This is a genomic window from Nostoc sp. (assembly GCF_036919895.1).
In the GTDB taxonomy this organism is placed as follows: domain Bacteria; phylum Cyanobacteriota; class Cyanobacteriia; order Cyanobacteriales; family Nostocaceae; genus Nostoc.
Window position 1 is genome coordinate 1 of sequence record NZ_JBALBW010000099.1, and the last position, 87996, is coordinate 87996.

Annotated in this window: 73 protein-coding genes, 2 tRNA genes, 3 pseudogenes and 1 riboswitch; of the genes and pseudogenes, 45 read left to right on the forward strand and 33 right to left on the reverse strand. The window is 41.4% G+C overall.

The window, feature by feature from the left end:
* From V7K55_RS19975 to V7K55_RS19985, 3 genes and pseudogenes are all read right to left on the reverse strand, one after another.
* Positions 1–216: pseudogene (locus V7K55_RS19975) on the reverse strand (hypothetical protein); the annotation flags it as partial.
* A 79-nt stretch (positions 217–295) separates the two neighbouring features.
* Positions 296–1627 (reverse strand): efflux RND transporter periplasmic adaptor subunit, encoded by a 1332-nt coding sequence (locus V7K55_RS19980; RefSeq protein ID WP_334834348.1) that lies wholly within the window; start codon positions 1625–1627, stop codon positions 296–298.
* Positions 1628–1843: 216 nt separating this feature from the next.
* Positions 1844–5185, reverse strand: a complete 3342-nt coding sequence (locus tag V7K55_RS19985; protein ID WP_334834349.1) for an efflux RND transporter permease subunit — start codon at positions 5183–5185, stop codon at positions 1844–1846.
* Positions 5186–5562: 377 nt separating this feature from the next.
* Between V7K55_RS19985 and V7K55_RS19990 the strand changes: the two genes are divergently transcribed.
* Complete coding sequence (locus V7K55_RS19990) at positions 5563–6759, forward strand: murein hydrolase activator EnvC family protein (RefSeq protein ID WP_334834350.1); 1197 nt, start codon at positions 5563–5565, stop codon at positions 6757–6759.
* Between the two features lie 44 nt (positions 6760–6803).
* Positions 6804–6876 (forward strand) — tRNA-Arg (locus V7K55_RS19995).
* 691 nt (positions 6877–7567) lie between these two features.
* On the opposite strand, the gene V7K55_RS20000 is transcribed toward V7K55_RS19995, so the two are convergent.
* Both V7K55_RS20000 and V7K55_RS20005 read right to left on the reverse strand, forming a co-directional pair.
* Positions 7568–7978: a peptidoglycan-binding domain-containing protein gene (locus V7K55_RS20000; protein ID WP_334834351.1), complete on the reverse strand. Its 411-nt coding sequence runs from the start codon at positions 7976–7978 to the stop codon at positions 7568–7570.
* A gap of 259 nt (positions 7979–8237) precedes the next feature.
* Positions 8238–9755, reverse strand: a complete 1518-nt coding sequence (locus V7K55_RS20005) for a DUF3131 domain-containing protein (RefSeq protein WP_334834352.1) — start codon at positions 9753–9755, stop codon at positions 8238–8240.
* Positions 9756–9905: 150 nt separating this feature from the next.
* Here V7K55_RS20005 and V7K55_RS20010 point away from each other — a divergent pair, with 150 nt between their 5' ends.
* A complete protein-coding gene (locus tag V7K55_RS20010; protein ID WP_334834353.1) occupies positions 9906–10481 on the forward strand; it encodes a TIGR04376 family protein in 576 nt (191 codons plus the stop codon).
* Between the two features lie 307 nt (positions 10482–10788).
* Here the strand turns inward: V7K55_RS20010 and purQ are convergent, their stop codons facing one another.
* Both purQ and purS read right to left on the reverse strand, forming a co-directional pair.
* On the reverse strand, positions 10789–11463 hold the full coding sequence (purQ, locus tag V7K55_RS20015; protein WP_334834354.1) for a phosphoribosylformylglycinamidine synthase subunit PurQ: 675 nt from the start codon (positions 11461–11463) through the stop codon (positions 10789–10791).
* Positions 11464–11633: 170 nt separating this feature from the next.
* A complete protein-coding gene (gene purS / locus V7K55_RS20020) occupies positions 11634–11912 on the reverse strand; it encodes a phosphoribosylformylglycinamidine synthase subunit PurS (protein ID WP_094332891.1) in 279 nt (92 codons plus the stop codon).
* A 143-nt stretch (positions 11913–12055) separates the two neighbouring features.
* Here purS and V7K55_RS20025 point away from each other — a divergent pair, with 143 nt between their 5' ends.
* The gene (locus tag V7K55_RS20025) at positions 12056–12460 is read left to right on the forward strand and encodes a Fur family transcriptional regulator (RefSeq protein WP_334834355.1); all 405 of its coding nucleotides are present in this window, start codon (positions 12056–12058) and stop codon (positions 12458–12460) included.
* Between the two features lie 142 nt (positions 12461–12602).
* On the opposite strand, the gene cobU is transcribed toward V7K55_RS20025, so the two are convergent.
* Complete coding sequence (gene cobU, locus V7K55_RS20030) at positions 12603–13178, reverse strand: bifunctional adenosylcobinamide kinase/adenosylcobinamide-phosphate guanylyltransferase (protein ID WP_334834356.1); 576 nt, start codon at positions 13176–13178, stop codon at positions 12603–12605.
* Between the two features lie 609 nt (positions 13179–13787).
* Here cobU and V7K55_RS20035 point away from each other — a divergent pair.
* The 4 genes from V7K55_RS20035 (at position 13788) to hpsU (ending at position 17224) form a co-directional block, all read left to right on the forward strand.
* Complete coding sequence (locus V7K55_RS20035; protein WP_334834357.1) at positions 13788–14597, forward strand: hypothetical protein; 810 nt, start codon at positions 13788–13790, stop codon at positions 14595–14597.
* A 134-nt stretch (positions 14598–14731) separates the two neighbouring features.
* Positions 14732–15664, forward strand: a complete 933-nt coding sequence (locus V7K55_RS20040; protein WP_334834359.1) for a glycosyltransferase family 2 protein — start codon at positions 14732–14734, stop codon at positions 15662–15664.
* Positions 15665–15684: 20 nt separating this feature from the next.
* Positions 15685–16632 (forward strand): glycosyltransferase family 2 protein, encoded by a 948-nt coding sequence (locus V7K55_RS20045; protein WP_334834361.1) that lies wholly within the window; start codon positions 15685–15687, stop codon positions 16630–16632.
* A gap of 10 nt (positions 16633–16642) precedes the next feature.
* A complete protein-coding gene (gene hpsU / locus V7K55_RS20050) occupies positions 16643–17224 on the forward strand; it encodes a hormogonium polysaccharide biosynthesis acetyltransferase HpsU (protein ID WP_334834363.1) in 582 nt (193 codons plus the stop codon).
* Positions 17225–17382: 158 nt separating this feature from the next.
* Here the strand turns inward: hpsU and V7K55_RS20055 are convergent, their stop codons facing one another.
* The 4 genes from V7K55_RS20055 to V7K55_RS20070 form a co-directional block, all read right to left on the reverse strand.
* Positions 17383–18075 carry a manganese catalase family protein gene (locus V7K55_RS20055; protein ID WP_334834364.1) on the reverse strand — a complete coding sequence of 231 codons (693 nt, stop codon included), beginning with the start codon at positions 18073–18075 and terminating at the stop codon, positions 17383–17385.
* Between the two features lie 709 nt (positions 18076–18784).
* Entirely contained in the window at positions 18785–20167 is a 1383-nt protein-coding gene (gene hemN, locus V7K55_RS20060; RefSeq protein ID WP_334834365.1) for an oxygen-independent coproporphyrinogen III oxidase, read from the reverse strand.
* A 103-nt stretch (positions 20168–20270) separates the two neighbouring features.
* On the reverse strand, positions 20271–20987 hold the full coding sequence (locus tag V7K55_RS20065) for a biliverdin-producing heme oxygenase (protein WP_334834366.1): 717 nt from the start codon (positions 20985–20987) through the stop codon (positions 20271–20273).
* Between the two features lie 500 nt (positions 20988–21487).
* Positions 21488–21649, reverse strand: a complete 162-nt coding sequence (locus V7K55_RS20070) for a hypothetical protein (RefSeq protein WP_334834367.1) — start codon at positions 21647–21649, stop codon at positions 21488–21490.
* A 320-nt stretch (positions 21650–21969) separates the two neighbouring features.
* Here V7K55_RS20070 and V7K55_RS20075 point away from each other — a divergent pair, with 320 nt between their 5' ends.
* Both V7K55_RS20075 and V7K55_RS20080 read left to right on the forward strand, forming a co-directional pair.
* On the forward strand, positions 21970–22449 hold the full coding sequence (locus V7K55_RS20075; protein WP_334834368.1) for a hypothetical protein: 480 nt from the start codon (positions 21970–21972) through the stop codon (positions 22447–22449).
* Between the two features lie 582 nt (positions 22450–23031).
* A complete protein-coding gene (locus V7K55_RS20080) occupies positions 23032–23649 on the forward strand; it encodes a hypothetical protein (protein WP_334834369.1) in 618 nt (205 codons plus the stop codon).
* A 29-nt stretch (positions 23650–23678) separates the two neighbouring features.
* On the opposite strand, the gene cobA is transcribed toward V7K55_RS20080, so the two are convergent.
* From cobA to V7K55_RS20095, 3 genes are all read right to left on the reverse strand, one after another.
* Positions 23679–24458 carry a uroporphyrinogen-III C-methyltransferase gene (gene cobA / locus V7K55_RS20085; RefSeq protein ID WP_334834370.1) on the reverse strand — a complete coding sequence of 260 codons (780 nt, stop codon included), beginning with the start codon at positions 24456–24458 and terminating at the stop codon, positions 23679–23681.
* Positions 24455–25201 carry a sirohydrochlorin chelatase gene (locus tag V7K55_RS20090; protein WP_334834371.1) on the reverse strand — a complete coding sequence of 249 codons (747 nt, stop codon included), beginning with the start codon at positions 25199–25201 and terminating at the stop codon, positions 24455–24457. Before V7K55_RS20090 ends, cobA begins: the two co-directional genes overlap by 4 nt.
* A 154-nt stretch (positions 25202–25355) precedes the next feature.
* Positions 25356–25739 carry a DUF4359 domain-containing protein gene (locus V7K55_RS20095; RefSeq protein WP_334834373.1) on the reverse strand — a complete coding sequence of 128 codons (384 nt, stop codon included), beginning with the start codon at positions 25737–25739 and terminating at the stop codon, positions 25356–25358.
* 124 nt (positions 25740–25863) lie between these two features.
* On the opposite strand from V7K55_RS20095, the gene V7K55_RS20100 reads away from it, so the two are divergent.
* A tRNA-His gene (locus V7K55_RS20100) sits at positions 25864–25936 on the forward strand.
* 653 nt (positions 25937–26589) lie between these two features.
* Positions 26590–29010 (forward strand): sucrose synthase, encoded by a 2421-nt coding sequence (locus tag V7K55_RS20105; RefSeq protein ID WP_334834433.1) that lies wholly within the window; start codon positions 26590–26592, stop codon positions 29008–29010.
* Positions 29011–29067: 57 nt separating this feature from the next.
* On the opposite strand, the gene V7K55_RS20110 is transcribed toward V7K55_RS20105, so the two are convergent.
* Positions 29068–29619, reverse strand: a complete 552-nt coding sequence (locus V7K55_RS20110) for a peptidoglycan-binding domain-containing protein (protein WP_334834375.1) — start codon at positions 29617–29619, stop codon at positions 29068–29070.
* A gap of 365 nt (positions 29620–29984) precedes the next feature.
* On the opposite strand from V7K55_RS20110, the gene V7K55_RS20115 reads away from it, so the two are divergent.
* The 3 genes from V7K55_RS20115 to V7K55_RS20125 are packed head-to-tail and all read left to right on the forward strand — an operon-like array spanning position 29985 to position 33275.
* Entirely contained in the window at positions 29985–30749 is a 765-nt protein-coding gene (locus V7K55_RS20115; protein WP_334834376.1) for a red chlorophyll catabolite reductase, read from the forward strand.
* A gap of 17 nt (positions 30750–30766) precedes the next feature.
* Positions 30767–31810 carry a nitrilase-related carbon-nitrogen hydrolase gene (locus V7K55_RS20120; RefSeq protein ID WP_334834377.1) on the forward strand — a complete coding sequence of 348 codons (1044 nt, stop codon included), beginning with the start codon at positions 30767–30769 and terminating at the stop codon, positions 31808–31810.
* Between the two features lie 46 nt (positions 31811–31856).
* Complete coding sequence (locus tag V7K55_RS20125) at positions 31857–33275, forward strand: aldehyde dehydrogenase family protein (protein ID WP_334834379.1); 1419 nt, start codon at positions 31857–31859, stop codon at positions 33273–33275.
* A gap of 357 nt (positions 33276–33632) precedes the next feature.
* On the opposite strand, the gene V7K55_RS20130 is transcribed toward V7K55_RS20125, so the two are convergent.
* On the reverse strand, positions 33633–33911 hold the full coding sequence (locus tag V7K55_RS20130; protein WP_334834381.1) for a hypothetical protein: 279 nt from the start codon (positions 33909–33911) through the stop codon (positions 33633–33635).
* Between the two features lie 360 nt (positions 33912–34271).
* Between V7K55_RS20130 and V7K55_RS20135 the strand changes: the two genes are divergently transcribed.
* Complete coding sequence (locus V7K55_RS20135) at positions 34272–34721, forward strand: DUF3598 family protein (protein ID WP_334834382.1); 450 nt, start codon at positions 34272–34274, stop codon at positions 34719–34721.
* A 125-nt stretch (positions 34722–34846) separates the two neighbouring features.
* Positions 34847–36235, forward strand: coding sequence for a histidine--tRNA ligase (hisS, locus tag V7K55_RS20140; protein WP_334834383.1), 1389 nt, complete (start codon positions 34847–34849; stop codon positions 36233–36235).
* Positions 36236–36420: 185 nt separating this feature from the next.
* On the opposite strand, the gene V7K55_RS20145 is transcribed toward hisS, so the two are convergent.
* Both V7K55_RS20145 and V7K55_RS20150 read right to left on the reverse strand, forming a co-directional pair.
* Positions 36421–37467 (reverse strand): glycerate kinase, encoded by a 1047-nt coding sequence (locus tag V7K55_RS20145; protein WP_334834384.1) that lies wholly within the window; start codon positions 37465–37467, stop codon positions 36421–36423.
* 24 nt (positions 37468–37491) lie between these two features.
* Positions 37492–37824 carry a DUF565 domain-containing protein gene (locus V7K55_RS20150; protein WP_334834385.1) on the reverse strand — a complete coding sequence of 111 codons (333 nt, stop codon included), beginning with the start codon at positions 37822–37824 and terminating at the stop codon, positions 37492–37494.
* A 667-nt stretch (positions 37825–38491) separates the two neighbouring features.
* Here V7K55_RS20150 and V7K55_RS20155 point away from each other — a divergent pair.
* The gene (locus tag V7K55_RS20155; RefSeq protein ID WP_334834386.1) at positions 38492–39115 is read left to right on the forward strand and encodes a hypothetical protein; all 624 of its coding nucleotides are present in this window, start codon (positions 38492–38494) and stop codon (positions 39113–39115) included.
* Between the two features lie 179 nt (positions 39116–39294).
* Positions 39295–41151, forward strand: a complete 1857-nt coding sequence (locus tag V7K55_RS20160) for an ArnT family glycosyltransferase (protein WP_334834387.1) — start codon at positions 39295–39297, stop codon at positions 41149–41151.
* Between the two features lie 57 nt (positions 41152–41208).
* Here the strand turns inward: V7K55_RS20160 and V7K55_RS20165 are convergent, their stop codons facing one another.
* Positions 41209–44442 (reverse strand): ATP-binding protein, encoded by a 3234-nt coding sequence (locus tag V7K55_RS20165; RefSeq protein WP_334834435.1) that lies wholly within the window; start codon positions 44440–44442, stop codon positions 41209–41211.
* Positions 44443–45339: 897 nt separating this feature from the next.
* On the opposite strand from V7K55_RS20165, the gene V7K55_RS20170 reads away from it, so the two are divergent.
* The 7 genes from V7K55_RS20170 to V7K55_RS20200 all read left to right on the forward strand — a co-directional run bounded on the left by V7K55_RS20170 (position 45340) and on the right by V7K55_RS20200 (position 52862).
* Complete coding sequence (locus V7K55_RS20170; protein WP_334834389.1) at positions 45340–45921, forward strand: KaiA family protein; 582 nt, start codon at positions 45340–45342, stop codon at positions 45919–45921.
* 104 nt (positions 45922–46025) lie between these two features.
* Positions 46026–46340: a circadian clock protein KaiB gene (gene kaiB, locus V7K55_RS20175; protein ID WP_094328522.1), complete on the forward strand. Its 315-nt coding sequence runs from the start codon at positions 46026–46028 to the stop codon at positions 46338–46340.
* A 268-nt stretch (positions 46341–46608) separates the two neighbouring features.
* Entirely contained in the window at positions 46609–48171 is a 1563-nt protein-coding gene (kaiC, locus tag V7K55_RS20180; protein WP_334834390.1) for a circadian clock protein KaiC, read from the forward strand.
* A gap of 103 nt (positions 48172–48274) precedes the next feature.
* Positions 48275–50461 (forward strand): TolC family protein, encoded by a 2187-nt coding sequence (locus tag V7K55_RS20185; protein WP_334834391.1) that lies wholly within the window; start codon positions 48275–48277, stop codon positions 50459–50461.
* Positions 50462–50775: 314 nt separating this feature from the next.
* Positions 50776–51153: a hypothetical protein gene (locus V7K55_RS20190; protein WP_334834393.1), complete on the forward strand. Its 378-nt coding sequence runs from the start codon at positions 50776–50778 to the stop codon at positions 51151–51153.
* Between the two features lie 311 nt (positions 51154–51464).
* Positions 51465–51974, forward strand: a complete 510-nt coding sequence (locus V7K55_RS20195; protein ID WP_334834395.1) for a hypothetical protein — start codon at positions 51465–51467, stop codon at positions 51972–51974.
* A gap of 108 nt (positions 51975–52082) precedes the next feature.
* On the forward strand, positions 52083–52862 hold the full coding sequence (locus V7K55_RS20200; RefSeq protein ID WP_334834397.1) for a photosystem II S4 domain protein: 780 nt from the start codon (positions 52083–52085) through the stop codon (positions 52860–52862).
* A 64-nt stretch (positions 52863–52926) separates the two neighbouring features.
* Here the strand turns inward: V7K55_RS20200 and V7K55_RS20205 are convergent, their stop codons facing one another.
* The 6 genes from V7K55_RS20205 to V7K55_RS20230 all read right to left on the reverse strand — a co-directional run bounded on the left by V7K55_RS20205 (position 52927) and on the right by V7K55_RS20230 (position 59766).
* Entirely contained in the window at positions 52927–53703 is a 777-nt protein-coding gene (locus tag V7K55_RS20205; protein ID WP_334834398.1) for an SDR family NAD(P)-dependent oxidoreductase, read from the reverse strand.
* A 391-nt stretch (positions 53704–54094) separates the two neighbouring features.
* A complete protein-coding gene (locus V7K55_RS20210; protein ID WP_334834399.1) occupies positions 54095–55024 on the reverse strand; it encodes a hypothetical protein in 930 nt (309 codons plus the stop codon).
* A 272-nt stretch (positions 55025–55296) separates the two neighbouring features.
* Positions 55297–55854, reverse strand: a complete 558-nt coding sequence (locus V7K55_RS20215) for a hypothetical protein (RefSeq protein ID WP_334834400.1) — start codon at positions 55852–55854, stop codon at positions 55297–55299.
* A 631-nt stretch (positions 55855–56485) separates the two neighbouring features.
* Positions 56486–57091, reverse strand: a complete 606-nt coding sequence (locus tag V7K55_RS20220; RefSeq protein ID WP_334834401.1) for an exopolysaccharide biosynthesis protein — start codon at positions 57089–57091, stop codon at positions 56486–56488.
* A gap of 60 nt (positions 57092–57151) precedes the next feature.
* Positions 57152–58042, reverse strand: coding sequence for a lipid kinase (locus V7K55_RS20225; protein WP_334834402.1), 891 nt, complete (start codon positions 58040–58042; stop codon positions 57152–57154).
* 206 nt (positions 58043–58248) lie between these two features.
* Positions 58249–59766: an ABC transporter permease subunit gene (locus tag V7K55_RS20230; RefSeq protein WP_334834403.1), complete on the reverse strand. Its 1518-nt coding sequence runs from the start codon at positions 59764–59766 to the stop codon at positions 58249–58251.
* A gap of 78 nt (positions 59767–59844) precedes the next feature.
* Between V7K55_RS20230 and V7K55_RS20235 the strand changes: the two genes are divergently transcribed.
* From V7K55_RS20235 to V7K55_RS20265, 7 genes and pseudogenes are all read left to right on the forward strand, one after another.
* The gene (locus V7K55_RS20235) at positions 59845–60615 is read left to right on the forward strand and encodes an amino acid ABC transporter ATP-binding protein (protein ID WP_334834404.1); all 771 of its coding nucleotides are present in this window, start codon (positions 59845–59847) and stop codon (positions 60613–60615) included.
* A 108-nt stretch (positions 60616–60723) separates the two neighbouring features.
* A pseudogene (locus V7K55_RS20240) lies at positions 60724–60846 on the forward strand (type 2 isopentenyl-diphosphate Delta-isomerase); the annotation flags it as partial.
* A 134-nt stretch (positions 60847–60980) separates the two neighbouring features.
* A complete protein-coding gene (gene sppA / locus V7K55_RS20245; RefSeq protein WP_334834405.1) occupies positions 60981–62816 on the forward strand; it encodes a signal peptide peptidase SppA in 1836 nt (611 codons plus the stop codon).
* Between the two features lie 344 nt (positions 62817–63160).
* Positions 63161–65608 (forward strand): dynamin-like GTPase family protein, encoded by a 2448-nt coding sequence (locus tag V7K55_RS20250; protein WP_334834406.1) that lies wholly within the window; start codon positions 63161–63163, stop codon positions 65606–65608.
* Positions 65609–65719: 111 nt separating this feature from the next.
* Positions 65720–66106 carry a KGK domain-containing protein gene (locus V7K55_RS20255; protein ID WP_334834407.1) on the forward strand — a complete coding sequence of 129 codons (387 nt, stop codon included), beginning with the start codon at positions 65720–65722 and terminating at the stop codon, positions 66104–66106.
* Positions 66107–66271: 165 nt separating this feature from the next.
* Positions 66272–67297, forward strand: a complete 1026-nt coding sequence (locus V7K55_RS20260; protein ID WP_334834408.1) for a S66 peptidase family protein — start codon at positions 66272–66274, stop codon at positions 67295–67297.
* A 23-nt stretch (positions 67298–67320) separates the two neighbouring features.
* The gene (locus V7K55_RS20265) at positions 67321–68973 is read left to right on the forward strand and encodes an NAD(P)/FAD-dependent oxidoreductase (protein ID WP_334834409.1); all 1653 of its coding nucleotides are present in this window, start codon (positions 67321–67323) and stop codon (positions 68971–68973) included.
* Between the two features lie 288 nt (positions 68974–69261).
* Here the strand turns inward: V7K55_RS20265 and V7K55_RS20270 are convergent, their stop codons facing one another.
* The 4 genes and pseudogenes from V7K55_RS20270 to ilvC form a co-directional block, all read right to left on the reverse strand.
* Positions 69262–71151, reverse strand: a complete 1890-nt coding sequence (locus V7K55_RS20270) for an iron uptake porin (protein ID WP_334834410.1) — start codon at positions 71149–71151, stop codon at positions 69262–69264.
* A gap of 298 nt (positions 71152–71449) precedes the next feature.
* Positions 71450–71620 (reverse strand): hypothetical protein, encoded by a 171-nt coding sequence (locus V7K55_RS20275; RefSeq protein WP_334834411.1) that lies wholly within the window; start codon positions 71618–71620, stop codon positions 71450–71452.
* Between the two features lie 265 nt (positions 71621–71885).
* Positions 71886–72023, reverse strand: a pseudogene (locus V7K55_RS20280) (undecaprenyl diphosphate synthase family protein); the annotation flags it as partial.
* A gap of 159 nt (positions 72024–72182) precedes the next feature.
* Positions 72183–73178 carry a ketol-acid reductoisomerase gene (gene ilvC / locus V7K55_RS20285; protein ID WP_334834413.1) on the reverse strand — a complete coding sequence of 332 codons (996 nt, stop codon included), beginning with the start codon at positions 73176–73178 and terminating at the stop codon, positions 72183–72185.
* Positions 73179–73382: 204 nt separating this feature from the next.
* Between ilvC and V7K55_RS20290 the strand changes: the two genes are divergently transcribed.
* The 12 genes from V7K55_RS20290 (at position 73383) to V7K55_RS20345 (ending at position 83115) form a co-directional block, all read left to right on the forward strand.
* Positions 73383–73619 (forward strand): hypothetical protein, encoded by a 237-nt coding sequence (locus V7K55_RS20290; protein WP_334834415.1) that lies wholly within the window; start codon positions 73383–73385, stop codon positions 73617–73619.
* 91 nt (positions 73620–73710) lie between these two features.
* Positions 73711–74079 carry a hypothetical protein gene (locus V7K55_RS20295; protein WP_334834417.1) on the forward strand — a complete coding sequence of 123 codons (369 nt, stop codon included), beginning with the start codon at positions 73711–73713 and terminating at the stop codon, positions 74077–74079.
* On the forward strand, positions 74054–74566 hold the full coding sequence (locus V7K55_RS20300; RefSeq protein ID WP_334834419.1) for a CFI-box-CTERM domain-containing protein: 513 nt from the start codon (positions 74054–74056) through the stop codon (positions 74564–74566). Before V7K55_RS20295 ends, V7K55_RS20300 begins: the two co-directional genes overlap by 26 nt.
* Before the next feature lie 47 nt (positions 74567–74613).
* On the forward strand, positions 74614–74991 hold the full coding sequence (locus V7K55_RS20305) for a hypothetical protein (RefSeq protein WP_334834420.1): 378 nt from the start codon (positions 74614–74616) through the stop codon (positions 74989–74991).
* A gap of 475 nt (positions 74992–75466) precedes the next feature.
* Positions 75467–76336 (forward strand): DNA adenine methylase, encoded by an 870-nt coding sequence (locus V7K55_RS20310; protein WP_334834421.1) that lies wholly within the window; start codon positions 75467–75469, stop codon positions 76334–76336.
* On the forward strand, positions 76303–77436 hold the full coding sequence (locus V7K55_RS20315) for a restriction endonuclease, SacI family (protein WP_334834422.1): 1134 nt from the start codon (positions 76303–76305) through the stop codon (positions 77434–77436). The genes V7K55_RS20310 and V7K55_RS20315 overlap by 34 nt, the downstream gene beginning before the upstream one ends.
* Before the next feature lie 322 nt (positions 77437–77758).
* Entirely contained in the window at positions 77759–78691 is a 933-nt protein-coding gene (locus V7K55_RS20320) for a DUF4349 domain-containing protein (RefSeq protein ID WP_334834423.1), read from the forward strand.
* A gap of 234 nt (positions 78692–78925) precedes the next feature.
* A complete protein-coding gene (locus V7K55_RS20325; protein ID WP_334834424.1) occupies positions 78926–80281 on the forward strand; it encodes an NAD(P)/FAD-dependent oxidoreductase in 1356 nt (451 codons plus the stop codon).
* A 202-nt stretch (positions 80282–80483) separates the two neighbouring features.
* Positions 80484–81719, forward strand: coding sequence for an LL-diaminopimelate aminotransferase (locus tag V7K55_RS20330; protein ID WP_334834425.1), 1236 nt, complete (start codon positions 80484–80486; stop codon positions 81717–81719).
* 149 nt (positions 81720–81868) lie between these two features.
* A complete protein-coding gene (locus tag V7K55_RS20335) occupies positions 81869–82168 on the forward strand; it encodes a Uma2 family endonuclease (RefSeq protein WP_334834426.1) in 300 nt (99 codons plus the stop codon).
* A gap of 3 nt (positions 82169–82171) precedes the next feature.
* Complete coding sequence (locus V7K55_RS20340; protein ID WP_334834427.1) at positions 82172–82468, forward strand: Uma2 family endonuclease; 297 nt, start codon at positions 82172–82174, stop codon at positions 82466–82468.
* Between the two features lie 263 nt (positions 82469–82731).
* Positions 82732–83115, forward strand: a complete 384-nt coding sequence (locus V7K55_RS20345; protein ID WP_334834428.1) for a hypothetical protein — start codon at positions 82732–82734, stop codon at positions 83113–83115.
* Positions 83116–83300: 185 nt separating this feature from the next.
* Here the strand turns inward: V7K55_RS20345 and V7K55_RS20350 are convergent, their stop codons facing one another.
* The 3 genes from V7K55_RS20350 to V7K55_RS20360 form a co-directional block, all read right to left on the reverse strand.
* Entirely contained in the window at positions 83301–83597 is a 297-nt protein-coding gene (locus tag V7K55_RS20350; RefSeq protein ID WP_334834429.1) for a hypothetical protein, read from the reverse strand.
* A gap of 340 nt (positions 83598–83937) precedes the next feature.
* A complete protein-coding gene (locus tag V7K55_RS20355; RefSeq protein WP_334834431.1) occupies positions 83938–85296 on the reverse strand; it encodes a voltage-gated chloride channel family protein in 1359 nt (452 codons plus the stop codon).
* A 95-nt stretch (positions 85297–85391) separates the two neighbouring features.
* A riboswitch (Fluoride riboswitch) is annotated at positions 85392–85475 on the reverse strand.
* Between the two features lie 138 nt (positions 85476–85613).
* Positions 85614–87863 carry a cation:proton antiporter gene (locus V7K55_RS20360; RefSeq protein ID WP_334834432.1) on the reverse strand — a complete coding sequence of 750 codons (2250 nt, stop codon included), beginning with the start codon at positions 87861–87863 and terminating at the stop codon, positions 85614–85616.
* Positions 87864–87996 lie beyond the last annotated feature (133 nt).

Here is an 87996-nt window from a genome sequence, read left to right on the forward strand (position 1 = left end):
TGTTATTTCGGTATATCCATTTGTTATTTCGGTATATCCATTTGTTATTTCGGTATATCCATTTGTTATTTCGGTATATCCATTTGTTATTTCGGCATATCCATTTGTTATTTCGGTATATCCATTTGTTATTTCGGTATATCCATTTGTTATTTCGGTATATCCATTTGTTATTTCGGTATATCCATTTGTTATTTCGGCGTGTCCATAACACACCCTACGAAACTACTAGAAGAGTTCAAACCTATACTGGTCATACTTGATTGCTTGCAATCAGAGTCGGGAGTCGTTCACTCTACTTTGTTTCTGCAATTGGCTGCACATGCAAGCCCTCTGTCTCATCAACCGTAGGATTGGCAATCAGCGATTCATTTCCTGTCAGACCTGATGTAATTTCTAGTTCAGTACCATAATCTCGCCCAACGGCAACTTTTTGATAATGCACTGTTTGGTTTTTAGTTATAGTTGCTACCTGTGTACCTTTGGCATCAATGACTAAAACACTATCAGGCACAACAAAGGGAGGATTAGTGCGGTTAATGGCAAATTTTACACTGGCATACATCCCAGGTCGTAGCGCCCCGGACAAATTATCGATTTTTAGTTGTGTTAGCAAAGTACGAGTATTTGGATCTATGGCGTTGCTAGTACGGACTACTTTACCCGTAAATACTCGTTGTGGTAACTCTCTGACTGTAATTTGTGCTGTTTGTCCAGTGTTAAGTAAAGCTGATGAACTCTGTGGGACATTCACGTTCACATTTAGGGCATCGTAAGCAGCGATGGTATAAAGGCTGGTATTTCCAGTATTTGTACTGCCATTACCTGATGTAATCAGAACACCTGTATTTACATTACGGGCTGTGACTACTCCTGCGAAGGGAGCAGTGACTTTCTTATAAGACTGCAATATGGTATTACGCTGGAAGTTTGCTTGAATGGCGTAGGCGTTAGCTTGGGCTACCTTCACATTAGCAGAGTCAGAACTGATAGTATTTTGTGCTGCTTCAACGTTGGCCAAGTTCGCCTGATATGCGGCATACTTTGTATCTGCATCTTGTTGAGCTACGGCACCTTGCTTGACAAGAACTTGCCAGCGCTCCCAGCTTTGACGGGCGATTAATAAATTAGCGCGGGCTTGCTTCAAATCAGAAACACCTTTAGCTAAACTAGCACGACTTTGCAGCACATTTGCTTGTGCTTGGATTAACTCTGCCTTGGCTTGCAAAACTTGCTGATCTATGTCTGGTGAATCGATTTCTGCTAACAATTGACCAGCGCGGACGCGATCGCCAATATCAGCATACCATCGCCGTAAATACCCAGTACTGCGGGCATAGACGGTGGTTTGATTAAGGGCTACAACACTCCCAGGTAGTTCCAAATTGCTAATACCAGTAGCACGACGGGGAGTCATAACGTTAACTGAGGGGATAGTGCTAGCTTCCTTGACTGCTGCTTGTAATTCTGACCTTTGGGTTAACCGGGGCAAAATACCTATGGTTAAGAGAGTACCAAAAAAAACAACACCAATTACAGCCCAACCAATTCCACCGATGCCGCGTCTTTGTTTTCTATAAGTCGTTTCTTGTTCAGAATCAGGAGATGGAGGATCTTGAGAATCCATAGTTTAGCTGTCCCATATTATCTAATTTGCATTCATTCAGTACCTAGGGGATTTCCAAGAAATAAATTAATTATCCAAATAAACGAACCACGGAGGCGCAGAGAACACAGAGAGAGGAGAAATAGAGAGGATTTTTGCGTCAGTTTTGGGATATTTTTTTATTTGGAAGTCCCTAGAGTCATTACCATCATCGGTAATGACTATTTTGTGAGTTGCTTATGATTTGCCTTGGGATGATGACAAGGAGTAGGCGGTGTGTGGATCGGAGAAATTTAAATCGTCATCATCCTCAATCGGACGAGGTTGTTGACGGCGGAATATGCTATACACCACAGGTACAAAAATCAGAGTAGCAACTGTTGCAGCTGACAAACCACCAATTACAGCGCGACCCAAAGGTGCATTCTGCTCGCCACCTTCACCAAGACCGAGAGACATTGGTATCATACCGATGAGCATGGCTAAGGCAGTCATTAACACCGGACGCAACCGCGTATATCCCGCCGCTTGCGCTGCTTGATAGGCATTTTGTCCTTCCAGACGCTGTTCATTAGCAAAAGTGATCATCAGAATACTGTTTGATGTCGCCACACCTATACTCATAATTGCACCCATTAAGGAAGGAACGCTGAAGGTCGTGCGGGTGACAAATAGCATCCAGACAATACCAGCCAAGGCACTTGGCAGTGCCATCATGATAATTAGGGGATCGAGCCAAGATTGGAAATTTACCACCATTAAGCAGTAAACCAGAACGATCGCAAACACAAGTCCGAAACCGAGTCCTAGAAAGGAAGAGTTCATCGTTTGCACTTGCCCACGAATATTAATCTGACTACCGCGAGGCAATTTTTTCTGATAATCAGCGATAATTCGATTCACATCGCGGGCAACTCCCCCCAAGTCACGACCGGAGGAGTTAGCGTAGATATCGAAAACCGGCTGAATATTATAGTGATTAACAACTTGCATTACTCTGTCGCGTCTGACAGTAGCCAAATTACCCAAAAGTTGGGGTGCGGTTTGACCGTTGCCAACGGGCATATTCTTGAGGCTGTCAATAGAGTCAATTTTGTACTGGGGAACTTGGACAGCAAGGGTGTAACTCACGCCTTTTTTGGGATCGAGCCATTGGTTAATTGCGGCTTGACCGCTTGAACTTAAGGAAGTGAGGACGCTATTGGCAACATCACGCTGCGTCATTCCCAGTTGTTGAGCCTCGGTGCGATCTACATCCAGGTGTAACTCTGGAGCATCGACAACTTGCTGCATGTGTACATCTACAGCCCCAGGAACGCGCGTCATCCGGGCTTCGATTTGTTTGGCTATTTCAAAATTGCCCTTTGAGTTTTTTAGAGGCCCAGATATTTGCACGTCAACAGCAGCAGGTAAACCGAAATTCAGAATTTGAGTAACAATATCTGCCGGCTCAAAAAAGAAGGTGTAGCTGGGAAATGTCGCTTTTAATTTCTGGCGGAGTTGTTTTACATAAGAGAAAGTTGAACCAGATTCTTTTAGGGATACAAGAATATCAGCATCAGCCGGGCCAATTGTGGCTCCGTTGTAGCCATAAGTAAGGTTAATACCACTGTTGGGTAAGCCGATGTTATCCAGAATTATTGAGAGATTTTCTTTCGGTACTGTCTGGCGGATAACATTTTCGACTTGGCTAACAATTCTTTCTGTCTCTTCTAAACGAGTCCCAGGTAAGGCGCGAACGTGGAGACTAAACTGACCACCATCGACTTGAGGGAAAAAGTCTTGACCAACGAACGGTAGTAAAACTCCAGCACTGACTATAAAAGCACCAAACAGCACAAAAACTATCCGGCGGTAATTTAATGCTGAGGTCAAAACATCGTAGTACCAACTGCGAAATTTCTCAAATACTCGGTTAAACTTCTCGTGTTGCTGCCATATCCAATCTTTTTTATTTGTGGTTGTGGCTGTAGTTTGGTGGTTTTCATGACCATTACCATTATCGCTATGACCATTACGATCTGGAATTGGCGAATCTATATTGTTATTGTGGCGATCGCTATGACTATTACGATCCTCACTTTCTCTGTGCAAGTGAGCTTCATAAGGTAGCAGATAGCTGGCCATTGTCGGGACTACAGTCCGAGATAGCACATAAGAAGCAAGCATACCAAATACTACCGCCATCGCTAGTGGCACAAATAAGTACTTTGCCACTCCACTGAGAAACACCACCGGCACAAAGACAATACAAATACATAATGTGGCGACGAATGCTGGTGTGGCAATTTGCTGCGCCCCATCTAAGATTGCTCGCTTGATTGCTTTACCTTGTCCGAGATTTCGGTGGATATTTTCAATTTCTACTGTGGCATCATCGACAAGAATACCGACAGCTAAGGACAAACCACCCAAAGTCATAATGTTGAAAGTTTGTCCCAAACGACTCATTGCAATAATCGAAACCAGCATCGAGAGGGGAATCGATACGGCGACAATTACAGTACTGCGCCAACTTCCCAGGAAAATTAAAATCATCAGCGCGGTGAGAACTGCTGCAATCAATCCTTCTTTGAGAACTCCTTGAATGGAAGCTTTCACAAATAGAGATTGATCGAACAAAAACGCTAAATTCAGTTCTGGGGGTAAGGTGGATTGGATGCGAGGCAAAGCTTTTTTCACCCGATCGACGATCTCAATTGTCGAGGCACTGCCACTCTTAAGGATACTAAGTAAACTCGATCGTCTCCCATTCTGACGGACAATGTTCGTCTGCACACCAAAGCCATCTCTTACTTGCGCGACATCACGAATGTAAGTTACATTGCCGTTAACTTGCTTAATTGGCAAGTCGTTGAGCGCTTCCACCACGTCTGGACTATTATTGATTTGCACGGCGAACTCACGAGTGCCTATCTTCATCCCACCTGCCGGCAAGACCAAGTTTTGGGCACTAACAGCGTTAGTCACGTCTTGGGCAGAAATACCTTTAGCCAACATCGCTTGGGGATCGATATCAACCATTATTTGCCGAGCTTTACCACCATAAGGCAGAGGTACACTCGCTCCTTGCACTGTTGCTAACTGGGTGCGGACGAAGTTGGTAGCATAGTCGTTGAGGGCTTGTTCTGGCAAGCTTTTGCTACTAACACTCATCTGGATAATCGGCACGCTAGAAGCGTTGTATTGAATGATGAATGGCGGTGTAATACCGGGTGGCAAAGGGCGGAGAATCGTTTGACTGACAGAGGTAATTTGAGCGACTGCTGAGGCTATATTAACACTCGGTTGGAAAAAAACTTTGACGACGCTAACACCACTTAAGGATTGTGATTCAATGTGTTCGATGTCACTAACGGTTGTTGTCATGGCGCGTTCGCTAATGGTCACGATTCGCTCTGCCATTTCCTCAGATGTTGTGCCATTATAAGTCCAAACTATACTGACAACCGGAATATTGATTGCGGGAAAAATGTCAACCGCCGTGCCAAATATGGTTATTACACCCAAGATCACAATCATCAAGGCAGCGATCGCGAATGTATACGGAAGACGTAAAGCAATTTTTACGATCCACATGCAATTTCCTTTTAAATGGGTTTAGCGCTCTACTGTTGCGAAAAAATAATTTAGAATCTTTATTCTTAACGAGTAACTTTTCTCAAGATATTGTATATGACAATTCTCTGCCTCGCAAAAATCACAAGCTAAATTGAGCCTCTTGTTGTGGAGTTTTAGAGGTATGCATCATCAAGGTAAACCAATAAAGTGATATTTCAACCACAGCCAACCCAGGAAAAACCAAAGTTTATTCATCATAATCTGCTCAATGCTGACATCGCTGGAATCTTTGTGTTACAACTTGGCAGATCAATTTGATACATGGAGTAAGTGAATCAGATTTTGGGAATAATCCTCATAGTGTTTGAAAGCATCGTTTTAGTTAGGCTGACGCTATGAGAGCGCTATTTATCGGGAAAAAGCGGATTTTTGGCTGTTTATCTATTATATTTTGCTGGATTTTGTGGATATATTCGGCATTAATTCCAGCCTCCGCAACGTCTACTGGTTCTATTGATACTCTGCGACAACAGCAGCAACAAATGAACCAGCAGCATCAGAGTGTGATTAACGAGCGCGATCGCTTAACCAATCTCCAGCAAGAGGCTCAAAAACACCTCACTGGTTTAAAGCAAAATGTGCAAACCACAGATAGCTATATTCAAGAGAGCGAATCTCGATTACAACTCGCTACCCAACGCCTTCAGCAGTTGGAAACTGATTTAGCTGTAGCACAACGTTCCTACGAGGAGCGGCAAATAGCAACAGTAGCACGATTGCGTTATCTTCAGCGATCGCCAGCATCTGTGGGATGGGCAGTTTTGCTCCAAAGTCAAAATATCAGCGACTTTATCAGTCGTCGTCATCAGTTGAAGTTAGTGTATCAGGCAGACCAGAAAATTTTGGTAAAACTCAACGCCCAAGCAATCCTGCTCAATAAACAAAAAACGGATGTAGAACAGCAAAAAAACGAAATTGCTTTAATTCGTGAGCAAATGCTGGCACAAAAAGCCGATTATCAAACTCAGGCGCAGTCACAATCAGAAATGATTCAACGCCTCAATAGCGATCGCCTCGCCTTAGAAGCAGCGCAAAATCAGCTAGAAAGAGATTCCAAAAATCTGGAAGTCTTGATTCAACAAAAGGTAGCAGAAGCTGAAGAGGCGCAAACAAAAACTAACAGCCGGACAAGCATCATCATTCGGGGAACTGGTGTAATGGCATATCCTAGCGATGCTCCTACTAGCAGTCCCTTCGGCTGGCGGATACACCCAATCCTTGGCTATCGTCGTTTTCATGCTGGGTTGGATTTTGCCGCTAGCTATGGCAGTAAAATTCGAGCAGCCGATTCGGGCAGAGTAATTTTTGCTGGGTGGTATGGTGGTTATGGCAGAGCCGTAATTATCGACCACGGCAATGGCATGACTACATTATATGGACATACCAGCGAGTTGTATGTTACCGAAGGACAAGCAGTTGAACGCGGACAAGCGATCGGTGCTGTCGGTTCTACAGGTTTCTCAACCGGCCCCCACCTCCACTTTGAAGTCCGTCGGAATGGTACACCCGTAGACCCAGCTAATTATCTTTAAGGCTGCAAATTTCATCATAGACGTGCTATAATGCTGAAGATTAAGGGCGCGTAGCTCAGTGGATAGAGCAACAGATTCCGGTTCTGTGGGTCGGGGGTTCAAATCCCTCCGCGCTCGTTATGTTGTACATTAACTAATTATTTGTCTGCCTTGACAGATTAATGTCCGTATTGATTAATTAGTGTCCGCCTCAAAAGGGATATAGGACTAGTATTTGATTTTTGAACAAAATTAGATATTGTCGTGTGTGTTAGAACGCAGTTCGTAACGCACCATCATCAAGGGTTTGGTTCCATAATCTCCGTGCTATGTCTACTAGATAGTCGTAGGCAATATCCAGATAGAAAAGGTTGATTTAATATTTAAAGGCTAGAAAATAAATTCTAGCCTTTTGTGTTTAAGGAATTTAAGCACTGAGAATGCTGAGTTAATCAAGTGCTTTTCCTGTTATTTCCCGATCGGCATCAAAATCGCTGCTGTTTAGTAGTTTTACTTTAACTCTAGTAAACAAGTTATATCATGTCCGCTTGATTGCTTATTAGACCCGAAGAACCCTACCCCGCCAAAGCTATGCTTTGTCTCCCCAGGGGATTAACCCAGATTTCTCACCACATCTCTCAAAGCCTGCGCTTGTGCAGGGGAGCAGGGGAGCAGGGGAGCAGAGGTGAGATATTGTACAATTTCTTTCCCCTCCGCTCCTCCGCCCCTCTGCCACTTCTTCGCTTAAAGCTTGTGAGAAATGCGGGATTAAGAGGTGGGATTCTTTTCTTATGGGTAATTTAGCGGACATAATATTAAGTAAATCATCTTATTTGAGAGCAGCTAAAGTCCGGTGTCCAAGTATGCCGTCTGCTCTTAATCCTTTAGACTTCTGAAATTTCATCACTGCTGAACGTGTTCTGTTATCAAAGACACCATTCACATTTGCAGTATAGAATCCTTGTTGTTTTAAAGCATTCTGAGCAGTTTTAACTGCTTCTCCCCTGCTACCTACTGTGAGTACGCTACTATGGTTTGCCATACCTCTACTATGGTTTACCATACTATTAGACTTGTGCATAGCATTAGGCTTTTTCATCATCATATTGCCTTGCTGAGGATTTTGTGCCACTTGGGTCGCAGTAATCTGATTGTGGCTTTTATTATTGGTTAAAGAGTAAGCAGGTACAGCAGTAGCTAAAGTCAGAGCAGGTATCAAAGCAAGTAGTTTCCAATTCATCTTCTTGTTCCTCTAAAGTATGATAAATTTTGCAATTTTGATTTGAAGAGTCATGCTATGAGGGTTTGTACCTGATAGTGATTCTCTTCGATTAACTCTGGTGTGTGGATTAGCTGTGGAGCTAGCCTATTTTCTAACCCAGAGCTTTACTATCACACGGCATATTGACAGAGGCATTACAAAACTGTGACGAAACCATGATAATTTATACTTCTATATAACGCCAGTTTTTTCATGCCCTTAGAATCTTAGTTGTAACTTACGGTGTTCTAATAGCCTTCTGGGTTAACTTCTGACTTTTAACCCCTGCCCAAACGGTAAGTGGTTGTCCGACCTGTTTATACAGTAAGCTTTCTAAAATCACACCATTATTGTTAGCAGTGAGAGTTTTATTCGGCTGACGCAGGGATTCATAAAAGCCGTTATACCAACCATCTTTAGAGTTAAGGTTAGCTTGGACAAAATTAAATAACTGGCTAGTGTAAGTAGTGTTGTAAAGTACATGCCAACCGATCGCAGCTTTGGCACTGAGAAATCGCAAATCGTTGTGTTTTTGTTGGGTATCTGTGATAGTTGCCCAAGGTTCCCCGTTCACAAACAAGCTGCTGTAAACAAAGTATGGCGGACGATCTAAGTTGTCTTCGGTAACTGCGGTTAATTGTTGTGTGGCTTCATAACGCCCTTCTTGAGCAGCTAAAATCCGATCGGCATAAGCTTTTGGCAAAGCTTGAAATCCAGTTTCGATGCCATCTAAAATGTAGGGTTCGCTGAGAACATAGTTATTAGCTCCAGAGTTTTTAAAGTCGCGGCGATCGTAAGGAATTCCCTGTCCGTAAAGATCGACAAAGGCAGCATTGGTCTGATAATCCAATGCTTGTGTAACATTCAAGCCCCAAAGCTTTAAACCGTAGGCAGCATAATTCTCATAGCCTAAGCGACCTTCTTGGTTGTATTGTTCTTTGCCTTTAATAACGGCAGTGCCGTACATTTGCCCATTTTTGGTCAGACGCTTAACTTGCCAATGTTTCCAAACTGCTTCTGTTTCTAGTCGCATATCTGGATACTTGGCCCCGACAATCTTCAGCCAGATTGCCATCCGCCCTAAATCGATGGCTGACCAACCAATTTCTTCGCGTTTTTCTAGTTGACCATAATTAACGGGTACAAGGGTTTTGGCATTGTAGACCTTGTTGGGTAGTTCGCCTTTGTATAAGGGCATTGATGCCAGTGTTTTCAACATTTTGCTCATTTTGGCTTCAAATTCAGCCGCAGGCACGATATTGAGTTCTCTGGCACTGACCAAAGCTGCGATCGCTGCTGTCTGATCCCACATACTGACAGAGGCAAAGCCATCAACGGAATTGACCAACCCAGTTTCATCATTCCAGTTGCGCTGGAAATATGACCAAGCAATACGTGCAGTTTTCGTTTCCTCTGGGGTCAGTTTTCCCACTCCCGGAGCAATGTATGGAATTATCGCTACTGTGAGTTGGTTCTTAGGAATGGATTGACCTGGTAAAACTACAGATTTAGCATCAAGGCTGGCAACTATTTCAGATGCTTTCGCACCAGAGACAGCGCTTTCGGGTTTCTTTGGTTGTACCAACTGGCGTGAAGCGGTTTCGGATGTTGAGATTTCAGGTTTTTCTATGGAAGCCTTAGAAAGTTGCTTAGACCAAACATTCAAAATTGCGATCGCTATTACAGCCGTAACTACTCCTCCTATAGTAGCTAGCATGGACAAACTCTTGGGTGGCGGTTGAAAATCAGAACTCATAACTGATTAAAGCCTTATTTTATAAGTCAGCGTTGTTTGCGTAGTTTCACCAAATACATTCTTCCCAACTTTGAAATCTAACTAACACCCAGAAGTTCACCTGACTACTACAATAAAATAGTCACGCACCCGATCTCTGGAGTTCTAGCAGTGGGCTTATTTGATGATTTGAGTCGGTTTTTAGAAAACCGTTTAGAAGAATTCTTGCGTAACAATCCGCATTTGGAGTTAGAGGCGCTGCTAGAACAGCTGCGTGAGCAAGAGGAAGATACATTAAAGCTGATCGCAGATTTACAATTACAAGAGAAGCGATCGCAAGATGAAATTCTATCCACCGCTCAAGAAATTCAGCGTTGGCATATCCGCGTTCAAAAGGCCAAAAACGCTGGTAGAGAAGATTTAGCGACTGCGGCGAGTGAGCGAGAAGCAGCCCTGTTGCGCGAAGGAAATCAGCGCTGGGGACACATGCAAGGGCTGAAAGAACGCATTAACCAATCTCAGGAACTACTGCGAAAAATTCAGCAACGCCGACAGGAGGTGCAAGCCAAAGCCGCTGAAGCACAGACAGCCCGCGAACAAGCGCAAACTCCGCAGCGTTTTGAAACCAGTGGTTGGTCAAATAAAACTAGCAATTATTCTAGTGGTTCTGATGACTTAGAAGAGAAGTTCCGTAGCTGGGAAACTCAAGATGAGTTAGAACAAATGAAGCGGAATCTAGGGAAATAATCGTCTAAGCATATTTACTTAAGCATGGGCTGCTTTTGGTTCTTTAGTTGTCGTTGCCAATATAAAAGTACGCGAAGAATAAACTTTAATTAGTTTATTCACTGAGTTGTTTACCAAGCAAGTACGTTGAAAAGGAGGCAGGGGGCAGTATTCCTACTGCCTCTCTCTCGTTAATTTGTAAAATTAATGACTATGATGGGCTGTTTGGTGATGTAAATTTATTGTTCGATAGCTATCTGTAGAAGCATCTTCATCTATCTTTCAGAAAGCGATCGCTAAATCCCAACCTAGTCGCCCAATATTTGCTCTAGGCTAATGCCGTTACCTTCTCTAGCAAGCCCTGAAACAACCTCAAGCCATCACTATTCCCTAGCATCGGGTCAGATGCCCTTTCTGGGTGCGGCATCATCCCCAACACATTGCCCTGACGATTGCAAATCCCGGCAATGTTGTTCAATGAACCGTTGGGATTCTCCCCTGCATAACGAAACACGACTTGCCCGTTATCTTCAATTTCAGCGAGAGTGGCTTCATCAGCGTAGAATCGACCCTCTCCGTGGGCAATGGGTAAAGTGATAACTTCATTAGTGGTATAAGCTTGCGTCCACGAGAGATTGGTACGCTCAACTTTCAAGGGGACGCGATCGCAAATAAAATGCAAATCCCGATTTCTGGTTAATACCCCTGGCAAAAGTCCAGCTTCAGTTAATACCTGAAAACCGTTGCAAATACCAATGACAAACTTACCCTTTTGAGCATGTTCCACAACCTGCTGCATCACGGGTGAAAAACGTGCGATCGCACCGCAGCGCAGATAATCCCCGTAACTAAAGCCACCAGGGACGATGAGGACATCTAAATCAGCAATGTCTGTTTCTTGATGCCAAACCATGCGAGTTGGTTGTAAGAGCAAATCTCTGGTTACATAAGCAACATCGCGATCGCAATTAGAACCTGGAAAAACAACAACACCAAATTTCATGATTAGGGAATGGGGAATTAGGAGAGCAGGGGAGCAGGGGAGCAGGGGAGCAGGGGAGTAGGGGAGTAGGGGAGTAGGGGAGCAGGGGAGCATAAGAGAGAGAGTTGTAGTAAGTTTTCCCTTTTCCCCGAGTCCCCAGTCACTAGTCGCCAATCCCCAGTCCCCAGTCCCTAAAAAACTCCCGTTTGGGTTTCGACCTCAATCAACTCAAAGCGGTAATTTTCAATTACGGTATTTGCTAGCATTTGGTCACAAATGCGATCGAGGTCTTGACGCGCTTTCTTTTCCTCAGTCGAGGTGATGGTGAGTTCAATGTACTTGCCAATCCGCACCTGTTCAACGTTATCGTATCCCAGTTGCTGAAGACCGGATTGTACAGCCACACCAGCAGGGTCTAAGACTGAAGGACGAAGCGTAACAAAAATTTTGGCTAGATACTTGGTTTGCACGGCTTTTGCTGAATGCTGCGATCGCTATACTATAACTTTCTGTTCCAACTGAGTGAAAATAAGATTACGAAGCGGTTAAAGTTAATTGATCGATTAGCCTATTTAACAGCTTCAACTACAGTGGCATATTTAAATAATTGTCTATGAGAGCTATACGCACCCGCAGTCAAGAGCGTATTTTCAACCTGCTGAAAACCATCAAGACAGGCATTTCCGCCCAGGATATTTACGTAGAACTACGTAACACCAATCAGGGTATGGGTTTAGCGACAGTTTACCGCTCTTTAGAAGCCTTAAAACTCGAAGGCATAGTACAAGTGCGGAATTTGGCTAATGGTGAAGCCCTCTACAGCCTAGCCCAGCAAGATAAACATCACCTGACTTGCTTGCAATGCGGTGTCTCAATTCCGATTCATCAATGCCCCGTCCATGACTTAGAAGACCAGTTAGAATCCAGCCATAAGTTTAAAGTTTTTTACCACACCCTGGAGTTTTTTGGGTTGTGCAGCCAATGCCAGGTAAATCAAACTAATGCGATTGGTCAATAGTCATACCAATTCTATGAGAAGAATAAAGCGTGTTTTACTTCAGAAGTATGACTCCTAACTTCTGCTGTAATAAATGCTTTATTCAAACAAAACTCAACCAACTAATTACTTAGAAGTAAGATAGGCTAAAAGTATTCAGCAGTTAAGAATCTTGACTCCTAAATATTCCAGCATCTTCTCTATTTGGCAATAGCGAACCAAGGACACTGAGATTGAGAACATGACCACCAGTAACTAAATAAACAGTTTCGCTAAGTGTAGCTAACTGGCGCACTAATGAACCCAAGCGATCGCGGAACATCCTCCCCAAAGGATAAGCTGGTACTACACCCCAACCTACCTCTTCTGCCACAAACACGATATCAGCAGCAACCAAATCCACTGTCTCTAAGAACTCCGCAACGATATTTTTCCAGCTAGATTCGTCCTCCTCTAAAAGATTAGCAACCCAAGTTCCTAAAGAATCAACTAAAAGGCAGGTATAGGGTTTGGCATCGGCGAGGGAAGCAGACAGTTCTACAGGTACAGATAGAGTTACCCAATCTTGGGGACGACGTTGTTGGTGTTCTAAGATACGTTGATGCCATTCTTGGTCATCTGTGTTATCGGTGGCTGTTGCTACGTAAACAACTGCTTTCCCTGACTGCATAGCCAGAGTTTCCGCCCATTCACTTTTACCAGATCGTGCTGGCCCTGTTACTAGGATGATTTTACCCAAAGTTATTTTCTGAATATTTTAACAATATATAGACTTATACAAAACTTCATCCTGTAGGGGCAATAGCCTACGGGAAGCTACTTTGCGTCTAAATAAATTGCCCCTACCTAAAAATCAGGGTTTCGGTTATTCTTTGCGTAAGTGCTAAATAAGTATAGGAATCCGATTTGATTTTTGAACAAATCTAAGTATATGTAGCGTGTGTTAGGCGTAAGCCGTAACGCACCTGATTCCAAGGTTTCTGGTGCCGTACTCTCCGTGCTAACACACCCTACGGATCTTTTCAAAAATCAAATATGAGTCCTATAGCTAGTTGCAATTCATCACCACAGTTTTTACTTCCTCGCTGAGATTTTTGGTTTCAAATAACTTTTAAGAGATAAAATTAGCACCAGCACCATTCAAAATTTATAGTTCATAATTCTGTTTCAGTCAGGATTTAAATCCCATCGCAAACGGGACTTCCGTCATTATGCACCGGGTAAAAACCCTTTCTAATTACGAATTACGAATTAGATTCATGTCACAACTGGCAAAAGCCGAAAATCCCAACAACCCCATTCTTAATTATTCAACACCATCGGGGACAGCAAAATTTAGGATGTCTTTATGAACGCAGGCTTAAAACGCATAGAAGCAACTTTACACGATTTAGGGAATCGCGGCACTGCCTCTGCCGCCGAAGCAGGTGATTCGACGACAAAACGACCTTTTTCCTTTAGAATCAGTGTCGGAGCCAACGAAACCACAGAAAGTACACAAAATCAATCATTTCAGGAAGAACAAACAGTCGATCTGGGCATAGATCCTGAGAGTGATTATCCTTCTGAACAAAATTTCTTTCCTCACCATGACTCTGTGCAGACCTTTCAAGCAGAAGAGAACGGTGGAAAAACACCCAGCCTACCCAAGTTGAAAACTCCAAGCTTTAGTAACCATCGCCACGGAGCAAATCCAGCATTGGCGATGAATCTATTGCAAGAAATTCAGGAAACTGTCGCCGGTTGGCAAATAGAATTGCAAGATATTTTGAAGCAAATTCAGGATATTTACTTAGAAGGCCCAATTGTCAATGGCTGGTTAGAATCCAATCCCAGCGAACCAGAACCGGGAGGAACTGCAACACTGCGCCATGCAGAAGTTGACCGCCTGATGAACTACGTAGAAGAAATTTGCGCTACTGGTGGGAAAGTATCTTATAAATCATCAATTACTGGCTACCGCCTTTGTGGTGTAGACGATGCAGGTAAAGTCTGGTCACGCCCATGTCCGGCGGATCAGGTTCCGAATGTTAGTATGGCGATCGCCCGTTACCAAAAGTTACGTCAGCTGCTGGGACGCAAGCAATCTTTGGAAACCCGTCTGAGTCAACTGGCCCAAACACTTGTAGTTTTACACAGTCATATTCAACAAACGTGAAGTTTTAAAGATTATTTCCGAAGAAACTCGGTTGGTGGGTCGGTAATTTTTGGTTTAGATTAACTCTCAGCAGGTATGCGTTGGATTTAAGATTTTTATCTAAAATCCCAAATCTCAAATCCAAAATAAAATCTATGCCAGACACCCAAATCTCTGCCATTATCTGTACCCACAATCGAGATACCTATTTAGGGGCTGCAATTGATAGTCTTTTAGCACAGGATTTTGCTACTGACTTTGAAATTGTGATAGTTGATAATGGGTCTAGCGATCGCACCCGTGAGGTTGTAGAACAAAGGGCCCACAATCCGCGCCTGAAGTATGTATTTGAACCCACCATTGGTTTATCTGTCGCCCGTAACACAGGCGCAAAAGTAGCTAGTGGTGACATTCTTGCTTATTTGGATGACGATGCTGTTGCGAGCAACGGCTGGCTACAAGTTTTATATTTTGCCTATTACAATAATTCTAAACTAGCGATCGCAGGTGGCAAAGTCACTCTCTTATGGCCCCCAGGAATCGAACAACCACGGTGGCTATCTCCAGGGCTAGCTGCAAATTTGGGTGCATACGACTTGGGTGAGGGTAACATCTACATCGAGCAACCTGGCTTAACACCCAGAGGTTTAAATTACTCCATCCGCCGCAGTTTCCTAGAAGAAATTGGCGGTTTTGATCCTCATCTCGGTCGAGTGGGGAAAAATCTGTTATCAAATGAAGAACTGCAAATGACCGAGTTTGCCCTACAGCGTGGTTGGCAAGTCGCTTATCTTCCTGAAGCGCTAGTTGCTCACAATGTTGCCCCAGAACGTCTACAACGCACCTGGTTTTTAAACCGAGGCTGGTGGCAAGGTATTAGTGAATGCTATCGAGAACAACTCGCTGGCAAAGCTGGAATCGCTCAATTGCAGCGAGGTAGCGAACGGTTTGTGCGTGGCTTGTATAAAGCATTGCAATATTTCTCTGATCCAGCAGAACGGTTTGACAAACTTGTATATGCTTACGGTCAGATTGGTTACTTAAATGCTGCTATTCAAGGTCTTTTATTCACATCAAATAAGAAATAATCACTAAGATTTATCCTGTTATGTCATCTAAAATACCAGTTTCAGTACTAATTCCAGCAAAAAACGAACAAGCAAACTTGCCTGCCTGCCTCGCTAGCGTCAGCAGAGCAGATGAAATATTTGTAGTAGACTCTCAAAGTACCGACAGCAGCATTGAAATTGCGAAAAGTCACGGTGTAAATGTCGTGCAATTCAACTTCAATGGACGCTGGCCTAAAAAGAAAAATTGGTCTTTAGAGAATCTCCCTTTCCGTAACGAATGGGTGCTAATTGTCGATTGCGATGAGCGCATTCCCCCCGAACTTTGGGAAGAAATTGACCAAGCAATTCAAAATGATGAATATACAGGTTATTACCTCAACCGCCGCGTATTTTTCTTAGGAAAATGGATTCGTTATGGTGGGAAATATCCCGATTGGAATCTTCGTTTATTTCAGCATAAAAAAGGTCGCTACGAAAACCTACATACAGAAGATATTCCCAACACTGGCGACAACGAAGTTCACGAACATGTGATTTTGCAGGGCAAAGTTGGGTATCTCAAAAATGATATGCTCCACGAGGACTTCCGCGACCTTTATCACTGGTTAGAACGTCATAACCGTTATTCCAACTGGGAAGCCAGCGTTTATTTTAATACTCTCACAGGTAAAGATGATAGCGGCACTATCGGCGCGAATCTATTTGGTGATGCAGTCCAACGCAAGCGCTTTTTGAAAAAAGTGTGGGTACACCTGCCATTTAAACCCTTTTTACGGTTTATTTTATTTTATATAATTCAACGCGGTTTTTTGGATGGCAAAGCCGGATATATCTATGCACGTTTGCTAAGTCAATATGAATATCAAATTGGCGTTAAACTTTACGAATTACGTAACTGTGGTGGTCACTTAAATACTGCAAAGCAAGAAGTAGCAGAGCAGGAAAGCAGAGGAGCAGAGGTAAAGCTATTAACCATTGATTCCTGATAAATAACAAATGACCAATGACCAACCTTTCGTAGATTTACGCAAATATGACCAATCTTGGTTTGATCGGGGACGGCCAAGTTGGTATGTTTTGTTATGGTGGCTTGTACAAGCGATCGCATTTCCCCTCACTCCTCAACCGTTAAATATCCTGCGTTGTGCTTTGCTACGACTATTTGGCGCTAGTATCGGCAAAGGCGTATTAATTCGACCCACCGCCCGCTTCACCTATCCTTGGAAAGTTACCATTGGCAACTACAGTTGGATTGGAGATAACGTAGTGTTATACAGCCTCGATCGGATTCACATCGGTGAACACTGCGTAGTTTCCCAAAAAAGTTATTTGTGTACTGGTAGTCACGATATCCAAGATCCTGCTTTTGGGTTAAAAACAGCGAGTATCACTATTAACAATGGTGCATGGGTAGCAGCAGATTGTTTCGTTGGGCCAGGAGTCCAAATTGGGGCTAATGCTGTGATTGGCGCTCGTAGTACTGTTTTGACTAATATGCCTTCTGGACAAGTCTGTTGGGGAAGCCCTTGTCATCCCAAGACAAATCGGATAAAACTCGATCTCCCCACAACCCCCTGATTTTATAAACAAACACAGTAAGGTAGCACAGTTAACTGTGCTACCTTACCTTTTCTACTTTTCTAGATGGTATCGAACCCCCAAAACTTATCCCGCAATTCCTCTGTTTGCAACAACGAAGTTTGGTAAATAGAGGAATTGCAGAAGTCTAAATAGAATTAAGAGTGACTTTCTAAAGGATTAGCAATGTATTTGAATTCTGGCTCAGAATTCCAAGGGCCACGCTCATCTTTACCATCACTATTTGTAGATAGGTTGTAGTAGAGAGCAACTGTTTCATCTGGCTTAACATTACCAAAAAATGGATCTGTCAATTTACCCAGTGAATCTAGAGCTTTCATAAACATCTGGGTATGAGAAATTTCTCGTGTTAACAGATGGACTAAAGTCTCTTGAGTTCCTTTGTCAGTTGCTAATTTGATCAATGATTCGTAAGTCTGACGAGCGCCGGCTTCTGCTGCAACGTTAGCTCTAAGATCGCGCACGACATCTCCACCCTCGTTCAAGTAGCTTGCAGTCCAAGCAACACCTTGGCTATCTAGAAAATGAGGCCCAATTCCTCGAACTGCAAACAGAGTACTCTTATAAGCCTCGGTTTGATCCACATTTTTAGTATGAGCTTCAATGAGTTTACCAACCATTTCTAAATGGCTGAATTCCTCGATTGCAATGTCTTGGAGCATGTCTTTAATTCCAGCATTTTCTACATGGAAAGATTGCACCCAATATTGCAGGGCTGCACTAAGTTCTCCAGTAGCTCCGCCAAACTGCTCTAGAAGTAACTGAGCAAAACGAGGGTTTGCTTCACTAACGTTAACTGCATGAATAGGCTCTTTTTTGTGAAAAAACATAGATTTACACTTCCAAAAATTATGATGTTAGAAAAGTGGATTATTTGGTCTTTTAGTATTTTTCAGGGAGAGCTAATTTGATGTTTGATAGCTTCTCAAGCTGGTATACTAGAAGACCAATGAAATAGAGTAGTCATTTCAGTGTCGGTAACTGCCAATAACTGCCTCAACAATCTCACTTGTGTCTAAGTTATCAACTCTGATTCACAATTCTTTCTACCAGATGGGGTAAATGATAAATCCAAAAGTTAGACAAAAAAGTTTACATCAAGATTTGAATGGAAATTTGCATTTAGTGATTTAGTCTTCATAGCATAAAAATGCCCAATGATTTTTTGGCGAAAAAATAAATCGTAAATTATTTAATCTCTAATCTATTAGGTTTTGCTAAAGTTTTGAATCTAACACATTCTCCGATTTTTGATAGAGGTTTTTAATCTTAATTCAGCTATATCTATCTGAAGGTGTGATTATACTACAGCGTATTGCGGGTAAATGAAGTACACGGGTAGGGGCACAACATGTTGTGCCCCTACGATGATCTGTAGCTCACCAACTTCTTTAAGAAGTCGGCGAGCTAAAGACTGTAAAATTTCACTAATGATTAAGTAAGGTTATAGCTCAACACAGTTCATTTAGTGATGTTTTGCGTTGGAAGATCCCTTCAATGTCTCTTTTTAAGAAGGGTTAGGCAGAATCAACGACTTTTTTAAATAGCACGGGAGAATTTTGTCTCTCGCATTTTAGTGTGAGTATCAAATATAACGGCAATATTTCTGACTAGTAACCTACCGATGTCTGTAATCTGGATCTCATTTTTTGATAAACTGACCAGACCATCAGCTTCTAGTGGTTTTAATGCTTCTATTTCCTCAGAGAAATATTCATCAAAATGGATCTGATATTTGTTTTCAATATCTTGCTTATGCAACTGGAAGTGAGACATAATCCCCATAATTACATCCCGTCTGATGATATCATTTTGAGTCAGCTTGACACCTTTGCTAACAGGTAAATTACCTGATGCAATTGTCTGATAATAATCCTTTAATTCCTTGTGATTTTGAGCATAAGCATCTTCTAGCATACTAATAGATGTAGAACCAAAGCCAAATAGTTCTGTCTCTGCATGGGTAGTGTAGCCCTGGAAATTGCGTTTTAGAGTGCCATTACGTTGAGCGATCGCTAGTTCGTCATTAGTTTTAGCAAAGTGATCCATCCCAATAAATAGATATTGGTTATTCGTCAATTCTTCAATTGTCATTTTCAGAATATCTAACTTTTCCTCGGCTGGTGGTAGCGCCTCTTGAGGAATATTTTTTTGTGTGGGTTTGAGCCACGGAACATAGGCAAAGTTAAAGACAACAATTCTGTCAGGATCTAACTCAATTGTTTTTTTCACCGTTTCTTGAAATGTCTCACGGGTTTGATATGGTAAACCATAAATTAGGTCTACATTCACACTTTCAAATTTAGCTTCTTTGACCCAACTCATGACATCAAAGAGCATTTCTTCTGGCTGAACACGATTCACAGCTACTTGAACTTGGCGATTAAAATCCTGAATACCGAAACTAATGCGATTAAACCCAATCTCTCTCAGAAAGAAAATGTAGTTTTTATCGACATAGCGGGGATTAATCTCAATTGAGATTTCTGCCTGTGGATCGATGTTGAAATAGCGATTGATGTTTTTCCATAAAAATTCTACTTGGTGATGCTCCAAGTAATTAGGAGTACCGCCTCCCCAATGGATTTGCAACACTTTTCTGTCAGAATCGATTAAAGCTGCGGTGTTTTTGATGTCTTGAACCAAAGACTCCACATAAGGTTTAGCAATATTCTTGTTGTTGGAAATTACCGTGTTACAGCCGCAGAAGTAGCAAGCACTTTGGCAAAAGGGAATGTGGAAATACAAAGAAAGTGGAGTTTGGCGTTGATTAGATGCTGCGATCGCGGCCTTAAAATCAGTTTCAGTAAATGTTTCGCTTAACTCTGTAGCGGGCGGATAACTGGTATATCTAGGTGCGCGAGTGTCGTACTTTTGAATCAGATCCAGATCAAATTTGACACCAGGTAATAGAAAAACCATTGAGTTGCTTTCCAATAAATGTATGGGGAGTAGGAAGTTAGGAGTTAGGAGTGGGGGAAATAACTAACGCCTAATGACCAATGACTAATGACCAATGACAAACTTAATTAGCCGCAGCTATTTCAGTGCTACCTGAATTTTGCGAACGAGTTAGACTATTAAACAGGACTTGGCCGAGTGCTTTAATTAAACTTCCCTCTAACTCCTGAGCCATCTGCAAATTGAACCCAAAGGCATTATTAGCTTCTGCAACAATCCGTTCTGCTGTTATATCATCAACGGGTAATGCATTTAATGCCTGACGATACTTATCCTTAAATGCCTTTTTGTCAGGAATTTGTTCAAAATTGTAAAAGGACGTGCCTTGGTAGCCAGAAAGCTTTAGGGCTGACTGAGCAACTTTTTGTAGCATTTGACCTCCAGAAAGATCGCCCATGTAGCGAGTGTAGGTATGACCTAGCAATAAGACTGGTTCACTAGCAGAAATTTCCCGAATGCGGTCAATGTACTTTTGGGTAGCGGATGAGGGTGTAATTTGCTCCCTCCAATTATCCCCATAGTAGAACACCATATCTTTTTCAAGGGAGGATTGGCGATTAAGTTCAGGAAAGTAAACTGCACTAATCACAGGATGGTCTACATTGCGATGTAATGCTGCTTCTAGTTCGCTGTAGACGTAATACAAGTTGCTTAAGAACTTGGCAAAGCAGTCTCTATCCACAACTCCTTGCAAAAAACATTTCATGAATCCCACATTTTCTGCTGATGTGTGGGCTTGTTGAGTTCCAGAACGCAGTTTAATGGCGAGATTGCTACTCATTGTTGCTTCCTTCATTTTCAAGCGCAAGGTCTCTGGACAGTCACGCGACTCAGGATGCCTGCCAGTTCCAACTAAAAGATTGTTATTCTAGGTTTAGAGAGGATCTGCATCAGTCTATCCAGCAAGTACCACTGCCGATGTAGATCCAGGTATTTTTATTTCTCCTAAGATTATTTAACTATTAATTCATATATAACTATAAAGACATTAGTATTTATTTATGTTTTACTGATGCTCATGTTCAGGCACATTTTAGTTGAGTACTAATAAAACTGATTTTGCAATAGGCATTTTAACTTTCTTGAAACGATGAGCAATAAGTTTATTTATCACAATTTGCTTTCAATAATTTAACTGATGCTTACAAATAACTATTTATGCTTGTATAACGCGATCGCACTTGGATAAACAGACACCCCACGTTCATCGACTATCAGACTGGAGCGATCGCACCGCTCAATAAATGTTGATGTTTCCTCTTCTCAATAATTCAAGCAATCTTATACTCCTACAAATCTAATTACCACACGAGCAAGGCGAATAAAAAAATTCAACACTTTCTCTGCTTGAATTGCAGCATCAATATCTTGTTTGATGTTTCGCAGATCGGCAATAATTTGGTCGCGATCTGGACGGATTAACACTTGTGTGAACAATTCCATGCCTTTAATATAACCTTGTTAAAGGACGATTATTTCTATCTGGAACCTCATCAAGACAATCTTGCCGAGATTAGCTTAATGTCCTCGGCTGAAGTTTGCGATCGCTTGCGGTAAATCAATGGCGAGCGAAAATACATAATATTTGCGACTAAGTACTTACGTACTTTAGTGCAATTGAAGTAAAAATTTAACTTAATCTTATCCTTTTATTGGCTTATTCTTAGTTGTGCCACAACTTGCAATGCAATATCTTTTACTTACTAAGTATTAAATTCTCTATAAAAAATCATAGCTTCCGTGTGCTTGTCAAAATTAATACCGTGTCAATCTATTGGCAGGAATTGCAAACTGCATTACAAAATAGGGCAGGATTAATACCAGGTGTTTACATTGCGAAGTCTGTCAAGCTAGGGACGCTCCCCTTCTTTGCCGTGGAAGAAGACGGTGCGATCGCAACCACAGTAAATATTCCCCCTGGTGCAGACTTAGAATATAGCGCTGCCTTCAATCTCTTTTCGTCAAATAACTCACAAGTTTTGTTCTATGACGGACATCTGGGGATTTTGCAAGCGGACGAACAACACCTCTGGATAATCAACGAATCAGACAATGAGTACAATATCCAGCCGATGTGGACGGAGGTTTGCAACGCACTTAAAGCCATGCCATCAGGTGTCTACGAAGATCCGCTTTATCCTGATGCCCCGTTTCGTACCATGATGATTGGTAAGGATGGGCTAGAAAGCCGGGTGAAAGCACCACCTAAGTCTGCGGTGTTTTCCAATACAAATGTAAATTAGCGGATATTAGCCGTGTGGCTATTCTTTCCCTTGGCGATCGCTGTGCCGTCCGCATGATGCTATATAAGATGGAGTATGATGGCCCCGCCTCCCGCCTTTCCCTTTGATCTAACGCGCACCACTAATATTGCAGATGTCGCGGATGCCATCGAAAACGGTTTTGATGAGCACTGCGACAAATTGCTTTTCGTCCGCACAGGGGTAATGCGAGGAATTCTGGAATCCCTTGGAGTGTCCAGCAAAAATCTCTTTTGGTGTCCACCCAAAACACCGAATTAGTGGAAAAATAGGTACGGGCGATGACTAGGTTGGGCTACGCTTCCACTCAAGCCCTCTGAATCACTGCTGGCTGGCGCTTTCTCGTGTCTCTTTCAAAAAATTTTAGTTATCATCCAAAGTCCAATTAGTAGAGGAGGTAATGGTGGCATAGCCCGCCGTAACCTACTCAAAAGCTGGTAAGCGTAGCGAATCTATCTTAGGGAAGACTCTCAATCTTGAAAAAATATGACAACTAATGCTGCACTTCTGACTCTCTATAGCGCTACAATCTATCAGACAGAAAAGCAAAGAAATAGTTAAGTTATGACAGCTAATTTGACACCTGTAGCCAAATTTGACTTTGTTACCGTGCTATCACAGGCTGCGGCTGCATATCGACGACAAAGAGATACACGCCCTATTGCAGAAAGATTAGTCAATGCGTTGCTAGAATCAGAAAAATCTGCCAAGCAGCAACATTTAACTTATCCCTTTGAGTCTCTTCTAGGTAAATGGCAACTTTGTTTTGCTACTGGCACTAAGAAAGTCAGAGAACACGGAGGAATTGTATTAGGCAAGGGTTTGTATGTACCCAAGTTTATAAAAATCCATGTTTCCTTTGATGCCACTTTAGATGAATCAGATAAAGGCGAAATTTGTAATCAGGTTGAATTGGGGCCTCTTTTATTAAAGCTCACAGGCCCAGTGCAATATATAGGTAAGAGAAATTTATTAGCGTTTGATTTCAACCAGATGATTATCAGTCTGTTTGGTCGTGTTGTTTATAACAGACCAATCCGTTCTGGTAAAGTTAAAACAGAAGATTTCTACAACCAACCCATAGCTGAACTACCCTTCTTTGCCTTCTTTTTAGTGACGAAAGATTTCATTGCCGCTCGTGGCCGTGCAGGAGGTTTGGCATTTTGGATTCGAGAAACTTAAAGAAAGTGATTTGAGATTTTCGCCAGTCATCAAACTGGACGACAACTAGACAAAATACTGTGCATATTGACTACTTGTCCAATAACTGCGATCGCAGGCGCACCAAATCCAGTTTGCTCTACCTGTTCTACAATTGTCTCTAAGGTTCCAATCAATTCTTCTTGTTCTGGGCGCGTACCCCAGCGCACTAAAGCAATGGGTGTTTCTACCTTTAACCCAGCTACGATTAACTGTTCCACAATATAAGGCAGGTTGTGAATTCCCATATAAATTACAATGGTTTCGGAACCGTGCGCGATCGCATTCCAATTCACTTTCGGTCTATACTTACCCGCCGCTTCATGACCAGTTACAAATGTCACTGAAGAACTATACAGTCGATGAGTCAAAGGAATACCGGAGTATGCCGCAGCTGCAATCCCCGATGTAATACCGGGTACAACTTCAGTTGATATCCCAGCGTTGACTAATTCTTCCATTTCCTCACCACCGCGACCAAAGATGAACGGATCGCCACCCTTTAACCGCACCACAATTGCACAATCCTGCGCTTTATCAATCAGCAATTGAGTTGTTTCTTCCTGGAACAACGAATGCTTACCCCTGCGCTTACCGGCGTTAATTTGTTCGGCTTGGGGATTAATCATTGCCAAAATTGCTGGACTCACTAAGGCATCATAGATAACGACATCTGCACATTCCAACAAACCTTTCGCCTTCAGGGTTATTAATCCTGGATCTCCTGGCCCCGCACCTACTAAATAAACCTTTCCCAAATACTTGTTCTCCTGTTTTTCTGTGCGGTTCATCTATCCGTTAAATCCCAAATTAGCTCGGCTAGTTCTGCACTTGCTCCCAGTGGCTGCGCCAATTGGAAATTCACCGCCGGAAATTGTAATTTTAGCTCCTCTATGGAGGCTGCGATCGCATCGGTTATTCCACCAGCGAATAAAAAGTATGGCAAGATTGCAATTTCTTTACAACCAGCAGTTACCAACTCTGTCACCCGTGATTCTAAACTAGGAGGTACAGCCCAATAAGCAGCCACTGCTGACAAACTCGCCGCCATTGCTTCTACAGTTTCTTTGGAACCTGGGCGACGGCTACCATGAGCTAAGAGAATCCACGCTTCTGCTTTTATAGTAGCTATTTGCTTGGCCAGCAATTTCTCTAAGTTGGCGTGAGAACCTAAATATGGTTTCAACTCAATCATGATATCTTGACCAGTTGCTTGTTGTGCTAGCGCTACTTCGCCTGGAATATCTGTCATCACATGCACTCCCGGCAACAGAAATAGCGGTACAATTTTGAGGCTATTCTGGTTTTGAGATGCTTTGCGATTGCCAAAAGCGCTGTTGGCAAATTGTTGAATCTGCTCATGTAAAGGCTGAGGACTCATTTCTAAAGCAGCTATGCCAACCAAATGTTCGCTATTTAATACATTGTAGTTCTTTGGCAATTTGTCACATACCAGCCTAGCTAGTTGCTGCATAGCAACTTCTGGGCGCGGGTCGCGACTTCCGTGAGACACTAGCAGATAGGCAGATGACATCGGCAAAGCTTGAACTCTCAGTGACTAATCCTCATATTTTACTTAATATGTTTAAGTTGGTGGTAACAAGTACTCTAGTCATTATTGAAACTATGATCAATTACTAAATACAAGTATTCTAAATTACTTTTCTATCATCTCACTGCTGATTGTCTTATTGTTCTTCGGCAGTGTAAGTATAAAATTGATTAAAAGCTCCCACCGTTTCAAATTTGTAAGAAGGTATCCAAGAATTTATTTTTAAATCTGTACGGTAAATGCTAAAAATCATGTAATTTTGTCTTTCTGTAGTTCTGGCAATAACTCCTTGGATTTGCGGGTTAGCGGAGTCAACCAATTTATCACAATTAAAACGGATTAAATTTTCTATAATATTCGTAGTTTTTTTGCATACATCGGTTTTTAAGTATTTTGTCAACCGTTGCACTGCATATTCTTCATATTCAACCTGACTGGGATTAGTCTTCGCCATTGTCACACCCAAGGCGGCGAGTCCTGCTGCGGCTCCAGTATATGCAATGATGGTTAGCGGTTTCATGTTCACCAAGTAAAATTCGTTGTAATTGTTAGATTTCAGAGACTCTAAATCAATTGAGTCCGTTCCTTGAACACAAACTCTTGATTGTTTGCCAAATTATTGCTACAATTCAGATTGTTGAATGGCGAGCGTAGCCAAGTGGTTAAGGCAGTGGTTTGTGGTACCACCATTCGCGGGTTCGAGTCCCGTCGTTCGCCCTAAGTAATTTAATATTGATCAGCTATACTCCTATTTAAGGTGGGTTGTATGGTGTAAACACCCATAACCATCACTTTAGCAAGGATCTGTCACCTACAAGTTAATGAACTTGGAAGTGTCGCAAACTTGCTCTAATCTATTAGATTATCTTATGATATCGTTGATGTATATAAGCAAATCTACTTCCTCAATGAAAATTAAGTGTGCGATGTCCACTTCTCTCCAAGACGCTATGCGTAGCTTGCTTGTTTACTAATAAAAATTAATAAAAGTTTCAAGACTATCTAAAGAATTGTAAAAATTGATGGATTTATAAATAAAATCGGACTGCTATAGTAAAGTTTAAATCAAGTATTTGAGGGCATGATAAATTGTGTCCTAACCATTATTATGCACTTATTTTCTAACATCTGTCAAAAGAAATAAAAATTGTATTCCTTTAGTTAGATCAAAAAATATTGAGTCATAGATACTTTAAGTAAAGTAGAACATGATTTAAGTGCCTACTAAAAACTTGATATTTGTAGGTACACAGATAAATCTGATTTATCTGTGTTGTTTCGTGTTTATATGCGGTCTAACAAAAGGTGGAGGCTTATTTGTCTCGCCTTGAAAATTAACAATGCAAACATCGTCATCTACTGGAGTCGCCATGTCTGAATTGCTTCAAGCAGTCTTAGATAGTGAAGAAAAAAGTGATTTGCGTTCCTTTATAAGTGAATTACGCCAACAAGAAAAGAAGTACTTGCTGCGGAACGACATCCTCAATGTATATAGTGATTATTGCTCAAAGTCCCAGAAACCAGAGGCTTTTTACACCACCTCTGAGTTAGGCAAACTGATTTACTATACTCAAGAAATTATTCAGGAGGACTCAAAATTCTGTTTCATCATCCGTTCTAAGATTGCCAGCCAAGAAGTTTATTGGTTGACATCAGACTTGAGCATTGAGCCGATGACGGTACAGGATTTGTTAGATTTGCGCGATCGCTTGGTGAACAAATTTCATCCTAACGAGGGCGGTCTGCTAGAATTAGACTTCGGCCCGTTTTATGACTACACCCCAATCATCCGCGACCCCAAAAATATTGGTAAGGGAGTAGAATTTCTCAACCGCTATCTATCCAGCAAAATATTTCAAGACTCCAAAGAGTTGCTCGATAGCCTATTAAATTTCTTGCGCCTGCACCACTACAACGGCGTTCAACTGCTGGTCAACGATCGCATTCAATCACAGCAGCAACTTTCTGAGCAAGTTAAAAAAGCTATCGGTTTTGTCAATAATCGCCCCGATGATGAACCCTACGAACAATTCCGGTTTCAATTGCAGTCAATGGGTTTTGAGCCAGGTTGGGGTAACACCGCAGCGCGAGTGCGGGAAACCCTAAATATTCTCGATGAATTGATTGATTCTGCCGATCCCCAGACCCTAGAAGCCTTCATTTCTCGTGTGCCGATGATTTTTAAAATCGTCTTAGTGTCGGCTCACGGTTGGTTTGGGCAAGAGGGAGTGTTGGGTCGTCCCGATACAGGTGGTCAGGTAGTTTACGTCCTTGACCAGGCAAAGAGCTTAGAGAAGCAGCTACAAGAAGATGTTTTGCTAGCCGGTTTAGAAGGATTAAATGTCCAGCCAAAGGTAATTATTCTCACCCGCTTGATTCCCAATAGTGATGGCACTCTGTGTAATCAACGACTGGAAAAAGTCCACGATACTGAAAACGCTTGGATTTTGCGAGTCCCTTTACGGGAATTTAATCCCAACATGACTCAAAACTGGATTTCTCGGTTTGAGTTTTGGCCTTATCTAGAAACTTTCGCCATTGACTCAGAAAGAGAACTACGGGCAGAATTTCACGGCACACCTGACTTAATCGTTGGCAACTATACTGATGGGAATTTAGTGGCATTCTTGCTAGCGCGGCGTTTGAAAGTTACCCAATGCAATGTTGCTCATGCTTTGGAAAAATCTAAATACTTGTTCAGTAACCTCTATTGGCAAGAATTGGAAGATAAATATCATTTTTCCTTGCAATTCACAGCTGATTTGATTGCGATGAATGCTGCCAATTTTGTGATCAGCAGTACTTATCAAGAAATTGTCGGCACACCGGATAGTGTGGGACAGTACGAGTCTTATAAGTGCTTCACCATGCCTGAGTTGTATCATGTAACCAATGGCATTGAATTATTTAGTCCCAAATTTAATGTCGTACCGCCTGGAGTAAACGAGAATAATTACTTCCCCTACACCCGGACTAAAGATAGAGTCGAGAGCGATCGCCAACGCCTTGCAGAAATACTCTTTACTCTGGAAGATCCCACGCAAATATTTGGCAAACTCGACGATCCTAACAAGCGTCCTCTCTTCTCAATGGCGCGTCTCGATCACATCAAAAATCTCACAGGTTTAGCTGAATGCTTTGGTCAAAGTAAAGAATTACAGGAGCATTGCAACTTAATTTTGGTGGCAGGTAAGTTGCGCGTCGAAGAATCGGGCGACAACGAAGAACGTGACGAAATTATCAAACTCTACCAGATAATTGACCAGTACAATCTCCACGGAAAGATTCGTTGGTTGGGTGTGCGCCTGACTAAAACTGATTCTGGTGAAATTTACCGAGTCATTGCCGATCGTCAGGGAATTTTTGTCCAACCAGCTTTATTTGAAGCTTTTGGTTTGACAATTTTAGAGGCGATGGTTTCAGGATTACCGACTTTTGCCACACAGTTTGGTGGGCCACTGGAAATTATTCAAGATAAAGTTAATGGTTTTTACATTAACCCAACAAATTTAGAAGAAACAGCCACAAAGATTGTGGACTTCATTACTAAATGCGAACAGAATTCTAACTATTGGAATGAAATTTCGCAGCGAGGAATTGACCGAGTATACAGCACATACACTTGGAAAATTCATACTACCAAGCTGTTATCCCTAGCAAGGATTTATGGCTTCTGGAACTTTACCTCGAAGGAGAATCGGGAAGATTTGCTACGTTATACCGAGGCTTTGTTCTATTTAATTTATAAGCCAAGAGCGCAACAGCTATTAGAACAGCATAAGTACCGATAGTTAGTCATTTGTCATTTGTCTGTTATTAGCTAAGGACAAATGACCAAGGACAAATAACTAAATTGTCAACACCCGCCAAGTTATTTGACCAACTACTCCATCAGTTCCTAAATTCTGCTGGTTTTGAAAGGCTTTGACAGCAGTCTCTGTCAGTGCGCCATAAATCCCATCCACTTTAACGGCATAACCGTTAGCCACTAACAACCGTTGCAAAACTCTTACAGCAACACCAGAGCTACCGAAATAAAGAGTCGGCATCGGTTGGCTACTAAACTTCTGGAAGCGTCCTGTAGCCTTTGTACGGACTTGACTGACAAACTGAGATTTCTTCGACTCACCTAAGTTAGAAGAAGCTAGGAAGTGATTCTTTTTACTGATTTTCTTAAGTATGCGTTCTTTGTCTACTGCGATCGCTAAGGGAGAAGCCTGGGAAATCCCATCTGTCTGCATAAATTCAGGTGGTGTAACTTGAGCAGTTATCTCTAACTCACTCTGTTTTGACTGGTTTACGTCATTTTCCATCTGAACTATTTGCTGCTGTGGCAAATTGGCCCCAAATGCTTGTCTTATTGTTAACACGCCCGTCATCATCAGGCCAATTTCAGTCATTGTATTTTATTTTACTTCAACCAATATTTCTTTTAACTAACAACATTGCTGCTATCCGGGATAATACATACTGACCAAAAAAAGTCATGTAGTAATTTTTTCAGATAATATTGTCATGCTCATTTTTGCTCACCTCCATTCCATCTAATCAGACTAATATCATTAGCTTTGCGCTGTTTTTATCTTTCATCAAGTCATCCACTGATAAAATATGGTGTTTAAATCAACGGTTTAGACAATAACATACTATACAATCATTTCAGAGTTATCTGAATTAGATGAATGCGTTGCTTGATATAGGCAACGATCTAGATACCAGTGTCAAACTAAACATAAAGTATATAGAAAAACCGCAAACTCAAACTATGACTCAGCAACCAACAGATTTAGACAATAAAGCTGTATTTGAGCAGTTGTGGGGAATTACAAAGGAACTGCACCACAAACTAGAGGCTCGTTTTCAATTACACCCAGACCCTTCTGTAGAAGATTTACAGAAATACAGCAGTCTTGATGGCAATATGAAGGGTTCGCTCACCGCTTTTTCAGCGAAAGAAGTTGACTGGCTAGTACATTCATGGCTAGGAAACCCGGAAAAATCAAACTTTAGTACCATGCGTCTTACCACTTGGTTGAAATCGCATATCCAGGTTCCTCATTTGGCTTTTGAGTTTGGCACACTTCCGAATATTTTCTTTTATATAGATTACATTCCCCGAACTGAGCTTTTAACCGATTTGGCATATCTCGATCGCTACTATGAACCAGTTAACCAAACATTTTTGAAGTTGCAGGAAGATTCGCGCCTAAAGGCATTTACTAGCAAAAGCGCCTATATTCGCCTATTTCAATCGCCTGTTAGCTTGTGTTACACCAGCGCACCTACTTTTGAAACCCTGGAATTGACTCGCACAGTTGCACATGAAACCCTCGATCGCTGGCTAACCTGGGTAGATGCGGCTGAACCTGTGCCAGAAGATGCACGGGAAGCTTTAGCATTTCGTGATTTGGAACTGCGCCGGATCAGTGCTGAACGCGATCCAGGTAATAAATTTGCCGCACAGATGTTTGGATCGGAATTGACAGATAAACTTGTGCGATCGCTCTGGGGTGGCGATCGCATTCTATAGAATTTGGTGAGGGAATTTTGGACAACAACACCGATAATCTCAACTCATTCCGCGCCTTAGCACTGCAAGTTACCTGTCATGCAGTCAATCAAACAAGCCATCGCCAAGAAGCGCGATCGCTTATACAAAACTCCATCAACCGCATAGCTCAACAAATTGCTGCCAGTATCGCTTTTATTGGCTTTGATTGTCGGTTAATTGTACTGCCAGAATATTTTCTCACTGGTTTCCCAATGGGAGATTCTCTCTCAGGATGGGCAGAAAAAGCTTGTATAGAAATGGCTGGTGCTGAGTATGAGGCACTTGGTAAAATTGCCCAAAAGCATAAAATCTTTTTAGCTGGGAACGCCTACGAAGTCGATCCCAACTTTCCCGGATTGTACTTCCAAACCTGCTTTATTCTTGACCCTTCCGGCTCAATCGTCTTGCGATATCGGCGGCTGAATTCTTTATTTGCTCCCACCCCCCATGATGTTTGGGATAAATATCTCGACTGCTATGGTTTAGAAGGAGTTTTCCCCGTAGCCAAAACTGCGATCGGTAATTTAGCAGCTTTAGCATCAGAAGAAATTTTGTATCCAGAAGTGGCGCGGTGTTTGGCGATGCGAGGCGCAGAAATTTTTGTCCATTCCACCTCGGAAGTATACAACAAAAGCCTCACGCCCAAAGACGCTGCAAAAATCACTCGCGCTGTTGAAAATATGGCTTATGTAGTTTCAGCTAATACCGCAGGCATTGCTAATATTGCTATCCCCATAGCTTCTGCTGATGGTGGCTCTAAAATCATCGACCATCGCGGAATCATTTTAGCCGAAACAGGTGCAGGTGAGAGCATGGCAGCATTTGCAGAGATTGATTTAGGAGCATTACGCCGCGATCGCCGCCGACCGGGGTTACATAATTTACTTGCCCGCCAACGCTTTGAACTATATGCCGAAAGTTATCACCAATCACACTTTTACCCCCCTAATACTATGCTGGAGGGAGAAATAGACCGCAAACACTTCCTCCAAACCCAGCAAGCCACCATTGAGCGGTTAGCCAAATTGGGGATAATTTGAACTTGGGAATTGGGGGACAAAGAAATAACCAAATGACAAATGACAAATGACAAAACCAATAGAAGTCCGCAATCCCCGAACAGGCAAATTTGACTATGTAATTATCCCGCCACCCCCAAAGTTGCTAGCACAGCAATGTAAGCGCACTCGCCGAGCGCAAATTAGCTGGCAAAAACTGGGTTTAGAGGGGAGAATAGAAGCTTTACAGCAGTGGAAGGAAGCGATCTTATCTGGGCGCGATCGCTTAACTGAAGCTTTGGTAAATGATACGGGAAGATTGTCAATCTCAATATTAGAAATAGACTCCTTCCTCTCTAGCATCGATCGCTGGTGTAGGTTAGCACCGGAATTGCTGCAAGACTCTGCAAAAAATACAGCAATTCCATTTATCGCCTTGCAACAAACATCTGTTCCTTATCCCCTAGTTGCGATAATTAGTCCGTGGAATTTTCCACTGTTGCTGTCAACCATTGATACTATTCCAGCATTGCTGGCGGGTTGTGCCGTTATTGTCAAACCGAGTGAAATTGCTCCCCGTTTTGTCGCACCACTGACAACAGCACTCAACGCCGTTCCCAAACTGCGCGATGTCTTAACTTTTGTTGAAGGAGCAGGCGCAACCGGCTCTTTTTTGATTGACAATGTAGACTTAGTATGCTTTACAGGGAGTGTAGCCACAGGGCGAAAAGTGGCAGAAGCGGCTGCGAAACGGTTTATTCCGGCTTTTTTGGAATTAGGAGGAAAAGATCCTGCGATCGTTTTAGAATCAGCCAATTTAGAATTAGCAACCTCAGCAATCTTGTGGGGTTCCGTCGTCAACACCGGACAGTCGTGCTTATCAATTGAGCGGATTTACGTTGCTGAATCCATATTTGAAAAGTTTTACCATCAATTAATAGCCAAAGCCCATCGCCTCCAACTAGCCTACCCCACTGTTGAAAGTGGAGAAATTGGCCCCATCATCGCCCAAAGACAAGCAGCAATTATTAGCGATCATCTTCTAGATGCAGTGGGAAAGGGAGCAGTAATTCACTGCGGCGGTGTAATTGAAGACTTAGGTGGGGGTTGGTGGTGTCGTCCAACAGTTCTCACCCAGGTTAATCATTCCATGAAAGTAATGACCGAAGAGACTTTCGGCCCCATCATGCCAATAATGCCTTTTTCCACAGTTGAAGAAGCGGTATCTTTGGCAAACGATTCAATTTATGGATTGAGTGCTGCTGTCTTTGCCTCAGAAAGTGAAGCCTTAGAAATTGCCCAGCAGATAGATGCAGGTGCTATTAGTATCAACGATGCAGCACTTACTGCCATCATGCACGAGGGAGAGAAAAACGCCTTCAAATTTTCCGGTATGGGAGGATCGCGCATGGGTGCAGCAGCGCTGAAACGATTCATGCGAAAAAAAGCTATTTTAATTAAAACCAACGCGATTAATGACCCTTGGTGGTTTGATAATGAATCATAAATAAGTAAGTGGGTCAAATTAAATATAAAACCTCACCCTGTCTCCGGCTTCCCTCTCCTTGGTAAGGAGAGGGATTGAGGGTGAGGTTTGATCTTATATTTAATTACGCCTACCTACTTACTTACTATCAACAAACAAGGGTCAACAATTCAAAATTCAAAATGATGCTCTCTACGAGAGGCTTAGAGCGAACGATGACTCGCTCTAAGCCTCTCGTAGCGTCTCGTAGAGAAGGGGGTTTCCTCAATGAGCGACTACCGAAAGGGTTCTCGACTTGAGCAAAGTGTCAGTAGCGCTGAGAAAAAATAAGAGGTTTTACTAGTCACCTTGAAAGGGCTATTTTTTAGGATTGCTATTCTACGCACTCGTCGAAGCTTTTTTACCCAAAGCTTCTGCTTTCCTTTTTGCATTTACTTTGGAATATTTGCTTAGAACAGGAGCGATTTCATCTATTTTTTCGGAAGATGGTGTTGAAATGGATAGATTAGAGCTAATTTTTTCTAGCTGAGGCTTCTCCTCTACTTTTCCTTCCCATGAGTAGTTGCAGATTTTACTGTGAAGTAGTGTACCTACTGTCACATTAATCGCAAAGGCAAAGGAATCTACAAAGATTATATCTATAGCTTGATTAATCATGAGTTCCTCTTGAGCTTTATTAAGCTTCAAGTAATTGTTGATGTTGACTACACAAGGGATAATGTCTTTTCCAGAAAGGAAATATATTTTGTAGCCGTAGTACTTAGCAAGTTTATGTCAAATTTAACTTATGTAAAAAGATAGTATCTGTAAGAGGAAAAGTAGAGCGATCGCTTGTATGGGTTTGCGACTCTAAATTCCTTAAATATTTCGGTTTTAATCTCGAACTGCTTTGCTTGCTCATCACTTAACTTCTGAGTGTACTTGGCAACGATCGGATTTATCTTGATAATGAAAGTGTGTGTTTTAAGCATTAAAGAGCATCACAAAAATTGCAAATTAGAAAAAGGTTGATACAGCATGGTTTCTAATATTCGACAAGAAATGCCCGTACTTACCCGTCATGAGGGAGATTGGGTAGGAACTTATACAGTAATTGATACAGCAGGAAAAATCCTCGACAGTTATGAGTCTCACTTAACTTGTCAATTTCCAGAAAATGGCCCTCATCCCTACTACCAAATTAATCGCTACAAGTGGTCTGATGGGAAACGAGAAGAATATGAATTTCCCGGAAGCTATAAAGATAATAAACTCTGGTTTGACACCGATCGCATTCAAGGTAAAGCTTGGGAAGCCGATGATTCAATTGTGATTTTGTGGTTTACTTATAAAACAAACCCAGAAATGAGTTTATACGAAATGATCTACATTAGCCCTGACAATAATAATCGTGCCCGCACTTGGCATTGGTTTAAGAACAATAAAATCTTTCAACGCACCTTAGTTCAAGAAGAAAGGCTAAAATAGTAATTTCTGTTATCAAATATAATCATTTATTATTATCCAGTCCGCGCAGGCGGACTTTGTTTGTGTAGCTACGATTTCCAGTAGTTAGGCTTTCATCTCAAATAGCAACTTAGTAAGGTACACGTATGGCAAAAGGTGACAAAATAAACTTTTCTACTCCTAGCGGTTTTCCAGAATTCCTGCCTAATGAAAAACGTCTAGAATTATATTTGCTAGATATCATCCGTAGAGTTTTTGAAAGCTACGGATTTACGCCCATCGAAACACCTGCTGTAGAACGTTTAGAAGTGCTGCAAGCGAAAGGAAATCAAGGCGATAATATCATTTATGGCATTAATCCGATCCTTCCACCAAATCGACAAGCCGAGAGAGATAAATCCGGCGAAACTGGTTCGGAAGCAAGAGCTTTAAAGTTCGATCAAACAGTTCCTTTGGCGGCTTATATTGCTCGTCATCTAAATGAGTTAACCTTTCCCTTTGCTCGCTACCAAACTGATATGGTTTTTCGGGGAGAACGGGCGAAAGATGGGCGTTTCCGTCAATTCCGCCAGTGCGATATTGATGTAGTTGCTCGTAAGGAACTCAGCTTGCTCTATGATGCTCAGATGCCTGCAATTATCACTGAAATATTTGAAGCAATTAACATCGGTGATTTTCTGATTCGCATCAATAATCGCAAAGTTCTTACAGGCTTTTTTAAGTCAGTTGGAATTCCTGAAGATAAAATTAAATCGTGTATTAGCATTGTTGATAATTTAGAAAAAGTTGGTGAAAGTAAAGTAAAACAAGAATTAGAGAAAGAGGGAGTTTCAGGAGAACAGACTCAAAAAATTATTGATTTTATTAAAATTGATGGTTCCGTTGATGAAGTATTAGAGAAGCTTAAGCATCTCGCCCAAAATCTGCTAGAAACCGAGCAATTAAGTTTGGGAATTAGCGAATTAGAAACAGTAATGGCAGGCGTGCGTAATCTCGGAGTTACCGAAAATCGTTTCTGTATTGATTTATCCATTGCTCGTGGACTTGATTACTATACTGGTACAGTTTACGAAACAACTTTATTAGGACATGAAGCTTTAGGTAGTATCTGTTCTGGCGGGAGATATGAAGAATTAGTGGGGGTATTTTTGGGTGAAAAAATGCCTGGTGTCGGCATTTCTATCGGCTTAACTCGCTTAATTAGTCGGTTGTTAAAAGCGGGTGTTCTTAGTACCTTAGCTGCTACACCAGCCCAGGTGATGGTAGTAAATATACAAGAAGATTTAATGCCAACTTATTTAAAAGTTTCGCAAAATCTCCGTCAAGCTGGAATTAATGTTATCACTAACTTTGATAAGCGTCCCTTGGGTAAGCAATTTCAGCTAGCCGATAAGCAAGGAATTCAATTTTGTGTAATTATTGGTTCTGAAGAAGCAGCAGCACAAAAATCTTCGCTCAAAGATTTGAAAACAGGTGAGCAAGTAGAAGTGTTACTTGTAGATTTAGCTGAAGAAGTTAAAAGAAGGCTTGGCTAATATACTTCTAAAAATCTCTTTTTCTCTCTGCGCCCTCCGCGTCTCTGCGGTTCAAAATCTTTTTATTTAACCACAGAGGCACAGAGAACACAGAGTCAAGAAGTTAATTTGATTAACTGACAAATCTTTTTTGTTGCAGCTGCAAATTATAGTGCTTTTAACTGATTTCCTTGAGAACTAACGCCCTAAGCCCGATCGCAATAAACTTCCCCAAAGCTACGATCGCTATTAATCTCAATCACCAAGTCAACCACTGTTGTATTTTTTACCAACGGCTTGATAAATAATTCCGGGTGAAGCGATCGCCAAAAATAATTGACAAATTTCTCTATCTCTGAATTGCTCATCCCCGACTTTCCCGCAGCAATCATCTGCTGTTCCGCCTGTTTGCGCCACCCCAAAGAACAGCGATAATCGGTTGGATAGAGCAAAATTAAGCTGTCTAATCGCTCCCACAGTGGTAAATAATCGTGGAGGCGATGATTAATGTCACGGGCAAATGCTCTATCCTCATCTGTAACAATTGGCGGTGGTGCAGTATCAAATATATCTGCATTAATTGGTCGCACACCCACAAACCAACCTTCAAATAGTACAATATCTACATCTGTTACCATCTCTGGAGTAGTGCGATCGCCAGCACCTTTGTATGTAGATTTGTCAAAGCGGGGAACCATAACTGGGCTTTGCGACTGGCGGATTTGGTCTAGTACATCTAAGCCTAAATCTACATCGTGGGTTCCTGGTGGGCCGCGCCAAATTAACCGGGGATCTTGCTGTGTTAAAACCAAGCGATCGCTGTAAGTTTTATATAAGTCATCCAAAGACAAACTCAGAGTCCGGTATCCCAACTGATTCAAAATCAAGCTGAGAACCTTAGACATGGTGGTTTTACCAGTGCCTTGTCCTCCTAATATTCCCTGAATCAGAGGGCATTCCAACTGTTGGCGCTGCGATGCTAGTTTGATCCCCAAAGGCAGCCACAAGTCCCACAATACTTGTAACATTTCCTTGGGTTCGATTTGGAGGGTAGTTTGGCAGAATTGACTGAAAGCAGGGAGGACAGATTTTAGTAACTGCGATCGCTTTTCTATTACTTCATCGACATTTCCCGGCGTAATCCCAAAAGCTTTAGCCCTTAACTTATCTGCCAGCGCAGCAACTCTAGCTTGCTGCTGCCAAGTTTCCCCCAGCATATCCGTTGCCAAAATTTCACCCAGCCACAAATTCATAATTTACCCCTCCCTGCTCCCTTCTCACGATCCCAGCTTAAAAGCTTCGAGAAACAGGCTGTAAGTGAAACCGACTTTCAGGAGATTTAGTGAGTCTACTAAGAGCGATCGCTTAACGAAAAAGCTCTGACTGTAAAATATTCTACTAGTAACTTCCGTCAATACTACTAAAAAACCAGCTACCACAATATCTAATTCTGCCCGTTGACCGGCTGTAGTGGAAACTGCGTTTCCCAGAAAAAAACCGAACAAAAAACTAATTATCAGCAACGAGAGCCGCCGCCAAGGATTTAAAAACCATTGACCCAAGCGTGTAACAATGGCATCAAACAAGTTATTGAGACGGGTATTTTGCATTACAATGACTTCTAAGTAAAAGTCAAGATATCTTGAAATATCTCTATATTAAGTAAGGAAGATATTAGTTTTAGTCTAAGCTTATTTGTTAATATTATATTATGTATGCTGGGTATCCAGTGTTAATCCAAATTTGCACATCCCATCGTCTTTCAGAAAGTACAGTCCCTTCAAAGGGTGCTTATTGTAATGCAAGATGAAATATATAGCGGTTCCCATTCAGATGCGGTACAACATTACATCACTAGGTGTAGGGGCTACGGCAGTGCCGTGTCCCTACGGGTGTACCTCACGTAAATGAGAACTGCTATATATCTTAGATTTATCTAAGGTTTAGCAAATAACGTCTTGTTGAAGCCGTTAGTGGTTTCAGTAAATTCTTACTTTTTATACAAATGAATTGGCTGGTGCAGTATCTAATTTTATTATTTTTATCCAAGCCTACGGTCAATACATAAAACGAGGGGTGTATGTAACCCTTGTTTATCAAACATCAAGGGAATTATTTCCTCCAAATATTTTCCGATCAAAATGATATTTATAATACATTAGTATCCCTAATTTCAGGAAAGTCTATATTAGGATACTTTCTATGATTGGCTTTTGTGATAATAGGCTAGTATTTGGTCAAGCCTAGACAAAATATTTATTTCTAATAACTATCAATATGAAATATTCAGTGTATCGTAACGTCGGTATTACAGTTTCTTGCTTGGGATTGCTTGTTGCGTTGGTGGGATGCTTTGGAGTGAGTGTATCCTTTGAGTCCACAAATCCAGATACATCTTCACAAATGCCAACAGAAACTCAAGGGTGGGAGACAACTTCCTCTACACCTGTTTCATCTGAAAAAGATATTTCCGCTAATCTATCTACTCCAAGCAATCAAGTAGAACATAGTATTAGAGATAATACTTATCCTGTCTTGGCAGAGCGTGATAAATCAGCAAGCATTGCCAAGGGCGAAGGGACTTTACGGATGAGCAATCAAACAAATCAGCCTGTGCGGTTGGCTCTACTGGCACGACAGTCAGTAGCAAAAGGCTCTAGTACTAAACAGACTCATTATGATATACCGGCACATTGGGATTTTGCTCCCCAAGAAGGTAGTGAGAAGGGACTGGTTTTATCCTTACCTCAGAATAATTTAAAACTGGAGAAGGGAGATATTTTAGTTGCTTTTGCACAAGATGGTTCCCGTCGTTACTGGGGCCCCTATGTTGTCGGTGAAACTCAATTACCTAAATGGAATTCCCAAAATAGGGAATGGCAACTAGTGCTGAGTCCATAGTTAGTAGCGCTAACAGCACCCTCGATAGTTCGGTCAAGCTTTTATTTTGACATTGTAGGCAGTGTCTACCCTACAGTTGGTAGAGTACTGAGTGGAGGAAAATTATTAAGTTAAAAACTCCGAAGAACAAAACATAGATAACCGACGACTATTGAGTAGTGATTGTTGACTATTGACTAATGAGCATGAATTTGAGTGTTAAGCACACTGTTGATCGGTGGTTCAACAAGATAGCAAAGAATCCAGCCCTGAGCGTAACTGTATCGATTTTGTGGTTAATGGTGATTGGCTGGATAGCTTTTGGGTGGAATTTGGGCAACACTGGCTTGATTGATGAGACAGAGCCGCTATTTGCCGAAGCTTCCCGTCAGATGTTCGTTACAGGTGATTGGATAACCCCATTTTTCAATGGTGAGACTCGTTTTGATAAACCTGCTTTAATTTACTGGTGTCAAGCGATCGCATATTACATGATTGGGGTGAATGAGTGGGCAGTACGCCTTCCTTCTGCGATCGCAGCATTCGGCTTAATTTGTTTAGCTTTTTACACCGTACAGTGGTATTTGACTAAACAAGACGAATTAGAGCAAGTTTCACGTCCTACTCGTCGCTACTTAACATCTTTTACAGCAGCAGCGCTCATGGCACTCAATCCCGAAACTATTATTTGGGCGAGAACGGGTGTCTCTGATATGTTGCTTACCGGATGTATGGCATCAGCTTTGTTATGTTTCTTTCTAGGGTATGCAGGGAAGGGAGCAGGGGGAGCAGAATCAATCACCAATACCCCATTCCCGAATAAGTGGTACTTAGCTTTTTATGTGCTAATTGCCGGAGCAATTTTGACTAAAGGCCCAGTGGGAATTGTCTTACCGGGGCTAATTGTTGGTGCCTTTTTGCTTTACGTGGGAAGGTTTCGAGAGGTATTGCGAGAAATGGGCCTCTTGGTGGGTATGCTGATAATTTTGGGTTTATCAGTGCCGTGGTATGCTTTGGTAATTTGGCGCAATGGCTGGAATTACATTAACTCCTTTTTTGGTTATCACAACCTGGAACGCTTTACAGAAGTAGTTAATGGTCACTCAGCACCTTGGTATTTTTATTTTATAGTGGTGCTGTTGGGTTTTGCACCATGCTCAGTGTATATACCAGTAGCAGTAGTCAGGCTTAAGTTTTGGCAGCGATCGCACTGGCGATCTGTTGAACGTTTTCAGCAGTTTGGTTTATTCGCCTGGTTCTGGTTTGCTAGCGTCTTTGGCTTTTTCTGCATTGCTGTTACCAAACTCCCTAGTTACGTGTTGCCTTTAATGCCAGCAGCAGCCATCCTAGTGGCGCTATTGTGGAGCGACTTTTTCCAGGATACAGAGGATAGACAAACAATTCCTATTTCCTCCTTTCCCACTTTTCTCCGAATGAGTGGTTGGTTGAATGTAGTGTTTTTATCAGTTCTGTCAACAGCACTGTTTAACATAACCCACATATTAGGTACTGATCCAGCTATAAGTAACTTCCATGAACTAATTCAAAAATCTGGTTTACCAGTAATAGCCGGCGTAATGTGGTTGATTTGTGCAATTTTAGTTGCGGGTTTCTTACTGAGTCGTCAATGGAAGCACATTATCAGTATTAATTTAATCGGGTTTGTGGCGTTTGTCATTTTTGTTTTAACGCCTGCTTCGTTTTTTATCGATCGAGAACGTCAATTACCTTTAAGAGAATTATCTGCGGTTATCCTAGAAGCAAAACAACCAAATGAAGAATTGATCATGCTTGGTTTCAAAAAGCCTAGTGTGGTATTTTATAGCCACATTCATGTAAATTATTTGGGATTTCCCCAAGAAGCTATAGAGCATATTAAAACCCAGGCTGCCAAAGGGTTAAAACCTCCATCGGTGCTGCTATTGGCTGAACAGAAAAAGTTTTTACAAATGGACTTACAGCCAGATGATTACAAGAGTTTATCGACAAAGGGTGCTTATAACTTAGTTCGAATTCCTTTTAAGAAAAAGAAAAGTGAAAAAATGGATATATCTTAAATTGTCACTAGTCATTTGTCATTTGTAAATAACCAATAACTAATGACCAATGACCAATTAACATTTACCATTGTAACCGTTGACAGCTAAGGCTTGATTGATCTGGTTTAAGAGGTCTTCCATTGATATGGATCGCGGTAATATTCGGGTAGCGATCGCACCAACAACAGTTTCTATAGATTCCAAACCATTCTTCTTCCGCTTGTCAATTTCGTTGTCAGCTACCCCAGCCGGAAAAGTGGTTTCTGAACGATTTAATCGCTGATTTAGTACTACAATCGGTGGTAATTTGTCAGGGGAATCTCCTAATGTTTTCAAGGCTTTTAGCACATCTTTGTGGATAGCGGATTCTCCTAAACAAATTAGCAGTAAGTCAACGCTTTGGTGGCGAATTTGTTGTAATACTTCTGCCCAACAAGGACTCATCGCCGCTTTAAAGCCTGCTGTTTGTAGGTACTGAATTAAAGCTTGGAACCACTCAGACCCCCGTTCAGCAGTTTCACTACTAATTGAGCAATTTTTTTCTATCTGATAACCCTTAGTTTGCTTGCGTCTTACCTGGGGAAAATCACGCAACATTGTCAAATCTACTACCAGGATGTTAGCAGGGCAGCAAATACCAGAAGCAATTTGCAATACTGACAATAAGGCATCTGTTTTATCAATGCGACTGCTGTTGTCTTTGCTAAATGGTGTTAAGTAAGGAAATACAGATAATCCTGGTATTTTAGAAGCGATGAGAGTAGTTGCAACATCGCAAGTAACCAGTGGTATAGCCGCCAAACGTGGATGTTGAATTAGTTGTTGTAGATAAATTTGGGCGATGGTACTTTCGACATCTAGCAAAATGACATCAAACTGCCATACCCGTGCTAAAAGTTCTGCCTGATCTAGATCGTCTACTTCAATCACCCGATGTTCTCGAAGTGAAGAGTGGGGATTTACTGATTCCAACTGGGGATTCACCAATCTGAGAATTCGCAGTGGGGTTTTCGGTGGAATAATCGCGCTATTGTCTAACCCTTGCTGCGTAGCTGCTTGTGCAGTACATAATTTTTCTAGAACTGGTGCTAAGACTTGATGCTCTACTGGCAAACTTAAGAAACCATCGGCTCGGTTAGCAAATGCTCGATCTTTTTCGGCTCCCGTCGCAGTCACAATTACAGATATATGACGGGTTGCGGAGTCGGATTTTAGTAAAGTTAGCACATCCCAGCCTGATAGTAGGGGTAATAACGGATTCAAAAATATTGCTATTGGTTGCAAGCGTCGAGCTTTTTCAACTGCTTCTGTCCCCGATCGCGCAATTACTACCCGATATCCTAAACCCTTGAGTTTGTCGGTCAAGTCTTCAATATATCGGGCTACTGCCTCGACTACCAAGACCAAGCGTTGCGAACTCGCGGGATGATGCTGTGTGTGTGTGGGCGTACCGCTCTGCTGACGAGTTGCTGCGGGGTTTTCCCGTGTCTGTTGGTGTCGCGTTTCCCCTTCTTCTCTGATTCCCATATCTGGCTCAGAAAAGCCTGTTTTTGGAGGAGTAGGCGGCAGAAGTAAGGTAAAGTGGCTGCCTTTACCTTCACGAGATAAGAAGCTGACATCTCCTCCGTGGAGGCGAGCCAAGGCCCGAGTTAATACCAGTCCCAAACCAGTGCCTTCAAATTGGCGGGTAAGAGGATTTTCCAGTTGTTGAAATTTTTGAAAGATTAAGTGTTGCTGGTGTTCAGGAATGCCAATACCTGTATCCCAAATTGTAAAGGCAATCCATCCTTCCCAACGACTCACCCGCAGCCCGATTTCGCCGGATATTTCGGTGAATTTAAAGGCATTGGAAAGTAAGTGGACTAGCATCTGGCGTAAGCGCAACTCATCTGCCACCATCTGATCTAAGCCTAGTTCAATAGAAAGGCAGAATTGGGGAGCAGTTGAGCGGGCATTTTCTTGAGTTTGGGATGTCGTTTTGGTAGTTTGAGTGTGGATGGCTTTGGCTTCTGATAAGGCGCGATCGCACACAGCCTGAATTTTCACCGGAGTTAGCGTCAAATCCATTTGTCCCGTTTCCATCCGGGTCAAATCTAAGATGTCGTTAACCACACTCATCAGGTGGCGGCCACTTTGATGAATCAGCCCCGCATAACGGGCTTGACGCTCGTTGAGTTCTCCCAACTGCTGATCCACAAGCAAGCGCGATAATCCTAAAACGGCAGTTAGGGGAGTTTTGAGTTCATGACTAATACAAGCTAAAAACTCGTCCTTTAGGCGATTTAGTTGAATTAAATCGGCATTTTTTGCAGATAATTCTTTGCAAAGCTGCTGCTGTTCAGTCACATCAGTAGCTAAAACTAACCACAAATCATTGCTGAGTAAAACCTCTGACTCAGCACTCATCACTTTAAACTCAGGACTATCTAAGGGAATTTTGGCAAATTGCCAGATTCGCTCCTGACCATTTTGCACTTGAACAACACAGGTACAAGTACCCACTTGACTATCCAAATAGCAGCGACTATATACAGAATCTGGTGATGCTTCTTGTTGAGTCAGTTCTTGTTCAGCACCACGCTCATTCTCCCTAGAATTGGGATGAACCTTGATTGCCCGTTGGCTGACATATTCTGATTTTTCGGAGGACTTAGGAACAAGTATTGCCTCCACCTGTTGCCTAACTCCTTCTGGATCTTTCAAGGCTCCTAATTGCTGCCACCAAGCGGGATTTCTGGCTAACACCTCGCCAGTACCAGTTTGCAACATCAAAGGCCAAGGTAGTCTTTCTAGCAATAGTATCAGTGGCTGGTGTCCTAATGACTTGGGTTTATTTGACTCCTGGCGCGACCTCTGGATGCCTGAACTTTCTAACCCAGCCATGCGTTCCTTAGCCAGCGATCGCAACAGGCGCGAACTATCCAACAACCCTAAATATCGACCATCAGAGTCAATCAGCGCCCAATCTAAGTTCTGGTGTTTTTCGCCTTGTGGATAACACAAGCGCAAGCTTAATTGCTCTACACGTTCAGAAGCTGATATTGTCTGTATTGGCTCAATTAAACCTTGACCCCAGATAGAGACAGATTGCTGTAAATTTAGATTTTTATTGTCACTATGTGCTAATAATTTTTGGATTAAACGGGCAGAATACAGCAATCCTATAGGGCATTGCTGCTGATTCAGTACTACCAAGCGATCGCACTGCTCTTGCTCAAAAATCTCTAGCACCACTGCCAAAGAAGATGTTTGGAGGCAGCTAGGTACGGTTGCCTGAAAGTCATAAAGCGGGTAATCTAGCATTAACATAGGGCTTTGGGGGTCATTCTTCCTGTGGAAAGCTCCGGCATCTCCATCTGCCAACTGTTGATGGTCTTTTCGCCTGAAGCCATATCCTCTAAGAAGACTCATATAAGCAACTCTGGTTATTTCAACGCCATTTAATAAAAAAACGGGGTTTCCCCTCACGGACACTTGCTTGCGGACAAGTGCATTTTTCCAAGAGGCGACGTTTCTGATTTATCGCAACTAGCCTCTCAGTTTATTACTGGTATTTAAACTCCTCATCGATAGCGACGGCTACAACAATTATGGCCCCAAAGATTCGCTTTAGAACCTTGAGGAATTATAATGATTTAGAATCCGACAATCCTTTAAGTTCGTTTAAGTATCTTATCAAGGAGCAAAATCAAAAAATCTATCTACTTGTATAGATAAATATGCAAATAATAAATTAGCTACTGTGTCTTGTTATGGCGACACATAGACTAGTATTTAATTTTTGAAATCTTACGTAGGGTGCATTGTTGTAGCGTACTGCGCTATCGTCTTACGTAGGGTGCGTTACGACGTTCCGTCTAGCAGACGCTACAAATACTTATATTTTTTCAAAAATCAAATATGATTCCTATAGTTAATTCATCATCAAAGACCTATTAAGTGCTACCACTCAGTTGCTGCACTAGATTGTTGAGTAAATAGCATAAGCAGGCATAAATAACTATCCAGTTGAAAAAGTTTCGTGCATCATAAGCAATATACTTCTTGCCTTCTGCCCTCTTGGACTATCTGCTAACACAGAGCCTGATTTTGGGGTAGAATCATCAGTTTACTGCACATGAAGTTATTCCCCTAGAAGCGTTAACCAAATTTATTAGCCCACGTTTCTTTGTCAGGGCATTGAGGAGATAGATTATTAAAGAGTAAATGTTATTACCGATATTGATTCTGCAACCCGAACTTAACAAATCTTTAGAGAATCTAGTTGGCTTGGCCAATCAAAGGGTTTTTAGTGTGTGGGCGTGGAAATTTATTGACGCAATTACTGCCCAATTTTGCTACTTACCTGTTACTGCAACTACCACTGGCGAAATCAAATATTTACCAAATTGGTCGCAGAAAAATCTAAGTAGCGCTTACACTAGCCAATACGTCTATGTATTTGCCAGTCAGATGCAAAAAAGCCAACAGCATTTCCAGGAGATGACTCCAGCAGAAAAGAAAGGATTATTAAGACAGCTTAAATCAGATTACAGCCTAATCCTTATAAACTATTTTACTACAGACAAAACACTAAAAGAAAAAATTGATAAATTTATCAATACTATATTTTATGCTAATATTCCTGTGCCCCAAATCATCGAAATTCACATGGAAATAATTGAAGAGTTTTCTATCCAGCTAAGAATAGAAGGAAGGAGCAATGAAACCTTACTTGATTACCGCTTAACGTTGATAGATATCTTGGCTCACCTGTGCGAAGTCTATAGAAGTTCGATTTCTAGATAACTTAAAATTATCAATGTTCCATTGGGAATAAACTAACCTTGTTAGTTATTCTTAACATGCAAACACATCCTGTACTTCTATGTGTATAACTAGCCTTTAAATATATGATTAAAGCCAAAAAAACCTACGTTCTCAAGCTTTACGTAGCAGGGAACACCCCTAATTCCGTCCGGGCATTAAAAACACTCAAAGATATTTTAGAACAGGAGTTTGAAGGTGTTTATGCTTTAAAAGTGATCGATGTACTAAAAAGCCCGCAACTGGCGGAAGAAGATAAAATATTGGCAACGCCAACATTGTCTAAAATTTTACCTCCACCCGTTCGCAAAATTATCGGGGATCTTTCAGATCGAGAAAGAGTATTGATTGGATTAGATTTGCTATATGAGGAACTTAGTGAAGGAGATTTTGAAGAGTAAAATAATTAATCCTGCAAGAGAACATTTATAAAGTAAATTTTAGCTGTGTAGGTAAGCCAGTTTATTGCTCTAATCAAGAGCGTTTGAACAGCATTCATTTCGGTGGATTACGGCTAAACATAAATATTTTTGCGCTCTTATTAGTTAGATTGTAACCTAACACACCCTACTTGCTTAAGATTTGGTTTATAAATATCCTAAAAAATTGAGTCCAAACTTACTTTAGTAATGAAATAAACAGTTTTTAATACCATTTTATTATCAAGCAATGAGTCAAAACGAGCAGATAGAACCAAACAAAACACCGAAAAATGGAGGTGTAGAAAAAATTCGCACGATGATCGAAGGATTTGACGATATTAGTCATGGTGGTTTACCAATTGGTAGAACTACTTTGGTTAGTGGTACTTCCGGTACAGGTAAAACTTTATTATCTCTTCAGTTTCTCTATAACGGGATCACCTACTTTGATGAAGCCGGAGTATTTGTCACCTTTGAAGAATCACCCAGTGATATAATTAAAAATTCCCATATTTTTGGTTGGAACTTGCCACGCCTAATTGAAGAAGGCAAGTTGTTTATTCTTGATGCATCTCCCGATCCAGAAGGTCAAGATATCGTTGGGAATTTTGACCTTTCTGCACTTATTGAACGCTTGCAATATGCCATTCGCAAATACAAAGCTAAACGAGTTTCAATTGACTCAATGACAGCCGTATTTCAGCAGTACGAGGCGATGGGAGTAGTGCGACGCGAGATTTTTCGCTTGGTAGCACGGCTCAAAATACTGAATGTCACCACTGTAATTACCACCGAACGTAGTGAAGAATATGGCCCCGTTGCCTCTTTCGGTGTGGAAGAATTTGTTTCTGATAATGTAGTAATTGTTCGCAACGTTTTAGAAGGAGAACGCCGCCGTCGCACAGCTGAAATTCTCAAGTTGCGCGGTACAACCCACATGAAAGGCGAGTATCCCTTCACAATTACTAATGAAGGAGTTAATATCTTTCCGCTAGGAGCAATGCGTTTAACTCAACGCTCTTCTAATACCAGGGTATCTTCTGGGGTGAAAATTTTAGATGAAATGTGCGGTGGTGGTTTCTTTAAAGATTCTATTATTTTGGCAACAGGAGCCACAGGTACTGGTAAAACCTTGTTAGTTAGTAAGTTTATTCAAGATGGTTGTCTGAATGGAGAACAGGCAATATTATTTGCTTACGAAGAATCACGCGCCCAACTATCTCGGAATGCTTCATCTTGGGGAATTGATTTTGAGGAATTAGAAGATCAAGGTTTACTCAAAATCATTTGTACCTATCCTGAATCAACTGGTTTAGAAGACCACTTACAAATTATTAAATCAGAAATTGCTGTCTTCAAACCAGCCCGCATCGCCATTGATTCCTTATCAGCATTAGCTAGAGGAGTAAGCAATAATGCATTTAGGCAGTTTGTAATTGGCGTGACGGGTTATGCTAAACAAGAAGAAATTACTGGTTTCTTTACCAACACAACTGACCAATTTCTAGGAGCGCATTCGATTACTGACTCTCATATCTCTACGATTACCGATACAATTATCATGTTACAGTACGTAGAAATTCGTGGAGAAATGTCGCGGGCAATTAACGTATTTAAAATGCGTGGGTCTTGGCATGATAAGGGCATTCGTGAGTATAATATCACTGCTGACGGGCCCGATATCAAAGATTCTTTCCGAAACTACGAACGGATTATCAGCGGTGCTCCTACTCGCGTTAGTATCGATGAAAAGGCGGAACTTTCTCGCATTGTCAGACGTTTTGAAGACAAACAGAGTTCCGAACCCTAAATTTAGTATCGTAGTATATTCTTTCCTAAGTTTAGTATCGTGCTATATTCTGTGGTGAAGAAAGGTTTTCTGCCGCTAGATTGATTTTCGTGTGAGGGATGCGGTGAAAGGACAGCAATTATTCTATAGCTTCTTGCCTGGTGTGACGGCAGCGGTCTTAACAACTCAGCCTGCTTGGGCTGGTACTGTAAAACTAACTGGGGTAAAGGTGGCTTCTTCTCCTAGTGTTTTGACTTCTACTTATGGTCAAAACTCGGTTGTAGACATGATGAATACCCAACTGCCAAATAGTGCAAATGTTAGTGTTCCAACCCTAGTACCCAGTTTTGGTTTCACTAAACTTAGTATGAAGCCTTTAAGTAATAACAGTATTCCAGCATTTACGGCTGGAAAGACTGTTGTGCCAATAAAACAAGTACTTAAGAAAGATGAAGGTAGATTTTTAAGTTTGACACCTACCTCTAATTCTTCCCAACAGCTAGATGTCAGCCGTTCTACTCAAAATCCCCAAAAACAGAGTAACTCAAGTGCTGATGGGCAGAAATCAGAGAGTATAGTAGTTCCCAACTACACTTCAAAACTCTCTTCTATCCAAAAAGAAATTTTGCCCCTGTCTTCTGCACAGCAGCCAGTGGTTCAAAAGATAAATACTGTTACTGAGTTGCAAGCATTTTTACAAACTTCAGCTAAAGGTGGAGAATCAGCGAAACTGTTGTCAGGGCAAAGATGCCAACAGGAGTCAGGGAAAAGTAAGACTGATTTCTTAGCGGCTTTGCGACTGGCTTCAAGCACCTGTTTACAACAAAAAGCTGTTGGCCGCATTGCTCAAAGTAATACCCCGATTCCCCCAGATTCTACCCCAACCACTGTACCAGAAGCTGTAACTTCTGCGCCTGGAAATTCAGTGCTACCTGCCACCGTGCCAGGAACCGTAACTCCTGCACCTGGGGGTTCAGTACAAGTTCCCAATAACCTGATTCCTAACTCAAATCCCTTGCAATTTCCCACCAAAGCCGAGGAAGTGACATTTCAGGGAAATCAGCCGATTACTTTGGCACAGGCTCTAGAGCTAGCACGGCGTAACAATCACGATTTACAGGTGTCGATATTGCAGCGAGAACGCAGTCGTGCTGCTGTCCGCGAGGCACAAGCTGCTTTGCTCCCCACTCTTGGTGTTAGTGCTGATATCACTCGCAGTCAATCTGCTTCGAGTCAACTTCAGGACGAATTATCCACAAAGCAAGGTTTCCCGTCTAACACAGGCTCACCTAGTACAGGTTTTAACGGTCAAGCACAACTGACATATAACCTTTATACTTCAGGGAATCGGGAAGCTACCATCAGACAAGCTGAAGAACAGGAGCGCTCTGATGAACTGGCTGTGGAGACTCAATACGAGACAATCCGCCTGAATGTTGCCACTGACTACTACAATCTGCAACAAGCAGATGAACAAGTGCGGATTAGCCAATCGGCTGTGACGAACTCTGCGGCTAGTTTGCGTGATGCAGAATCTTTAGAGCGGGCTGGGGTTGGTACACGGTTCGATGTGTTGCGATCGCAGGTGACTTTAGCAAATTCTCAACAAAACCTGACTAATGCTATCTCCCAGCAGCAAATTGCCCGTCGTCAATTGGCGACTCGGATCAGTTTGCCGCAGTCAGTTAATATCAGCGCCGCTGACCCTGTACAATTAGCTGGTCTTTGGAACCAGACCCTAGAACAAACTATTGTGCTGGCTTTTCAAAACCGTTCGGAATTGCAACAGCAATTGGCACAACGTAACATTAGCGAACAACAGCGACGGCAAGCACTTTCAGCACTAGGCCCTCAAGTTAGTTTGGTAGCTAGCTATAGCCTACTAGATCAGTTTAATGATAGTGTCAGCGTGACTGATGGTTATTCAGTAGGAGTTAGGGCAAGCCTAAGTTTGTATGATGGGGGAGCAGCAAGAGCAAGGGCATCTCAGGCAAAAGCTAATATTGCGATCGCAGAAACTCAATTTGCCGAGCAGCGTAACCAAATCCGCTTTCAGGTAGAACAAGCCTATTCTAACCAGCAATCTAATTTGGAAAACGTTCAAACCTCCAATACCGCTTTAGAACAGGCTAGAGAAGCTCTACGTTTAGCCCGTTTGCGATTCCAAGCTGGTGTAGGCACTCAAACTGATGTGATTAACTCTGAAAACGACCTCACGCAAGCTGAAGGTAATCGAGTCACAGCAATTTTGGGTTACAACCGCGCTTTAGCTCAATTACAACGGTCTGTCAGCAGCAGAGGATTACGCTAATTAGCCGAAACTCAACCGCGTCAATACTTTTAGCTGCTGTTGTGTTTTGTAATGCACTTTGTACCTGTCCTCAAGGCATCACAAGGGACTTCCAAATAAAAATAACCAATCAGGGGGCAGGGGGAGTAAGAAAAATATAATCTGAATAAATCGGATAGTTTGTTTTCTGGAAATCCCCAAAGTCAAGTAGCGTTTCTGATAAAAAGCTTCCAGAAACCTCATATTTTCAGTGTATTTGCTGAAAATATGAGGTTTTTTAGTCAAAATTGGACTAACATAACGGAGTGTTCGATCGCTCGCCCCGTCAAAGACTCATGACTAAAGTAACATCTCAAGAAATTGCACAGTTTCGCTCTCAATTGGCAGATGATCCCAGCGATATGGAAGCGCTGGATTTGATTGAAGACTGTGATGGAGATTTAGAAGATGCGGCAATGACACTAGCTATCCGAGTCGGACAACAACCAGAAAGGGCAAATTCTGAGTGGTTAGATGCCTTAGCGAGAAAATGGCGTGTGGTCATTTGCGAACAAGAATATCGAGAAGATTTGCTTAATAGTTCGCTTCAAAAGATGATGGAACATCTAAAAGCAATGCCGACGTTTCCGAAGATTTTGGCAGCGCCAGTTTTAATTTATGTCCTCAAGCAAGGGGCGAACAATTTTTGTGAACCACTAGATTCGCTCAAATGATCGGCCCATGTATATTTAACTTGTGCAAAACTGGTGCGATCGCCTTTCGCGGAGCGTCTTTGACAAAAGAAGGCGGGGCTTCTCTTTGAGACGCTAGGCGATCGCCCATCGCGGTTTGTGGTTGAATTTAAAACAGACCTAACCCCCAATCTTGCCAACAATGGAAGGGAAGCAAGAATCAAAGCCTTTCCAAACTCCTGTAGAGACGCGATTAATCGCGTCTCTACTCCTAGCCAATGCAAGATTGATTCGACCAAGACTGATACGCTGTTAATTAAGGCAAAACTTCTATTAGACAAATTGTAAAATCAATGAATTACCTTGTTGCCGTATTACCAGACCGCATTCAAGCCGAAGCTGCTTACTTAGCTTTAGAAGAAGAAGGCATAAACAGTACTATCCTGGGGAAGGGATATAAAACGGCTGACGAGTTTGGCTTAATTGACCCCAAAGACCAAGCTAAAAAGCAAGCACAACTGATGGCAACCTGGCTGATACCATTTGGCTTTTTTGCAGGTTTTACATTCAGCCTCATCACTGGTTTAGATACTTTTGCCTGGGCAGGTGAAGTTGGCAATCACATCGTTGGCGGACTGCTGGGTGCTGCTAGTGGTGCTATGGGTGGTGTCGTTGTGGGTGGCGGAGTTGGTTTACTCGTAGGTAGTGGTGATGCTTTACCCTATCGTAACCGTTTAGACGCGGGTAAATACTTAGTAACCGTTCAAGGCTCTGAAACTCTCACTCGGCAAGCAACCCGAATATTGCGTCAGTTTGATCCAGAAAATATCCAAGGTTATGCTGACCCAAATACTGTGTATTGAAGGAACTGCTAAAATGGGAATTAAAGTTAAAACCAAGATAGTTTTAAAGAAGGAAATGAGACATTGGTAAATGACAAATAACAAATGACAAACTCATAATTTTTAAGAATGTTGCCACGAGAAGAACTTTTAAAAGGTGTTGAAAATCGAGATAGTGTAGCTCGTGTAATCGACCAAGCAGAACAAGCCATCAAAACTTGGGAAGTGATTTTGACAGATTTTCTATCTCCCCCAGAGTTGGCGGAAATTCAACGGGTGTTTAACCGATTAACAGAAGTGCAATTGGCGGCGTGGGGCGGATATCCACAAGCTGAACGCCAAAGAATAGCGATCGCTCGTTCGGAACTTCCCCTAGAGCAATCTCAAGTCAGCCTTGTTGCTGTGGAAATTGCTGGTAATTTCCTGTTTGATACCGCCTCTCACCGCGACTTTTTAGGCGCAATGTTGGGAACGGGAATTGTGCGTGAAAAGACGGGAGACATTATTGTTTTGGGAGAACGAGGGGCACAGGCGATTGTCGCACCAGAGTTGGTGGAATTTTTAGAAATGAGTCTGAAACAGGTGCGATCGGTTCCTGTGAAAACTCAACGGATTGAAGTAACTGAGTTAAAGGTTCGCGAACCCAAGAAAAAAGAACTAACTACTGTAGAGGCTTCTTTGCGATTAGATGCGATCGCATCTGCTGGTTTTGGTATGTCGCGCAGCAAAATGGTTGATTTCATTGATGCCGGTGATGTCCGCGTTAATTGGAAGGAAGTTACTCAAGCTAGTTCTCAAGTAAAATCAGGCGACTTAATCGCCATTCGCTCTAAAGGGCGTTTAGAAGTTGGGGAAATCGCCGTCACTAAAAAAGACCGTTACCGAGTTCAATTAACAAGGTATATGTAATAAGTTAGGAGTTAAGAGTGAGGGGTTCTTTAACCTCTTTAACCTCAAACTCCTAACTATATACTTAAGCTTTAAAATGTCTTGCTAATATATTCAAAAGAAGTTTGCGCGGTACAAGCCGAGATAATTTGCTTCTCATTTGAGTCGTAGTATCAGAACTAATAACAGTTGGATAGCCTTTTTCCAAAGCTTCTAAAGATTCCCAAACCACTTTTTTAGAAGAATAAACTTTCTCTGTAGTACTTGCCAGCGCTGGAGGAAAATTAGCTTCTGCAAAAAAGTTTGTTTCTATTGGCCCTGGACAAGTTACTAGAATACGGACACCATATTGATGATTTTCTGCCCATAGTGCCTCACTAAAGCTGAGAATAAAAGCTTTAGTGGCAGCATAAACAGAAAGGTATGGTATCGGTTGAAATGCGGTAATAGAGGATACGTTAATAATACTTCCAGACCGACGTTGCCGCATCAATGGGAGAAATTTATGTGTTAAATCTACTAATGCTAAAACATTTAATTGTACGATTTTAATTTGTCTTTCTCCATCACTTTCAGCAAAGTCGCCATAGTAACCCAAACCAGCATTGTTGATTAATAAGTCAATGGTTAATCCCTTTGCTTTTGTGGCCTCAAATACAGCACAAGCTGCATTAGCTTCTGTAAGGTCTTTGAGTATAACGTCTACTTGAATTTCGTGTTCTTCTTGTAGTTCTTTAGCTAATTGGCTTAGTTTCTTTTCCGAACGAGCAACAAGTACAAGATTGGTCTTGCGTGCAGCTAGTTCCTGGGCAAAAGCTTTACCAATACCACTAGAAGCACCAGTAATTAAAGCAGTTGGCATTCTACATATTCAGATAGTTTTTAAGCACCTTATAAATCTTAGCTATGCTGGCTATAAGTTTTAACTACCTAAAGTGGTATACCCAAAAGAGTAAAAATAGTACTTAGAGGAAATTTGAAAAGTCTTATTTTCGGTATCAAAAGTTTTATATCCCTCTAAATCCACACCACTTGCTTCTCCTGTTCGGAGACGCTACGCAAACACTTGGTGAATGCCAAAACAGCAGTTGCTCCCCTAAAAAGGAGGACTTTGATTCCGGTTCCTCCGTTTTTTAGGGGGTTTGGGGAGACATAAAAGTACCTAAAGTCTTAGTGAAACACTTTTTAAACAATCTCTTAATACTGAAGTTTGAGCCGAGAAAGCCTGCACTCAAAACTTTTCCTTTCCTTCCTTAAGACTTGACTTTCGGAAGCGATGTGAATTCTCCAAGCACACCGATATGAGAAATTCTTAAATCTTCTTCATCTGTATATTGAATAGACGAATCAATTTTTTCTGGTAAGTCTCCCTCTTTGCGCGACCACTCAAATACAAATTTATAATTTAAGTCTTTGAGGTTAGAAAATATCTTTTTCCATTGGCTTCGTCGAATTCGATTTCCCCACCTTGATTGTAATTCTCTTGAGTAGGCTTCCTGTTGATAAATAAAGAAATCAAATGGTCTTTCTTTTCTATTTCTGTGATCTACTAAATCAATGAGATGAAACATAAAGCCATCTTCAGAGAGGCTACTTGCAAGATTTTTTAAAAGTGGCACAACATCATCAACTGGCACATGCTCTAACACAGATTTTGAGAATATGAAATCTATTCTTTCTTGAGTAGGCATTTTTTGAGACAAATCAATTGGAGCAATGTATTCTATACCCAAGTCTTTTAAGGCTTCTACAGATAAATTTTTTAATGAAAGCAGTTTTTTTAAACGTAAGTCGATAATGTCACGATCTTCAAATGTAGATAGACTATCCAAGATACTCCAATCTACAGAATTAGACACAGCTTTGAAAATATTTTCGGGTTGCAATAACGGATAAACATCTGTTGCATAAACCTGTTTTGCTCCAAGAAGATAAAATACTAATGAATGAGTCAGCAACCATCCACTGCCAATTTCAAGGCAAATTTTATCACGCAATACATATTTATCTTTACCAGACTGAAGCAGATAGATAGCAATTTCGTTGGCACAAATATCAAGCCTTTTACCTCTAACTGCTAGCTTGCTTGAATGCATTCTATTATGTAAAAATTGATATATATCGGACGATCTAATAATTGATTTTGTTCGTTCATTAAGGAGATTTTTTACTATATTTTTCATTTTGCACACCTCTCTTAGTTAATTTCTCGTGAATTGAACACAACACTATTAACTGTAGCAGTAAGATGGGTTTGTGGATCACAAAAGTATCTAACCATTGTTGCTTATTATACAGTTATGCACCTTTGTTGACAGGTGACAAAAACCTTTCATCTGATAACTGGGGATTGAGCGGAAATTCGAGCTAATCGCTTGGTATTAGCATCAGATGTAGCAATGTATAAAAATAATAATTTTTATGATGACAATTTCAAATAAATTGGAATTGTTAATTACCATTTTTCAGACCAATAGATAATTTCTGAGGTTGAACTATTAATAGCAACACCATAACTATCTCCATGATTCCACTTGAAACCAGGTCTACCTTTGTCATCTGCATTTAATACCAATATTTCATAACTGGCTGGAAAAGATTCTGCATGAGAGTCACTGGTGTAGAAGAAAGTTGTCGGTACACCGTTAGGCTGGTTTATATGGTCGTTTGTATTACCACCCCTATATTTGTGCTTTGCACTACCTCTGTATTGTGATAGTAATTTTGCTATCTTGTTTGGTGATTCTTTCAGCCTAATTTGAAAAAAACTACTTCCTTGCAAAAATTCGGGAGAGTAAGCAATGCGAACACCTTTGGCATCAGTAGGAATCTCATCAGGAAAATGCTTTACTCGCTCGTTATCAGACCATAATTGATTACGAATTTCTTTGTAACGTGATGTATCAGTTATTATTTTAGGCTCGCTAGTACTGCTAAAAGTTGTTCTTAGAAAAAAGCTTCCCCCGACAATACAAAGACTAGCTAGGGCTAATAGAAATTGCGATCGCTTCATTAAGTTGGGTACGTTGAACTTTCATATTCATATACCCAACTAATAAACTAAATTAGTACTATTGCGGAGATACCATCGCTGATATTAACAGAAACTTTGCGTATTTAGGGTAATTTTGGGGTTATTGTAAAATTACTGTGAAGCTGGTAAATGATTACCTAGTCAAAAACCGTAGGTTATGCTCATTAGGGCTAGTACTACCAGTGCAGCTAAAGAAATCAATTCCATAGCCATCTATTTTTTTCAATTCTTCCTGATAAAGCAATAACTAAGGCGGATATATAAATAGTAGATGCACCTTAATTAAATCATAGCCCTCAGCTTTTAGTTGGGGGCTTTTTTTTATTGTTGATATTTGTAATTGGGAAATAAAATAAAATTGTATGCAAGTTAAATTTGCCCGGATATAGTAATCAATAAAGCGGATTAATAAATGGTAGATGCACCTTAATTAAATCATAGCCCTCAATTTTTAGTTGAAGGCTTTTTTATTGCTGATACTTTTAAATTAGGAAAAAAAATTCGTATACAAGTTAAATTTGCCCGGATATAGCAATCAATAAAGCGGATTAATAAATGGTAGATGCACCCTAATAAATTATAGCCCTCAGCTTTAAGCTAAGGGCTTTTATTATTTAAATATAGATGGCAGCAAACTGGGAGCTAACCATACTGCATAACCAAGAAATCCAAACAGCAGGGTAATTAGGGCAGTGATGCCGTAGCTGATGCAAATTAATAAACCGTCAGATTCGATGGTGGCAACAGTTAAAAGTAAAATACCGATAGTGGGGATGGGATTTGTAAACGGAATTGGTAATATTAATAATATTGTCAACAAGGAGATACAAAAACCATTAATTCGCCAAACCAAAGGATTATTAGCTATTTTTGGCAATCGAGGACGGGTAATTTTCTGTAAAACTTTGGTAAGGTGTCCCAAATTTTGCAAAAGTAACTGGGCGAAGGGACGAGGAAATTTGTAGTTAGCGATTCTTTTCGGTAGCCAAGGCGATCGCCTTCCTAAAACCATTTGTACTGACAATAGTAAACAAGCACCACCAAAAGGGCCAGTTAATCCCGGTGGCATAGGAAATAAAAAGGGCAAAACTAATAATGTAATTACCAAGCTGAACCCTCGTTCTGAGGTTTCTGCCAGAACATCGCCTAGAGTAAGCGGTTGTTCAGCTAGGCGTTGCAACAGGGACTTTATATCTTGAGAAAATCTCAAATGCATTTGGCGTGAGTTGATGCGAGTTCCCACATTTTTAGCAGAGGAAGATGGGGAGAATAATTCCTAACTCTTAACTCCTGATTTCTGGGGTACTAAAACAGCTATAGCTCTAGATATAACCCGAAAATGAGCCGGTGTGTAAGTAGTAATTTCACCATCTGTATTGATAGGACGCTGTTTGCGAGTATATACTTTTATTTCTTGACCTTGAAGAGAACGTACACTATCCCAATGTATATGTCGCCCTTCTCGCATCGCTGGGAGTAATAATATAATCTGCCACCAGTGTTTAATCTCCAAGCTATAGAGGTCTAACCTTTGGTCATCTATTGTGGCATCGTCAGCCACAGCCATACCACCGCCATAATAACGGCCGTTACCCACAGCAATTTGTACTGTTTTCACGCTAACTGATTCACCATTGATCGCAATCTCCGCAGTAAAAGGTCTAGCTTCCCAAAGGACTTGCAATGCAGTGGCAGCATAAGCAAATACTCCCCAACGGCGTTTAACTTCTTTGGTAAGTCGCTGGGTAATTTTGACACTCAATCCCAGACTAGCGACGTTAAAGAAGTGCTTGTCGTTTACCCAACCCAAGTCGATGCGACGTAAATTTCCATCTGCAATAATTTTGCAAGCTTCGCTGAGGGAATTCGGGATTTCCAAAGTCCTCGCTAGATCGTTAGCAGTTCCCAGAGGCAAGATTCCCAAAGGCAACTGAGTCTCAACTAAAGCATCTACTGCGGCATTGAGAGTACCATCTCCTCCACCAATGATTACTAGGTCAACTTGATGCTTATAGCGCATTATAACTTCACCAAGATGTTTTGGGTCTTCTGTAGACTCTTCAATTAAATCAAAGCCGAGTGTCTTCAGATATTCAATCGCTTCCGACAGACCCTTTTGCCCTTGGCGAGCATGACGATTTACTAACAACAGTGCGCGGGAACTCATAGATAGTACCTTTTATTGTTGATCTGTCCAATTATCTGCATCCATGTATTTTGCCTAAAGTTGACTAGAAAAACTTCTTTAAACTGTTTTGATGGTTATCAAAAGTTACTTTTGCAAGTGCTGTATTATATTGCATCTAATAATTTTTATTTTCTATTTTATCTAGTTTATCTCTATTAGCCATCGACAAAACCACTAATAAATTATTAGGTATCGTAGTTCCTTCGCGGTTTAACTGGATTCATCCACGCTTCCAAAATACTAAATGCTTGTGAAAAAAGTAACGTCAAGCATAAATAAACCATCGCTACACCTGCGTAAATTTCAAAGGCGCGATAGTTATCAGCAACAATTAACTGTCCTTTACGTAGTAATTCTTCCAACCCAATTACAGAAACTAAGCTAGTGTCTTTCAATAAACTGATAAAGTCATTACCTAAAGGTGGAATCATCCGCCGGAAAGCTTGGGGAAAAATGACATAAATCATTGTTTGTATAGAACTTAAACCTAATGATTGTGCTGCTTCTGCTTGTCCTGTTTCAATCGATTGAATCCCTGCACGCACAACTTCGGCGGTATAGGCGGCATTATTCAAACTTAAGGCAATTACTCCAGCAGTGAGGCGGTCGAAAGTAAATGTAAAACCAAGTTCTTGCGAAATTGCGGGAAAACCAAAGTAAATCATAAAAATTTGCACTAACAAAGGTGTTCCCCGAAAAAAATCTACATAGGCCCTCGCTATCCAACGCACAGGTGCGATTCGAGAAAGGCGAAGAATACCAATTAGGGAACCTCCAATTAAACCAAACACTACAGAAAGGATCGTTAATTGTAACGTTACTAATGCTCCCTGTAATAAAGTCGGAAAAGCCTGCAAAATTACATCAATTGAGGTAGAAATTTTAGGTGTGGCAGTACTAATCTGATTCTCAAATGGCGATTTTATTGGTAGTGATGGCGGTTCAACTTTGAACCATTTTTGGTAAATTTGGGAATAAGTGCCATTTTTCAACACTTTATCCAAACCATCATTTATTAATACCAAGTTCGGCGAATTTTTAGCCGTAGCAATGCCGTAAAATTCCTCTGTCAGCAATTGCTGTACTATTTTTATTCCCTGAAGATTGCCCGTATTAATAGCATATAAAGTCACTGGTGCATCATTGATTACCGCATCCACATTACCATTGGTCAATTCTTGCAGGGCTAAAGGTGCTGAATCAAAACTGCGAATTTGCACTCCGGGAATACTCTTAGCCTTTGCAGCCCCTGTTGTACCAACTTGGACTGCAACTTTTTTATTTTTGAGACTGTCAAAGTCAGTAATATTTTGATTATCTGCACGGATTGCGATCGCTAACCCAGCTTTAAAATAAGGACGGGAAAAAGAAATCGTCTTCGCCCTCTCCTGGGTAATCGTGATCGAACTAATGGCCGCATCTACCGTTTTGGCTCCCAAAGCCGGGATAATGCCATCAAAAGGCAGACTTTGAAAATCTACTTTAAAGTTAGCTGCAACTGCAATCGCATTCATCAAATCAATTGAAAAACCTTGCAACTCACCACCTTGTTTTTGAAACTCAAAAGGTGGAAACGCCGGTTCTGTAGCAACCCGCAGAGTTTTTCCCGCACTAGAGTTCACAGCACAGCCAGTCAATAACAAACAGCTAAAACCAACAACCACACACCAGCGCAACCAACGCCCAAAACCAAATTTAGCCATATTATTTTCTCTTCCCTCTGCGCCTCTGCGGTTCGTTAAAAAGCTTACAATCAACTGTAGAGCAGCTTGACACAAGTAATGAACAATACCATCCCCGCCATTATTTTTGACAATATCGAGAAAAACTTTGGTTCCCTAAAAGTCCTCAAAGGAATCACAGGCGAAATAAATCGGGGAGAAGTCGTTGCAGTTATCGGTTCCTCCGGCTGTGGGAAAAGTACGCTATTACGCTGCTTTAATGGACTAGAAACCATTGACAATGGGCGTTTAATAATCAACGGGATCAACTTATCTAAGCCCACAGTCAACTATAGCCAACTGCGGCAACTACGAACACAAGTAGGTATGGTTTTCCAGCAGTTCAACCTGTTTCCTCATCTTAGCGTCCTAGAAAATATGACACTTGCACCGCGTAAAGTCTTGGGTAAAACACCAAAGGAAAGCGCTCAATTAGCAAGAGTATATTTAGAAAAAGTTGGCTTACATGACAAAGCATCTGCTTATCCAGAACAACTTTCTGGCGGACAAAAGCAACGAGTAGCGATCGCCCGGAGCTTATGTATGAATCCCCAAATCATGCTATTTGACGAACCCACCAGCGCCTTAGATCCCGAACTCGTCGGCGAAGTTTTGCAAGTGATGCAACAATTGGCATCAGAAGGGATGACAATGGTGGTTGTCACCCATGAAATGCAATTTGCAAAAGAAGTAGCCCATCAGGTGATATTTTTAGACAAAGGTATTGTGACAGAAAAGGGTTCAGCTTATGAGGTATTGACCAATCCTCAAAGCGATCGCCTACGTATTTTCCTCAGTCGCCTTCAAATAATTCATAGTGATAAGCAATAGAAATTCTATGTTGCTTTATTGCTCAATCAACTTATTTGTTATAAAAAGATGGTTGCAGACAATGTAACAATAGCGATCGCAACCAAATCTTTTTAGCTATACCCACCAGTGAACGCCTCTAACAATATCTCTGCACAAACTCAGAATCGCAAAGCCGATCGCATTCGGATCTATTTAGAAGAAGATGTTCAGTCGCATCAAATCACCAATGGATTGGAACGTTATCGTTACTGGCAACACCACCTTGTATCAGTTAAAGCACTCTGGCAGTTTACAACGCATAGAATAAATTAGGTAGGTCATTTGTCATTTGTCATTTCCCAGTCCCCAGTCCCCAATCCCCAATCCCCAATTCCCAATAACTAATGCGTAATTTTATCAAACAAACTTTTGCTAGCTTAGTTGGCACCTTATTAGGACTAATTATTTTCGGTGGTCTAGGAACTACTGGACTATTCTTGCTAATATTGGCTGCTACCTCCTCTAAAGATACTGGGCCAAATGTGAAAGATAAGTCAGTGTTGGTTTTTGACTTGTCGATGAAAATTACTGATAGCGAACCTAGTTCTGGCGAACTGTTTCAAAACACAATATCAGGTGTGGATGATGAAAGAATATCACTCCGCAAAGTTGTGGAAACTTTGGAAAAGGCGCGACGCGATCCGCGAATCGTCGGCATCTATCTAGATTCAACTAGCACCAGCCAAGCGAGTAATATCGGCTATGCTTCCCTTAAAGAAATTCGGAAGGCGCTGGAAGAGTTTCGCGCTTCTGGGAAAAAGATCGTAGCTTATGGCAATGATTGGAGTAAAAAGGAATATTACCTTAGTTCAGTGGCAGATTCCATTGTCCTTAATCCTTTGGGAATGATGGAAGTCAATGGTTTGAGTTCACAGCCAATGTTCTTAGCGGGTGCATTACAAAAGTATGGAATTGGCGTTCAAGTCGTGCGAGTGGGTAAATTCAAAGGGGCTGTGGAACCCTTTATTCTGAAAAAATTGAGTCCAGAAAACCGCGAACAAACTCAGAAATTGTTAGATGATGTTTGGGGAGAGTGGCGCACTACCGTTGGTGCAAGTCGGAAAATTGAACCTAACCAGTTGCAAGCGATCGCAGATAGTCAGGCGGTACTGGAAGCCACCCAAGCTAAAACCAACGGTTTAGTCGATCGAATAGCATACCCTGATGAAGTGGTAACAGACCTCAAAAAATTGACAGATAGCGATAAAGACGACAAAACATTCCGACAAATTAGCCTGAATAGCTACGCAGAAGTTTCTGGTAAATCTCTGGGTGTAGAACGTAACTCCAAAAATCACATTGCCGTTGTTTATGCTGAGGGCGAGATTGTTGATGGTAAAGGCGGTGATGGACAAGTAGGAGGCGATCGCTTTGCCAAAATCTTCAACAAACTCCGACAAGACAAGGATGTAAAGGCTGTTGTATTACGGATTAATAGTCCTGGTGGTAGCGCTACCGCAGCCGAAGTCATGCAGCGAGAAATAAAATTAACTCGTGAAGTTAAACCAGTTGTAGTGTCAATGGGTGACGTAGCTGCCTCTGGTGGTTACTGGATTGCTAGCGACTCTAATCGCATTTTTGCCGAACCAAATACCATTACAGGCTCAATAGGTGTGTTTGGGTTGCTATTTAATGGTGAAAAGCTGGCCAATAATAATGGCATCACCTGGGATTCGGTGAAGACTGGAACCTATGCTGATAGTCAAACAGTTTCGCGCCCGAAATCAACCCAAGAGTTAGCACTTTATCAACGCAGTGTTAACCGCATTTATAATATGTTTCTAAATAAAGTTTCTCAGGGTCGCAAACTCCCACAACAAAAAGTAGCAGAAATTGCCCAAGGAAGGGTTTGGTCTGGTGTGGCGGCGAAGGAAATTGGTTTGGTGGATGAAATTGGTGGTTTGAATAGTGCGATCGCGTATGCTGTCAAAGAGGCGAAACTAGGAGAAGACTGGGAAGTGGAAGAATATCCTCGCACTAACGGTTTCGGAGAACGCTTTTTTGGGCGTGCAACTGAAGAAGCGCGGACTGCTTTAGGAATTGAGGTGGCGCAACTCAAACCATCTAACCCCCTCACTAATGAATTCCAGAAATTCCAACAAGAAGTAGATATTTTGCAAAAGATGAACGATCCAAAGGGGGTTTATGCCCGTTTACCTTTCAACTTGAAGATTGAGTAATTTTCTGTAGAGGCAATTCATGAATTGCCCCTACATTTTTTCCGTGATGCGATTAATCATTCTAATAAATTTTTAAGCAGATATGATATTTGTGGTTTAAGTGATATCCAGTAGCCAAACCACATCAAATATCTCAGAAATATTACTGAACCATCCAGACAATAAATGTAACTAACATAATATAGGACTCATATTTGATTTTTGAAATATACGTAGGGTGCGTTAGCGACAGCATAACGCACCAAATCCTTATGAATCGTGCGTTACGGAAGCCGTAACACACCCTACTTAGATTTTTTCATCAAATCGGATTGCTATACATAAAGATTGTCAGGATGCTGAATATGTCAGATTTACCGCTTCAGTGCAAAAATTTAAAAGAGCAAGTTGAGTCAATATTACAACTTTTTCAGCAAGAACCAACGCTACATTCTCAAGATATTACACCTGTAGAAATTTCTCTAACTAAAGCGATTTCTCCCAAATTTGAGATTGTGTTTGCGGGTGCATTTAGTGCCGGTAAATCAATGCTAATCAATGCACTATTAGAGAGAGAATTACTTTACAGTGCAGAGGGACACGCTACAGGTACAGAATGCAAAATCGAGTATGCAGAAGTAGAAAAAGAACGTGTTGTTTTGACATTTTTAAGCGAAGTAGAGATTCGGGAACAAGCAGTTTATTTGTGTAAGCAGCTAGGATTTAAGACAGTACCTAATATTAACCAAGCTGATGAAATTAACTTACTACTTGAAGGTTCTGAAGCGATTATTCAGCAGGAAGGTGGTGAGAGTAAATCAGAACGTGCAAAACAGGCGAAAGCGTTAATGTTATTGCTAGAAGGATATATAGCAAACCGCGATCGCATCAACACGGTTAATAATGCTACATACTCAATGGAGCAATTTAACTTTTCTAACCTCAAACAAGCTGCGGGATATGCCCGCCGTGGTAGTAATAGTGCCGTATTGAAGCGAATAGAATATTATTGTAATCATCCTCTGCTAGAAGATGGAAATGTAATTATTGACACACCTGGGATAGATGCACCAGTAGAAAAAGACGCACAACTAACTTATACCAAAATTCAACATCCTGATACTTCGGCGGTGGTGTGCGTGCTAAAACCTGCTTCGGCGGGTGACATGACAAAAGAAGAAACAGAATTATTGGAATTAATGCGCCAGAATGGGGGAGTTCGCGATCGCGTTTTCTATGTCTTCAACCGCATCGATGAAACTTGGTACAATACCCAACTACGGCAACGATTAGACAATTTAATTAGTGGACAGTTTGTTAATTCAAACAAGGTTTATAAAACCAGTGGATTACTAGGATTTTACGGCAGTCAAATTAAACAGACAAGCCAAGGAGATAGATTTGGTTTAGATTCTGTTTTTGCAGGAAGTATAAAAGGTTTAGATGGTAAAGAAGAAACACCACAATTTGTCTATGCTTTTAACAACTACTGCGTAAATTCAGGAAAGCTATCTACCACTAAGTTCCGTGTTTCTGTTAACGGCTATGAAACTCCAAATCAAAATTATGTGCGGATTTTGGGAGATTGGGGAAATGAACTGATAGAAAAGCTAATTCAAGATAGTGGAACTGATGAATTTCGCACAGCTATTACTCGCTATCTTACAGAAGAAAAGCGTCCGCAGTTGTTTAAAAATCTTGCCGATGATTTAGAAGATGTTTGTATTAAACTGAAGAGACATTATCAGAGCGTACAACGTCATTTAGATAGCCAACCCCAAGAAATTGAGGCTATGAAGTCACAAGAGTTGCAACGCCTAAATCAGCAGCTCCAGCAAATTGGTAGAGAATTTAGCGAGCATATCACAGAAGAAGTTAACCAGATAATTAATAGCTCTTGCGATGATTTTGAATCAGACTTTAAGCAATTGCAATCACGAATGATTCGCCGTTTAGATGAATTGCTAGATAGCTTTTCTGTAGCTTCTGCTTATCAACGCGCAACTATCAGCCATCCTCGCAACGCTACCGCACCTTTAATTGCTATTTTAGTAGAGGCATTTTATTACTTAGCAAATCAATTAGAAGATATTTTGATTGAATCTTCTCAGCAAGTAGTTGCAAATTATTTTCAGCGATTGATTGAAAAGATTCGCAAATCAGAATATTATCGCCAGTTGTATCGTTTATTAGATAATGATGGCGGTATTGAACAAGAGATTAGAAATATAGAAAAAGCGGTTACTCAAGCATTAGTGAGTGCAGCTAGTGTAGAGTGCGATCGCTTCGTGCGAGAAAGTCCAAGATTTTATGATGAAGGCACTTTCTCTATATATCAATTTCGCCAAACTTTATTACAAACCTCTCAAGGTTACGACGCTGAAAGTATCGTGGAAGCAGAACCAGCAATTAGGCAATTATTGAAGTTAGATTTTGAGCCAAAAGTCTCTCAAACTATTCGTAAATCTTTCCGTCAAACCATTAACCAAACACTGAAAACTCAGTTGTTACCAATGGCAGAACACCAAGCAGATGAGATTTTGCAGCAATACCCACAGGCGCGGGCTTATTTAGAGAAAACACTGCAACAAGAAGCTGAAGAAAAAATTGCCAATAATCGACGATTATTGAGTGTTGTTGAAGAAAATATTGCAGCGTATAATTCAGCCGCTTCTAGTATCAATGGTTGTTTACAGGCAATGAAGTTATATGACCATTTCTTGCCTGTAATTGGTGATTCTTTTGATGCTGATGGGAAGTTTGCCAATAATGGATTTGTGGTTTCAGACGTAGGACAAGAGGTTGAATATTAATCTCAAATCATTTTTGAGATAATTGTAGCTTTTAGTGAGTGCTTTAGCACTCACTAACTACATATAGCTTTGCGTAAGGTAAAAAGGTTTCAAAAATTGAGGTTGGTTGATATGGAAGATGGATTCAAGCCAATAGAATGTAACGATGGCGATGTTTTGGACTTCGGAGACGATATATATAAAGTTGCTAAATTTAAACAAGCAATGAATACCTCATCTAACTACAGCCTAGAATGTATATTGAATCAAGAGTTAAATAGGCAACAAGTAAAGATAAAACAGTCTCAGGATGCGAAATTGAATTGGTTTCAAAAGGGTATAGATTGCGAAATCTTAACATTAGGTTCTCCAAGCTGGAAAAAGGGGAAGGTGAAAATTAAAATAAGCGTTGAATTTTATATTGAAGACGAAGATTTACAAATAACTAACAGCAATAATTCAGAAATGACTGAACCAGAATCCCCTCTTGACGATCTTCGCCGCATGATTCATGAGTAAAATTAGTCAACAATAATTTACATATAGTAATTCTATTTGATTTGATTTGTAAAAATTCGCGGTGTCCAGATCCCCGACTTCTTTAAGAAGTCGGGGATCTAACTTTTTATGAATTACTTAGGCATTGGTATAACCTATTAAAATTCGTCACTATCCTAAATATTTATGCTTATCAAACGTCGGCAATTTCTTGCAAGCTGTGGACTAGCTACCATAGCCACTCAGATGCCAGCATTTACAGCTGAAGGGAAACTACTCACAAACACCATCCGCAAACCGTTACGTCTGCAAGTGGGCGATACTGTAGGATTCATCTCCCCTGCGGGTATCGTTGACGCTAAAGATATCGAAGCAGCACAGAAATCAGTTTCACAATTAGGGTTAAAAGTCAAGTTGGGGAAGCATATTTTAGATCGTTATGGCTATTTAGCTGGTAAAGATAGCGATCGCGCTGATGATGTAAACTTGATGTTTAGCGATCGCACCATCAAAGCAATTATTCCGATGCGTGGCGGTTGGGGCTGTAATCGCATTTTACCCCTACTAGACTACTCGCTAATCCGCTCCCATCCAAAAATTATCATCGGCTATAGCGATATTACGACGCTGTTGTTAGCAATTAACGCCCGTAGTCAAATGATTACTTTTCATGGGCCAGTTGCCACATCTACCTGGAATCAATTTACAGTGGATTACTTCAAACGCATCCTATTTAATGGTGAAGCTGTCACTATGCAAAATCTCAACCCTAGCGAAGTGCGGGTGGAGACAATAGCACCAGGAAAGGCGAGAGGTAAACTTGTGGGTGGAAACTTATCTGTGCTATCAGCGATGGTAGGTTCACCCTACCTACCTTCCTGGAACAAAAGCATCCTGTTTGTGGAAGAAGTTGGCGAGGATGTTTACCGGATAGATAGAATGCTGACGCAGTTAAAAACTGCTGGCATACTTAATCAAATTTCTGGTTTTATCTTTGGGCAATGCACTAATTGTAAACTTGGGGATGAACCATCATTTACATTAATCCAAGTATTGCAACAACACATACAACATTTAGGCATTCCTGCTTGGTACGGTTCAATGATTGGTCATATTAAAGATAAATTTACCTTACCAATTGGTTTAGAAGTGGAAATAAATGCTGAACTTGGGACAATCCGAATGTTAGAGGCGGCTGTCAGTCTGGTTTAAGTATCAGCCGCACCACAGTGATTTTGATTAAGATTTTGATAGACAAGTATGAATTTCTCCTCGCCATGTTACGACTAACAGAAGTAAAGCTTCCGCTCGATCATCCTGAAGATGAGATCAAGACTGCCATCCTCAAAAAGCTGCAAATCACAGACGAAGAATTGATCGGTTATTCCATTTTCAAACGTAGCTACGATGCGCGTAAAAAAGGAGAGATTAACCTTGTTTATATTCTGGATGTAGAAACAACTCAGGAGACTCATCTACTCAAGCGCCTGAAAAAAGATCCCCATTTGATGGTTAGGCCAGACATGAGTTATCGCCCAGTGGCGCAAGCACCTAGTAATTTGGTGATTCGCCCCATTGTCATTGGTACTGGGCCTTGTGGCTTATTTGCGGGTTTGATGCTTGCACAAATGGGGTTCTGTCCAATCATTTTAGAGCGTGGGAAAAAAGTTCGCGATCGCACCGTTGATACTTTTGGCTTTTGGAAGAAAAAATCAGACTTCAACCCAGAATCTAATGCCCAATTTGGCGAAGGTGGGGCGGGTACATTCTCCGATGGCAAACTCTACAGTCAAGTTAAAGATCCTCAGCATTATGGGCGCAAGGTATTAACCGAACTCGTCAATGCGGGAGCTTCAAAGGAAATTCTCTATATCAACAAACCGCATATTGGCACATTCAAACTGGTGGGAATCGTCCAAAGTATGCGGGCTAAAATCGAATCCCTCGGTGGTGAAATTCGCTTTGAAAGTCGGGTGGAAGATATCAACATTGAAAATGGACAGGTGCGCGGAGTCACCCTCGCCAGTGGGGAATATATCGCCAGCGATTATGTAGTTTTGGCAGTAGGACACAGCGCCCGCGATACCTTCCAAATGCTATCCGAACGCGGGGTTTACATCGAGCCTAAACCTTTTTCCATCGGCTTTCGCGTCGAACATCCTCAAACTCTCATCGATAAATGTCGTTTTGGCGCTCAAGCTGGCCATAAGCTTTTAGGTGCTGCTGATTATAAACTGGTTCACCACTGTCAAAATGGTCGTTCCGTCTATAGTTTTTGTATGTGTCCAGGGGGTTTGGTGGTTGCAGCTGCATCAGAACCGGGGAGACTCGTCACCAATGGGATGAGCCAATATTCTCGCAATGAGCGTAATGCTAATAGTGCGATCGTTGTGGGCATCACACCCGAAGATTTTCCGGGTAATGCCTTAGCGGGAATTGAGTTCCAACGGCGCTTGGAAGAAAAGGCTTTTGAATTGGGCGGTGGAACTTATGAAGCTCCAGGGCAGTTGGTGGGAGACTTTCTCAACGATCGCCCTTCTACAGCATTTGGTAGGGTTAAACCGTCTTATACACCGGGGGTACATTTTGGTGATTTGAGTCAGAGTTTACCAGATTATGCGATCGCCGCCATCCGTGAAGCACTGACCGCTTTTGACAAACAAATCCAGGGATTTGCAATGGACGATGCCGTGTTAACTGGGGTAGAAACCCGCACATCATCACCAATTAGGATAAAACGCAAGGAGGATTATCAGAGTTTAAATACAGTTGGTCTTTATCCGGCTGGTGAGGGTGCAGGATATGCAGGGGGAATCCTCTCGGCGGGTATCGATGGGATTAAGGTGGCGGAGGCAGTGGCTTTAAGTATTTTGAAGAGCGTATTTTAGCGCTGTAAGCATCACACCAGTTTTGCACAAGAGATTTTTAGCTCAAGAAAACATTAATCATGGTAACTGTTCAGTTGTTTGATCATGTTTTTGATACGTTATATCACAATATATTTCAGTTGAATATTTCTTTCTCCTCTCTGTGTCCTCTGCGCCTCTGCGGTTCAAAAGAAATTATTTAACCACAGAGGCGCAGAGAGCGCAGACTGATTGCAACAGATGGAATCAGAGAACCCTTTAATACAAAGAATTCTCAATCCAAAATGGTATTAGCCTACTCCCAATCTCTTAAAATGTAAAAGTAGTCCGAAGTACACCCACAGTTGTGGTTTCATTGTTGCTATTACCTTCTGGGTTAAAGAGAACAAACGCACCAGGAGTAATGCTGATATTATCGCTAACTCGAAAGCGATAATAGCCTTCTAAATGGTAAGGAGTCGCCCGATTGTCGCCTGTGGGGGAAAGTTGAGCAGAACCACCAGCATCACTACGGTAAAGCGGCTGACCAAAAAGAATCCCGGCATTGTTCCCTGACTTGAATAAATCTTTGAAGTGAAGTCCCACCATCCAACTTGTAAAGGTGGTGGAAGCATTCACACTATTAGAAGAAGCATCAACAAATAGTGCTGCACCATAGCCAGATAAGGCTATCTTGGGAGAAAATCGCCATGTTACCGTACCCCCAAAGGAATTGAGTTTGACTGGTGTCCCAGCGTCAACACCAGCTAAAGCACCAACATCACCACTAATTAATCCAGTACCTAAAATATTGATTTCGTGATAACTATTGGCATAGTTTAGACCAATATCTAAGTCAGGACTAGGCTTGAAGGTTAACTGTGCAGCAACAATACCACTTCCACTAAATACACCACCCCCCAAAGGTGTCGTAGAAACTCCTGGTAGTGCCTCATCAGCAGATTTTTGAGGTAAATTGGCATTGACACTAGCGTATAAAGCGCGTAAATCCAAATTCGGGGAAATACTATAAATAAATCCCGCCGCCGATGCTAAACCAGTACCCGAAGTCCCACCAGAAACCCGTAACACAGGATTTAAGCCTGCAAAACGAGAAATTGACTCTTGTCCTTCCCCATAAAAAGGTGTAATTGCTGGGAAAGCATCTGATGTTTCCGCCGCAGTTCCGGCAAACAAGGTTAATTTATTAGCGACGGGAAAGATATACAGCAATTTATAAAGCTGAACATCGTTCGCGCCAACATTCGACAAAGTATTGACATTTAACCCTGGAAATTGCGGCTCAAAACTGGTACGAGCGCTACTAGAACTTAAAATAGGTGAAGCTAATCCTAAACTTTGTTGCAGGCTACCTTGTCCATTGGCTCCACCCAAAAAGTTATAAGCTTGCAATCCAGTAATTAATAAATCTTTACCAGTAAAGCTAGTGGTGAGATTTAAGCGCACTCTATTGACTAGGATGATATTCGAGTCGCTGTTATTACGAGCGCCGCCGGTAGCACCAACACCAGCAATAATTACCTCTCCATTAAGTTTAGTAGTCGTAGAAAATTGATTTGCTTCTAGTTTTGCGCTACGAGCTTCTACAGCATCTACTCGACTCCGCAATGTTGTCAATTCTGCCGTAAATTGTTCTTGTAGTTTCTGCAACGTGGCTAAATCTTCTTTCTTAACCAAATCACCAGTTGCAGTGGCAATCAGTTCGTTGATTCGTTCTAAACAAGCATTTAAGCCAGCAGCAAATTCATAGCGAGTCATCGCCCGATTACCGCGATAGGTTTGATTGGGATAACCTGCAATGCAACCATATCGCTCAACCAAAGATTGCAGAGCCTGAAAAGCCCAATCTGTAGGTTGTACATCAGATAATTGGGATACAGATGTTACTTGTGCAAGTTTGTCTGAAGATGGAGACGAATTTGCCGATTGTGGTGTTAGTTGCTGCTGAAGCTTAACAGCAGAATCTACACCTAAATCTGGATTTTTTGGATTCTCATTAACTATCAGCAATTCATTAGAGATACTATTTGTCAAGTTGCTTTGATGAGAATCATTTTTTTGATAACTACTATCATTTTGATTAATAGCTAAGTTTTTATCTGCAATTTCTAAATGAGGAAGGGCTTGCACAGGTGATAACCCGGCAATTAAGCATAAAAATCCCATCCCACTAGCAGAAGCTAGTAGATATTTTGCCATGAGAACTCCCAACACATATAATATGGTAAAAATTAATTGCGATTTTGAAATTGATTGATAAGTAAATTTAAAGTATATTTAGCCAGAGAATCTTGCTAACTTTAAATTTTTTATATCAGGATTTTTCTGAATTTACTTACCGCAAAATCAGCTTATATCGCAAGTAGTAAATTATAGTAAATACTATTTCGGGAAAGAATTAACAAATAATGATATTGATATTTTTGATAATTACTATTGGCAAAAAAATAATTACATCCGTCTGATTTTATGATACAGAATAGCCGAGATTAGAGGCTCAATACCTAGCAAAGAGTAATTTACCCAAAAAAATCAATAGACTGCGATCGCTTTCGGCGCAGACAATAGATAGTACAAAAATACTATCTTGCTGTGTTCCACTCAAGATAGCCCAAATATCAGGTTTAGCGTAGCGATCGCACCAGTTTTGCAAATCATACTTTAGCAAAATAAGCAATACCTTACAGTAAGTACTATTTTTAACAAAACATTTGTAACTACCCTTGCAGTTTATTTACCCACCACCTGCTATTCTTATAGTTACTTCGGTCTGTCATAGCAGATAGATTATCCTCAATAATGTTTAAATTTCTTAGCGCTCATATACCATCCTGGTAATGTGGGTGCTTTTACTTTATGCTTCATAGCAACAAAAAACTAACCCCTTTCCAATGTGGGAAGGGAGAAATTTAGAGAGAGGTTTTCCAGATAGCCTAATCTGACAGTGAAGCTTTAACTTGACCAAAACGGCGATCGCGACTTTGGTAGCTCAACAAAGCCTGATAAAATGTTTATCGACTAAAATCTGGCCAAAGAATATAGGTGAAATACATCTCTGTATGCACCATTTGCCCTATCTATCATTTCAGTCTGATTTTAAGTATTTTGTCTGTTTGTTAATAAAGATGCGGGTAATGAATAGCCCCAACGCGGGAAGGGGGAATTCAAAGCCTCTCGACCTTTCAAAGAGAGGTTTGGAGAGGGGTTTGAATAATTATCTTTACTTTTGCTTAAGCTTTTTTCAACCAGCTAAACATGGCGCGTAAATCTTTACCGACTTCCTCAATTTTGTGTTCAGCTTCTTTGCGACGCATGGCGGTAAATCCTGGTTTACCAGCTTGGTTTTCGAGAACGAATTCTCGTGCAAATTGCCCAGATTGAATTTCGCTGAGAATCTTCTGCATTTCAAGCTTGGTTTGTTCGGTAACAATCCGTGGCCCACGGGTATAATCGCCATATTCGGCTGTATTAGAAATGCTGTCGCGCATTTTGGCTAAACCGCCTTCCACAACTAAGTCAACAATCAGCTTGACTTCATGCAGACATTCAAAATAAGCCAATTCTGGTTGATAACCAGCTTCTACCAAAGTTTCAAATCCGGCTTTGATTAAAGCACTCAAACCACCGCACAATACGGCTTGTTCGCCAAATAAATCAGTTTCGGTTTCTTCACGGAAAGTAGTTTCGAGAACACCGGCGCGAGTCCCACCGATACCTTTAGCATAAGACATGGCGCGATCGCGTGCCTGACCACTAGCATCTTGATAAACTGCAAATAGCGCTGGTACACCTTCCCCACTTTCATAAGTCCGTCGTACCAAATGCCCCGGCCCTTTTGGTGCTACCATCACCACATCTACGTTATCTGGTGGTACAACTTGCCCAAAGTGAATATTGAAGCCGTGGGCAAAAGCCAACACATTCCCTGCTTCTAAATTTGGTTCAATCTCGTTTTTGTAAATCGTTTTTTGGACTTCATCAGGTAACAAAATCATGATAAAGTCAGCAGCATTGGCAGCATCTGCAACATTTTTCACAGTTAAACCAGCAGCTTCAGCTTTTGCTACTGACTTACTACCCGGATATAGTCCCACAATCACATTCAAACCACTATCTTTGAGATTGAGAGCGTGGGCATGACCTTGAGAACCATAGCCGATAATAGCAATAGTTTTTCCAGCCAAAAGGTCTAAATTGGCATCTTCGTCATAATACATCCGGGCCATAGAAGCATCTCCTGTCAGCAAGCATAATCATTAATTGGCAGACTTTCGATTGTACCCCAAATTGAGTAACCACAGATTAACTGTCAACGAGAAAAAGGCCAAGTTGATGAGCGATACTGTAATGGTGGCGATCGCCTTACCGAGAAAGAATGGCGGATTATTCTCAACAAAACCATCAACTGTAACGGTGCTGAACTAGCACGAATGGTAGAAGAAGCAGCGCGTGCATTATTTCATCAGGGACGGGAAATTCAGATTGGTTTGTCCGAACTTTTGGAACAAAGGGAAATGATAGTACCACTCTACGTCAGGGATACCGACAGAATACTGGCTATAGAAAATCGAGCTAAGTATATTTGTCAACCTGCATCGACAAAAGACACTTCTGTTTTTGCTCCAGCAATTACTACCTATTGGGGAGAACTCTGTGTTCACAGTTAATTCTGACAAGGTATTGAGCAGATACCTGTGGGTATCCAACTCATAAGAGGCTATTTATAGCGTCTCACAGAAATGAGTGAAGCAGCTATATATGCTGTCATTTAAGACGACGGATACCATGAATAAATTCTGCACTACCAAAGGCTTGTTTATCTGCTTTTTACGGGTATCTACGGTTGGTGCAACACATGATATAGAGGATAATCAACCTAAAATTACTCGAAAGTATATGACTTATAGCAGAAGCCAAGCAAAAGAGTACATCCTACAATCACAAAGTGCTGTATCACTGATTTCTTTAACAAATCCTTCTTATTGTTATGCTGATTGGAAAAGAGCAATCAAGGCTTTTGAACTATGCTCAAAAGCTATTGAGGTAGATCCATACTTGGCAGAAGCATATTTTGGTAGAGCATCATGTAGCCAATTATTTTATGAATATGATTGCTCGTGGATCTGAATTAATTCAAGAGTATGGGGATAAGCATATTAGTTTAGAGAAAGAAAATACCTTTATTCAAGACCTCATTAAAGCTGAACAATTAGGTAGTTATGAAGCTAGACTTGTACTAAAAAATGATCCAGATGTTTCTCGACTTAGGGATATTTATAAGAGTAAGAATTCTTCTCCTAAAAATCCTACAAATGTAAACACTAATTCACAAACTACTAATTTACAGACTACCAATTCACAGACTACTAATTCACAGCAAGGAGATTGCTTTATTGCCACAGCAGCTTATTCATCTACAGAACACCCTGATTTAGATACTTTTAGAAACTTTAGAGATAGTGTATTGCTCAGTAATTATTTCGGAACATTTTTAGTTGCTTTATATTACAAGATAGGGCCAAGTCTAGCTAAATATGTGACAAAAAATAAAAGTATACAAATCATGTGTAGAAATTTACTATCTAATTTTGCGAAATTTCTGAGAAAAATCTAAGAAATTGTGTTATTAAAATAAGTGATTGTTTATTTAGAAGTTAAGTCATGAATAAGATTATTACTCAAATGTACTATCAACTTTGCCTAATGATTAATTTAAGTGACACAGAAGAGGGTGGATACTTACTTATAGATACTTATAACTTTAATCCTCAATTAGAGAAGGGTGATATTGTAAACATTGAAAACTGGAAGACTGGTGTTATAAATGAACATCAAGAAGGAATAGAAATAGGAAATCAAACCTTCTCGTTTACAGCACAAGTATTAGATATTCAGAAAACAGTTGTACGAAATAATCAATACATAGTCAACATTATTTTAGAATCACCTGATAGGGAAATTATAAAGCAGCTAAGAAACGCTTTAATATCAAGTAAGTCAGAGAAGTTGTTTAGTAACTTGAGAGAAATTTTAGTGTAAGTTAGAGACTATTTATAGCAATCCTAAATGAGTTGTGAAAATCGAGAAACTAAGATTACCGACTTCTCAAAGAAGTCGGTAATCTTATTGTTCACGACTGATTTAGGACTGCTATATAAAGTAAATCTTATTGTCTAAAACTTATAGTCATTTTTTATTTCTCCTTAGTTAGTTTTTAGCCTGTTGGCATAGCTATCACAGCGATTCGAGCGCAACCGTCACGGCGTACTCGTAGGTAAAGCTGCTTTACAAATAACCTGTATTTCAGTATCTATTGTTTCTGCTTAAGATATTTATAATACTGTCCGGCTTACGCGGTTGAAATGGAACCCCGATGGTAGTACTACAGCAAGTTAATCATCCAATCTCATTTCTTCTTAAACGTTTATACTTTATTTCTCAACGCTATATAATAAATTGCGTTTTACCCTTATCCTTGGTTTCGGGTAAATCACTCCCTTTGAGGTTGGCTTTCATGGCAAAGAAAATTGCATTTGGTTGGTATGGCGGCAAGTACAGTCATTTAGACTGGCTTTTACCCTTGTTGCCACTCTCGACCCACTACTGCGAACCCTTTGGTGGTTCAGCAGCCGTGTTGTTGAACCGGGAGCCTTCGCCTGTGGAAACCTACAATGATATTGATGGCCAGGTAGTCAACTTTTTTCGTGTACTACGCGACCAAAAAGACCAACTCATCGAGGCGATTGGGTTAACCCCATTTTCGCGTGAAGAATTTCGGATTGCTATTACCAAAGAAGAAGAGAGTTTGTCAGACCTGGAAAGGGCTAGACGATTTTTCGTCCGGGCGCGACAAGTGAGGACGGGCTTGGCACAAACCGCCAGTGTTGGACGATGGGCGCACTGCAAACTTACTAGCCGAGCTGGAATGGCTGGTGCAGTTTCCCGGTGGCTTGGTAGTGTTGAGGATCTGCCCGAAATCGTGCAACGGTTGCTACGCGTGCAAATTGAGAACGACCGAGCAATTGATATTATTCGACGGTACGATAGTCCAGAAACATTATTTTACTGTGACCCTCCCTACCCGCACGATTCCCGTGGGGATAGCAAGGCTTACGCTTATGAAATGACCGACGACCAGCATCGGCAACTAGCCAATGTTTTGCGCTCAGTTAAAGGTAAAGTTGCCCTTTCAGGCTATGATTGTTCATTGATGCAGGAACTTTACGGTGACTGGAACTGCATTAAAGCGCCCGCGAAACACTGCCATTCCATCAAGCAGTTACGGCAAGAAGTACTTTGGCTCAATTATGACCCTCAAGCCTCCACACTTACTGTTGAAGAAATCGCTCCATGTCCACAACCCCAGCAGCTATCCTTGATGTAGCCTTACAAAAAGCTGAAGCATCGATAGTCCAACCGATTGTCACCAACCCCAGCATTGCCGAAAAAATTGACTATGTATCGCGCTATGTAGGCAATCGTGCTGTAGTTCGTTTGTTGCTGGCCTGCTCTTTGGCAGCCGTTCACCGTGGGAATGTTGATATCCGCAAGCCTTACACCGAAATAGGCACACCAGATGCTTACTCTGGACGCTACTACGATGAAAGTTACATCACAGCATTCATTAACAAGCACGAGTTACCCTGTAATCCCACTACCGCGTTCCTCACCCCTGCCCTGCGGAACCGTAACACCACCTTAACCCCAGCAGTCAATCTAGTGGGACGACCGCCCAAACTCTACGAAGCCGCCCTGCAATTACTTGATGATGTTCATGAAGGTAGGATAACTGCTGAGGAACTGCTAGCCCAAACTATTCGCTGTCTAATTATTGCTCGGAACGAGAAGCGGCAACGCATGGAAACACTACTAGCCGACCTGAAGAAGTCGGAAGACGCAATACCTTTGTCAGCAGAGGAAATTATCACACTCCTGAAACAGCATTTGGTTTGCCGAGGTTCAAGCCGTCTTCCTGTACTAATTGTTACTGCTGCCTATCAAGTAGCAGAACAATATATTGGGGAGCGTTTTTTACCTCTAGAATCCCACAATGCAGCAGACGAACAGACAGGTGCTTTAGGAGATGTGGAAATTACTTTAGTTGATGATGAGAAGGTGATTACCAGCTATGAAATGAAGACCCGACGTGTCACCCTAGCAGATATTGACCGTGCATTGCAAAAAATCAACAGCACAGGCAAGCGGGTTGACAACTATATTTTTATCACGACGGATGTGATAGAAGAAGGTGTTCAGGAATATGCCTCAAGTATGTACGACCGTACAGATGGTATAGAAATTGTGGTTTTGGATTGCATCAGCTTTGTACGTCACTTTCTGCATTTGTTCCATCGGCTACGATCGCAATTTTTGTCAGCCTACCAACAGCTAGTGCTAACAGAACCAGACAGTGCTGTTAGCCAACCTCTAAAAGAAGCTTTTTTAGCACTGAGACAGGCTGCTGAAAGTGCCAGGGAATTTTGACCGACAAGATACCGTAGGCTATTTTGAATTGTTATAAAGGCAGATTTGCAAGCAGCGATCGCAGATCCAACTTGTTTTCAAAATCAAACAATTTCAAAAATATCAACTACCAGAAAGCAATTTTACGACCCTATTGGCAAACAGACTTGTTGCAGATATTTTTTGAAATAATCGTCAAATGACTTGCTAATAATCTTTTTGAGATATCTCATCAAGCTCTGTAAATAAAATGACTAACCCTGTTACATAAATCGCAACAATACAGGTTTTAAGTTTTACTTCAGTAATACTAGGGTTAACTTCATCCATCTGGGGGTAGATTATGTATACTTCGACTAAATTCCCGCGTACATCTGCTTTATTTATAAGTGCGTTATTGGGAGGAGTGATTTTCACCAGTTGCGCCTCTTCTCATCAGTCAGCAAATAAGTCTGCACCTCAATCTGCGCCTCAAATTGCAGCCGGTGACGCGGTAAATCAATTACCTGCTCGTGAAAGCAGTATTTCCCAAAAGGCGGAAACTGCACCAATAGCTCGTTCTCGTCCCCAACTCATTAAAAAGGCAGCAATATCTTTGACTGTCAACTCTGTAGATAAGACTGTTGATGCTGTTTCGCAAATTATTAATCAACAGCAAGGAGATTTAATCGGGTTGAAACAACAACAACCCAAAACTGACAACCCGCGTTACACAGCAACAATCCAATTGCGGATACCAGAGAACCGACTAGAACCTACTTTAGAAGAACTAGCTAAATTGGGCACTGTCGATAGTCGTAATATTACTGCCGAAGATGTGGGCGATCGCCTGGTAGATTTTCAAGCCAGATTAACCAATCTCCAAAAAACAGAAGCCAATTTGCAGAAAATTATGGATCGGGCAGGTTCCATCAGAGATGTGCTTAGTGTTGCTCAAGAATTAAGCAATGTTAGACAAACGATAGAACAAATTAATGCCCAACTCAAAAACCTCCAAAATCAAGTTGCATATTCCACAATTACGCTGAACCTAGAAGCAGCTGTTTCTAGCACCAGTCCCCAACCCGCCTTGGGTTTGCAAGTTCAAGAAACTTGGAACAACTCTACCCACTCTTTGAGTGCATTTTCCGTTGGCTTACTCAAGCTGGGTATTTGGTTAATTGTTTACAGCCCCTATTTGTTAATTTTTGCTGCTCTTATCTATGGCTTTAGGCGTTGGCGACGTAATCATTCACCACGTTTGACACAAACACCAGAATCAACTCGTCCTGAGTAGAATTGCGTAAAACCTGCATCTGCTGTTGATAAATTTACACAAGTAAATAATAATTTAAGTATTGTCAAATCTTATTGTCTGAGCCTCTATCTTTAAAGGTTCTATTTATCCTGTAGTTTTGATTACTTTAATCATCTTGCAAATGTAAACAGCAATACAAAATATATGATGACAATTTTGATACAAATTTGTTAAGAATAGTTACAATAGTCGGAATACAGGATAATATTTCTTATGGTAAATTCACTTGACAATAATCCACCCCATAAAGTAGTTATTGTAGGCGGTGGTTTTGGTGGACTGTATGCGGCTAAAACACTCGCCAAAGCAGCAGTAAACGTTACTCTGATTGATAAACGAAACTTTCATCTATTTCAACCCCTGTTATATCAAGTCGCCACAGGTGCGCTATCTCCTGCTGATATTTCTTCACCGTTGCGTTCTGTCCTCAGCAAGAGCAAGAATACGAAAGTGCTGTTGGGAGAGGTGAATAATATCGATCCAGAAGCAAAACAAGTGACTGTGGGCGACGAAGCAATAGCTTATGACACGTTAATTGTTGCTACAGGTGCAAAGCATTCCTACTTTGGCAAAGATAACTGGGAAGAATTCGCCCCAGGCTTGAAAACAGTAGAAGATGCTATAGAAATGCGTAGCCGGATCTTTTCGGCCTTTGAAGCCGCAGAAAATGAAACCGATCCAGAAAAACGCCGTGCTTGGTTAACTTTTGTAATTGTGGGTGGTGGCCCAACAGGTGTAGAGTTAGCGGGTGCGATCGCAGAATTGGCAAACCAAACCCTCAAAGACGATTTCCGCAACATCGACACATCAGAAGCCAAGATTTTGTTATTAGAAGGGCTGGATCGAATTTTGCCACCCTTTGCACCAGAGTTATCACAAGAAGCAGAAGCATCTCTGACACGGTTGGGGGTAATTGTCCAGACAAAAACACTGGTAACGAATATTGAAAATGATACAGTTACCCTCAAACAAGGCGATGAAGTTAAAGAAATTGCCTCAAAAACGGTATTATGGGCAGCAGGTGTAAAAGCTTCAGCAATGGGCAAAGTGTTAGCAGAACACACAGGTGCCGAGTGCGATCGCGCTGGGCGCATTATTGTTGAATCTGACTTGAGTATTAAGGGACATCCCAATATTTTTGTAATTGGCGACTTAGCAAATTTTTCTCATCAAAATGGTAAACCGTTACCTGGTGTTGCACCTGTAGCCAAGCAGCAAGGCGAATATGTAGCAACATTAGTTCAGCAGCGCCTTGCAGGTAAAAATTTACCACCCTTTGCTTATACCGATCATGGTAGTTTAGCGATGATTGGACACAATTCTGCTGTGGTAGATTTGGGCTTTATGAAACTGAAAGGTTTCTTTGCATGGCTGTTTTGGCTGTTGATTCACATCTACTTCTTAATTGAATTTAACAACAAATTAGTAGTAATGATTCAGTGGGCATGGAACTATTTCACCCGTAATCGTGGAGCAAGATTAATTACAGGTAAAGAATCGCTCACGGAGTTTGTAATTAGCGATCGCAACAGTTATTCAGCCGAGAATAAACAGCCGCTAAATGTCTAATTGGGAATTGGAAATTGGAAAGAGGCAGAGGGGAAAATTAATCTCCCTGCTCCCTGCTCCCTTGCTTCTTCCCCAGTCCCCAGTCCCTAATCCCCAGTCCCCAGTCCCTAATCCCCAGTCCCTAATCCCCAATCCCAATCCCAATCCCCCGCCCTCATAAATTAGCAGTAAGCTGTTTGAGGGCGTTTTTCATAATTTAGACATGGCAACTATTAACGACAACTACCTGAAACTGAAAGCGGGTTATCTGTTTCCAGAAATTGCTCGGCGGGTGAATGCCTTTGCAGAAGCCAATCCTGATGCTAAAATAATCCGGTTGGGCATTGGCGATGTTACCGAACCTCTGCCGGAGGCTTGCCGCACAGCTATGATTAAAGCTGTGGAAGAAATGAGCGATCGCAATACCTTCAAAGGTTACGGCCCTGAGCAAGGCTATGCTTGGTTACGAGAGAAAATTGCTGCTCACGATTTTCAAGCACGGGGAGCCGAAATTGATGCCTCAGAAATCTTTATCTCCGATGGTTCCAAGTGCGACAGTGGCAATATTCTGGAAATCTTTGGTCATGACAATATAATTGCCGTTACTGACCCAGTTTATCCCGTATACGTAGACACTAACGTTATGGTGGGAAATACGGGAGATGCTAACGATAAAGGCGAGTTTGAAGGCTTAGTTTATCTACCAATTACGGCTGAAAATAACTTCACTGCCGAAATTCCCTCAAAGAAAGTCGATTTAATTTATCTCTGCTTTCCTAATAACCCTACTGGCGCAACTGCTACCAAAGAATATCTCAAAGCATGGGTAGACTATGCTAAAGCTAATAACTCGATTATTTTCTTTGATGCAGCCTACGAAGCTTACATCACCGATCCATCACTTCCCCACTCAATTTATGAAATTGAAGGTGCAAGAGATGTTGCGATCGAATTTCGGTCTTTTTCCAAGAACGCAGGTTTTACAGGAACCCGTTGCGCCTTAACAGTTGTACCGAAGACACTCACAGGAAAAGCCGCCGATGGTTCTGATGTGGAACTATGGAAACTCTGGAATCGTCGCCAATCAACCAAATTTAACGGCGTTTCTTACATCGTCCAACGGGGAGCCGAAGCGGTTTACTCTGAAGAAGGGCAGATACAAATCAAAGGATTGGTTAGTTTCTATTTAGAAAACGCCAAAATTATCCGCGAAAAACTCACAGCCGCCGGATTATCAGTTTATGGTGGCGTGAATGCACCTTACGTCTGGGTAAAAACGCCTAATGGTTTATCCAGTTGGGAATTCTTTGATAAATTGCTGCAAACTGTCAACGTTGTCGGGACACCTGGTTCTGGCTTTGGTGCTGCGGGTGAGGGTTACTTCCGCATTTCGGCCTTTAACAGCCGGGAGAATGTCGAAGAGGCGATGAAGCGGATTGCTGAGAAGTTTAAGGTGTAGCGATCGCTTTTGTTAAACTCAATCTATTAGTCTAAAGGTTACGGTGGGCTGTATTATCCACCGCAACCTCATAGATAATTATTAAGATTCAGCTTATTGATATTTTGGTTATGACTGCTGCTATCCCCGTTTTCAAAGCTGTTAGCTAGATGCAATTAGCACCTGGTAGCATGGTGACAATTCCTGATGTTAGCTGGGAAGAATTTGAATCTATTTTGGAAGAATTGGGAGAAAAAAGAACTACACAAATTGCCTACAGCCAGAGTACTTTAAAAATTATAGCTCCTTTACCAGAACATGAAATTCCCAAAGATTTAATTTCTGATATTATCAAAATATTGTTGAAGGCTAAAGATATCAGATATCAACCTTTTGGTTCCACCATCTTTAAAAAGCAAGGTTTAGCAGGAGTTAAGCCTGATGCTTGCTTTTATATTCATAATTATTAACAAATGATTGGCGATCGCCGCTCGCAACCTAACGATCCGCCGCCAGATTTAGCGATTGAAACTGATGTCACATCAAAAACTACTCTTGATGCTTATGAAGCCATTGGAGTTCCAGAACTATGGGTTTACGATAATGGAAACCTTTCTATTTATTTGCTGAGAGATGGGAAATATATAAAATCTAATAGCAGCCCTAATTTTGAGGATATAGCTATTACTCAGATTATCTCCATTGCTGTGGAACGTAGTTGGCAAGTAGGAAGTTTTCAAGCTTTGAAAGAATTGGAAGCAATGATTTAGTAAATGATCAAACAAGCATCGCTCATTTTGCTTAATGATGATCAAGCTAGCAGTAATTCATTTCTTTGCGCCCTTCTCTGCGAGATGGTGTGCGTAGCTTATTTATCGGCAGGAGTACGCGGTTGGTTTAAAAAAAATGTTTTTCACAAATCATCTAGGATTGCTATATACTGCAATGTCTGAAGATAGTTTAAGCAATTTCAGCCTGATACTTCCCTTAATTTGATAAACTAAGGAAAAATGTCTAGGAGCTACCATAAAAGATGAGTGACTACCCCAAGCACGAAACGTCGTTTGAATTATTCCAACGCTCTCAACGTATAAAGGATGAAAACCAGCTATTCCTTGATCAGTTGGAAGCAATCGAGAATTTCTTCTGCGATACAGATAGATTTGACAACATCAGACAACTAGCTGATCTATGCGCGTTGGACCTCCATACAATTCAGAACTCTCTTGGTAGAACTATCACGAGGCTATCCATCCCTACGGCGCAACTGAGCTGGATGTATCCAGAATATGCTGAAGCTTTAAAAAAACTCACTCAGGCAATGCAGATTATTAATGATGCATCTAAACTGATTGAATCGGCTGAAGATAACTTCAACATCCGAAACGAAGAAAAATTCAGAAACACAGATAAATAAGATAGAAGGCAACGCATTCAAAAATTTGGCGTTGCTGAATTAGGGGATGATTTCGCTCAATTTATAACGAGTTTTCAATGGTTTCAACTGCCAACTCATCCCACATTTATCTAACACCAAAAATTTCAATAATAAGACACTTAGCAATTTTGGGATTTACCAGGGTAGATAAAGTGTGATCCCCTTCACGTTGTGGTTGTAAACTTAGCATTTTCGCTAAGTTTGGCAGAATGACTTTCTGGCTCTGAATACATAGCAAATAACTCACTAAAAACCTCTTTCCCATTAATCTCTCCACTACTAACAAATCGTTCTACCTCAACCGAACCATCCTCAAAAAATTCTACTTCCCATCGTTCCCCAGCCACCGCCACATTTACCATAATAGTTTCATCCCGATGATGAGCTAAGGTGTAACTAATTCTCTCTTGTTCCAATTGATTTAGAAAAGTAACTAGTTTGTCAAATCCATGATTCTTCATTTGTCAAACCTCTTATCGCTTAATAACTTGCGAACAACTTTAAAACCCGGTTGATTTACTTCTGCTCCCGCTTCAATCTCTTCCCATAGCATTTTACAAAACTCATCCCAACTGGGCGATTCTTCCGGGAGTGGAGCCTGTTTTATACTACCCTTCTTGTACTTTAAGATTTCAGACACCTTTTGCCCAGCAAATTTATGTACGATTTCCCCCTCTCCTTTTGATTGAGTAGCTACTTTCCTTTATACAATAGCGATCGCACATACGTAACTACTCTAACTATGCGATTAATCTAATATGTATGGCACTTTCCCCATTATCCCTTAATTGCACCAATAAATTATTCCTGAGAATTACTTTCTTGTTCTTCGCTATCATCAGGTAGATCAATTTTTTGCTCAACTTTTTCTCGCCCATAATTAGCCAAAGTCACCCCTTCTTCTAAATATACAGCAGAGTATTTACTCAATCCAATACGTTGTGCTGAGTAAATTCCAGAATGACCTGAAAATAGATAGCTCACTACACAGCCAATAGCAATAAATACTCCCGATTCCAGACCAAATAATTCAATTCCCATTAAGGTTGATGCTATCGGTGTATTGGCTGCACCCGCAAACACGCCCACAAATCCCATTCCTGCTAACAGTGGTGTAGGTAATGCTAAAAGCAACGACAACGCATTACCTAAAGTTGCACCAATAAAAAACAAAGGTGTTACTTCTCCTCCTTTAAAACCTGCTCCTAAAGTTAGAGCAGTCAGACCCAATTTTGCGGCAAAATCCCAAGGAGGTAGTTGAGTAGAAAAAGAATCAACGATAGTAGGGATACCAAGCCCAATGTATTTAGTTGTTCCACTTAACCCAACAATTACTGCTATCATCGCACCGCCGATAAAAGGACGCATTGGAGGATAAGATATTTTTGCTTTAAATAAGTGACTAATTTGGTGAGTTACTTTAGCAAAGAATCTCGCTACAATTCCAAAGATTGCACCTGCAATAATGGCAGCAATCAGCCCCCAAATTGTCAGTGTCGGTATAGACGGAGCGTGTAGGTATGCAGTATGATGCAAACCCAATAACAAGGTGACTTGATTCCCAACGATGGCAGCAATCAAAGAAGGGAAAAGAGCATCATAATTAAGTTTCCCAATTGCTAAAACTTCTAGACCAAATACAGTCCCAGCTAAGGGAGTACCAAAAACTGAAGCGAATCCTCCACTGATACCCGCCGTTAATAAAATTCGCCGATTGGCTCCTTTAAAATGTAATATTTTAGTTAACTGGTCTGCCAATGAAGCACCCATTTGTAATGCTGTACCTTCACGACCAGCGGAACCTCCAAATAAATGTGTTAGGTTTGTTCCTAGCAAAACAAGAGGAGCCATGCGAAAGGGAATAACACTTTTCGGGTTATGGATTTCTTCAAGTAAAAGGTTATTTCCGGCTTCTACATTTCGACCAAATTGATGATAAATCCAACCACTCAGAAAGCCACCAAGGGGAAGTAAGGCAATAATCCAGCGATGGGATTCTCGCCAATCGGTTGCCCATTCTAATGATGCTAAAAGAGCCGCAGAAGCCGTTCCAGCAAGAATGCCTACCACAATGGAAATAGGCAGCCACTTAATTAAGTGTGGTAATGCAATAAACGGTTCAAATTGACGAAAATGTTTTATAAATACACTGCTGAACATTCCATGACTCCTTGAGGCGTGATTTGTAGACTTACACTTTCTACAGAAGAGTCAGGTGATGTGTTTTCTCAAGCCCTACTCTCCCGCAGTTAGCGAAGAAAGTAGGAGCCATCAGCCTTTCAGTAAAGATATTTGGGACTGAAAAGGCGGTTTCGGCGAGCTCCATCGCCATTGATTTAAGGATACCATTTTTGCTTTTAGGGATTACCAAATAAAAAAATATCCCAAAACTGACGCAAAAATCTTCTCTATTTCTCCTCTGTCTGTGTTCTCTGCGCCTCTGTGGTAGCCTGCGGTAAGCCGCTTTGCATCTACGTTTATATCGCAAATAACTGTTCTAGTTGACTCAGACCTGTCAAGCTACCACATAATAATACTTGGTCGCTAACTTGCAAGTCCATGCCGCCATCAGGATAGCGGATAAATTTACCATCTCGCCGGATTGCTTGTACTTGGACTCCAAATTGCTTGGCGATATCTAAATCTGCAAGGGTTTTACCTAGTGTTGGCGCATCTGCATTGACTGTAACCCACTGACAAGCACTATTTTCACCGGGAACAGCAGCTTGTCCCTTAGCAAACTCTGCCAAAGCCGCTAGTTCTTCATCTGCTCCCACTACTAGCAAGCGATCGCCTTCTTCCAATCTGGTTTTATTATTGGGATAATCGATTTCATCGCCGTTAGCGCGGCGAATTGCCATCAAACTCGCTCCTGTTAAGTAGCGCATATCTGCTTCTTCTATGCTCATACCAATTAAGGGCGAATCAGATGGTAGAGGATACCAGCGCTGATTTAAATCGCGAGTTGCTTGGCGTAAATCACGAGCAACTTCAGTTGCAGAACGTTCTGGGCGAAAATCTAAATAATGATCGTTGCGGATTTTCTGCATTTCCAGTTGGACGACAGCTGGCGACAACAAGCCTAAGCTAGTTAATAAATGAGTTGCCATTTCTAAGCTGGCTTCAAACTCTGGTTGCACAACTTCTTTCGCTCCTAATTGATACAACACTTCAATATTTTTATCCTGGGTAGCACGGACAACCAAATCTAATTCTGGGCGCAATTCCAAAGCGCGTTTCAAGCAAAGACGGGTACTCATGGGGTCAGGGAGGGCGATCGCCATTCCTTTGGCATGATTTACCCCGGCGGTTTCTAAAACGTGTAAACTCACGCAATTGCCATAGACATAAGATACGCCAGTTTCACGCAACTGCTGAATTCTTCTCTCTGATTGGTCAATTACCACCACAGGTAGATTGTGTTGTAACAACAACTTCACCAAATTTTTGCCAACTCGCCCATAGCCACAAACTACTACATGGTCTTTAAAGGGCAAATCATCTGATACATCCCGCGCCTCTTGTTCTTCTAAGTACGGTTTTAACCAAGGCATTGATTCAGCAAAGTTAAATAAAAATGGCACTAACCGCAGAACAAAGGGAGTCAGCATGAGGGTAACTGCGGTGGTTCCCAAAATTAATAAGTATATTTGTCGGGACACCAGCCCTAAAGATTGTCCCTCACTGGCGAGAACAAAAGAAAATTCCCCAATTTGCGCCAGTCCCAAACCGGCGATGATGGCTGTTTTTAAAGGGTAGTGGAATAGTTTCACTAGGGGCGTGATAATCAAAAATTTCCCGACGAAAACTATTGCCACCAGCCCTAAAATTAATTCTAGGTTGTTCCACAAAAACACTGGGTCAATTAACATCCCAATGGCGGCAAAAAATAAACTGGCAAAGATATCTCGCAGAGGTTCGACATAAGTCAGGGTTTGATCGGCGTATTCCACCTCAGAAATCATCAAACCGGCAACAAATGCCCCCATTTCAATAGATAGCCCCAAATGTTCTGTCAACAGGGCAATACCCAAACAGAGAGCTACAACCCCTAATAAAAATAATTCTCGGCTTTCGGTACTGGCTAAGAGTCGCAACAAAGGTGGTATCAGCCAAATTCCCGCAGCGACTGCACCAGCAGCAAATAAAGCAATCCACAGTAACGCTGTCAGTACGGCGATGCCAATAGTTTCTGCTGGTTGGTTAAGGGCTGGTAAGACTGCTAACATCAGTCCTAGTGCTAAGTCCTGGACTACTAAAATCCCTAGCATTACTTGTCCGTGAGGCGTTTCTGTTTCGTTGCGTTCCATCAAGCACTTGAGGACAACCGCCGTGGAAGACAAGGACAGAATACACCCCAAAAACATCCCCTTAGCGGGTAAGGCTCCCCAGGCTCCGCTTAAACCACACACCACAACTGTGACTAAAATTGTCAGAGCAATCTGGAGTCCACCTCCACCAAGAGCGATCGCTTTTACCTTCTTGAGTTCCGCCAAGGAAAATTCTACACCCAAGGCGAATAACAAAAAGGCAACACCGAATTGTGCCAGAGTCTCTACTTGAATAACTTCTTTAATTAGTCCTAGTCCGGCGGGGCCAACGATCATCCCGCCGATGAGATAGCCTAGCAGCACGGGTTGTCGCAAAAGTGCTGCCAACAGTCCACCACAGGCTGCAACGCCCAAAACTAAAACTAAATCAACAATTAGCCTAAAATCTTCTTGCACCAGTTTTAAAAGAACTATTTATTAAGACCTATTAATTCAGGATACAAAGTTTTGGGGATTGGGGATTGGGGATTGGGGATTGGGGATTGGGGATTGGGGATTGGGGATTTGGGACTGGGGATTGGGGACTGGG

Coding starts and splice junctions, on each gene's coding strand:
- V7K55_RS19980 (WP_334834348.1), bottom strand. CDS start 1,627: ATGGATTCTCAAGATCCTCCATCTCCTGATTCTGAACAAGAAACGACT.
- V7K55_RS19985 (WP_334834349.1), bottom strand. CDS start 5,185: ATGTGGATCGTAAAAATTGCTTTACGTCTTCCGTATACATTCGCGATC.
- V7K55_RS19990 (WP_334834350.1), top strand. CDS start 5,563: ATGAGAGCGCTATTTATCGGGAAAAAGCGGATTTTTGGCTGTTTATCT.
- V7K55_RS20000 (WP_334834351.1), bottom strand. CDS start 7,978: ATGAATTGGAAACTACTTGCTTTGATACCTGCTCTGACTTTAGCTACT.
- V7K55_RS20005 (WP_334834352.1), bottom strand. CDS start 9,755: ATGAGTTCTGATTTTCAACCGCCACCCAAGAGTTTGTCCATGCTAGCT.
- purQ (WP_334834354.1), bottom strand. CDS start 11,463: ATGAAATTTGGTGTTGTTGTTTTTCCAGGTTCTAATTGCGATCGCGAT.
- V7K55_RS20025 (WP_334834355.1), top strand. CDS start 12,056: ATGAGAGCTATACGCACCCGCAGTCAAGAGCGTATTTTCAACCTGCTG.
- V7K55_RS20035 (WP_334834357.1), top strand. CDS start 13,788: ATGAACGCAGGCTTAAAACGCATAGAAGCAACTTTACACGATTTAGGG.
- V7K55_RS20040 (WP_334834359.1), top strand. CDS start 14,732: ATGCCAGACACCCAAATCTCTGCCATTATCTGTACCCACAATCGAGAT.
- V7K55_RS20045 (WP_334834361.1), top strand. CDS start 15,685: ATGTCATCTAAAATACCAGTTTCAGTACTAATTCCAGCAAAAAACGAA.
- hpsU (WP_334834363.1), top strand. CDS start 16,643: ATGACCAATGACCAACCTTTCGTAGATTTACGCAAATATGACCAATCT.
- V7K55_RS20055 (WP_334834364.1), bottom strand. CDS start 18,075: ATGTTTTTTCACAAAAAAGAGCCTATTCATGCAGTTAACGTTAGTGAA.
- hemN (WP_334834365.1), bottom strand. CDS start 20,167: ATGGTTTTTCTATTACCTGGTGTCAAATTTGATCTGGATCTGATTCAA.
- V7K55_RS20065 (WP_334834366.1), bottom strand. CDS start 20,987: ATGAGTAGCAATCTCGCCATTAAACTGCGTTCTGGAACTCAACAAGCC.
- V7K55_RS20070 (WP_334834367.1), bottom strand. CDS start 21,649: ATGGAATTGTTCACACAAGTGTTAATCCGTCCAGATCGCGACCAAATT.
- V7K55_RS20080 (WP_334834369.1), top strand. CDS start 23,032: ATGACAGCTAATTTGACACCTGTAGCCAAATTTGACTTTGTTACCGTG.
- cobA (WP_334834370.1), bottom strand. CDS start 24,458: ATGAACCGCACAGAAAAACAGGAGAACAAGTATTTGGGAAAGGTTTAT.
- V7K55_RS20090 (WP_334834371.1), bottom strand. CDS start 25,201: ATGTCATCTGCCTATCTGCTAGTGTCTCACGGAAGTCGCGACCCGCGC.
- V7K55_RS20095 (WP_334834373.1), bottom strand. CDS start 25,739: ATGAAACCGCTAACCATCATTGCATATACTGGAGCCGCAGCAGGACTC.
- V7K55_RS20105 (WP_334834433.1), top strand. CDS start 26,590: ATGTCTGAATTGCTTCAAGCAGTCTTAGATAGTGAAGAAAAAAGTGAT.
- V7K55_RS20110 (WP_334834375.1), bottom strand. CDS start 29,619: ATGACTGAAATTGGCCTGATGATGACGGGCGTGTTAACAATAAGACAA.
- V7K55_RS20115 (WP_334834376.1), top strand. CDS start 29,985: ATGACTCAGCAACCAACAGATTTAGACAATAAAGCTGTATTTGAGCAG.
- V7K55_RS20125 (WP_334834379.1), top strand. CDS start 31,857: ATGACAAAACCAATAGAAGTCCGCAATCCCCGAACAGGCAAATTTGAC.
- V7K55_RS20130 (WP_334834381.1), bottom strand. CDS start 33,911: ATGATTAATCAAGCTATAGATATAATCTTTGTAGATTCCTTTGCCTTT.
- V7K55_RS20135 (WP_334834382.1), top strand. CDS start 34,272: ATGGTTTCTAATATTCGACAAGAAATGCCCGTACTTACCCGTCATGAG.
- hisS (WP_334834383.1), top strand. CDS start 34,847: ATGGCAAAAGGTGACAAAATAAACTTTTCTACTCCTAGCGGTTTTCCA.
- V7K55_RS20145 (WP_334834384.1), bottom strand. CDS start 37,467: ATGAATTTGTGGCTGGGTGAAATTTTGGCAACGGATATGCTGGGGGAA.
- V7K55_RS20150 (WP_334834385.1), bottom strand. CDS start 37,824: ATGCAAAATACCCGTCTCAATAACTTGTTTGATGCCATTGTTACACGC.
- V7K55_RS20155 (WP_334834386.1), top strand. CDS start 38,492: ATGAAATATTCAGTGTATCGTAACGTCGGTATTACAGTTTCTTGCTTG.
- V7K55_RS20160 (WP_334834387.1), top strand. CDS start 39,295: ATGAGCATGAATTTGAGTGTTAAGCACACTGTTGATCGGTGGTTCAAC.
- V7K55_RS20165 (WP_334834435.1), bottom strand. CDS start 44,442: ATGTTAATGCTAGATTACCCGCTTTATGACTTTCAGGCAACCGTACCT.
- V7K55_RS20170 (WP_334834389.1), top strand. CDS start 45,340: ATGTTATTACCGATATTGATTCTGCAACCCGAACTTAACAAATCTTTA.
- kaiB (WP_094328522.1), top strand. CDS start 46,026: ATGATTAAAGCCAAAAAAACCTACGTTCTCAAGCTTTACGTAGCAGGG.
- kaiC (WP_334834390.1), top strand. CDS start 46,609: ATGAGTCAAAACGAGCAGATAGAACCAAACAAAACACCGAAAAATGGA.
- V7K55_RS20190 (WP_334834393.1), top strand. CDS start 50,776: ATGACTAAAGTAACATCTCAAGAAATTGCACAGTTTCGCTCTCAATTG.
- V7K55_RS20195 (WP_334834395.1), top strand. CDS start 51,465: ATGAATTACCTTGTTGCCGTATTACCAGACCGCATTCAAGCCGAAGCT.
- V7K55_RS20200 (WP_334834397.1), top strand. CDS start 52,083: ATGTTGCCACGAGAAGAACTTTTAAAAGGTGTTGAAAATCGAGATAGT.
- V7K55_RS20205 (WP_334834398.1), bottom strand. CDS start 53,703: ATGCCAACTGCTTTAATTACTGGTGCTTCTAGTGGTATTGGTAAAGCT.
- V7K55_RS20210 (WP_334834399.1), bottom strand. CDS start 55,024: ATGAAAAATATAGTAAAAAATCTCCTTAATGAACGAACAAAATCAATT.
- V7K55_RS20215 (WP_334834400.1), bottom strand. CDS start 55,854: ATGAAGCGATCGCAATTTCTATTAGCCCTAGCTAGTCTTTGTATTGTC.
- V7K55_RS20220 (WP_334834401.1), bottom strand. CDS start 57,091: ATGCATTTGAGATTTTCTCAAGATATAAAGTCCCTGTTGCAACGCCTA.
- V7K55_RS20225 (WP_334834402.1), bottom strand. CDS start 58,042: ATGAGTTCCCGCGCACTGTTGTTAGTAAATCGTCATGCTCGCCAAGGG.
- V7K55_RS20230 (WP_334834403.1), bottom strand. CDS start 59,766: ATGGCTAAATTTGGTTTTGGGCGTTGGTTGCGCTGGTGTGTGGTTGTT.
- V7K55_RS20235 (WP_334834404.1), top strand. CDS start 59,845: ATGAACAATACCATCCCCGCCATTATTTTTGACAATATCGAGAAAAAC.
- sppA (WP_334834405.1), top strand. CDS start 60,981: ATGCGTAATTTTATCAAACAAACTTTTGCTAGCTTAGTTGGCACCTTA.
- V7K55_RS20250 (WP_334834406.1), top strand. CDS start 63,161: ATGTCAGATTTACCGCTTCAGTGCAAAAATTTAAAAGAGCAAGTTGAG.
- V7K55_RS20255 (WP_334834407.1), top strand. CDS start 65,720: ATGGAAGATGGATTCAAGCCAATAGAATGTAACGATGGCGATGTTTTG.
- V7K55_RS20260 (WP_334834408.1), top strand. CDS start 66,272: ATGCTTATCAAACGTCGGCAATTTCTTGCAAGCTGTGGACTAGCTACC.
- V7K55_RS20270 (WP_334834410.1), bottom strand. CDS start 71,151: ATGGCAAAATATCTACTAGCTTCTGCTAGTGGGATGGGATTTTTATGC.
- ilvC (WP_334834413.1), bottom strand. CDS start 73,178: ATGGCCCGGATGTATTATGACGAAGATGCCAATTTAGACCTTTTGGCT.
- V7K55_RS20290 (WP_334834415.1), top strand. CDS start 73,383: ATGGTAGAAGAAGCAGCGCGTGCATTATTTCATCAGGGACGGGAAATT.
- V7K55_RS20295 (WP_334834417.1), top strand. CDS start 73,711: ATGCTGTCATTTAAGACGACGGATACCATGAATAAATTCTGCACTACC.
- V7K55_RS20300 (WP_334834419.1), top strand. CDS start 74,054: ATGAATATGATTGCTCGTGGATCTGAATTAATTCAAGAGTATGGGGAT.
- V7K55_RS20305 (WP_334834420.1), top strand. CDS start 74,614: ATGAATAAGATTATTACTCAAATGTACTATCAACTTTGCCTAATGATT.
- V7K55_RS20310 (WP_334834421.1), top strand. CDS start 75,467: ATGGCAAAGAAAATTGCATTTGGTTGGTATGGCGGCAAGTACAGTCAT.
- V7K55_RS20315 (WP_334834422.1), top strand. CDS start 76,303: ATGTCCACAACCCCAGCAGCTATCCTTGATGTAGCCTTACAAAAAGCT.
- V7K55_RS20320 (WP_334834423.1), top strand. CDS start 77,759: ATGTATACTTCGACTAAATTCCCGCGTACATCTGCTTTATTTATAAGT.
- V7K55_RS20325 (WP_334834424.1), top strand. CDS start 78,926: ATGGTAAATTCACTTGACAATAATCCACCCCATAAAGTAGTTATTGTA.
- V7K55_RS20330 (WP_334834425.1), top strand. CDS start 80,484: ATGGCAACTATTAACGACAACTACCTGAAACTGAAAGCGGGTTATCTG.
- V7K55_RS20335 (WP_334834426.1), top strand. CDS start 81,869: ATGCAATTAGCACCTGGTAGCATGGTGACAATTCCTGATGTTAGCTGG.
- V7K55_RS20340 (WP_334834427.1), top strand. CDS start 82,172: ATGATTGGCGATCGCCGCTCGCAACCTAACGATCCGCCGCCAGATTTA.
- V7K55_RS20345 (WP_334834428.1), top strand. CDS start 82,732: ATGAGTGACTACCCCAAGCACGAAACGTCGTTTGAATTATTCCAACGC.
- V7K55_RS20350 (WP_334834429.1), bottom strand. CDS start 83,597: ATGAAGAATCATGGATTTGACAAACTAGTTACTTTTCTAAATCAATTG.
- V7K55_RS20355 (WP_334834431.1), bottom strand. CDS start 85,296: ATGTTCAGCAGTGTATTTATAAAACATTTTCGTCAATTTGAACCGTTT.